Source organism: Rhizobium sp. N621 (assembly GCF_001664325.1).
Taxonomy (GTDB): domain Bacteria; phylum Pseudomonadota; class Alphaproteobacteria; order Rhizobiales; family Rhizobiaceae; genus Rhizobium; species Rhizobium esperanzae.
The window spans coordinates 1,580,264-1,692,212 of record NZ_CP013495.1 but is presented as its reverse complement, the minus strand read 5'-3'; the positions used below and the strand labels follow the sequence as shown (position 1 = coordinate 1,692,212).

The 111,949-nt window shown below is 60.7% G+C and carries 108 protein-coding genes, 4 tRNA genes, 1 pseudogene and 1 riboswitch (2 of these 114 cut by a window edge); of the genes and pseudogenes, 35 read left to right on the top strand and 78 right to left on the bottom strand.

The features are described from left to right. Positions 1-1,015 carry the 3' portion of a L,D-transpeptidase family protein gene (locus AMK00_RS08220; RefSeq protein WP_064810121.1) on the top strand. The gene continues 242 nt to the left of window position 1, outside the view, so the window shows 1,015 of its 1,257 coding nt (coding positions 243-1,257); its start codon lies beyond the left edge, outside the window; the stop codon is at positions 1,013-1,015. Positions 1,016-1,073: 58 nt separating this feature from the next. On the opposite strand, the gene dnaE is transcribed toward AMK00_RS08220, so the two are convergent. After that, positions 1,074-4,571, bottom strand: coding sequence for a DNA polymerase III subunit alpha (gene dnaE / locus AMK00_RS08215; RefSeq protein WP_064810120.1), 3,498 nt, complete (start codon positions 4,569-4,571; stop codon positions 1,074-1,076). A 503-nt stretch (positions 4,572-5,074) separates the two neighbouring features. On the opposite strand from dnaE, the gene AMK00_RS08210 reads away from it, so the two are divergent. Beyond that, positions 5,075-5,539, top strand: coding sequence for a DUF5680 domain-containing protein (locus tag AMK00_RS08210; RefSeq protein ID WP_064810119.1), 465 nt, complete (start codon positions 5,075-5,077; stop codon positions 5,537-5,539). 10 nt (positions 5,540-5,549) lie between these two features. Here the strand turns inward: AMK00_RS08210 and AMK00_RS08205 are convergent, their stop codons facing one another. The 3 genes from AMK00_RS08205 to proS are packed head-to-tail and all read right to left on the bottom strand — an operon-like array spanning position 5,550 to position 8,890. Then, the gene (locus AMK00_RS08205; protein WP_011424942.1) at positions 5,550-6,233 is read right to left on the bottom strand and encodes an ABC transporter ATP-binding protein; all 684 of its coding nucleotides are present in this window, start codon (positions 6,231-6,233) and stop codon (positions 5,550-5,552) included. A gap of 14 nt (positions 6,234-6,247) precedes the next feature. After that, complete coding sequence (locus AMK00_RS08200) at positions 6,248-7,552, bottom strand: lipoprotein-releasing ABC transporter permease subunit (RefSeq protein WP_064801848.1); 1,305 nt, start codon at positions 7,550-7,552, stop codon at positions 6,248-6,250. Positions 7,553-7,567: 15 nt separating this feature from the next. Then, entirely contained in the window at positions 7,568-8,890 is a 1,323-nt protein-coding gene (proS, locus tag AMK00_RS08195) for a proline--tRNA ligase (protein WP_064801846.1), read from the bottom strand. Between proS and AMK00_RS32480 the strand changes: the two genes are divergently transcribed. Next, on the top strand, positions 8,889-9,164 hold the full coding sequence (locus AMK00_RS32480; protein WP_167377188.1) for a hypothetical protein: 276 nt from the start codon (positions 8,889-8,891) through the stop codon (positions 9,162-9,164). The two genes, proS and AMK00_RS32480, sit on opposite strands and share 2 nt — an antisense overlap. A 314-nt stretch (positions 9,165-9,478) precedes the next feature. Here AMK00_RS32480 and AMK00_RS08190 read toward each other — a convergent pair whose 3' ends face one another. From AMK00_RS08190 to AMK00_RS08085, 22 genes are all read right to left on the bottom strand, one after another. Further along, complete coding sequence (locus tag AMK00_RS08190) at positions 9,479-9,754, bottom strand: DUF1467 family protein (RefSeq protein WP_064801844.1); 276 nt, start codon at positions 9,752-9,754, stop codon at positions 9,479-9,481. Positions 9,755-9,918: 164 nt separating this feature from the next. Beyond that, complete coding sequence (gene mce / locus AMK00_RS08185; protein WP_064810118.1) at positions 9,919-10,323, bottom strand: methylmalonyl-CoA epimerase; 405 nt, start codon at positions 10,321-10,323, stop codon at positions 9,919-9,921. Positions 10,324-10,325: 2 nt separating this feature from the next. Further along, the gene (locus tag AMK00_RS08180) at positions 10,326-11,996 is read right to left on the bottom strand and encodes a ribonuclease J (protein WP_064801841.1); all 1,671 of its coding nucleotides are present in this window, start codon (positions 11,994-11,996) and stop codon (positions 10,326-10,328) included. Positions 11,997-12,013: 17 nt separating this feature from the next. Continuing rightward, positions 12,014-12,778 carry a biotin--[acetyl-CoA-carboxylase] ligase gene (locus tag AMK00_RS08175; RefSeq protein ID WP_064801839.1) on the bottom strand — a complete coding sequence of 255 codons (765 nt, stop codon included), beginning with the start codon at positions 12,776-12,778 and terminating at the stop codon, positions 12,014-12,016. After that, positions 12,778-14,223: an NADH-quinone oxidoreductase subunit NuoN gene (nuoN, locus tag AMK00_RS08170; protein ID WP_064801837.1), complete on the bottom strand. Its 1,446-nt coding sequence runs from the start codon at positions 14,221-14,223 to the stop codon at positions 12,778-12,780. Before nuoN ends, AMK00_RS08175 begins: the two co-directional genes overlap by 1 nt. Positions 14,224-14,241: 18 nt before the next feature. Continuing rightward, positions 14,242-15,753 carry an NADH-quinone oxidoreductase subunit M gene (locus AMK00_RS08165; RefSeq protein ID WP_064801835.1) on the bottom strand — a complete coding sequence of 504 codons (1,512 nt, stop codon included), beginning with the start codon at positions 15,751-15,753 and terminating at the stop codon, positions 14,242-14,244. Then, positions 15,753-17,753 (bottom strand): NADH-quinone oxidoreductase subunit L, encoded by a 2,001-nt coding sequence (gene nuoL / locus AMK00_RS08160; protein ID WP_064810117.1) that lies wholly within the window; start codon positions 17,751-17,753, stop codon positions 15,753-15,755. The genes AMK00_RS08165 and nuoL overlap by 1 nt, the downstream gene beginning before the upstream one ends. Before the next feature lie 7 nt (positions 17,754-17,760). Beyond that, positions 17,761-18,069 (bottom strand): NADH-quinone oxidoreductase subunit NuoK, encoded by a 309-nt coding sequence (nuoK, locus tag AMK00_RS08155; protein WP_010066755.1) that lies wholly within the window; start codon positions 18,067-18,069, stop codon positions 17,761-17,763. Positions 18,070-18,092: 23 nt separating this feature from the next. Then, positions 18,093-18,707: an NADH-quinone oxidoreductase subunit J gene (locus AMK00_RS08150; protein ID WP_064801832.1), complete on the bottom strand. Its 615-nt coding sequence runs from the start codon at positions 18,705-18,707 to the stop codon at positions 18,093-18,095. Positions 18,708-18,848: 141 nt separating this feature from the next. After that, complete coding sequence (gene nuoI, locus AMK00_RS08145) at positions 18,849-19,340, bottom strand: NADH-quinone oxidoreductase subunit NuoI (protein WP_004680064.1); 492 nt, start codon at positions 19,338-19,340, stop codon at positions 18,849-18,851. 40 nt (positions 19,341-19,380) lie between these two features. Then, positions 19,381-20,424, bottom strand: coding sequence for an NADH-quinone oxidoreductase subunit NuoH (gene nuoH / locus AMK00_RS08140; protein ID WP_064801830.1), 1,044 nt, complete (start codon positions 20,422-20,424; stop codon positions 19,381-19,383). A 12-nt stretch (positions 20,425-20,436) separates the two neighbouring features. Then, on the bottom strand, positions 20,437-22,518 hold the full coding sequence (gene nuoG, locus AMK00_RS08135; protein ID WP_064801828.1) for an NADH-quinone oxidoreductase subunit NuoG: 2,082 nt from the start codon (positions 22,516-22,518) through the stop codon (positions 20,437-20,439). Positions 22,519-22,741: 223 nt separating this feature from the next. Continuing rightward, positions 22,742-23,443 (bottom strand): hypothetical protein, encoded by a 702-nt coding sequence (locus AMK00_RS08130; protein ID WP_064810116.1) that lies wholly within the window; start codon positions 23,441-23,443, stop codon positions 22,742-22,744. Positions 23,444-23,445: 2 nt separating this feature from the next. Beyond that, positions 23,446-24,750 carry an NADH-quinone oxidoreductase subunit NuoF gene (nuoF, locus tag AMK00_RS08125; protein ID WP_064801825.1) on the bottom strand — a complete coding sequence of 435 codons (1,305 nt, stop codon included), beginning with the start codon at positions 24,748-24,750 and terminating at the stop codon, positions 23,446-23,448. A gap of 10 nt (positions 24,751-24,760) precedes the next feature. Continuing rightward, positions 24,761-25,921 (bottom strand): NADH-quinone oxidoreductase subunit E, encoded by a 1,161-nt coding sequence (locus tag AMK00_RS08120; RefSeq protein WP_064810115.1) that lies wholly within the window; start codon positions 25,919-25,921, stop codon positions 24,761-24,763. 16 nt (positions 25,922-25,937) lie between these two features. After that, on the bottom strand, positions 25,938-26,210 hold the full coding sequence (locus AMK00_RS08115) for a hypothetical protein (protein ID WP_064810114.1): 273 nt from the start codon (positions 26,208-26,210) through the stop codon (positions 25,938-25,940). Further along, positions 26,210-27,400, bottom strand: coding sequence for an NADH-quinone oxidoreductase subunit D (locus AMK00_RS08110; RefSeq protein ID WP_064810113.1), 1,191 nt, complete (start codon positions 27,398-27,400; stop codon positions 26,210-26,212). The genes AMK00_RS08115 and AMK00_RS08110 overlap by 1 nt, the downstream gene beginning before the upstream one ends. Positions 27,401-27,466: 66 nt before the next feature. Further along, positions 27,467-28,069: an NADH-quinone oxidoreductase subunit C gene (locus AMK00_RS08105; RefSeq protein WP_012483430.1), complete on the bottom strand. Its 603-nt coding sequence runs from the start codon at positions 28,067-28,069 to the stop codon at positions 27,467-27,469. An 18-nt stretch (positions 28,070-28,087) separates the two neighbouring features. Continuing rightward, positions 28,088-28,672, bottom strand: coding sequence for a NuoB/complex I 20 kDa subunit family protein (locus AMK00_RS08100; protein WP_008521904.1), 585 nt, complete (start codon positions 28,670-28,672; stop codon positions 28,088-28,090). Then, positions 28,663-29,028, bottom strand: a complete 366-nt coding sequence (locus tag AMK00_RS08095; protein ID WP_010055493.1) for an NADH-quinone oxidoreductase subunit A — start codon at positions 29,026-29,028, stop codon at positions 28,663-28,665. Before AMK00_RS08095 ends, AMK00_RS08100 begins: the two co-directional genes overlap by 10 nt. A gap of 247 nt (positions 29,029-29,275) precedes the next feature. Then, positions 29,276-29,352 (bottom strand) — tRNA-Asp (locus tag AMK00_RS08090). 51 nt (positions 29,353-29,403) lie between these two features. Continuing rightward, positions 29,404-29,480: transfer RNA gene (locus tag AMK00_RS08085), tRNA-Asp, on the bottom strand. Positions 29,481-29,893: 413 nt separating this feature from the next. Between AMK00_RS08085 and AMK00_RS08080 the strand changes: the two genes are divergently transcribed. Both AMK00_RS08080 and AMK00_RS33560 read left to right on the top strand, forming a co-directional pair. Beyond that, positions 29,894-29,969 (top strand) — tRNA-Val (locus AMK00_RS08080). A 285-nt stretch (positions 29,970-30,254) separates the two neighbouring features. Further along, complete coding sequence (locus AMK00_RS33560) at positions 30,255-30,467, top strand: hypothetical protein (RefSeq protein WP_064811676.1); 213 nt, start codon at positions 30,255-30,257, stop codon at positions 30,465-30,467. A gap of 24 nt (positions 30,468-30,491) precedes the next feature. Here the strand turns inward: AMK00_RS33560 and AMK00_RS08070 are convergent, their stop codons facing one another. Continuing rightward, entirely contained in the window at positions 30,492-31,040 is a 549-nt protein-coding gene (locus AMK00_RS08070) for a glutathione peroxidase (RefSeq protein ID WP_064810112.1), read from the bottom strand. A 127-nt stretch (positions 31,041-31,167) separates the two neighbouring features. Further along, the gene (locus AMK00_RS08065; protein ID WP_064810111.1) at positions 31,168-31,530 is read right to left on the bottom strand and encodes a hypothetical protein; all 363 of its coding nucleotides are present in this window, start codon (positions 31,528-31,530) and stop codon (positions 31,168-31,170) included. Between the two features lie 163 nt (positions 31,531-31,693). On the opposite strand from AMK00_RS08065, the gene AMK00_RS08060 reads away from it, so the two are divergent. After that, complete coding sequence (locus AMK00_RS08060; protein WP_064810110.1) at positions 31,694-32,299, top strand: class I SAM-dependent methyltransferase; 606 nt, start codon at positions 31,694-31,696, stop codon at positions 32,297-32,299. A gap of 5 nt (positions 32,300-32,304) precedes the next feature. Here the strand turns inward: AMK00_RS08060 and AMK00_RS08055 are convergent, their stop codons facing one another. Next, positions 32,305-32,706 carry a (R)-mandelonitrile lyase gene (locus AMK00_RS08055; RefSeq protein WP_064810109.1) on the bottom strand — a complete coding sequence of 134 codons (402 nt, stop codon included), beginning with the start codon at positions 32,704-32,706 and terminating at the stop codon, positions 32,305-32,307. A gap of 142 nt (positions 32,707-32,848) precedes the next feature. Between AMK00_RS08055 and AMK00_RS08050 the strand changes: the two genes are divergently transcribed. Then, positions 32,849-33,835, top strand: coding sequence for an aldo/keto reductase (locus AMK00_RS08050; protein WP_064810108.1), 987 nt, complete (start codon positions 32,849-32,851; stop codon positions 33,833-33,835). Between the two features lie 238 nt (positions 33,836-34,073). On the opposite strand, the gene AMK00_RS08045 is transcribed toward AMK00_RS08050, so the two are convergent. From AMK00_RS08045 to clpP, 5 genes are all read right to left on the bottom strand, one after another. Further along, positions 34,074-34,982, bottom strand: coding sequence for a DMT family transporter (locus AMK00_RS08045; protein WP_442966183.1), 909 nt, complete (start codon positions 34,980-34,982; stop codon positions 34,074-34,076). A gap of 184 nt (positions 34,983-35,166) precedes the next feature. Beyond that, positions 35,167-35,318, bottom strand: a riboswitch (FMN riboswitch). Positions 35,319-35,433: 115 nt separating this feature from the next. Then, positions 35,434-35,709: a DNA-binding protein HupB gene (gene hupB, locus AMK00_RS08040; RefSeq protein WP_003558438.1), complete on the bottom strand. Its 276-nt coding sequence runs from the start codon at positions 35,707-35,709 to the stop codon at positions 35,434-35,436. Between the two features lie 206 nt (positions 35,710-35,915). Next, positions 35,916-38,333 carry an endopeptidase La gene (gene lon, locus AMK00_RS08035; RefSeq protein ID WP_064801801.1) on the bottom strand — a complete coding sequence of 806 codons (2,418 nt, stop codon included), beginning with the start codon at positions 38,331-38,333 and terminating at the stop codon, positions 35,916-35,918. Between the two features lie 403 nt (positions 38,334-38,736). Beyond that, complete coding sequence (gene clpX, locus AMK00_RS08030; protein WP_004680013.1) at positions 38,737-40,014, bottom strand: ATP-dependent Clp protease ATP-binding subunit ClpX; 1,278 nt, start codon at positions 40,012-40,014, stop codon at positions 38,737-38,739. Positions 40,015-40,316: 302 nt separating this feature from the next. After that, positions 40,317-40,946 (bottom strand): ATP-dependent Clp endopeptidase proteolytic subunit ClpP, encoded by a 630-nt coding sequence (clpP, locus tag AMK00_RS08025; protein WP_064801799.1) that lies wholly within the window; start codon positions 40,944-40,946, stop codon positions 40,317-40,319. A 396-nt stretch (positions 40,947-41,342) separates the two neighbouring features. Between clpP and AMK00_RS08020 the strand changes: the two genes are divergently transcribed. Both AMK00_RS08020 and AMK00_RS08015 read left to right on the top strand, forming a co-directional pair. Continuing rightward, a complete protein-coding gene (locus AMK00_RS08020; protein ID WP_064801797.1) occupies positions 41,343-42,596 on the top strand; it encodes a GGDEF domain-containing protein in 1,254 nt (417 codons plus the stop codon). A gap of 148 nt (positions 42,597-42,744) precedes the next feature. After that, complete coding sequence (locus AMK00_RS08015; RefSeq protein WP_064810107.1) at positions 42,745-43,989, top strand: cytochrome P450; 1,245 nt, start codon at positions 42,745-42,747, stop codon at positions 43,987-43,989. Between the two features lie 61 nt (positions 43,990-44,050). Here AMK00_RS08015 and AMK00_RS08010 read toward each other — a convergent pair whose 3' ends face one another. The 9 genes from AMK00_RS08010 to AMK00_RS07970 all read right to left on the bottom strand — a co-directional run bounded on the left by AMK00_RS08010 (position 44,051) and on the right by AMK00_RS07970 (position 52,350). Continuing rightward, complete coding sequence (locus AMK00_RS08010; RefSeq protein ID WP_064810106.1) at positions 44,051-46,180, bottom strand: bifunctional diguanylate cyclase/phosphodiesterase; 2,130 nt, start codon at positions 46,178-46,180, stop codon at positions 44,051-44,053. 220 nt (positions 46,181-46,400) lie between these two features. After that, positions 46,401-46,760: a cupin domain-containing protein gene (locus AMK00_RS08005; protein ID WP_189637630.1), complete on the bottom strand. Its 360-nt coding sequence runs from the start codon at positions 46,758-46,760 to the stop codon at positions 46,401-46,403. A gap of 164 nt (positions 46,761-46,924) precedes the next feature. Then, entirely contained in the window at positions 46,925-47,236 is a 312-nt protein-coding gene (locus AMK00_RS08000; protein ID WP_064801791.1) for a DUF982 domain-containing protein, read from the bottom strand. A 285-nt stretch (positions 47,237-47,521) separates the two neighbouring features. Further along, positions 47,522-47,899, bottom strand: a complete 378-nt coding sequence (locus AMK00_RS07995) for a VOC family protein (RefSeq protein ID WP_064810105.1) — start codon at positions 47,897-47,899, stop codon at positions 47,522-47,524. Positions 47,900-47,992: 93 nt separating this feature from the next. Further along, on the bottom strand, positions 47,993-48,664 hold the full coding sequence (locus tag AMK00_RS07990; protein WP_237350450.1) for an AAA family ATPase: 672 nt from the start codon (positions 48,662-48,664) through the stop codon (positions 47,993-47,995). Between the two features lie 284 nt (positions 48,665-48,948). After that, a complete protein-coding gene (locus AMK00_RS07985; protein WP_064810103.1) occupies positions 48,949-49,173 on the bottom strand; it encodes a hypothetical protein in 225 nt (74 codons plus the stop codon). 102 nt (positions 49,174-49,275) lie between these two features. Then, positions 49,276-49,470: a hypothetical protein gene (locus tag AMK00_RS32905; RefSeq protein WP_064801787.1), complete on the bottom strand. Its 195-nt coding sequence runs from the start codon at positions 49,468-49,470 to the stop codon at positions 49,276-49,278. 1,048 nt (positions 49,471-50,518) lie between these two features. Then, the gene (locus AMK00_RS07975) at positions 50,519-51,802 is read right to left on the bottom strand and encodes an O-acetylhomoserine aminocarboxypropyltransferase (protein ID WP_064810102.1); all 1,284 of its coding nucleotides are present in this window, start codon (positions 51,800-51,802) and stop codon (positions 50,519-50,521) included. 119 nt (positions 51,803-51,921) lie between these two features. Beyond that, positions 51,922-52,350, bottom strand: a complete 429-nt coding sequence (locus AMK00_RS07970) for a CoA-binding protein (RefSeq protein ID WP_064810101.1) — start codon at positions 52,348-52,350, stop codon at positions 51,922-51,924. Positions 52,351-52,464: 114 nt separating this feature from the next. On the opposite strand from AMK00_RS07970, the gene AMK00_RS07965 reads away from it, so the two are divergent. Together AMK00_RS07965 and AMK00_RS07960 are read left to right on the top strand one after the other, a co-directional pair. Continuing rightward, positions 52,465-52,788: a hypothetical protein gene (locus AMK00_RS07965; RefSeq protein ID WP_064810100.1), complete on the top strand. Its 324-nt coding sequence runs from the start codon at positions 52,465-52,467 to the stop codon at positions 52,786-52,788. Positions 52,789-53,260: 472 nt separating this feature from the next. Then, a complete protein-coding gene (locus tag AMK00_RS07960; protein ID WP_064811673.1) occupies positions 53,261-54,097 on the top strand; it encodes an EamA family transporter in 837 nt (278 codons plus the stop codon). Here AMK00_RS07960 and AMK00_RS07955 read toward each other — a convergent pair whose 3' ends face one another. Beyond that, entirely contained in the window at positions 54,098-54,925 is an 828-nt protein-coding gene (locus tag AMK00_RS07955; protein WP_064810099.1) for an enoyl-CoA hydratase, read from the bottom strand. A 94-nt stretch (positions 54,926-55,019) separates the two neighbouring features. After that, positions 55,020-55,190: pseudogene (locus AMK00_RS30610) on the bottom strand (DUF1127 domain-containing protein); the annotation flags it as partial. Positions 55,191-55,520: 330 nt separating this feature from the next. On the opposite strand from AMK00_RS30610, the gene rplM reads away from it, so the two are divergent. From rplM to AMK00_RS07925, 6 genes are all read left to right on the top strand, one after another. Beyond that, positions 55,521-55,985 (top strand): 50S ribosomal protein L13, encoded by a 465-nt coding sequence (gene rplM / locus AMK00_RS07950; protein WP_064810098.1) that lies wholly within the window; start codon positions 55,521-55,523, stop codon positions 55,983-55,985. A gap of 2 nt (positions 55,986-55,987) precedes the next feature. Next, complete coding sequence (rpsI, locus tag AMK00_RS07945) at positions 55,988-56,455, top strand: 30S ribosomal protein S9 (protein WP_009995734.1); 468 nt, start codon at positions 55,988-55,990, stop codon at positions 56,453-56,455. A gap of 308 nt (positions 56,456-56,763) precedes the next feature. Then, the gene (gene cml / locus AMK00_RS07940; protein WP_064810097.1) at positions 56,764-57,954 is read left to right on the top strand and encodes a CmlA/FloR family chloramphenicol efflux MFS transporter; all 1,191 of its coding nucleotides are present in this window, start codon (positions 56,764-56,766) and stop codon (positions 57,952-57,954) included. A 235-nt stretch (positions 57,955-58,189) separates the two neighbouring features. Beyond that, the gene (speB, locus tag AMK00_RS07935) at positions 58,190-59,152 is read left to right on the top strand and encodes an agmatinase (protein WP_064810096.1); all 963 of its coding nucleotides are present in this window, start codon (positions 58,190-58,192) and stop codon (positions 59,150-59,152) included. A gap of 61 nt (positions 59,153-59,213) precedes the next feature. Next, positions 59,214-60,146, top strand: a complete 933-nt coding sequence (gene argC / locus AMK00_RS07930) for an N-acetyl-gamma-glutamyl-phosphate reductase (RefSeq protein WP_064810095.1) — start codon at positions 59,214-59,216, stop codon at positions 60,144-60,146. 4 nt (positions 60,147-60,150) lie between these two features. Then, positions 60,151-60,942, top strand: coding sequence for a sulfite exporter TauE/SafE family protein (locus AMK00_RS07925; RefSeq protein ID WP_064810094.1), 792 nt, complete (start codon positions 60,151-60,153; stop codon positions 60,940-60,942). A gap of 22 nt (positions 60,943-60,964) precedes the next feature. On the opposite strand, the gene AMK00_RS07920 is transcribed toward AMK00_RS07925, so the two are convergent. Next, complete coding sequence (locus tag AMK00_RS07920) at positions 60,965-62,068, bottom strand: COX15/CtaA family protein (protein WP_064810093.1); 1,104 nt, start codon at positions 62,066-62,068, stop codon at positions 60,965-60,967. A 115-nt stretch (positions 62,069-62,183) separates the two neighbouring features. Between AMK00_RS07920 and AMK00_RS07915 the strand changes: the two genes are divergently transcribed. Together AMK00_RS07915 and AMK00_RS07910 are read left to right on the top strand one after the other, a co-directional pair. Then, positions 62,184-62,393, top strand: coding sequence for a DUF2842 domain-containing protein (locus AMK00_RS07915; protein ID WP_003573983.1), 210 nt, complete (start codon positions 62,184-62,186; stop codon positions 62,391-62,393). A gap of 118 nt (positions 62,394-62,511) precedes the next feature. Beyond that, on the top strand, positions 62,512-63,753 hold the full coding sequence (locus AMK00_RS07910; protein ID WP_064810092.1) for a GNAT family N-acetyltransferase: 1,242 nt from the start codon (positions 62,512-62,514) through the stop codon (positions 63,751-63,753). 63 nt (positions 63,754-63,816) lie between these two features. On the opposite strand, the gene AMK00_RS07905 is transcribed toward AMK00_RS07910, so the two are convergent. Then, complete coding sequence (locus AMK00_RS07905; RefSeq protein ID WP_064810091.1) at positions 63,817-65,991, bottom strand: GumC family protein; 2,175 nt, start codon at positions 65,989-65,991, stop codon at positions 63,817-63,819. A 190-nt stretch (positions 65,992-66,181) separates the two neighbouring features. Here AMK00_RS07905 and AMK00_RS07900 point away from each other — a divergent pair, with 190 nt between their 5' ends. Genes AMK00_RS07900 through AMK00_RS07885 form a run of 4 tightly spaced genes read left to right on the top strand, consistent with a single transcriptional unit; the run spans position 66,182 to position 70,790 of the window. Continuing rightward, positions 66,182-66,757, top strand: a complete 576-nt coding sequence (locus AMK00_RS07900; protein ID WP_064801757.1) for a polysaccharide biosynthesis/export family protein — start codon at positions 66,182-66,184, stop codon at positions 66,755-66,757. Between the two features lie 3 nt (positions 66,758-66,760). Continuing rightward, entirely contained in the window at positions 66,761-67,930 is a 1,170-nt protein-coding gene (locus AMK00_RS07895) for a glycosyltransferase (protein WP_064810090.1), read from the top strand. A 56-nt stretch (positions 67,931-67,986) separates the two neighbouring features. Beyond that, positions 67,987-69,549, top strand: coding sequence for an undecaprenyl-phosphate glucose phosphotransferase (locus tag AMK00_RS07890; RefSeq protein ID WP_064810089.1), 1,563 nt, complete (start codon positions 67,987-67,989; stop codon positions 69,547-69,549). Then, the gene (locus AMK00_RS07885) at positions 69,546-70,790 is read left to right on the top strand and encodes an O-antigen ligase family protein (protein WP_064810088.1); all 1,245 of its coding nucleotides are present in this window, start codon (positions 69,546-69,548) and stop codon (positions 70,788-70,790) included. Before AMK00_RS07890 ends, AMK00_RS07885 begins: the two co-directional genes overlap by 4 nt. 27 nt (positions 70,791-70,817) lie before the next feature. On the opposite strand, the gene AMK00_RS07880 is transcribed toward AMK00_RS07885, so the two are convergent. From AMK00_RS07880 to AMK00_RS07870, 4 genes are read right to left on the bottom strand one after another with little or no spacing between them, the layout of a single operon-like run. After that, positions 70,818-71,651, bottom strand: coding sequence for a carbohydrate ABC transporter permease (locus tag AMK00_RS07880; RefSeq protein WP_064801750.1), 834 nt, complete (start codon positions 71,649-71,651; stop codon positions 70,818-70,820). Further along, positions 71,651-72,544 (bottom strand): carbohydrate ABC transporter permease, encoded by an 894-nt coding sequence (locus AMK00_RS07875; protein WP_064801741.1) that lies wholly within the window; start codon positions 72,542-72,544, stop codon positions 71,651-71,653. Before AMK00_RS07875 ends, AMK00_RS07880 begins: the two co-directional genes overlap by 1 nt. Further along, the gene (locus AMK00_RS32470; protein ID WP_167377187.1) at positions 72,525-72,668 is read right to left on the bottom strand and encodes a hypothetical protein; all 144 of its coding nucleotides are present in this window, start codon (positions 72,666-72,668) and stop codon (positions 72,525-72,527) included. The genes AMK00_RS07875 and AMK00_RS32470 overlap by 20 nt, the downstream gene beginning before the upstream one ends. Continuing rightward, positions 72,669-74,006, bottom strand: a complete 1,338-nt coding sequence (locus tag AMK00_RS07870) for an extracellular solute-binding protein (protein ID WP_064810087.1) — start codon at positions 74,004-74,006, stop codon at positions 72,669-72,671. A 176-nt stretch (positions 74,007-74,182) separates the two neighbouring features. Here AMK00_RS07870 and AMK00_RS07865 point away from each other — a divergent pair, with 176 nt between their 5' ends. Further along, positions 74,183-74,797, top strand: coding sequence for a GNAT family N-acetyltransferase (locus AMK00_RS07865; protein WP_064801737.1), 615 nt, complete (start codon positions 74,183-74,185; stop codon positions 74,795-74,797). Between the two features lie 20 nt (positions 74,798-74,817). On the opposite strand, the gene AMK00_RS07860 is transcribed toward AMK00_RS07865, so the two are convergent. Then, positions 74,818-76,575 carry a hypothetical protein gene (locus tag AMK00_RS07860; RefSeq protein ID WP_064810086.1) on the bottom strand — a complete coding sequence of 586 codons (1,758 nt, stop codon included), beginning with the start codon at positions 76,573-76,575 and terminating at the stop codon, positions 74,818-74,820. Positions 76,576-76,933: 358 nt separating this feature from the next. Here AMK00_RS07860 and AMK00_RS07855 point away from each other — a divergent pair, with 358 nt between their 5' ends. Both AMK00_RS07855 and AMK00_RS07850 read left to right on the top strand, forming a co-directional pair. Further along, complete coding sequence (locus AMK00_RS07855; RefSeq protein WP_064801733.1) at positions 76,934-78,115, top strand: ROK family transcriptional regulator; 1,182 nt, start codon at positions 76,934-76,936, stop codon at positions 78,113-78,115. 70 nt (positions 78,116-78,185) lie between these two features. Then, positions 78,186-78,479 carry a helix-turn-helix domain-containing protein gene (locus AMK00_RS07850; protein ID WP_064810085.1) on the top strand — a complete coding sequence of 98 codons (294 nt, stop codon included), beginning with the start codon at positions 78,186-78,188 and terminating at the stop codon, positions 78,477-78,479. A 54-nt stretch (positions 78,480-78,533) separates the two neighbouring features. On the opposite strand, the gene AMK00_RS07845 is transcribed toward AMK00_RS07850, so the two are convergent. Both AMK00_RS07845 and AMK00_RS07840 read right to left on the bottom strand, forming a co-directional pair. Beyond that, positions 78,534-78,746 (bottom strand): hypothetical protein, encoded by a 213-nt coding sequence (locus AMK00_RS07845; protein ID WP_064801730.1) that lies wholly within the window; start codon positions 78,744-78,746, stop codon positions 78,534-78,536. 236 nt (positions 78,747-78,982) lie between these two features. After that, complete coding sequence (locus AMK00_RS07840; protein ID WP_064806073.1) at positions 78,983-79,204, bottom strand: hypothetical protein; 222 nt, start codon at positions 79,202-79,204, stop codon at positions 78,983-78,985. A 543-nt stretch (positions 79,205-79,747) separates the two neighbouring features. Here AMK00_RS07840 and AMK00_RS07835 point away from each other — a divergent pair. After that, positions 79,748-80,380: a class I SAM-dependent methyltransferase gene (locus tag AMK00_RS07835; RefSeq protein WP_064801727.1), complete on the top strand. Its 633-nt coding sequence runs from the start codon at positions 79,748-79,750 to the stop codon at positions 80,378-80,380. Between the two features lie 78 nt (positions 80,381-80,458). On the opposite strand, the gene AMK00_RS07830 is transcribed toward AMK00_RS07835, so the two are convergent. Continuing rightward, positions 80,459-80,535, bottom strand: a tRNA-Pro gene (locus tag AMK00_RS07830). 525 nt (positions 80,536-81,060) lie between these two features. Here AMK00_RS07830 and AMK00_RS07820 point away from each other — a divergent pair. Continuing rightward, positions 81,061-81,441, top strand: coding sequence for a hypothetical protein (locus AMK00_RS07820; protein ID WP_064810084.1), 381 nt, complete (start codon positions 81,061-81,063; stop codon positions 81,439-81,441). 71 nt (positions 81,442-81,512) lie between these two features. Here AMK00_RS07820 and AMK00_RS07815 read toward each other — a convergent pair whose 3' ends face one another. From AMK00_RS07815 to bcsN, 6 genes are all read right to left on the bottom strand, one after another. Further along, positions 81,513-82,181, bottom strand: a complete 669-nt coding sequence (locus AMK00_RS07815; protein WP_064810083.1) for an HAD family hydrolase — start codon at positions 82,179-82,181, stop codon at positions 81,513-81,515. A 76-nt stretch (positions 82,182-82,257) separates the two neighbouring features. Continuing rightward, positions 82,258-84,627 (bottom strand): hypothetical protein, encoded by a 2,370-nt coding sequence (locus tag AMK00_RS07810; RefSeq protein ID WP_064810082.1) that lies wholly within the window; start codon positions 84,625-84,627, stop codon positions 82,258-82,260. Continuing rightward, complete coding sequence (locus tag AMK00_RS07805) at positions 84,624-85,670, bottom strand: glycosyl hydrolase family 8 (protein WP_064801718.1); 1,047 nt, start codon at positions 85,668-85,670, stop codon at positions 84,624-84,626. The genes AMK00_RS07810 and AMK00_RS07805 overlap by 4 nt, the downstream gene beginning before the upstream one ends. Then, positions 85,667-88,099: a cellulose biosynthesis cyclic di-GMP-binding regulatory protein BcsB gene (locus tag AMK00_RS07800; RefSeq protein ID WP_064810081.1), complete on the bottom strand. Its 2,433-nt coding sequence runs from the start codon at positions 88,097-88,099 to the stop codon at positions 85,667-85,669. The genes AMK00_RS07805 and AMK00_RS07800 overlap by 4 nt, the downstream gene beginning before the upstream one ends. Continuing rightward, entirely contained in the window at positions 88,096-90,288 is a 2,193-nt protein-coding gene (bcsA, locus tag AMK00_RS07795) for a UDP-forming cellulose synthase catalytic subunit (protein ID WP_064811672.1), read from the bottom strand. Before bcsA ends, AMK00_RS07800 begins: the two co-directional genes overlap by 4 nt. 53 nt (positions 90,289-90,341) lie before the next feature. Beyond that, on the bottom strand, positions 90,342-91,322 hold the full coding sequence (bcsN, locus tag AMK00_RS07790) for a cellulose biosynthesis protein BcsN (RefSeq protein WP_064810080.1): 981 nt from the start codon (positions 91,320-91,322) through the stop codon (positions 90,342-90,344). 319 nt (positions 91,323-91,641) lie between these two features. Between bcsN and AMK00_RS07785 the strand changes: the two genes are divergently transcribed. Next, positions 91,642-91,956, top strand: coding sequence for a DUF1236 domain-containing protein (locus AMK00_RS07785; protein WP_064801712.1), 315 nt, complete (start codon positions 91,642-91,644; stop codon positions 91,954-91,956). A 36-nt stretch (positions 91,957-91,992) separates the two neighbouring features. On the opposite strand, the gene AMK00_RS07780 is transcribed toward AMK00_RS07785, so the two are convergent. Beyond that, complete coding sequence (locus AMK00_RS07780) at positions 91,993-93,639, bottom strand: ATP-binding protein (protein ID WP_064810079.1); 1,647 nt, start codon at positions 93,637-93,639, stop codon at positions 91,993-91,995. A gap of 270 nt (positions 93,640-93,909) precedes the next feature. On the opposite strand from AMK00_RS07780, the gene AMK00_RS07775 reads away from it, so the two are divergent. Continuing rightward, positions 93,910-94,257 carry a response regulator gene (locus AMK00_RS07775; protein WP_064801709.1) on the top strand — a complete coding sequence of 116 codons (348 nt, stop codon included), beginning with the start codon at positions 93,910-93,912 and terminating at the stop codon, positions 94,255-94,257. Here AMK00_RS07775 and AMK00_RS07770 read toward each other — a convergent pair whose 3' ends face one another. The 6 genes from AMK00_RS07770 to AMK00_RS07745 form a co-directional block, all read right to left on the bottom strand. Beyond that, positions 94,258-94,800, bottom strand: coding sequence for a MerR family transcriptional regulator (locus AMK00_RS07770; protein ID WP_064801706.1), 543 nt, complete (start codon positions 94,798-94,800; stop codon positions 94,258-94,260). Between the two features lie 150 nt (positions 94,801-94,950). Then, positions 94,951-95,289, bottom strand: a complete 339-nt coding sequence (locus tag AMK00_RS07765) for an integration host factor subunit alpha (protein WP_009987526.1) — start codon at positions 95,287-95,289, stop codon at positions 94,951-94,953. 106 nt (positions 95,290-95,395) lie between these two features. Continuing rightward, positions 95,396-96,367, bottom strand: coding sequence for a beta-ketoacyl-ACP synthase III (locus tag AMK00_RS07760; RefSeq protein ID WP_064811671.1), 972 nt, complete (start codon positions 96,365-96,367; stop codon positions 95,396-95,398). A gap of 20 nt (positions 96,368-96,387) precedes the next feature. Further along, entirely contained in the window at positions 96,388-97,434 is a 1,047-nt protein-coding gene (gene plsX, locus AMK00_RS07755; RefSeq protein ID WP_064806069.1) for a phosphate acyltransferase PlsX, read from the bottom strand. 99 nt (positions 97,435-97,533) lie between these two features. After that, positions 97,534-98,085 (bottom strand): YceD family protein, encoded by a 552-nt coding sequence (locus AMK00_RS07750; protein WP_064810078.1) that lies wholly within the window; start codon positions 98,083-98,085, stop codon positions 97,534-97,536. Between the two features lie 11 nt (positions 98,086-98,096). Next, positions 98,097-98,687 (bottom strand): ubiquinol-cytochrome C chaperone family protein, encoded by a 591-nt coding sequence (locus tag AMK00_RS07745; RefSeq protein WP_064815674.1) that lies wholly within the window; start codon positions 98,685-98,687, stop codon positions 98,097-98,099. A 185-nt stretch (positions 98,688-98,872) separates the two neighbouring features. Here AMK00_RS07745 and AMK00_RS07740 point away from each other — a divergent pair, with 185 nt between their 5' ends. Next, positions 98,873-99,406 carry an outer membrane protein assembly factor BamE gene (locus AMK00_RS07740; RefSeq protein WP_012483371.1) on the top strand — a complete coding sequence of 178 codons (534 nt, stop codon included), beginning with the start codon at positions 98,873-98,875 and terminating at the stop codon, positions 99,404-99,406. Between the two features lie 292 nt (positions 99,407-99,698). Here the strand turns inward: AMK00_RS07740 and AMK00_RS07735 are convergent, their stop codons facing one another. The 3 genes from AMK00_RS07735 to AMK00_RS07725 all read right to left on the bottom strand — a co-directional run bounded on the left by AMK00_RS07735 (position 99,699) and on the right by AMK00_RS07725 (position 102,974). Then, positions 99,699-101,837, bottom strand: coding sequence for a sodium-translocating pyrophosphatase (locus AMK00_RS07735; RefSeq protein WP_064806067.1), 2,139 nt, complete (start codon positions 101,835-101,837; stop codon positions 99,699-99,701). A 195-nt stretch (positions 101,838-102,032) separates the two neighbouring features. Continuing rightward, positions 102,033-102,515, bottom strand: coding sequence for a transcription antitermination factor NusB (nusB, locus tag AMK00_RS07730; RefSeq protein WP_064706868.1), 483 nt, complete (start codon positions 102,513-102,515; stop codon positions 102,033-102,035). Positions 102,516-102,518: 3 nt separating this feature from the next. Beyond that, a complete protein-coding gene (locus AMK00_RS07725; RefSeq protein WP_011424856.1) occupies positions 102,519-102,974 on the bottom strand; it encodes a 6,7-dimethyl-8-ribityllumazine synthase in 456 nt (151 codons plus the stop codon). Positions 102,975-103,318: 344 nt separating this feature from the next. Between AMK00_RS07725 and AMK00_RS07720 the strand changes: the two genes are divergently transcribed. From AMK00_RS07720 to AMK00_RS07710, 3 genes are all read left to right on the top strand, one after another. Continuing rightward, positions 103,319-103,678 (top strand): hypothetical protein, encoded by a 360-nt coding sequence (locus AMK00_RS07720; protein WP_064801701.1) that lies wholly within the window; start codon positions 103,319-103,321, stop codon positions 103,676-103,678. Positions 103,679-103,855: 177 nt separating this feature from the next. Beyond that, positions 103,856-104,359, top strand: coding sequence for a cupin domain-containing protein (locus tag AMK00_RS07715; RefSeq protein WP_064810077.1), 504 nt, complete (start codon positions 103,856-103,858; stop codon positions 104,357-104,359). Positions 104,360-104,383: 24 nt separating this feature from the next. Further along, positions 104,384-104,899 carry a GNAT family N-acetyltransferase gene (locus tag AMK00_RS07710; RefSeq protein ID WP_064810076.1) on the top strand — a complete coding sequence of 172 codons (516 nt, stop codon included), beginning with the start codon at positions 104,384-104,386 and terminating at the stop codon, positions 104,897-104,899. Here AMK00_RS07710 and AMK00_RS07705 read toward each other — a convergent pair. From AMK00_RS07705 to AMK00_RS07675, 7 genes are all read right to left on the bottom strand, one after another. Continuing rightward, positions 104,880-105,500 carry a riboflavin synthase gene (locus tag AMK00_RS07705; RefSeq protein WP_064801695.1) on the bottom strand — a complete coding sequence of 207 codons (621 nt, stop codon included), beginning with the start codon at positions 105,498-105,500 and terminating at the stop codon, positions 104,880-104,882. The two genes, AMK00_RS07710 and AMK00_RS07705, sit on opposite strands and share 20 nt — an antisense overlap. Further along, on the bottom strand, positions 105,500-106,810 hold the full coding sequence (gene ribD / locus AMK00_RS07700) for a bifunctional diaminohydroxyphosphoribosylaminopyrimidine deaminase/5-amino-6-(5-phosphoribosylamino)uracil reductase RibD (protein WP_064810075.1): 1,311 nt from the start codon (positions 106,808-106,810) through the stop codon (positions 105,500-105,502). Before ribD ends, AMK00_RS07705 begins: the two co-directional genes overlap by 1 nt. A gap of 3 nt (positions 106,811-106,813) precedes the next feature. Next, entirely contained in the window at positions 106,814-107,290 is a 477-nt protein-coding gene (gene nrdR, locus AMK00_RS07695; RefSeq protein ID WP_003547190.1) for a transcriptional regulator NrdR, read from the bottom strand. A 9-nt stretch (positions 107,291-107,299) separates the two neighbouring features. Beyond that, a complete protein-coding gene (gene glyA / locus AMK00_RS07690) occupies positions 107,300-108,598 on the bottom strand; it encodes a serine hydroxymethyltransferase (protein WP_064801692.1) in 1,299 nt (432 codons plus the stop codon). 216 nt (positions 108,599-108,814) lie between these two features. Beyond that, positions 108,815-110,116, bottom strand: coding sequence for a L,D-transpeptidase family protein (locus AMK00_RS07685; protein WP_064811670.1), 1,302 nt, complete (start codon positions 110,114-110,116; stop codon positions 108,815-108,817). A gap of 436 nt (positions 110,117-110,552) precedes the next feature. Continuing rightward, positions 110,553-111,068, bottom strand: coding sequence for a transcriptional regulator LdtR (ldtR, locus tag AMK00_RS07680; protein WP_004673822.1), 516 nt, complete (start codon positions 111,066-111,068; stop codon positions 110,553-110,555). A 129-nt stretch (positions 111,069-111,197) separates the two neighbouring features. Further along, on the bottom strand, positions 111,198-111,635 hold the full coding sequence (locus AMK00_RS07675) for a DUF6163 family protein (protein ID WP_064811669.1): 438 nt from the start codon (positions 111,633-111,635) through the stop codon (positions 111,198-111,200). Positions 111,636-111,766: 131 nt separating this feature from the next. Between AMK00_RS07675 and hemB the strand changes: the two genes are divergently transcribed. Next, positions 111,767-111,949, top strand: partial view of a porphobilinogen synthase gene (gene hemB / locus AMK00_RS07670; protein ID WP_064810074.1) — the beginning only. 831 nt of this gene lie beyond the right edge of the window; 183 of the gene's 1,014 nt are visible here — the first part of the coding sequence; it begins with the start codon at positions 111,767-111,769; the stop codon falls past the right edge of the window.

Below are 111,949 nucleotides of genomic sequence, written 5' to 3'. Positions count from 1 at the left end.
CTATTCGGCCGCCCCGATGCCCTTCATGCAACGGCTGACATGGTCCGGCATCGCGCTGCACGAATCCAATTCCGTGCCGCGTTATCCGGCCTCGCACGGCTGCGTACGCATGCCCGGCGCCTTCGCAAAAATGCTCTACCGAATGACCGAGCCCGGCATTCCCGTCATCATCAGCGACGACGAATTGGTGCCGCAGCCGATCGACCATCCGAACCTTTTCCGCCCGGATGCGCCGGCAGCGATGCCGCTGCTTTCGGATGTCGAATTGCGGCCCTCCATACCCGACAGCCCGCAAAAGCCGGTGCAGGTGGCGATGAACGATACCGCCGCCATGCCGATGCCGATGGTGCAGCCGCTTGCAACGCATGAAGCCGAGCCGCCGTCAGAGCCGATCAGCATGCTCATCACGCGGCGCACGCTGCGCGAGACGGTGATCGACATCCAGACGCTACTCAATCAGCTCGGCTTTTCCGCCGGCGATCCTGACGGCGTGCTCGGTCCGTCGACCGTGCAGGCGATCAACGCCTTCAAGACGCTGCGGCCGACGGAATTTGCCGGCGACAGGAGCCTGGTCTCCGACGCGTTGCTCAAATCCGTCTATGCCGCAACCGGCAAGGGCGAGCCGCCGAACGGCGTCATCATGGTGCGGCAGGCCTTCAAGCCGATCTTCGAGGCTCCCGTGACGATCGCCGATCCGGGCCTGGCACTCGGCACGCATTTCTTCACGCTGCATGCCGTCGATGGACAGGCCGGCACGGCGGATTGGCTGGGCATCACGCTCGAGAACAATCTCTCCCGCGAGACGATGAAACGGCTCGGCATCGCCAGCCAGGAAAGCTCGATTGTGATGGGCAAGCCGATTGCCCTTTCGCTGAGCCGCATCACGATCCCCGACGAAACCCGCCGCAGGATCGACGCGCTGATCTCGCCCGGCTCGACGTTGACGATCTCCGATACGGGCCTTGGCCGCGAAACCGGCGAAGGCACGGATTTCATCACAATCACCCGGGGGTGATGACTGTCACCCGGGGGTGATCACGATCAACTGGGTTGATCAGGATCAGCCGGGTTGATCAGACAAGCTCGACGTCGACGACGCCGGGGGCGGCGCGAAGGGCAGCGGCAATCTCCGGAGTGATGCGGTATTTCTCCGGCAGCGCCACTTCCACCTCGCGTTTGCCCTCTTCCTTGATGACAATGAAGGAAACCAGACCGTCGCCCTTGGTATTCAGATGGCCGGCAACCATTTTCAGCGGTCCGGAATCTCTGATATAGACGCGCAGCGCCTTCTGCATCTGCAGCGACTTTTCCTCAAGCGACTGGATCGTCTGGATGCGAAGACCGATACCCTCCGGCCGCTCCTCACCGGTCGCGGTCAGCAGGAAGGATTTCCCGGACTCGAGCACGTCGCGATACTGGTTCAGCATCTCCGAAAACAGCACCGCCTCGAACTGGCCTGACGAATCGGAAAAGACAATGATGCCCATCTTGTTGCCGGTGCGGGTCTTGCGCTCCTGCTTTGAGATGACGGTTCCGGCAAGACGCGCATTGGCAGCCCCCTGCTTGATCGCCTGAGAAAACTCGGCAAAGGTCTGCACACGCATCTTCTGCAGGATGTTGCTGTAGGAATCGAGCGGGTGGGCCGTCAGATAGAAGCCCAGCACCTGAAATTCCTTGAGCAGCCGCTCCGATGCCAGCCAGGGTGAATAGGGCGGCAAGGAGATCTTCTCCGGGCCTGAGTTTAGTGCGCTGCCAAAAATATCCGACTGGCCGCTCAGCTTGTTTTCCTGGGCGCGCTGGGCATAACCGAGAATGCGGTCGAGGCCGGCGGCCAGCTGGGCTCGGTCGGTGCCGAAACAATCGAAGGCGCCGGCATAGATCAGGCTTTCGAGCACGCGGCGGTTCACCTGGCGCGGATCGATGCGCAGGCAGAAATCCTCGATGCTGGCAAAAGGCTTGTCGCCACGCACCTCGACGATGTGGTCGACGGCGGATTCGCCGACGCCTTTGAGGGCGGCCAGCGCATAGTAGATACGATTGTCGCCGGTCTCGAAATGGCGGAAGGAGGTCTGCACCGAAGGCGCGATCACCTCGATGCCGAGCCGCTTGGCGTCCTGACGGAAATCATTGACCTTTTCCGTGTTGGACATGTCGAGCGTCATCGAGGCGGCGAGGAATTCGACCGGATAGTGCGCCTTCATGTAGGCCGTCTGGTAGGAGACGATCGCGTAGGCGGCGGCGTGCGACTTGTTGAAGCCGTAGTTTGCGAACTTCGCCAAGAGTTCGAAGATGTTGTCGGCTTGCGGCTTTGATACGCCGTTCTTGACGGCGCCGACGACGAAGCGTTCCCGCTGCTGGTCCATCTCCGCCTTGATCTTCTTACCCATGGCGCGGCGCAGAAGGTCGGCTTCGCCAAGCGAATAGCCCGACAGGACCTGGGCGATCTGCATCACCTGTTCCTGATAGACGATGACGCCCTGCGTCTCCTTGAGCAGGTGGTCGATCATCGGATGGATCGATTCCAGCTCTTCATCGCCGTGCTTGCGGGCATTGTAAGTCGGGATGTTCTCCATCGGGCCGGGGCGGTAAAGCGCCACCAGCGCGATGATGTCCTCGATGCAGTCCGGCTTCATGCCGATCAGCGCCTTGCGCATGCCCGCACTTTCCACCTGGAACACGCCGACCGTCTCGCCGCGCGACAGCATCTCGTAGGTCGGCTTGTCGTCGAGAGGAATGGCCGCAAGATCGACATTGATGCCGCGCTTGGCGACGAAATCGACGGCGACCTTCAGCACCGTCAGCGTCTTCAGACCGAGGAAGTCGAATTTGACGAGGCCGGCCTGCTCCACCCACTTCATGTTGAACTGGGTGACAGGCATGTCGGAGCGCGGATCGCGATACATCGGCACCAGCTTGGAAAGCGGCCGGTCGCCGATGACGATGCCGGCGGCATGGGTCGAGGCGTGGCGATAAAGCCCTTCGATCTTCTGGGCGATGTCGAGCAGCCGCGCCACCACCGGTTCTTTCGCCGCCTCCTCCTGCAGCTTCGGCTCCTCCTCGATCGCCTTGGAAAGCGGCGTCGGATTGGCGGGATTGTTCGGCACGAGTTTGCAAATCTTGTCGACCTGGCCGTAAGGCATTTCCAGCACGCGTCCGACGTCGCGAAGTGCGGCACGCGCCTGCAGCGAACCAAAGGTGATGATCTGCGCCACCTGCTCGCGGCCGTACTTGGCCTGGACGTAGCGGATCACCTCTTCGCGGCGGTCCTGGCAAAAGTCGATGTCGAAATCAGGCATCGAGACGCGTTCCGGATTGAGGAAGCGCTCGAACAGTAGCGAGAAGCGCAGCGGGTCGACATCGGTGATCGTCAAGGCATAGGCGACCAGCGAACCTGCCCCCGAACCGCGGCCGGGACCGACCGGGATGTCGTGCTGCTTGGCCCATTTGATGAAGTCGGAAACGATCAGGAAGTAACCGGGGAAGCGCATGCGCTCGATGACGCCGAGCTCGAACTCCAGCCGCTCGCGATAATCCTTTTCCTCATAACCGGGCGACATGCCGAGGGTCGAAAGCCGCATGTCCAGCCCTTCCACCGCCTGACGGCGCAATTCGCCCGCCTCGGCGCGTTCCGCCTCCTCGGCATCGTCGGTGGCGCCCGTGAAACGCGGCAGAATCGGCTTTCGCGTTTTCAGCACGAAGGAGCAGCGCCTGGCGATCTCGATCGTGTTCTCAAGCGCTTCCGGCAGGTCGGCAAAGAGCTTGGCCATCTCAGCCCGGCTCTTCAGGTAGTGATCCGGAGTCAGGCGAAAACGGCTGTCGTCGGAGACGATGGCGTTATGCGCAACCGCCATCAGCGCATCATGGGCGTCGTAATCGTCGCGGGTCGGAAAGAACGCCTCGTTGGTGGCGACGAGCGGCAGGTCATGCGTGTAAGCAAGCCCGACGATCTTCTGCTCGTGCCGCTTGTCGTAGGTGCCGTGCCGCTGCAGCTCGACATAGAGTCTGTCGCCGAAGAGACGCTTCAGCGTGAGCAGCCGGGCTTCCGCCTGGGCGGAATGACCTTCCCTGACAGCTGCGTCGACCGGCCCGGTCAGGGCGCCGGTCAAGGCGATCAGCCCTTCCGTGCCTGCCTCTTCCAGCCAGGAGGTTCTGATATGAATGGCCTGGTTGCTATCGCCGCCGAGATAGGCGCGGCTGACGAGATCGACCAGCCTTTCGTAACCAGCCTCCGTCGCGGCAAGAAGAACGATCGACGGCAGCTTGATCAGGGCCGGCTGACCGCCGCGCTTTTCGCTTTCCAATCCGTCTTCCATGTCGATCGAGACCTGGCAGCCGATGATCGGCTGCAGGCCCTCGTCCATTGCCTTCTGGGAGAATTCAAGGGCGACGAAGAGATTGTTGGTGTCGGTAATGGCGATCGCCGGCTGACTGTCGCCGGTCGCCTTATAGAGGATCTTCTTCAGAGGCAGCGCGCCCTCAAGAAGCGAATAGGCGGAATGGACCCTCAGGTGGATGAAGCCCGGCGTGCCGCCGGTCGCCTCACCCATTGAACCCTTTTCCGTCTCCGCCATGATATGCCTTCCCAATCAGCCGAAATGAATCGGATGCATTGTCGGCATTGAGGGCGATGATGTCCAGAAGAAGACCCGCGTGCGAACCGCATGACTGCCATGCGATCCCCGAAAACTTTAGATTGCGATGACAATAAGCGAGAAGCTGGCAACGAACATTGCGATGGAGGTGAATGCTGCGATATCACGGATCATGTCAGTCATCTGGCTCTCCTTTACTCGTTATGTTTTCAATTTGTTCCATCTATGTTCCGATGTCAACAGGAATCTTTTCCTTTGCGCTTGCGTTTGAAGAATCTCGAAGCGCTTGGCGATTCGCATGGGCGCCTGCGCTCGGTTCGATAGGCAGCAGCCCGCCCCCTTTCCCAATCTTCGACAGATTCCGCCATTCCGTTCAGATAGGCCACCGCCCAAGTCGATCTACTGAATTCCGACGCATGTTCTCTTTATGTTCTTTACATGCCGCAGCATATTTGTCAGCATCCCGCCGAGAGGAGAATGACATGCTCGACATTGCGCAGCTGAACGAATTCATCGTGGAGGCGAAGGCTGCGACCTATGTCGGCGGCGGAGTGCCGCGCACGCCCTGCCGGTCGGGTTCCCATGATATCGGGTATGAGAGCGGCGACTGGCATTATCTCGACAGCTATTTCGGCGGCACCGACTTCGCCGGACAGGAAGTGGTTTGGTTTGCCCGCCAACCCGTCTGGGCGATGAATTATTTCGGCCGCGTCGTCGCGCCCGATCTCATCGACGGCAGTGCCGCCGGAACGGTGATCAAGGCAGCGCTGTCGGCAATGTATCGGGAGCGCCGCTTTCTTGGCGGAATGGAATTCGATCATCCGTTCGGCCGCTATGTCGACCGCAGCGAAGGCGGCTGCGAGCGTTTCAGCGGCCATGAATGCATCATGGTCGCCGGCAGGAAGGCCTATGTGCTCGATTACCGCGGCGGGCTGGTCATCCCGTGATCACCTTAGACTAAAACTCTACGACCTTGCCATCGGAGATCGTGACGCGCCGATCCATGCGGCCGGCGAGTTCGTGATTGTGGGTGGCGATGAGGGCCGCAAGGCCGGATTGGCGCACCAGCGCCTCCAGCGCGTCGAAGACGTAGCTTGCCGTTTCCGGATCCAGATTGCCGGTCGGTTCGTCGGCAAGAAGCAGCGTCGGCGCATTGGCGACGGCGCGGGCGATCGCAACGCGCTGCTGTTCGCCCCCGGAAAGCTCGGCCGGGCGATGCGAACCGCGATGGCCGATGCGCATATAGTCGAGGAGCTGCCCGGCCCGCTCCTGGGCTTCCTTCCAGGACAGCCCGGCGATCAGCTGCGGCATCATGATGTTCTCAAGCGCCGAAAATTCCGGCAGGAGATGGTGGAATTGATAGACGAAGCCGATCTCGCGGCGGCGGATCGCCGTGCGCTTCTCATCGGAAAGGCCGTCGCAGGCATGGCCGTTGATGGTAACCTCGCCGCCGTCGGGATGCTCGAGCAGGCCGGCGACATGCAGCAGCGTCGACTTGCCGGTGCCGGAGGGGGCGACAAGGGCGACGATCTCGCCTTTCGCCAGCGAAAAATCCGCTCCCTTCAAGATCGTGAGCAGCGTATCACCCTGCCCGTAATGGCGCTCGACGCCGGTAAGCTTGAGGACGACGTTGCGATTCATGAATGCGGCATTCCTTATTCGTAGCGCAGGGCCTGCACCGGATCGAGCCTGGAGGCGCGCCATGCCGGGAAGATGGTGGCGATGAAGGAGAGGCTGAGCGCCATGACGACCACCGAGATCGTTTCGCTGATATCCATCTCGGCCGGCAGCTGGCTGAGGAAATAGACCTGGGGATTGAAAATCACGGTGCCGGAGATCCAGGAGAAGAACTGGCGGATGGATTCGATGTTGACGCAGACGAGAACGCCGAGCAGCACACCGGCAAGCGTGCCGACGATGCCGATCGCCGCCCCGGTCATGAAGAAGATGCGCATGATCGCCCCGGCGCTGGCGCCCATGGTGCGCAGGATCGCGATATCGCTGCCCTTGTCCTTCACCAGCATGATGAGGCCGGAGATGATGTTGAGCGCCGCCACGAGCACGATCAGCGTCAGGATCATGAACATGACGTTGCGCTCTACCTGGAGCGCGGAGAAGAAGGTCTGGTTGCGCTGACGCCAGTCGGTGAGATTGATCTGGCGGCCGGCCGCCTCTTCCACCTTCGGCCTCAGCGCGTCGATATCATCGGGATGATCGACGAAGAGCTCGATCGACTGCACCAGCCCGGCCGCATTGAAGTAGAGCTGCGCTTCCTCGAGCGGCATGAAGATGATCGACGAGTCGTATTCCGACATGCCGATCTCGAACAGACCGGAGATCTTGTAGGATTTGACTCGCGGATTGACGCCCATCGGTGTGATGTCGCCTTCCGGCGAGGTCAGGGTGATGAGGTCGCCGACGCGCAGACCCAGCTGGTCGGCCATGCGGGTGCCGATCAGCACGCCTTCACCGGAGGCAAAGCCCACCATGTCGCCGGACTTGATGTTATTAGAGATCGTTTTGAGCTTGGTGAGGTCTTCGGCGCGGGCGCCGCGCACCAAAGCACCGGTGCTACCCCCAGCCTGGGCCGAAGCGAGCACCTGGCCTTCGACCAAGGGCAGCGCCATCTTGACGCCCGGCACCGCGGCGAGTTTGGCGGTCAGGTCGGGATAATCGGTAAAGGGGCCGTCGACCGGCTGCACGATCATGTGGCCGTTGATGCCGAGGATGCGCGAGACGAGCTCGGTGCGGAAGCCGTTCATGACGGCCATGACGATGATCAGCGTCGCGACGCCGAGCATGATGCCGACGAAGGAGAAGCCGGCGATCACCGAGATGAAGGCCTCCTTGCGGCGGGCGCGCAGATAACGCCACGCCACGAGACGCTCAAAGGTGGAAAATGGCTTGCCAGCCGGACCCAAGCCGGATTTTGAACTCCGGTCCACTGCTGCCTCCGCCATTTCGCCTCCGTTTCCTTAAGCCACGAACCTGTTGATCGCCGCTTCGATGGTCATCGTTTCGCGGGCGCCGGTCTTGCGGTCCTTCACTTCGACCTCGCCGTTCGCGACCGCACGCGGGCCGGCGATGATCTGGACAGGTACGCCGATCAGGTCGGCCGTCGCGAATTTCGTGCCGGCCCGGTCGTCGGTATCGTCATAGAGCGCATCCTTGCCGGCCTTTTTCAGAGCGGCGTAGATCAGCTCACACGTATCGTCGCAGGCCTCATCGCCCACCTTCATGTTGATGACGACGACATCGAAGGGTGCGACCGATGCCGGCCAGATGATTCCGTTGTCGTCATGCGAGGCTTCGATGATGGCGGGAACAAGGCGTGTCGGGCCGATACCGTAGGAACCCATGTGAACGAAGTGTTCCTTGCCGTCAGGTCCCTGCACCTTCGCGCCCATCGGCTCGGAGTATTTCGTGCCGAAATAGAAGATGTGGCCGACCTCGATGCCGCGGGCCGAAAGGCGGTCGCCCTCGGGCACGGCGTTGAAGGCCGCCTCGTCGTGCATTTCCGAGGTCGCCGCATAGAGCGAGGTCCATTTGTCGAAGATCGCCTTCAGGCCCTCGACGCTGTCGAAATCGGTGTTTTCGCCGGGAATATCGAAACCGACGAAATCCTTATGGCAGAAGACCTCGGATTCACCGGTATCGGCGAGGATGATGAATTCATGGCTGAGATTGCCGCCGATCGGGCCGGTATCGGCGCGCATCGGGATGGCCCGGAGACCGAGCCGGTCGAACGTTCTGAGATAGGCGGCGAACATCTTATTATAGGAATGCTCCGCCCCTTCGCGCGTCAGATCGAAGGAGTAAGCGTCCTTCATCATGAATTCGCGCGAGCGCATGGTGCCGAAGCGCGGCCGGATCTCGTCGCGGAACTTCAGTTGGATATGATAGAGATTGAGCGGCATGTCCTTATAGGACTTGACCGCAGAACGGAAAATATCCGTCACCATCTCCTCGTTGGTGGGTCCATACAGCATCGGCCGGTCCTGGCGATCCTTGATGCGCAGCATCTCCTTGCCGTAAGCATCATAACGGCCGCTTTCCTGCCAGAGCTCGGCCGACTGCAGGGTCGGCATCGAAAGCTCGATGGCGCCGGCGCGGTTCTGCTCCTCGCGGATAATGGCGTTGACCTTGTCGAGCACACGCTTGCCGAGCGGCAACCAGGAATAGATGCCCTGAGACTGCTGGCGGATCATGCCGGCGCGCAGCATCAACCGGTGGGAGACGATTTCCGCCTCCTTGGGGTTTTCCTTAAGAATGGGCATGAAGTAGCGAGACAGACGCATGGCGATTCCGGAGCAGTTGAGATCCCGCCGGCAAGCGGAATCGAAGATACATTATGAATGTGGGAGCGTTCATAGCCGCTTCGCGGCGGGAAGGAAACCCGCAACTGCCGTCGGCCGCCTCCCGGACACGCATGTTCGCACCCGCAAAATGAAAGGGCGTAAAAAAGCGCGTGTTTATAAGGACTTGAACGAAAATCTTGTCAACAGAAAAATTTTGCTGGTGTGTAGCAAAAATGCAAAAAAAGCTAATGACAAAGCCCAATGTTTGAGCTAGTTTTAGCTCACAAAACAGGCAGGAAGCTAAATTCTTGTCGAATTCGCGGTCAAGTCTTGGGAGGATCAGATCTTAGGCGCGCTCGTCGCAGCCCCGGCAACGGTTACAGATCACGCGATACTTAAAACAAGGCTTCCAGCCTTGTTTTTTTTTGGCTTTTCGCCCTCTCCTCCCATTCAAGCTCCAGACGGCTTCCGTAAGGGAACCCTCTCATTCCGTTAGGCGAGCTCCTTGCCGCAACAGCAAGACACCAATATGACGAAACGAATTTTCCCTGAATTTTACATCTGCTCAAAGTTTGAGCAAAAGCTATCTCAATAGAAGCTAGGCCCGAGTTGTGGAAGGGCGTCAAAGCCCCAGCCGAAATAGGTGTCGCAGACATACCAGATGCCATAGATCAGCGCCGAGATCAGCGTCGTCAGCGAAAAGACGAAGGCTGCGCGAAAGCGGGTGGGCGCGCTTGGCACGGTTCCGAGCACGATATTGTCGTCTTCCGCCTGAGTGCGCAGGCCGATCGGCAGAACGGCGAACAGCGTCATCCACCATATGATGAAGTAGACGGCGAATCCCTGAAGGAAGGTCTGGAGCATTATCTTTCCCGGTCGTGTCTTGCCGACAGAACGCGCGAAGCGCTGTGTCGCATGGAACTGGCGTACTTATACGGCGGAATAGGGTCCAACTCAAAGCGAAGGAAACATTTCGCCGTCTTCGGGTCACTCTGCCGCAGCGAAAAACGCGTCCGATTATATTTGATTTAGGCCTGTTCGAGTTCGATCAGCGTACCGAAGAAATCCTTGGGGTGCAGAAAGAGCACCGGCTTGCCATGCGCGCCGGTCTTCGGCTGGCCGTCACCCAGCACCCGCGCGCCGGCGACGATCAGTCGGTCACGGGCGAGGATGATATCCTCCACCTCGTAACAGATATGATGCATGCCGCCGGACGGGTTCTTTTCGAGGAAGATCGCGATCGGCGAGTCCTGCCCGAGCGGCTGCAGCAATTCGACCTTGGTGTTCGGCAATTCGACGAAGACGACGGTGACCCCGTGTTCCGGCAGAGACTGCGGCTGCGATACGGCGGCCCCCAGCGTGTCGCGGTAGGCGGCCGTCGCCGCTGCGAGATCAGGGACGGCGATGGCGATATGGTTTACCCGGCCGAGCATGGTCAGACCTTGGTGACGAAGGCGGTGACAACGGGCTTTTTGCCCCAGGCGTGATTTGCGGCTGCGCGGATGGCACGGCGCACGGCCTCCTGTAGCATGTCGATATCCTTGCGGCGGGCGCGCGGAATGCTTTCGATGGCGCTGATCGCCGCATCGTAGAGCGTATCTTCCATCTCCTCGCCTTCGTCATCATAAACCGGTAGGCCGATTGAGACGAGATCGGGATCGCCGAGAATGTCATAACGCGCGTCGAGCACGACGTTGACCGCAACATGGCCGACATAGGAGAGCTTCTTGCGCTCGCCGATACCCATTTCGTCGAAATCGCCGATCAGCAGGCCGTCCTTGTAGATACGGCCATGCGGCGCTTCGCCGATCACCTCGACCGGACCTGGCGCCAGCCGCAGGATATCGCCGTTGCGCACCCGCGGGACGATCGCGATGCCGGATTGCTCTGCCAGCTCTTTATGCGCCGTCAGATGCGTCGCCTCGCCATGCACGGGCACGACGATTTTCGGCCGGGTCCACTCATACATCCTCTGCAACTCGTTGCGGCGCGGATGGCCGGAGACGTGGACGAGCGCCTCGGTATCGGTGATGATATGCACGCCCTGCTCGACGAGGCCGTTCTTGATATCCTGAATCGCCTTTTCGTTACCGGGAATGGCACGCGAGGAAAAGACCACGATATCGCCTGCCGCAAAGGCCACGTTGCGCATCTCGTCACGGGAGAGCTTGGCAAGGGCGGCCCGCGCCTCACCCTGGCTGCCGGTCAGGATGACGACGACCTTGTCGCGCGGGATATAGCCGTATTCCTCCTCGGAAATGAAAGGTTTGACCCCTTCCATCAGGCCGATATCGCTAGCGACATCGACGACACGCTTCAGCGAACTGCCGAGCAGCAGCACTTCGCGGCCGGCCGCCTCGGCAGCCTCGGCGACGGTGCGAATACGCCCGACATTCGACGAGAAGGTGGTGATCGCTACCCGGCCCTCGGCATCCTCGATAATCTTGCGCAGGCTTTCCGACACATCCTTTTCGGAGGGCGAAACACCGTCGCGCAGGGCGTTGGTGGAATCGCACATCAGCGCCAGCACGCCCTCGTCGCCAAGCTGGCGGAATCGAGTCTCATCGGTCAGAGGCCCGAGCGAAGGCTCGTGATCGATTTTCCAGTCACCGGTATGGATGACGTTGCCAGCCGGCGTGCGGATCATCAGCGACATCGGCTCGGGGATCGAATGGTTGACGGCCACGCCTTCGATGCTGAAGGGGCCGACATTGATCGTATCGCCTGCCTTGAACGGCGTCACCGGCACTTCGCCGATCGTTGCCTTCTCGAAATTGCGTTTGGCTTCAAGCAAGCCCGATGTAAAGGCGGAGGCGAAAACCGGAACGTTGAGGCCCGGCCAGAGGTCGGCGAGTGCGCCGTAATGGTCTTCATGGGCATGGGTGATGATGATCGCCTTGAGGTTCTTGCGCTCATTGGCGAGGAAGCGGATATCGGGCAGCACGAGATCGACGCCCGGCAGGTCGGGACCGGGAAAGGTGACGCCGCAATCGACCATGATCCACTGGCGATGCTCGGGCGGGCCGTAGCCATAGAGAGCGAGATTCATCCCGATCTCGCCAACGCCGCCCAGAGGCAGGAATACCAACTCGTCCTGTTTCGCCATGATTTTCGTTTTATCCGCTATCCAAAAAACACATCACCGGCGGCAATGGACATGATCCTGCCAGCGCCGGTATCGAGCATCAACAAGCCATTATCATCAATCCCGGCGAATTGTCCGGAAATCGACCGGTCCGGTAAATTGACCGTGATCTTTTCACCGACGCCGCAGGCAATGGCGCGCCAGCGCGCGGTGATCTCGGCAATGCCGCGGCCCTGATCCCATATTTCCAGCAGTTCCGCCATCGCCGCGAAGAGATGAGCGAAGAGTTCCTCCGGCGAAGCCGCGCTTGCATGCTGACGCAGACAGGTGACGGGGTAGAGCGGATTGTCCGGCATGACCGAGACATTGATGCCGATGCCGACGATCAACGCGTAACGGCCGTCCGGCAGCTGCTCGCCCTCGACGAGGATGCCGCAGGTCTTTTTCCGGCCGATGAGAATATCGTTCGGCCATTTGACCTCAAGCGGTTCGGCGCCCGCGGGCAGCACCTGGCGGATCGCCTGGTGCACGGCGACGGCAACTGCCAGCGGCAGCGAGCCGAGGCGCTCAATCGGCGCCGGGTCGATCAATAGAAGAGACGCGTAGAGATTGCCGCGTTCGGACACCCAGAGACGGCCGCGGCGGCCGCGGCCGCCGGTCTGCCTCTCGGCCGTCACCCAGAGATTTCCGGGATCGCCCGCCCGCGCCCGGGCGAGGCATTCGCTGTTGGTGGATGATGTTTCCGACAGCGCCTCGTGCCTGAAATCGCCGAGCGATATCCGGCGCCGTCTGTCGGAAACCATCAGAAGAGCGTCGCGGCGGCAAGCTCTGCCGCGCCACCGATCGGGCCGCCGATCAGCACATAGGCGGTGACGAAGAGACCGGAGAGACCGAAGACCAGGCGCAGGGCGCTGGAGACACGGGCGAATTCGCCGGCCGCTTCATCGAACCACATCAGCTTGATGACGCGCAGATAATAATAGGCGCCGACGACCGAGGCGAGAACGCCGATGATGGCAAGCGCATAGAGCTTGGCTTCGATCGCGGCAACGAAGACGAAATACTTGGCGAAGAAACCGGCGAGCGGCGGAATACCGGCGAGCGAGAACATCAGCGCCGTCAGCACCACGGCCATGAACGGATTGGTCGCAGAAAGACCGGCGAGATCGTTGACGTCTTCGACAACGGTGCCGTCCTTGCGGCGCATCGACATGATGATCGCGAAAGTGCCGAGCGTCATGATCATGTAAATGACCATATAAAGCATGACGCCGGAAACACCGGTCTGGTTGCCGGCGGCAAGGCCGACCAGGGCATAACCCATATGGCCGATCGAGGAATAGGCCATCAGTCGCTTGATGTTCTTCTGGCCGATCGCAGCAAAGGAGCCGAGCAGCATCGAGGCGATTGAGATGAAGACGACGACCTGCTGCCAGTCGGCCAGGACCGGCTGGAAGGCGGTGATGACCATGCGTGTCATCATCGCCATAGCGGCAACCTTAGGGGCTGCGGCAAGGAAGGCGGTGACCGGCGTCGGCGCGCCTTCATAAACGTCCGGCGTCCACATGTGGAACGGAACGGCCGAGATTTTGAAGGCGATGCCGGCGAGGATGAAGACCAGGCCGAAGATGAGGCCGAGCGAGCGTGCACCTTCAACCGAAAGCGCCTGGGCGATTTCGGCGAAGTGAGTGTGGCCGGTGAAGCCGTAGACCAGCGACATGCCGTAGAGCAGCATGCCGGAGGACAGCGCGCCGAGCACGAAATATTTGAGGCCGGCTTCGGTCGACTTCAGGCTGTCGCGATTGATCGCGGCGACGACGTAGAGCGCCAGCGACTGCAGTTCCAGTGCGAGATAGAGCGAGATCAGGTCGTTGGCCGAAATCATCAGCAGGATGCCGAGGGTCGCAAGCACCAGCAGAACCGGGAACTCGAACTTATCGAGCTGATTTTCGCGGGCATGCCCCATCGTCATGAACAGCGCAACCAGCGAACCGATGAGCGCCACCAGCTTCATGAAGCGCGAGAAGCCGTCGGCCATGTAGACGCCGCCGAAGGCGAGGCCTTCCGCCGGCACGAAGAGCAGCCACAGGCCGGATGCGAGCAGCAGGACGATGGCAAGGCCGGTGACGACAAGGCCCGACCGCTCGCCTGAGAAGACGCCGACCATCAACAGGACCAGGGCGCCGACCGCGAGGATGAGCTCCGGCGCGGAAAGATGCAGACTGAGGAGAATTGTTTCAGCGGTCATGTCCGATAAGTCCCGTCATCATTTCATAGACAGCGCAACGTTCTGCGCTGCGTGCACGGCGGCCGTGTAGTTGTTGACCAGCAGATCCACCGAGGCGGCCGTCGCATCGAAGACCGGAGCCGGATAAACGCCGAAGAAGATGGTCAGCGCGACCAGCGGATAGAGGATCAGTTGTTCGCGTCTGGAAAGATCGAGCAGCGCCTTCAGCTTTTCCTTCTCCAGCGCGCCGAAGATCACCCGGCGATAGAGCCAGAGCGCGTAGGCGGCCGAAAGGATGACGCCGGTGGCGGCAAAGAGCGCGACCCAAGTGTTGACCCGGAAGACGCCGATCAGCGTCAGGAATTCGCCGATGAAGCCAGACGTGCCGGGAAGCCCGACATTGGCCATGGTGAAGACCATCATTGCCACGGCGTATTTCGGCATGTTGTTGACGAGGCCGCCATAGGCGTTGATCTCGCGGGTATGGGTACGGTCATAGACGACGCCGACGCAGAGGAAGAGCGCGCCGGAGACGATGCCGTGCGACAGCATCTGGAAGATCGACCCCTGAACACCCTGCATGTTGGCGGCGAAGATTCCCATGGTCACGTAGCCCATATGCGCCACGGAGGAATAGGCGATCAGCTTCTTCATGTCATCCTGCATCATTGCCACCAGCGAGGTGTAGATGATGGCGATGACCGACATGGCGAAGACGAGCGGCGCGAAATAATCAGACGCTACCGGGAACATGCCGAGCGAGAAGCGGATGAGACCGTAGCCGCCGAGCTTCAGGAGCACGCCGGCCAGGATCACCGAGCCTGCGGTCGGCGCCTGAACGTGCGCATCCGGAAGCCAGGTATGAACCGGCCACATCGGCATCTTCACCGCGAAGGAGGCAAAGAAGGCAAGCCAGAGCCAGGTCTGCAGCGCCGGCGGGAACTTGTAGGCGAGCAAAGCAGTGATGTCGGTCGTGCCGGCCTGCCAGTACATCGCCATAATGGCGAGCAGCATCAGCACCGAGCCGAGCAGCGTATAGAGGAAGAACTTGTAGCTCGCATAGACACGATCTCTTCCGCCCCAGACGCCGATGATCAGGAACATCGGGATGAGGCCTGCCTCGAAGAAGACGTAGAAGAGCACGATATCGAGCGAAACGAAAACGCCGACCATCATCGTTTCGAGGATGAGGAAGGCGATCATGTATTCCTTCAGGCGCTTCTCGATCGAGAGCCAGCTTGCCAGTACGCAGAAGGGCATGAGGAAGGTCGTCAGGATGACGAACAGCATGGAGATGCCGTCGACGCCGACATGATAGCCGATGCCGGTGCCGAGCCAGTCATGCTTTTCGACCATCTGGAAGCCGGGATTGGCATTGTCGAAGCCGATCCAGATGACGAGCGAAACGATGAAGGTGAAGACGGTGGTGAACAGCGAAATCGCCAGCACGTTCCTCCGGCCGCTTTCGCTGTCGCCATTCATCAAGAGCAGGAGCACCACGCCGGCGAGCGGCAGGAAGGTGACCGTTGAAAGAATAGGCCAATCGGTCATCAGAAGGAACTCCCGAGCATCATCCAGGTAACGAGCGCCGCAATGCCGAGCAGCATGGCGAAGGCATAGTGATAGAGGTAACCGGTCTGCAGGCGGACCACGCGATCGGTGACGGCGACGACGCGGGCGGCTACACCGTTCGGGCCGTAGGTATCGATGACGCCGACGTCACCCTTCTTCCACAGGAAGCGGCCAAGCGCCCTTGCCGTGCGGACGAACAGGAAGTCGTAGAGTTCGTCGAAATACCACTTGTTGAGCAGGAAATGGTAGAGCACCCGGTGCTGCTTGGCGAGGACGCGCGGCGTCTGCGGCGAGCGGATATACATGTACCAGGCGATGACGAAGCCGAGCACCATGGCGATGAAGGGGCTCAAGCCTACGAGCGCCGGCACGTGGTGGAATTCTTCGACGAGTTCGTTTTCGGCGCCGGTAAAGAGCGCGCCCTTCCAGAACTCGGCGTATTCCTCGCCGTAGAACCTGCCTTCGAAGATCACGCCGGCCAGCACCGCGCCGATCGCCAAGAGATAAAGCGGCACCAGCATGACCTGGGGGGACTCGTGGACGTGGTGCATGACTTCATGCGAAGCGCGCGGCTTGCCGAAGAAGGTCATGAAGATCAGGCGCCAGGAGTAGAAGCTGGTGAACAGAGCGGCGATGACGAGCAAGGAGAAGGCAAAGCCGGCGACCGGTGAATGTGAAGCATAGGTCGCTTCGATGATCACGTCCTTGGAGAAAAAGCCGGCAAAGCCGATCGGCGTGAAGGGAATGCCGACACCGGTAATCGCCAGCGTGCCGATGATCATCAGGCCGCCTGTAACTTTAATATGCGGCCAAAGCCCGCCCATGTAGCGCATATCCTGCTCGCCATCGACGGCATGGATGACCGAGCCGGCGCAGAGGAAGAGCAGCGCCTTGAAGAAGGCGTGCGTGAAGAGATGGAAGATCGCTGCGCCATAGGCCCCTACCCCCAGCGCCACGAACATGTAGCCGAGCTGCGAGCAGGTGGAATAGGCGATGACGCGCTTGATGTCGTTCTGGACCAGGCCGACGGTTGCCGCGAAGAAGGCGGTGATCGCGCCGATCACGGTAACGACGGTCAGGGCGTCCGGCGATAGTTCGAAGAGCGGCGACATGCGGGCGACGAGGAAGACGCCGGCGGTGACCATGGTGGCGGCATGGATGAGAGCCGAGACCGGGGTCGGGCCTTCCATGGCGTCCGGCAGCCAGGTGTGCAGCAGGAACTGGGCCGACTTGCCCATCGCGCCCATGAACAGCAACAGGCAGATGCCGGTCAGCGCATGCGCCTTGTCGAGCTGCATGCCGAACAGGTTGAGGATCACTTCGCTCGCCTCGCCGCCGCCTTCATGCGGGGCGAAATTCGATGCATTGGCGAAGATCGTATCGAGGTTGATCGAGCCGAACAGCACGAAGACGCCGGCTATGCCGAGCACGAAACCGAAGTCGCCGACGCGGTTGACGATGAAAGCCTTCATCGCCGCGGCCGTCGCCGACGGCTTCTTGAACCAGAAGCCGATCAGCAGATAGGAGGCGAGACCGACGCCTTCCCAGCCGAAGAACATTTGGGCAAGGTTGTCGGCCGTCACCAGCATCAGCATGGCGAAGGTGAAGAGCGAGAGATAGGCAAAGAAGCGCGGGCGATGCGGATCGGTATGCATGTAGCCGATCGAATAGATATGCACCAGCGTCGAGACCGTGTTGACCACGATCAGCATGACTGAGGTGAGCGTATCCACGCGCAGCGACCAGGAGACATCAATGCCGCCGGACTGGATCCAGCGCAGCACCTCGACCTTGATCGGCCCGCCTTCAAGATGGCCCATGCCGACGTTGAAGAAGACGATCCAGGAGAGGATGCCGGCGATGATCATCAAGCCGCTGGTAACATATTCCGAAGCCTTGGCGCCAATGGCGCGGCCGAAAAGGCCGGCGACGATCGCGCCGATCAAGGGAAGAAAGACAATAGCCTTATAGAGGAACATGAGCCACTCAGCCCTTCATCATATTGACGTCTTCGACCGCGATCGAGCCGCGGTTGCGGTAGAAGACAACGAGAATTGCAAGACCGATCGCCGCTTCGGCAGCCGCGACCGTCAGAATGAACAGCGCGAAGACCTGACCGACAATGTCGTTCAGGAAGTGAGAGAAGGCGACCATGTTGATGTTAACGGCAAGCAGAATCAATTCGACCGACATCAGGATGACGATGACGTTCTTCCGGTTCAGGAAGATACCGAAGACGCCGAGCGTGAAGAGGATGGCGCTGACCGTCAGGTAGTGGGAAAGTCCGATGACCATGTTCTTTGTTCCTTGACCTGCCTTTAGACGCCCTGCCCCGGCTTGACCGACACCACCTCGACGGCGGTGGCGGGCGTGCGGGCAACCTGCCTGGAAATATTCTGCCGCTTGATATTGGTGCGGTGCCGGAGCGTCAGCACGATCGCACCGATCATGGCGACCAGCAGCACCAGGCCGGCAATCTGGAAGAAATAGACGTAGTTGGTGTAAAGCACGTCGCCGAGAGCGGCCGTATTGGTGCGCTCGCTGAGCGCCGGGATCGGCATGGCGACTGATTTGGCGATCTCGGGCGAGATGACGCTGCCGCCGATGACGACGATCAACTCGGCCGCCAGGATGATCCCGATCAATCCGCCGATCGGCGCATATTCGAGCACGCCTGCCCTCAATTCGGTGAAGTCGATATCGAGCATCATCACCACGAAGAGGAAGAGGACGGCGACGGCGCCGACATAGACGACGAGCAGGATCATCGCCAGGAACTCGGCGCCAAGCAGCAGGAACAGGCCGGCCGCGTTGAAGAACACCAGGATCAGGAACAGAACCGAGTGAACCGGGTTCTTCGCCCAGATGACCATGAACGCCGACGCCACTGCGACAAAGGCGAAAAGGTAGAAAAATAGAGCCTGCAGACCCATGTTGGTGCCTTTTTCATCTTCCCCCGGGCAGCCGGGAGTTTTCCCTGCCCGATGGAGCTTCGCGGCACTCGCCGGCAAAGCTCCTGTGCATATTGACCGCGACAGGAGCGAGCAGCTCCATCGCGGCATTTCAGATCTCAATCAGCGGTACGGCGAGTCGATCGCGATGTTGCGGGCGATTTCACGCTCCCACCGGTCTCCATTATCGAGAAGGCGCGCCTTGTCGAAATAGAGCTCTTCGCGGGTTTCCGTGGCGAATTCGAAATTCGGACCCTCGACGATCGCGTCGACCGGGCAGGCTTCCTGGCAGAAGCCGCAATAGATGCACTTCACCATATCGATGTCGTAGCGCACGGTGCGGCGTGTGCCGTCGTTGCGGCGCGGACCGGCCTCGATGGTGATCGCCTGGGCAGGACAGATCGCCTCGCAGAGCTTGCAGGCGATGCAGCGTTCCTCGCCGTTCGGATAACGGCGCAGTGCATGCTCGCCGCGGAAGCGCGGGGAGACCGGACCCTTTTCGAAGGGGTAGTTGATGGTCGCCTTCTGGCGGAAGAAATAGCGCATCGACAGAAAGAACGCGCCGAAGAATTCCTTGAGGAACAGCGAGTTGATGGAGCTGGACAAGCTTGCCATCTTCAACCTCCAATTTTGCCGCAAACGAGAGCTGGGATCATTACGCCCATCCCATCAGTTTCAGCACGAATGCAACGATGATGACCATGGCGAGCGACAGCGGCAGGAAGACCTTCCAGCCGAGGCGCATGAGCTGGTCGTAGCGGTAGCGCGGGACGAAGGCTTTGACCATCGCGAACATGAAGAACACGAAGCAGGCCTTCAGCATGAACCAGATGATGCCGGGAACCCAGTTGAGGATCCAGATATCGACCGGAGGCAGCCAGCCGCCGAGGAAGAGGATCGTCGTCAGCGAGCACATCAGGCAGACGGCCGCATATTCGCCGAGCATGAACATCATGTATGGCGAGGAACCGTATTCGACCATGAAGCCGGCGACGAGTTCCGATTCGGCTTCCGGAAGGTCGAACGGCGGACGGTTCGTCTCGGCGAGCGCCGAAATGAAGAAGACGATGAACATCGGGAACAGCGACAGCCAATGCCAGTCGAGGAACGAGGCCGGCAGGCCGAGCATGGTGCCGAGGCCATTGTGCTGCGCATTGACGATGTCGGTCAGGTTGAGCGATCCGACGCAGAGCAGAACGGTGACGATGACGAAGCCGATCGAGACTTCATAGGACACCATCTGCGCGGCCGAGCGCAGCGCGCCGAGGAACGGATACTTCGAGTTCGACGCCCAACCGCCCATGATGATGCCATAGACTTCGAGCGAGGAGATCGCAAAGATATAGAGGATACCGACATTGATGTTGGCGATCACCCAGCCGTCGGCGAGCGGCACCACCGCCCAGGTCGACAGCGCCAGAAGCACCGTCACCAGCGGAGCGAGCAGAAACACCGCCTTGTTGGCGCCGGCCGGAATGATCGGCTCCTTGAAGACGAACTTCAGAAGGTCTGCGAATGACTGGAACAGGCCGAAGGGGCCGACGACGTTCGGACCGCGGCGCAGCTGCACCGCCGCCCAGATCTTGCGGTCGGCAAGCAGCACGTAAGCGATGAAGACGAGCAGGCAGACGAGAAGCAGCAGCGACTGACCGATCATGATGATCCCCGGCCAGACATAGGTTGAGAAGAAAGAATCCATGAGTTCCTGCCCTTACTCTGCCGCGACTTTGAAGTTGTTGCGGGCCAATGCCGAGCACTCGGCCATGACAGCCGAGGCGCGCGCTATCGGGTTCGTCAAATAGAAGTCTTTGACCGGCGACGCAAACCCTGACTTGTTCATCTTGCCGGCTTTTTTCGCGACTGCGGCAATTTGGGCGCTATCGGTTTCGGCGATCTCGTCGATGGCGGCGAAATGCGGGAAAGCGGCATAGAGCCGGCCACGCAACTCACTCAGAGAATCGAAGGGAAGCTTCTTGCCGAGCACATCGGACAGGGCACGGATGATCGCCCAGTCCTCACGGGCATCGCCCGGCGCAAAGCCTGCTCGGTTGCCCATCTGGACGCGGCCTTCGGTGTTGACCCAGGTGCCGGACTTTTCGGTATAGGCGGCGGCCGGCAGGATGACGTCGGCATGGTGGGCACCGTTGTCGCCGTGCGAGCCGATATAGACAGTCAGGCCGGCCTTTTTGACAGTGAAGTCGAGTTCGTCGGCGCCGAGCAGGAAGAGCACGTCCATCGACTGCAGCATTTCAGCGGCATTGACGCCCGCAGCGCCCGGCACGAAGCCGAGATCGAGGCCGCCGACACGCGAGGCGGCGGTGTGAAGAACGGCGAAGCCGTTCCAGCCTTCGACAACTGCGCCGACCGAACCGGCGAGCTTGGCGGCACTGGCGAGAACGCCAGCGCTGTCGCTGCGAGACAGCGCGCCCTGGCCAATGATGATCATCGGCTTGGCGGCGTTCTTCAGGACATCAGCGAAGGCGTGAGTGCCGTCGACCAGATCCTTCAGCGTGTCGGGACCGCCACCGAGATAGTCATAGCTGTAGCGCAGTTCGCCGGGCTCGCCGATGACGCCGATCGGGAACTTGCCACGGCGCCAGCGCTTGCGGATGCGGGCATTGAGGATAGCCGCCTCAAAGCGCGGATTGGCGCCGATGATCAGCAGCGCGTCGGCTTGATCGATGCCTGCGATGGTCGGGTTGAAGATGTAGCTTGCGCGGCCGAGCGACGGGTCGAGTGCCGCCCCATCCTGGCGACAGTCGAGATTGGCCGATCCGAGCGACTTCACCAGTTCGGAGAGCGCATACATTTCCTCGACGGAAGCGAGATCGCCGGCGATCGCGCCGATCTTGTCGCCCGAGGTGGCGCCGACGGCGGCCTTAATAGCGCCGAAGGCCTCGGCCCAGCTCGCCGGCTGCAGACGGCCGTCGCGGCGGACATAAGGCCGGTCGAGGCGCTGGGTCTTCAGCCCGTCCCAGATGAAGCGGCTCTTGTCGGAAATCCACTCTTCGTTGATCGCCTCATTGACGCGCGGCAGGATGCGCATGACCTCACGGCCGCGGGTGTCGACTCGGATCGCCGAACCGACGGCATCCATGACGTCGATCGATTCAGTCTTGTTCAGCTCCCAGGGGCGCGCGGTGAAGGCGAAGGGCTTGGAGGTGAGCGCGCCAACCGGGCAAAGGTCGACGACGTTACCCTGCAGTTCGGAGGTCATCGCCTGTTCGAGATAGGTGGTGATCTCGGCATCCTCACCGCGGCCGATCAGACCGAGTTCGGAGATGCCGGCGACTTCGGTGGTGAAGCGGACGCAACGCGTGCAATGGATGCAGCGGTTCATCACCGTCTTGACAAGCGGGCCGATATACTTGTCCTCGACGGCGCGTTTGTCTTCCTGATAACGCGAGGTGTCGATGCCGAAGGCCATCGCCTGGTCCTGCAGGTCGCATTCGCCACCCTGGTCGCAGATCGGGCAATCGAGCGGATGGTTGATCAGCAGGAATTCCATCACGCCTTCGCGGGCCTTCTTGACCATCGGCGTGTTGGTGAAGACCTCGGGCAGTTCGCCGTTCGGGCCGCCGCGGATGTCGCGAACGCTCATGGCGCAGGAAGCCTGCGGCTTCGGCGGGCCGCCCTTCACTTCAACAAGGCACATGCGGCAATTGCCGGCAACCGACAGGCGCTCATGGAAGCAGAAGCGCGGAACTTCGGCCCCGGCATCCTCGCACGCCTGCAATAGCGTGAAATGATCCGGAACTTCGATCTCGTTGCCGTCAATCTTCAGTTTTGCCATCGTCGCTCAGTCCTGTTTTCCGTTTGCCTGATGACGGCAAACAAACCTGTTTTTGCAACATTCTCTTTGCCGAGCCGGATCTTTCGTCCTGCCGGCAGCCGATGTCGCCCAAATTTTCTGTCGCGCGTTCCAGACGCGGAACCCGCACCGGCATCTGCAGCGTGAGGCTCCCGCCCCTGCGCCGATCCGCCCTATCTCCGGCCGGTTTGCACGGCCGGACAGTTCATTTCCTTCTGCGGCCCCGCCCGGCGAGAACCTTCGCCTGGCCGATCCAGTCGTCGCGGGCGATGCGGCCGTTGAAGCCAAGATCGGCGTCGAGCCGGGCGATGTCCTCGTCGGTCCAGGCGGCAATCTCAGCAAAGCTGCGAACGCCCCTGGCATTCAGCACCTGCTCCAGCTTCGGGCCGATGCCGGCGATCAGCTTGAGATCGTCGGCCTTTGCAGTCCGCGCAACCGGCTTTGCCTTCGCGACCGACTTTGCCTTGCTGGCCGGCTGCGGTTCGCTTGCCGGGATGGGCGCGCTCGCCGGTTTAACCACGGTCAGTCTCGGCCCTGCCTTCTTCTCGAGCTCGGGTTTGTCGGCCGCGGGCTTGGTGAAAACCTTGACGGCCGGACGGATATTTTCCGGCCGGATGTCGACATCGGGCACCGGTTCGTCCGGCGGCGTATCGTCGAGGGCGGCCGCGAGCTTGCCGGTCGTTTCCAGCGCGCTCTGGAAGGCCCCGAAAATGGCGCCCGCCATCTGTGTCGAGAAACCGAAGCCGATCGCGGTTGCGGCGGCAAAGGCTGCGGCGGGATGCGCCATCAGCGGATGCACAGGCAACGCCTGTGCGTTTTCCAGCATCTCGGCGGCAAGACGGCCGAAGCCGGCCGCGATATCGGCTGTCTCTTCCTTCTTCCCACTTTTCGATGCCTTGTCCGTCATGATTATTCAGCCGCCTCCAGAACCGCGCCGTGGTCGAGCGCGCTTGCGGTATACTGGTCGATGCGCTTTTCGATCTCGGGGCGGAAGTTACGGATCAGACCCTGCACCGGCCATGCGGCGGCGTCGCCGAGCGCACAGATGGTGTGGCCTTCGATCTGCTTCGTCACCTGAAACAGCATGTCGATTTCGCGCTTCTGGGCATTGCCCTTGGCCATGCGTTCCATCACCCGCCACATCCAGCCGGTGCCTTCGCGGCAGGGCGTGCACTGGCCGCAGCTCTCATGCTTGAAGAAGGCGGAGATGCGGGCGATCGCCTTGATGACGTCGGTGGACTTGTCCATGACGATCGCGGCGGCCGTGCCGAAGGAAGAGCCGACGCCGCGTAGGCCGTCGAAATCCATCGGGCAGTCGATGATATCCTTGGCCGGAACGATCGGGCAGGATGCGCCGCCCGGAATGACTGCGAGCAGATTGTCCCAGCCGCCGCGGATGCCGCCGGCATGGCGGTCCACCAATTCGCGGAAGGTAATGCCCATTTCCTCTTCGACCGTGCACGGCTTGTTGACATGGCCGGAGAGCATGAACAGCTTGGTGCCGACATTGTTCGGGCGGCCGATGGACGAGAACCAGCCGGCGCCGCGGCGCAGGATCGTCGGCGCCACAGCAATCGATTCGACGTTGTTAACCGTCGTCGGGCAGCCGTAGAGACCCATATTGGCCGGGAATGGCGGCTTCAGGCGCGGCTGGCCCTTCTTGCCTTCGAGGCTTTCAAGCAGCGCGGTCTCTTCGCCGCAGATATAGGCGCCGGCGCCGTGATGGACGAAGATGTCCATGTCCCAGCCGAGCTTGTTGTTCTTTCCGAGTAGGCCGTAGTCATAACATTCGTCGATCGCGGCCTGCAGCGCTTCGCGCTCGCGGATATATTCGCCGCGCACATAGATATAAGCGGTATTGGCGCCCATGGCGAAGCTTGCGACGACGCAGCCTTCGATCAGCGTGTGCGGATCGTGGCGCATGATGTCGCGGTCCTTGCAGGTGCCGGGCTCCGATTCGTCGGCATTGACGACGAGGTAATGCGGACGGCCGTCGCTTTCCTTCGGCATGAAGGACCATTTGAGACCCGTGGGGAAGCCGGCTCCGCCGCGGCCGCGAAGGCCAGAGGCCTTCATCTCGTTGATGATCCAGTCGCGGCCTTTTTCGAGGATCTGCTTGGTGCCGTCCCAGTGGCCGCGGCTCATCGCGCCCTTCAGGGACTTGTCCTTGAGGCCGTAGATGTTGGTAAAGATGCGGTCTTTATCTTGTAACATGCTTCACCTCTTACCGCGGCTTCTTGCCGAAGACCTTGATATATTCCGCTTCGCCGCCCTTGGCGAGCGCCTTGGCCTGCTTGACCCAGTCGTCACGCTCGATGCGGCCGCGGAAATTCAGGTAGCCATCGACCCATTCGCGCTCGGCCTTCTTCCAGCCTGCCACCTGCGAGAAGGTGAAGATGCCGATTTCGTTCAATGTCGCCTCGATCTTCGGACCGACGCCGGAGATCATCTTCAGGTCATCCGGAGCGGCGGGCTTTTCGATGCCGGCCGGGCGGTTCTTGTCGGTCAGACTTGGCTTGGCCGCCGGGGCGGTTTCGGCCTTCGCGGCCGGCGCCGGCTCGGCAGGCGCGGTGCCGGAAACCGGCTGCTGCTCGGCTGCCTTGGCGTTTTTCGCTGCCGCCTTCGGCGCCGTTGCCGGCGTCTTCAAGATCGCATTGGTCTCGGCATCGGTGCTCTTCGGGCGGCCGGCCTCGGAGGGCGGGATCGGCGCGCCGTCGGCCGGCGCCGACACGCTTTCGGCATCGGTCTTCTTGGCGCGTGTCCTTGCCTTCGGCTCTTCCGTCGTCAGCGAGGTCAGGCCGCCTTCAGGTGCTGAGAATATCCGGTCGACCTGGGTGCCCGGCTTGATGCTCGCGCCATTGCCGGTGGCAAAGGTGTCGATGATCTCTTCGAGACGTTCGGGCGTCAGATCCTCATAGGTGTCCTTGCCGATCATCACCATCGGGGCGTTGACGCAGGCGCCAAGACACTCGACCTCTTCCCAGGAGAGCGTGCCTTCGGCATTGCGCTCGAAGGGGTGCGCGTGGATCTTGCTCTTGCAGACCGACATCAGCGCTTCCGAACCGCGCAGCATGCAGGGCGTGGTGCCGCAGACCTGGACATGGGCCCGCGTGCCGACGGGATGCAGCTGGAACTGCGTATAGAAGGTCGCGACCTCGAGCACTCTGATATAGGCCATGTCAAGCATGTCGGCGATCTTTTCGATCGCCGCGCGCGTGACCCAGCCGTCCTGTTCCTGCGCTCGCATCAGCAGCGGAATGACCGCCGATTGCTGGCGGCCGGCGGGGTATTTCTGGATCGTCTTGTCCGCCCAAACCGCATTTTCATCGCTGAAAGCGAATGCGGCAGGCTGAAATTGATCTTCGGCTAATCGACGAACGGACATTCTTCCTCACGCCTTGTCAGTTTAGGGTTCCACACCGCGAAGCGGTCAAAGACTGCATTTCGCAGGCATAGGCCGACTGGTCTTTCTGCATAAATACGACGAATTTTCCGCCGTTCGGAACGGCGGCCTTGATCTGATAGCCCTTGGACAAAAGCTCGCCCATGGACGATTGCTGCCCCGGCGGCGTCACTTCCTTATGACCCAGCGGCGTGCCGAGGGTGTCGGCCTCCTGGGCCGAAACCCCGGATGCCGCAAAAAGAATTGCGACGGCCAGCGGCAGAAGCTGCATCAGCGGTCCACCTCGCCGAAGACGATATCGAGCGAGCCAAGGACGGCAGCGACGTCGGCAAGCTGGTGGCCGCGGCACATAAAGTCCATCGCCTGCAGATGGGCGTAACCCGGAGCGCGGATCTTGCAGCGATACGGCTTGTTCGAGCCGTCGGAGACGAGATAGACGCCGAACTCGCCCTTCGGCGCCTCGACGGCGGCGTAAACCTCGCCGGCCGGCACGTGGTAGCCTTCGGTGTAGAGCTTGAAATGGTGGATCAGCGCCTCCATCGAGCGCTTCATCTCGCCGCGCTTCGGCGGCACGACCTTGCCGTCGATCGACGAGAACGGACCGGTCTTGGCATCCGAGAGCAGGCGATTGACGCACTGCTTCATGATGCGGACCGACTGGCGCATCTCGATCATGCGGATCAGGTAGCGATCGTAATTGTCGCCGTTCTTGCCGATCGGGATGTCGAATTCGAGATCGGAATAACATTCGTAAGGTTGGGCGCGACGCAGGTCCCAGGCAGCGCCCGAACCGCGCACCATGACGCCGGAGAAGCCCCAGGCCCAGCAATCTTGCAACGAGACGATGCCGATATCGACGTTGCGTTGCTTGAAGATGCGGTTGCCGGTGAGCAGGTCGTCGATATCATCGAGCGCCTTCAGGAAGGGATCGCACCAGTCGCCGATGTCCTGCACGAGCTTTTCCGGCAGATCCTGGTGGACGCCGCCCGGGCGGAAATAAGCGGCATGCATGCGCGAACCGCTGGCGCGTTCATAGAACACCATCAGCTTTTCACGCTCTTCAAAGCCCCAGAGCGGCGGCGTCAGCGCGCCGACGTCCATCGCCTGCGTCGTGACGTTCAAGAGATGCGAGAGGATGCGACCGATCTCCGAATAGAGCACGCGGATCAGCTGGCCGCGGATCGGGATCTCGATGCCGAGCAGCTTTTCGACGGCCAGCGCATAGGCATGCTCCTGGTTCATCGGCGCGACATAATCGAGCCGATCGAAATAGGGCACCGCCTGCAGATAGGTCTTGGTCTCGATCAGCTTCTCGGTGCCGCGATGCAGCAGTCCGATATGCGGATCAACCCGCTCCACAATTTCGCCGTCAAGCTCCAGGACAAGACGAAGAACGCCGTGCGCCGCCGGATGCTGCGGTCCGAAATTGATGTTGAAGTTGCGGACGTTATGTTCGGTCATGGCGATGGGCTCGCGTTCTCAGATAACCAGTGAGTGGCAGGCACAAGCCCACCAGCCGCCTTGAATTTATTGCTTCGCTTTTTCATCGCCAGGGAGAACATATTCAGTTCCCTCCCAGGGCGACATAAAGTCAAAGTTGCGGAATTCCTGCTTCAGTTCTACCGGCTCGTAAACGACACGCTTGGCCGCATCGTCGTAGCGGACTTCGACGAAACCAGTGGTCGGGAAGTCCTTGCGCAGCGGGTGACCTTCGAAACCGTAATCGGTCAGGATGCGGCGCAGATCAGGATGGCCGGTGAAGAGCACGCCGTACATATCCCAGGTCTCGCGCTCGAACCAGTCGGCGCCGGGATAAAGGCCGCAAGCCGACGGAACGGGCGTATCTTCGTCGGTTGCGACCTTGACGCGGATGCGCAGATTCTTCTTCGGCGACAGCAGGTGATAGACGACATCGAAGCGCAGCTCGCGCTGCGGCCAGTCGACACCGCAAATATCGATCAGGTTGACGAAACCGCATTTGGCGTCGTCACGCAGGAAGGTCAAAAGCGGGATCAGGTTTTCACCTGTCGCCGTCAGCGTCAGCTCGCCATACTTCAGCTGCGATGCGGCGATCAGGTTGCCGCGCGCTTCGCCAAGGTAGGACGCAAGCTCAGTCAGGGCTTCACTCATATGCCTTGTCCTTAACCCTTAGCGTTCGATCGTGCCGGTGCGTCGGATCTTCTTCTGCAGCAGAAGCACGCCATAGAGCAGCGCTTCCGCCGTGGGGGGACAGCCCGGCACGTAGATGTCGATCGGCACGACGCGGTCGCAGCCGCGCACCACGGAATAGGAATAGTGATAGTAGCCACCGCCATTGGCGCAGGAGCCCATCGAGATGACGTAGCGCGGCTCTGGCATCTGGTCGTAGACCTTGCGCAGAGCGGGCGCCATCTTGTTGGTCAGCGTGCCGGCGACGATCATCACGTCGGACTGGCGCGGTGAGGCGCGCGGCGCAAAACCGAAACGCTCGACGTCGTAACGCGGCATCGACAGCTGCATCATTTCGACAGCGCAGCAGGCAAGGCCGAAGGTCATCCACATCAGCGAGCCGGTGCGAGCCCAATTGATCAGCTCGTCGGTCGAGGTGACGAGGAAACCCTTGTCGGCGAGCTCGTTGTTGATCTCGCCGAAGAATGCGTCATTGCTGCCGATCGGCTTACCGGTCGAGGGATCGATGATCCCCTTCGGCTGCTGGGCGACGAGCGGCTGATTGCTCACAGGGGTCACTCCCATTCCAGGGCTCCCTTTTTCCATTCATAGATAAAGCCGATGGTCAGCACGAGGAGGAAGACCATCATGGACCAGAAGCCGAACCAGCCGATGGCGCCGAAGGAAACGGCCCATGGGAAGAGGAAGGCGACCTCGAGGTCGAAGATGATGAAGAGGATCGACACGAGATAGAAGCGGATGTCGAACTTCATGCGGGCATCGTCGAAAGCGTTGAAGCCGCATTCGTAAGCCGAGAGCTTTTCCGAATCGGGCGCTTTGAAAGCCACGGCGAACGGCGCAATGAGCAGCGCCAGGCCGATAACGAGCGCGATGGCGATGAAGATAGCGATCGGAATATAGGAACTGAGCAGTTCAGTCATCATGTTCATCCTTGCTTGCCGGAGGCGCCAGGCGGCGCATTTGGGCAATTGCCCGACAAGCGAACGTGCGTTGCAACAAGCCGTGGTTAGCGCAGCCGACGCCGCGGCGCAAGACTTTTACAGAGGCAATTCGACGCGTCGCGCGCGGACATTATCAAGCAGATGCAACGATGTCGCGACAAATCCGCAGAAGTCGATTCAAGCTGCATGCCTGACCCTTGGAAACTGCATGGCTTTCGGAAGAGAATGGCGCGAGTGACGGGGCTCGAACCCGCGACCTCCGGCGTGACAGGCCGGCACTCTAACCGACTGAGCTACACCCGCGCATAGTGGACGAAAGAGCCGGACCGCGGCGTCTGAACGCCTGCTTTGAAATGGCGCGAGTGACGGGGCTCGAACCCGCGACCTCCGGCGTGACAGGCCGGCACTCTAACCGACTGAGCTACACCCGCACTTCATTTCAAGCAATCCGGATGCCTTCGCACCCTCACCAAAACGGCTGCCCGTCTCGATGAGCGGCTAACTACGGGGTTCGCCTTTTAGTGTCAAGCAGGTTTGGAGACAAAACCATGACAGTCGTTGAATTGTTTCGGCAAAGCCGCTGCAGGAAGAACGGAAAGCCGGCAATTCCAACCTCCGCAGCCGTAGCGAGGCACGATCGGAGCCGACGGCGCAGGCAAAATGCGTAAGTCCGCCGCCTTCCCCTCCCCTTTATCCACAGGCGACCGCGCCCGATCGGCAGCGCAGACCAGCAGACGACCGCCAAAAAAATCAAAAATTCTTCACAAACACTCTTGCGGTTTTGCCGCGATCCGCATAGATCACGGCCACCAACGCAGCAGGCCGATCCGGCTTCGCCAGCGATGGGCGATTAGCTCAGTTGGTAGAGCGCCTCGTTTACACCGAGGATGTCGGGAGTTCGAGTCTCTCATCGCCCACCATTTTTTACAAAGTGCCAAACAGCTGGATAATGCCGAGGCTTCGCAGACAGACGCCCGCATTGATTCGTCACCATATTTGCAATTCCAGTTGCACAGCCTATCCAGCCGAGGCGCCCGGCAGCTTTAAATGCGCCGCTCCTTGAAAGCCAGTGCTCCACCAAAACGGACTATCCCCCGCCGGCACGCCACCTCCTATTGGGCGAATGGATGGGGGCGGGCAAAAGTGAGACTATTCGTCGCCCGGAAGTCTCCGCAGTTGAAGGCTTAACGGCGCCGGGGGGTGCCATGAGAACTCTATGCTCCGCATTGACGCTGTGCATCGCGATCGCCCTTGGCGCGCCAAGCGCCACATATGTCAGCCTGCCCGGATACGCGTTCAAAACGAATCCGAACTGCCAACGCCACGTACCGAAGACGAAGTTTGACAGAAGGTGCGACCAGCCGAGACTGGGTTTCAAGGACTTTACGCCCCCGCTTGTGACCGTGCTCGGGATCTGAAGATCCTGCTCGGCTCCTAGCAAATCATCCCTTCGCCAGCTCTTGATCCACCGCCGAAACCAGCCGCGAATCGTCTGCCGTCACATCGGGCGCGAAGCGGGCGGCGATTTGGCCGCCGCGGCCGATCAGGAATTTTTCGAAATTCCAGAGGATGTCATCCTCGTCGCCGCCTGATATGCCGTGGGATTTCAGGCGTTCGCGCATCGGACCCTCGCCCGTCGTCTTCACGCCCGATTTGGTCAGCTGCCGGTAGAGCGGGTGCTGGGCCTCGCCCTTGACCGAAATCTTAGAAAAAATCGGGAAAGTGACGTCGTAGGTGGTGGTGCAGAAATCGAGGATCTCGGCGTCGGTGCCGGGTTCCTGGCCCTTGAAGTCGTTGGCGGGGAAAGCGGCGATGACGAAGCCGCGCTCGCGCTTTTCGCCATAGAGTCTTTCAAGCCCCTCATATTGCGGCGTGAGCCCGCACTTCGAGGCGACATTGACGATCAGAAGCACCCTGCCCTTGTATTCGTTCAGCGTGGTCTGTCGACCATCCACCGTCTTGACCGGAATATCCAGCACATTGCCCGTCATGGGAACCTCCAATTGGCAAGGATCGTTCGGGGAGCTTAGCGATAGCGCCGCCATTGTCATCAGGGTGAAGGATCAACTCGGCGTCAGCATCCCCGGCGTCGCCGTTTGGCGACACCGGGGAAGCCCCTCAGGCGGGTGAGGTTTCCCTTACGTCGTCGAGCAGGAAATGGACCACGAGGTAATCGGTCCTGTAGTGGCGGCCGCTGTCGGAGACGGATTCGACGCTGCCGCCATCCTTTGGATGCCAGGGATGGTAATGGGGATTAGTGGTGATGAGCGTGATGGCCTTGCCGACGAACGGTCCCTCACCCAACCGGAAACGCATCTCGGCGAGCGGCCAGATTCGCTCGTAATCTTCCATGGCGATTCGCGCCTTCAGCGCTTTCCGATGCAGCGGCTCACCGGCGCCAGGCTCGGCGGACGATTCCAGCATCACTTCTTCGGCATCGGCAATGATGGCATTGAACTCTTCGGGCCACATCCGTCTCATGAAGTCGCTCCTCCCAGGGCTCTTTCGTCATTTACAGGCGAAACTTAACCTTTTGTCCGGAAGAAGCAAATTCTTGTCATGCCGTTGTCATCCGCGTCGGCTGCTCCTACGTTCCCGTCATACCGCATCAGGGCCGTCAGCCGCCCCAATCCCGAGATCAGAGATGAAGACACGTGAAGAAAGGCAGGCGCTGCGGGCGAGCATGCCGCGCACCCCGCTCAGCGCCCATCATATGGAAAACGCCCGCCTGCTGCCGGATCGCGGCGAACTGCTCTACCGGATCCCGAATGGCGGCATCGGCGTCGAAGTGGGCGCAGCCTTCGGCGAATATACGGCGGAGATCCTGGAAAAGAATCGCCCGGCGCAGCTTTATCTCATCGATCCCTGGTCGATGGATCGCTACAGCTCCGGGCTCGACGCGATTCACACGAATTTCGCGGCCGAGATCAAGGCCGGCCGGCTGCACCTGATGCAAGGCACATCGCTCGACAAGCTCGCCGAATTCGAGGACGACTTCCTCGACTGGGCCTATATCGACACCGACCATTCCTTCGAGCTCACCTGGCAGGAGCTCCTGCTCTGCGAGAAGAAGGTGAAGCGGACAGGACGCATTGCCGGCCACGATTTCTGCACCGGCAACACGGTCAAACCGATCGTCTACGGTGTCGTCGAGGCGGTTACCAAATTCTGCAAGGATTATGGCTGGCAATTCGAATTCCTGACGGTCGAATCACATGCGCATTTTTCCTATTGCCTGAAGCGGCTTTGATCAGCTCACGCCTTGCCGGAATATTGATCGTCGCTGACCTTTTCCATCCAGTCGACATGGCTGCCGTCCAATGCCTCGTGAATGGCAATATGCGTCATCGCCGTGTCCGGGCCGGCGCCGTGCCAGTGTTTTTCGCCCGGCGCAAACCAGACAGTGTCGCCGGCGCGGATCTCGCGGATATCCCCGCCCCAGCTCTGGGCGAGGCCCTTGCCTGAGGTGACGATCAGCGTCTGGCCGAGCGGATGCGTGTGCCAGGCCGTGCGGGCGCCCGGTTCGAAGGTGACGGAGGTTGCCCTCACCCGGGCCGGCGCCGGCGGCTCGATCAGCGGATCCTGGCGAACGGCGCCGGTAAAGTAGTCGGCCGGCGGTTTCGTCGAAGGGCGAGAGCCGGCGGGTTTGATCTCCATAATCGTTCCTTTCCATCCATTGCGGTTGAAGCCTTATCTGCGGACGATATTTGATCGAGGCGACCGATCAAGACCGGATCGGCAATTGCCGCACAGTTGCCCGCCTGATAGGCCAGTGTCTTTCATAACCGGGGAGATGTTCATGAAACACCATGCTTTTGGCCGCATGCCCTTCACCGTCACCAATGTCGGCTTCGGCGCCTGGCAGATCGGCGGCTCCTGGGGCGACATCAGCGAGGCGGATGGGCGCGTGGCGCTGAATGCCGCGCTCGATGCCGGTATGACGTTCATCGACACGGCGGATGTCTACGGCGACGGACGCTCGGAAAAGATCATTGCCGATGTCTTGAAGACGCGCGGCGGCGAGCGCCCGATGGTCGCGACCAAGGCCGGCCGCCGCCTCAACCCGCATGTCGCGGAAGGTTATAGCAAGGCCAATCTCGAAGGCTTCATCGACCGCAGCCTGGAGAATCTTGCGGTCGACAGTCTCGACCTCGTGCAGCTGCACTGCCCGCCGCGCGAGGTGCTTTACCAGCCTGAGATCTTCGAGAGCCTGGATACGCTGCAGCAAGCCGGCAAGATCAAGGGCTATGGCGTCAGCGTCGAAAAGGTCGAGGACGGGCTGAAGGCGATCGAATATCCCGGCGTCGTCAGCATCCAGATCATCTACAACATCTTTCGCCAGCGCCCCGACCACCTGTTCTTCCAAGAGGCGCGCCGCAGGAACGTGGCGATCATCGCCCGCGTGCCGCTCGCAAGCGGCCTTCTCTCAGGCAAGATCAGCCGCGAGACGCAGTTTGCCAGCGACGACCACCGCAATTTCAACCGCCACGGCGAAGCTTTCGATGTCGGCGAGACCTTTGCGGGCGTACCCTTCGAGGTCGGGCTGCAGGCGGTCGAGGAAGTGCGCAAGCTAGTGCCGGCCGGCGCCACCATGGCCGCCTTTGCGCTGCGCTGGATCCTGATGAGCGATGCGGTCACCGTCGTCATCCCCGGCGCCCGCAATGCCGAACAGGCGCGAGCCAACGCGGCTGCCGCCGACCTTGCGCCGCTTTCAGCGGATGTCATGGCGGCAACGCGCGAGATCTACGAGCGGCTGATCGCGCCGCATGTGCATCAGCGCTGGTAGCGCTGGAGGTTCTTCGTAAGGACTACGGCGAGACGAGAACAGCCTCTCATCCGGCTACCCCCACCGACCGGGGTCGAGCCACTCGTCTCGACCCGTCCTTCGGACCCCCGCTCGCGGGGCGAAGGGACCAAGCCGCAACCTCCCCGTCCCCCGCTCGCCTCTCGCAGGGCGCGTCCCCTCTCCCCGTTTTTACGCATGACGGAGACATGACGACCGGCAGGATTTCAGAGAGTCGGCGTCAGGCTGCCTGTTTTTCCCGACGCATCTCATTTCTCATGATGAAGAGCGACGCGGAAAGAATGAGTGCAGCGCCCAACCACAGATAGCCGGCGGGCGCATAGCCGAAGAACAGCCAGCCGGCGAGAACGTTCAGCGGCAGCTTCAGGTCATCGAAGGGCTGGACATAGGCGGCGTCGGCGCTGGCATAGGCTAGGGTCAGCAGATATTGCGCCACGACCGTCAGGAGGCCAGCCAGAAGGAAGAGCGCGAGTGTCGTGCCTGTCGGCACTGCGAAACCCGCGGCAAGCGCCAGACCGCCGTTGATCGGCGTCAGCAGCACCAACAGCCAGACAGTGATGGTCTCCGGCCTCTCGATACCCGTCAGGCTCTTGGTGATGAGCGATGAGGCACCCCAGAGCAGTGCCGAGAGCACCGGCAGGAGCGCTGCCCAGGTGAAGCTGTCCGACCATGGCTGGAGGATGATCATCGCGCCGGCAAAGCCGACACCGGTCGCTGCCCAGCGGGCCGGGCCGACGCGCTCACCGAGGAACAGGCGGGCACCGAGAATGATGAAGAAGGGTGAGGTCATGACCAGCGCGATCGCCTGCCAGATCGGCACCGAGGCAAGACCGGAAACCCAGGCCTCGACACCAAGCGCGGCAAAGACGACGCGCACGACGTGGCGCCAGGGATAGTCCGTCCGCATAGCAGCAAGGCCGGATTTGCGCAGGAAGGGCAAGGAGAAGAGGAAGGCGAAGGCATATTGCCAGAAGGCTGCGGAGGCTGGAGGAAAGGCAAGCTTCATGGTCAGCCATTGGGTGACGACGTTGAGCAGCGAGAAGGCGACGCCTCCAAGCACCATGAAAACGGCGCCGGCAATGGCGCGGGAACGCGGCATTGTAAGGGAATTCTGATTCATGTCTTCCATCCAGAACTACAGCGCCGCGCGTCTTTCCAGACGCGCAAAGGACGCTGTAGCGCTTTTAATTGCTGCATAATTTCATCCTTAAATCGATTCCGATTTGAGGAGTTATGCAGGCGACCAACATAAATCAGGACGCATGAGTCAACGGCGCGCAGACGCCGGCAGTCCTCTGCTCGCTCGCGGCCATGCTCATTCTCTTTCATCCGGACTATACCGTCGGCTCCGGAATCGCACCGGATCTGCTGACCCTTCCCCGGCCAAAGCTTCGGAAGGCGCTCGCGGGCTCGGGCCGCAGCCCTTACCGCCGGTGGGGACTTTCACCCCGCCCTGAGAACAGCACGTTCGTAAAACAAAGCACTTCTTGCGGCAAGCGCAAAACAAAAGGGGTCCGGCAGTGCCGAACCCCTCGAAATCCTGCTCAGCCATTCTCGTTTACGGCCGGCGGACGATCAAATCAGCCGTTGACGGCGTCCTTCAAGCCCTTGCCGGGCGTGAACTTCGGCACGTTGCGAGCCGGGATATCGACTTCAGCGCCGGTCGACGGGTTACGGCCCTTCGTTGCAGCGCGATGAGAAACGGTGAAGCTGCCGAAACCAGCGAGGCGGATGTCGCCCTTGTTCTTGAGTTCGGCCTGGACAACGTCGAAAACCGCGTCAACAGCGGAAGCCGCGTCAGACTTCGTCAGTCCTGCCTTTTCGGCGACTGCGGACACGAGTTCATTCTTGTTCATGTTTCCACCCCTTTCTAAATGGTATGAAACGACTCAAATCTAAGCTAGGCGCAGATTAGGTTTCATCAGGCCCGCCGGGAACCCAAAAGCCCTGCAAATCAAGGAAAAGCAAGCGTCTCCATGACGTTTTCACAAAAAAGGCTGGCGTTTCCGCCAGCCTTTTCGCGTCTTTTGCGCTAATAGGGCACAAATGTGGCAAACGCCACTCAATGCGCTATGGTTGCGCCCGTATCATCAAGGCCTTCGACCGACGTGATGACAGGCGTTTCCACCGTGCCATCCCACTCGATCGGCTCCGGCCGCCGGATCAGCGCGTGCTTGATCACCTCGCCCATCCGGGAGACCGGGATGATCTCCATGCTGTTCTTCACATTGTCCGGAATCTCCGCCAGATCCTTGGCGTTCTCCTCCGGAATCAGCACCTTCTTGATGCCACCGCGAAGCGCTGCGAGCAGCTTTTCCTTGAGACCGCCAATCGGCAGCACACGGCCGCGAAGGGTGATTTCACCGGTCATGGCCACATGCTTGTTGACCGGGATGCCGGTCATGATCGAGACGATGGCGGTTGCCATGGCGACACCGGCCGACGGACCATCCTTCGGCGTCGCACCTTCCGGCACGTGCACGTGGATGTCGTTCTTTTCGAACATCGGCGGTTCGATGCCGAAATCGACGGCGCGCGAGCGGACATAAGAGGCCGCCGCCGAGATCGATTCCTTCATGACGTCCTTCAGATTGCCGGTAACCGTCATGCGGCCCTTGCCCGGCATCATCACACCTTCGATGGTCAGCAGTTCGCCGCCGACTTCCGTCCACGCAAGACCGGTCACGACGCCGACCTGATCCTCGCCCTCGGCTTCGCCATGGCGGAAGCGCGGCACGCCGAGATAGTCGGCGATGTTGGCGGCCGTCACGTGAACGGACTTCGTCTTGCCCTTGATGATCTCGGTGACCGCCTTGCGGGCGAGCTTCATCAATTCGCGTTCAAAGCTGCGGACACCGGCTTCGCGGGTATACTGCTGGCTGATCGCCATCAGGGCGTCGTCGCTGACCGAGAATTCTTCCGGCTGCAACGCATGTTCCTTGATAGCCTTCGGCAGCAGGTGCCGCTTGGCGATCTCGCGCTTCTCGTCCTCGGTGTAACCGGCGATACGGATGATTTCCATGCGGTCCATCAGCGGTGCAGGGATGTTCAGCGTATTCGCCGTCGTGATGAACATCACGTCCGACAGGTCGTATTCGACTTCCAGATAGTGGTCCATGAAGGTCGAGTTCTGCGCCGGGTCGAGCACTTCGAGCAGGGCGGAGGACGGGTCGCCGCGGAAATCCATGCCCATCTTGTCGATTTCGTCGAGCAGGAAGAGCGGATTGGACTTCTTTGCCTTCTTCATCGACTGGATGACCTTGCCGGGCATCGAGCCGATATAGGTGCGGCGGTGACCGCGGATTTCGGCTTCGTCGCGAACGCCGCCGAGCGCCATGCGGACATACTCACGGCCGGTCGCCTTGGCGATCGACTGGGCGAGCGAGGTCTTGCCGACACCAGGAGGGCCGACGAGGCAGAGGATCGGGCCCTTGATCTTGGTGGCGCGGGCCTGCACGGCCAGATATTCGACGATGCGCTCCTTGACCTTGTCGAGACCGAAGTGATCAGCTTCGAGGATCTTTTCGGCGTTGTTGAGATCGGCCTTGATCTTCGACTTCTTGCCCCAGGGAATGCCGAGCAGCCAGTCCAGATAGTTGCGCACGACGGTGGCTTCGGCCGACATCGGGCTCATCTGACGCAGCTTCTTCAGCTCCGCATCGGCCTTTTCACGGGCCTCCTTGGACAGCTTGGTCTTGGCGATGCGCTCTTCCAGTTCGCTCATCTCGTCGCGGCCTTCCTCGCCGTCGCCGAGCTCCTTCTGGATCGCCTTCATCTGCTCATTGAGGTAGTACTCACGCTGGGTCTTCTCCATCTGGCGCTTGACGCGCGAGCGGATGCGCTTTTCGACCTGAAGGACCGAAATCTCGCCTTCCATGAAGCCGAGAGCCTTTTCGAGGCGCTGCTTGACGCTGGTGGTTTCCAGCATCTCCTGCTTCTCGGTGATCTTGATCGACAGGTGCGAGGCGACCGTATCGGCGAGCTTGGAATAGTCGTCGATCTGGCTGGCGGCGCCGACCACTTCAGGGGAAATCTTCTTGTTGAGCTTCACATAGCTCTCGAATTCGGAAACGACCGAGCGCGACAAGGCTTCCAGCTCGACCGGATCGTCATGGGGCTCCTCGAGCACATGGCCGAGCGCCTCATAGAAATCCTCACGGCTCGTATAGGTGTCGATCTCGGCGCGGGCGCGGCCTTCGACCAGAACCTTGACGGTGCCATCAGGAAGCTTCAAGAGCTGCAGCACGTTTGCCACGGTGCCGACATTGTGGATCGCCGAAGGGTCCGGATCATCGTCACTGGCGTTGATCTGCGTCACCAGCATGATCTGCTTGTCCGAGCCCATGACCTCTTCGAGCGCACGGATCGACTTTTCCCGTCCGACAAACAGCGGCACGATCATATGCGGGAAAACCACGATGTCACGCAAAGGCAGAACGGGGTAGGCAGTGCTGCTCGCTACAGACGTTTTCTTCGTCATTTTTTGTCCTTTCCATCGTCCCGTTACCGGGCTCTCTGCACGACCGCTTGGGATCGGCCGGCACTCTCACTTGGCCTACAAGTGGAGGTTCTGACTACGCTTTTCAAGCCACGCTAACGCCCGCGTTCCCCGGATATGACAGCTTTGTTACAACGGAACACCAGCACTATGAAACGCGTGGCTGGACCGGCGCTTACCACTTCCGACCCGGCTAAATACAACGCCAGCAATACACTCACGGAATCACTGCATCATTGCCAAGCACCGCCCCCTGCGCAACATCGGCAAGGGCAAGCTCCAGTTCCCACCGCCAAAATACTAACAGCGCCTCGCATGGTTTTTCAAATAGAAAGGGGCTCGCCCATGGCAAGCCCCTTAAAATAATGGTGTGAAAACCATAAGATTACGCGGAAGCGTTGGCTTTTTCTTCCTGACGATCGGCATAGATGTAGAGCGGACGCGCCGAGCCGCGCACCACTTCCTCCGAGATGACGACCTCGCGCACGCCTTCCAGCGTCGGCAGCTCGAACATCGTGTCGAGCAGGATCTTTTCCATGATCGAACGAAGGCCGCGGGCGCCGGTCTTGCGCACGATCGCCTTGCGGGCGATTTCGCGCAACGCATCCTCGTGGAAGGTCAGTTCCACATCTTCCATCTCGAACAGGCGCTGATACTGCTTGATCAGCGCGTTCTTCGGCTCGGACAGGATCTGGATCAGCGCGTCCTCGTCGAGATCCTCGAGTGTCGCCAGAACCGGCAGACGGCCGATGAACTCGGGAATGAGGCCGAACTTGACCAGATCTTCCGGTTCGAGTTCGCGCAGGACTTCGCCGACGCGGCGGTCGTCCTGGGCCTTGACGGTGGCGCCGAAACCGATCGAGGTCTTCTCGCCGCGGGCGGAGATGATCTTGTCGAGGCCGGCGAAGGCGCCACCGCAGATGAACAGGATGTTCGTCGTGTCGACCTGCAGGAATTCCTGCTGCGGGTGCTTGCGGCCGCCCTGCGGCGGGACGGAAGCGACCGTACCTTCCATGATCTTCAGAAGCGCCTGCTGCACGCCCTCGCCCGAGACGTCGCGGGTGATCGACGGATTGTCGGACTTGCGCGAAATCTTGTCGACTTCGTCGATGTAGACGATGCCGCGCTGGGCGCGCTCGACATTGTAGTCAGCGGCCTGCAAGAGCTTGAGGATGATGTTTTCGACGTCCTCACCGACATAACCGGCTTCCGTCAGCGTCGTCGCATCGGCCATGGTGAAGGGAACGTCGATGATGCGGGCGAGCGTCTGAGCAAGATAGGTCTTGCCGCAGCCTGTGGGGCCGACGAGCATGATGTTCGACTTCGCCAACTCGACTTCGCCGTTCTTGGAGGCGTGCGCCAGGCGCTTGTAATGGTTGTGAACGGCGACCGACAGGATCTTCTTCGCCTGGCGCTGACCGATGACATATTCGTCGAGGACCTTGATGATGTCCTGGGGCGTCGGAACGCCGTCGCGGGACTTGACCATCGAGGACTTGTTTTCCTCGCGGATGATGTCCATGCACAATTCGACGCATTCATCGCAGATGAAGACGGTCGGTCCGGCAATCAGTTTCCGGACTTCGTGCTGGCTCTTTCCGCAGAACGAACAATAGAGGGTGTTCTTGGAGTCGCCGCCGTTGCTGCCGCTGACCTTGCTCATATCATTTTCCTTCCAGCACGCCGCATTTCAAGGCGAAATCGCGGTCCACTCTATCAGCTCCTGGCGGCACTCCGTTTCCGGAGCCTTTGCCGAGAAGGGCTTCAGGGGCTACGAACCGGTCCCAATCAACCATGTCCAGGTTCCGGCGGCAACGAATTCCCCTTCGAATGCCGAATGCTATGTCATAAAAATTCAACATAGCATTAATAGTTACTATTAGCGTCTTCGTCGCCAGTTGAAAGCCTTGTTCGATCACAAATGAGATAGAACTGTGGCGAGGAAAACACCATCCCAATTAATTACTAGGCCTGCTCGCCTTCCATCTCGAGGCGTGACGTCAGAACCTTGTCGATCACACCCCAATCCTGGGCCTCGTCCGCATCCATGAAATGGTCACGATCGAGCGTCTTTTCAACTTCCTCGTAGCTGCGGCCGGTGTGCTTGACGTAGACCTCGTTCAGCCGGCGCTTCATCTTGAGGATGTCGCGAGCGTGGCGCTCGATGTCCGAGGCCTGGCCCTGGAAGCCGCCCGAGGGCTGGTGCACCATGATGCGGGAATTCGGCGTGGCGAAGCGCATGTCCTTATGGCCGGCCGCCAGCAGCAGCGAGCCCATGGACGCGGCCTGGCCGATGCAGAGCGTCGAAACAGCCGGCTTGATGAACTGCATCGTGTCGTAGATCGCCATGCCGGCAGTGACGACGCCACCTGGCGAATTGATGTAGAGAGCGATTTCCTTTTTCGGGTTTTCTGCCTCGAGGAAGAGAAGCTGGGCGCAGACGAGCGTCGCCATATGATCTTCGACGGCGCCGGTCAGGAAGATGATGCGTTCCTTCAACAGACGGGAATAGATGTCGTAGGAGCGTTCACCGCGGTTGGTCTGTTCCACGACCATCGGCACGAGGGCCATTGCGGTATCAACTGGGTTTCTCATGTGCGTCCTTTGTCAACGTCATGCCGGCAGACCGGGAATCAAAGAAAATGTCTTATCCCTACATAGAGTGTCCCTGCCCTCCTCTTCAAGACACGCCTTGGGATAACGTTAAGAAGGCGGGGCAAGACGGCGAGGTTTCGAAGCCGGCAGCCTCTATCTCGCAAACGCCTGATGGGCGCGAGCCTTCGATGGCGTCTGCCCCCGCTTTTCTCCATGACAGGATGAAGGAAAGGTTACTCCATTCGGCAGCGCTCACGCACGTTTACCCGACGGAAAGCCTATCGCCAGATACCGGCCGAAAATCATGCCGCAGTGCAACGACATTAAGGAACTGGCGAACTTCCTCCGCAAGGATGCGGGCCAACAGACAAGGTCGACGGGCAAGGGGTTGCTGCCGTGTTCAATATCGCTACAGGTCTCGCCATCTGGTGTTCGGAGGCCATGACGCTCGCTTTGGTGCTTTTCGTCGCCTGGCGCCACAATGTCAGGAATGAAGCCTATCTCTATTGGGGCCTCGGCTTCTTTCTGACCGCCATCGGCTTTGCGATGATCTCGCTGCGCAGCGAAATTCCCAGCCTGCTCTCGATCGAGGTGGGCAATGCCATCGCGCTGCTCGGCCAGAGCGCCTGGGTAGCGGGTTTTCTCGCACTCGACCGCAAGAAGATCGAATGGTGGGCTCTGCTGCCGCCGGCAATCTGGCTGGCCGGGATCTTTCTGCCCTGGGTCAACACCGATTATTCCAACCGCGTCGTGCTCTATAATCTCGCTTCGGCGACGGGTGCCACGGCATTGGCCATGGCGGTCGCCGCCGGCGACATGCGCCGCGAGCGCACCCGCATCAAGCTGATGGGCGTGTTCGTCATCCAGGGCGGCCTGTGTTTCGCCTCGGCGCTGACGATGGCGGTGACGCTGCCAAGCGATATCGAGGCAACCAATCTCGGCGGCGTCTCGGCAATGGCAAGCGCCTTCCTGCTCACCATCGCCTTCGCGCTCACCTGCCGACTGGTGATGGAGCGCTCCGAACGGCATCTGCGCGCAATGACGCTGACCGATTCCCTGACCGGCGTGCTCAACCGCCGTGGTCTGCTCGGCTATTTCGAGTCGATCCAGGAGAGAGCCCATGGCGAGCAGCGGCAGGTCGCGGTGATCCTTTTCGACCTCGACCATTTCAAACGCGTCAACGATCGCTTCGGCCATCAGTCCGGTGACGCCGTGCTAACCGCTTTCGCGCGCATGGCCCGGCAATATGTTCCAAACAACATCTTCGGCCGCATGGGCGGCGAAGAATTCGCCGCCTTCGCGGCCGTTGCCGACCAGACGGAAGCCGAGGCGATCGCCGAAGCGATCCGCACCGAATTCTGCCGCCTTCCTGTCAGCACCGGCGAAGCGATCGTTCCGGTCACGGTCAGCATCGGCATTGCACTCGCCTCCTCGATCGAAGCCAATATCGACAAGCTGATCTCGGCCGCCGACCGGGCACTCTATGCGGCCAAGGCCGCCGGCCGCAATTGCACGGTCACCTTCGGCGAAGAGGAAGCGGCGGCCCCGGCGCCGGCCACGCCGAGCACCACCGCCGGCGAGCTCGTGCCGACGGTCGACGACCAGGTGGAGGCGCTGCGGCGGATGGGCGCGCTGTCACGGGCCGGCTAGCCGCAAGTCAAAAAGCAGAATCAATCACCGGGTTTAGACATGGATCTTAAAGCCGTGGGCGCCTCCGATCGAGCGCGCCTCGTTCCGTGCCGAACACTCCTCACCCACATCTTTTCGAGGGCCGGCAAATCCGCTAAGCCTTCGGTTCATGACGATACCGCCCTTTTTCTCGATCGACCCCGCCCTCCGCCACGTCTCGCTGGACGCCCGCAATCCGGCCTTCTACGGCAACCCGAATGCCGTTTACGCCGCGCTTCACGCTCATTGTCCGACCTTCTACTGGACCGAGCAGAAACAGTGGTTCTTCACCGGTTACGACCATGTGAACGGGTTGCTGCGCGACCGCCGCTTCGGCCGACAGATCCTGCATATCGCCAGCCGCGAGGAGCTCGGCCTAGCGGAGCCGATGGCGCATCTTGAAAGCTTCGATCTCTCGGAACGTTATTCCCTGCTCGAGCTCGAACCGCCGGAGCACACGCGGCTGCGCACGCTCGTCAACCGCGCCTTCGTCTCCCGCCATGTCGAGAAGATGAAGCCGGAGCTTACCGAGCTTGCCAACCGGCTGATCGACGGCTTCGCGGACAAGGGCGAGGTCGAGCTGCTCTCGGCCTTTGCCGACATCATCCCGGTGACGATGATCGCCCGGATGATCGGCATCCCGGAAGAGATGGGGCCGCAGCTGCTCGCCTGGTCGCATGCCTATGTCCGCATGTACATGTTCGGCCGCACTCGCCGGCAAGAAGAGGAGGCCGAACGGGCGGCCAGAGAATTTTCCGACTATGTGAGAACAGTGATCGCAGAACGCCGGGCCGAGCCGCGCGATGACCTGTTGACCCATATGATCCACACCGAGCACAAGGGCCAATACCTCACAGAAGAAGAGCTCATCTCAACCACGATCGTGCTGCTCAATGCCGGACACGAGGCAACCGTGCACCAGATCGGCAACTCCGTGCGCACCATCCTCGACAGCGGCTGCGATCCGGCAGAACTCTTCCGGGACGAAGCGGCGACGGAGCGCACCGTCGAGGAAACCCTGCGCATCTGCGCGCCCGTCCACATCTTCCAGCGCTGGGCGCTCGAGCCCGCAGAGATCGACGGCGTCTCCTTCAAGCGCGGCGACAAGGTAAGCCTCATTCTCGCCGCCGCTAATCTCGACCCGGCGAAATTCACCGATCCCCTTGCCTTCCGGCCCGACCGCAACGAGGCGCCAAACCTCTCCTTCGGCGCCGGCATCCATTTCTGCATCGGCGCACCGCTGGCGCGGCTGGAGCTCAACGTCGTGCTGCCGATCCTATTCGAACGGCTTGCCGGCCTCAGGCTGGCGAAGACGCCCGTCGTCAAGGACGTCTATCATTTCCACGGGCTCGACCGGCTGGATCTCCGGTGGTGAGCCGCTCAGGACGGCAGATCCGCGGAAGCTCTGCGCAGCGTGCTGGCGCGATCTCGCGGCATTACGCTGCCTGTTGTTGAAGCTTGCTCGATATGTCGAGCGCCGACATGGGTTTTCCGAGCAAATAGCCTTGCAGCTGGTCGCAGCCGGCCTCCCGCAAGATCGTTGCCTGGCGGATATTCTCGATGCCTTCCGCGGTGACGGGAATCTGCAGCGCGGTCGCCAAGGAGATGGTCGCCTTTAGAACATCGGCACCATTCGAGGCTTGGTCGAGAGCAGACACCAGCGAGCGGTCGATTTTCATCCGATCAAAGCCGAACTGCCGCAATGCGCCAATGCTTGCATAGCCGCAGCCGAAGTCGTCGAGCGCGAATTTGATACCGACCTGCTTGAGGTGATCTATCGATCGACGCGCCTGATCCGGATTGGTCATGAGGACGCCTTCGGTGATTTCCAATGTCAAGCGCCTCGGATCGAAATCGAGGTCCTGCAGGAGGGAGATCACTTCGGCGGCGAATTCCGGATTGCAGAGCTGGACCGGCGAAACGTTGACGGACAACGCCAGACCGGGCCAGTTCTTGGCGTGCTCGATCGATGTTTTCAACATGTGACCGCCGAGCGCATCGATGAGGCCGCATCTTTCGGCAAGCGGAATGAAAATCTCCGGACTGATATTTCCTGTCGCGGTCCGCCAGCGGGCCAGCGCTTCAAGACCGGTCACCACGCCCGTCGTCGCAGAAACGAGAGGTTGGAAAACAGCTTCGATCGCACCATTGCCGATGGCGTTTTTCAACAGAGTTTCCAGTTCGGCGACCCTTTGGCGCTCCCGATCCAGCTCGGGGTCGTATTCGATTGCCCGGCCTCTGCCATTTTCCTTGGCGCGATAGAGCGCCATATCAGCCCTGCGCAAAAGCTCCAGAGGCTCGATGTCTGCGTCACGTGCAGCAGCGCCGATGCTCGCACCGACCTCGATCGTTCGTCCGTCGATTTTGAAAGGTTCGGCAAACAGCGCCAGAATCGTATCCTCTATCTCCTGTCGCTCGGCGGTTCCGACCTGGACCAGAGCGAACTCGTCGCCCCCCAACCGGGCCACGGCAACGACTTCGGGATGGCAGGCGATCAGCGCGTTCGAGACGATCCGGATAAGTTCATCCCCGACCGCGTGCCCCCAGGCGTCATTGACCGCCTTGAAACCATCGAGATCGACCAGGTAAAGCCGAGGCGGCGAAAGCTCCGAGCCTTCCAAGTCTTCCAGCAGGGCGAGAAGCCCATGCCTGTTCAGGAGACCGCTCAGGCTATCGTGGTTCGCTTCGAAAATCGCTGCTTGCGCCAGTTGACGAAGACGCCGCGCTTCGGCTGCGCCCACCAGCAGAACGCCGGCCAGGAACAGGACGAGGATGATGATGGCGGCTGCAACGAAAGGATAGACCTGTCGGAACACGGCGCTGCCTGGCGCTTTGCTCGGCCAGACGAGCTGGCCGATGACGCCACCCTTCATATCCGTGATCGGTGTGTTCAGCAGGCCCGGTTCGGGCGCGGCGGCAAGGCGCAAGCCCTCGAGTTCGTGTTCGTTCGAAAGCGTGCTGAGAACGTCCGAGTTGAACTCCTTATAGAAGCTTAGCACGCTGAGCTTCGTCGGAAGCTCGCCTTCCGCTTGATAAGGCTGGATCGGCTGTGACGCGATGAGCGCGATGCCCGTTTCCGTCTTGATGAAATTGACCACCGGCGCCTGTCCGAAATCGGTGGCCGTATTGATCTGCCGGTAGAAAGCTTCGCCGAAAAAGGCACTCGGCTGGAAGGGCTTGCCTTTGGCATAGGCGGAGACGATCGACGAGCGGTCGGGACCGGTCACGATGGCGCCGTCGTAGAGCGGATAATCCTCGCTGGTTTTTCCCCAGTTCTCATAAGCCCAATCCGCGGCGGCGGGAGATGCGATCGCCTTATAGGCATCATCCCATACGGCGTTATCAGTCGTCGTTGCGCTCAGGCGGCTGACAAAGGCTGCGATCGCCGCGCGGGAGGCGCGAATGGCCCTGGCATCGTCGATTTCGTTCGCCGACCGCGTCATCGTGGCGACGACATGCGCCATGAGGCCGGTCAAGACGAGCGCGACGACGAGGAAGAAAACGGTTGTTGCAATGATGGAAGACGTTTGGGTTCGAACGTGCCTACCCGCAAAATTCGACGACATGCCAATCCCGAAAAGATGAACTGTGAGGCCATGTCTATGGTGACGGCAGGAGACATCATGTCCGCAATGCGCTGCAGATAAGGTCTAGCATTTGACGATGTAGGTCCCATTAATGGGAAAGATCAAATGCCTTCTACCCGCGAAAGAGAAGCGGTTATTTTGGGGGAAACGGATCATAATCGCCGCAAACCGGGACAGACCGCCTTCTCGCAGCCGCTGTTCAGACCCTGATCACATAGTCCTTGCGAGTCGTTTCAACGACTTCCCAGGTTCCCTTGAAGCCAGGCCTCAAGATCATCCGGTCGCCGGCCTTGAGATGAACCGGCTCACCACCGTCCTCCGTGATGATCGAATGGCCTGATAGCAGGCTGAAATATTCCCACTCCTCATAAACGATCCGCCACTTGCCGGGTGTCGCCTCCCAGATGCCGGAATAGAGGCCGCCTTCGGCTTCCTCCAGATTCCAGGTGCGAAAATGCGGATCGCCGGAGATAATCCGAGCGGGCTCGGGGGCGCTGAACTCGGGTTCGACCCCATCGAGGTTGAAGGTGATTAAATTCATCACGGAACTCTTCGACATCAATGTCCTTCACGGCGAAGTTCTGCGCGCGATTGATTGAAATCTTTTCAATTTATCTCTCGTCGGACATTAACCGCGCTTGAAAACTTCAGGAGCCCCGTCTCCCACCTTGCCACCGCGTCCGGCGCAACGCCGTGTTGACGAGTAGCCGGCTGAAATAGGGGCTATGCCTGCGCGCCTGAGCGCAGGTCCGGTCGCCGCTCTACCACGCGCTGCTGAACGACCGTTAGAGCAGCGATACCCGCTTCGTCGGCAGCACGCAAAAGCGCCTCGCGGAATCGTTCCGGGTCAATTTTCCCGCTAAGTGCATCGACGCAGGCCTTTACGGCCGAGACATATTCCTCGCCGTCGTCGGAAGGCCAGTCGTTAATCAGGAGATGCGCCGCATCGCCGAGCGTCCGGACGATCTTGCGCGTTGCCGGACCGCGCAAAGCAAGCGCGACCGGCGTGAATGCCGATGATGTATTCCAGCACATTGTCCCCGAACCCTCAAGGCATGATTACTGCAATCCTAACCGCGCAACATACGCTTGTTTCCTGAAATTTGGAATTGAAAACTGAGCGATAAAACCGCTCCAACGCGAAGTAGCAGAAACTAAAGAAAGGGCTCAAGGACCTCATGTCCGAGCGCTCTGAGCTACGGCGACATGTGTCGCGTTGATGACAAGGGCAGCAACTGATACGAGCGAATTTGCAACTGGTGGCCGCGGCGGAGCCACAGCGTGTTTGGCACGAAGCCCATTACCGCCATGACGGACCGGTCAGTTCGTATGGGTGCTGGTCACTCTGACATAGTAGCCGTCGGGATCGACAAGGCGAAAGTCGCGCAGTCCCCAAGGCTGCGTGGCGAGGGCGGAAAGTGGCCAGCCGCTCTCTTCCGCCTTGCGATAGGCATCCTCGACATCAGCGACCTTCACGACGATCTCGACGTCGAGGCCGACCCTGTTGCCGATTTCGCCGCGTAACGGATGATCGCTGGAAAGGACGCTTTGGGAATTGATCGCGATGACGGCGTCGCCGTTTCTCAACATCGTATATTCCCTGCTCGCCGAGCCCTCGACTTCAAAGCCCAGGACTCGCTGGTAGAAATCAATCGATGTCTGAGGCGTTTGGACAAACAACTCCAAAGTCAGGTTCAATTTTGCCTCCCTCTGCGCGAATTCTATGCTTTTTACCAGAAGAAGTGGACGAACGCCGCACTGGAACGGCCAAACTTCAAAGCCTGGTCCGGATCAAACACGCTGCCGCCGCAATTCGCGAAGAACTCGTTCAACTCCCTGTTCCAGCGTCAAGTTCGATGTGTCGAGAATTTCGCATCCGTATGCCGCTGCTTCATGCCGTAGGAAGGCGGCCCAGTTCATCATATCCGGATTTGCCAACTCCGGCTGACCTCGATCAATGGAAAGGCGGCTGGCTCTGGTGTCGTCGTCGCAATCGATCAGGATACAGGAATGCGATCCGATCCCGGCACGTTCGGCAGCTTCGGCCAGAAAGGAAAAGCGCGCCTGGCCCTCAAACAGGACGCTGCGCCCCTTTGTCAGGAGCGGCGACAGTCGAGCCATCCATCCGAAAATGGCCGCTCTCTGCCATCCTTCGACAGAGCCGAATTGATGAACCATCTCCTGGACGGGCGGAACGCCGATGCGGTCTTTGTAAAAGACGTCGATCTCTTGCCCATGCAGCCGCTCAACAGCTTCGGCAATTGTCGTTTTCCCGGCCCCAGATGCACCGGTGAGAATGACGAGAGGCATGATTGCTCCATCCACCGCGGTCAGCAAAAGGTGGCAGCCGTCGTACTCCAAAGGTCGTCGGGCCGACATTACGATGTCCGCCACGAAGGTTGGCGAGGGCCGCCTCTTCAACGGGCGCGGCACTTCAAAGGCGAAACGCCTTAGATCGTTCATCGAGCGCGCCGGCGTCTTAGGTCGCGAGGCTATTGCGCGAACTCTGGGACTACCGCGACACCATCGTCACGTGAGCAGGCGCTGGAGGCCAGCTACTTCATAAGGGACCATGCCCAGATCGCCTCGGTCAAGAACTGAGGCGACCGCCGAAATACGAACAAGGCGCGTGACCTAACTCCGCCAATCAGAGAAGCGCCATCTATTGCCTATTAGACTTTGTTGCTGGCCTCGTATCGGATTTCGAGTGCGCTGAGATTCGAGATGTTCCCATTGCCTCGGATCGATTAATGCAAGGCTGCGGGCGCCGGCGCGATCAGGGGGAACCGCGCGATTAATATACTGGTGAGTTCCTCCTGGGTGCGATGGCCGCGATTGAAAAGGTCGATTGCCGCGCTGCAGATTATTTCCGATGTTTTGTCGTCCGGTTTGGCCTTGTAGTGCCTAAACCAAGATTGAACGGACAGCGAGAGCACGGCCCATTCTGTTTCTTGGACGCTCGTGATCAACATTCCTCATCTCCTCACAAGTTGAAACGCGGCAGCTTTGCAGGGTTTCATAAGTGAGCCTGCAGTCCCAGTTGTGCCGTGGCGTTGAAGAATATCTCCTGCCACTCAGTGAGAGGCGATCGCGCGACCGCTGGACGCGAGATGCTCTGTAATGGCGCGCCGGATTTCGGTAACCGTGTCAAAGAGCCTGTTGTCCAAATCGATGACATTGAAGCGGACAGCGATGAATTTCAGGCGGTTTTCGACAGGGACCGCGATCCCGACTTCCTGACCATTGAATACGACAGCTTGCTTTTGCATAACAAACCCCGGGCGCGCCACACGGGGAGCACCATCTTAGAAAAGCGGAACAAAGGTTACGACGCGTCAGATTGCCGTCGTAGGTCGGTATCGGATCGAGACGAGATCACGCATTCGCTGCACCATTGCGAAGAAACGAAGTCGGACAAACAACGTCATCATCCTCCCCTCAAGCGAGGTCAGCAGACCGCTGAGTATCGTCGGCGAGAGCCGGTTATTTCGGAGTTCCCCTGTAAAAAAACCTAGTCGAGAAATTTCGAGTAAGCAACTGATTTTTGTATTTATTTAGCGTTTTAAATCGTATGATAATTACCGCAGATGCGAAGTAATAAATGATGTACGTTCATCCAACCTATCGTCGAGGCCCGCAGGCGGGACCGACGTAGCGACAGGGCCGTTATTGGGCAGGTATTTCGAAGGCCCTACACGAACGATAGCGCGTGTAGCGCCAACGCTTGTGTGGCTAACCGGCACAACAGGGGCGGTGTTCCGCTCCTGCGCTGCCCTTCCAGAAGCTGTCGGGACCTACCTTCATGATGGCGGTACGCCTTCCGGCCATGGCTTCTCGGATCTAAGTCCCCATCGCGAACCAAATTATCTGTTCGCTGTTTCCTTCGTATCACGAAGGAGGACTGCCATGAGCTTTGAGCCTGAAAGCCTATCCTACGATCAGCTTGCGAGCGTGCAGGCAGCGGTGTTTTGTGATGCCCTTCTACCACCCTCCTACTGTTGACAACAAAGGGCGGGCTTCACGCGGCCCGATGGGGAGCGAGGCGACGCGTCAGAAGCCCCAAGACGCCGTCAGCCTCGAGGCGACGACCTCAGCCTGACTTCGACAGGACATCCCTTGTCCGAAGGGTGCCTTATTACCACGCCGTCGAACTGCCGCGATCAGCTTGACGAGTTTCGATCCGACCCCGTCGCCAGGGTCGGGCGGGCAGCCTGCCCCGTTGTCTTCCACTGCAATAATTATGTCTGCTCCTTCCATGGCCGGCGTAATCTCAATTCAGAGGCGGACGTAGGTGTCAGAGGTATGTGACGAACTACACTAGATCTTGGAGAGCGCCTGTTCGAGATCGGCGATGATGTCCTTGACGTCCTCGATGCCGATCGAAAGGCGCACCACATCGGGTCCGGCACCGGCGGCGATCTTCTGCTCATCGTTCAGCTGCCGGTGCGTCGTCGAGGCCGGATGAATGACGAGCGAGCGGGTGTCGCCGACATTGGCAAGATGGGAGAAGAGCTCAAGTCCTTCGACCAGCGTCTTGCCAACCTCATAACCGCCCCTGACGCCGAAGGTGAAGACGGAGCCTGCGCCCTTCGGCGAATAACGCTGCTGCAGGGCATGGTTCGGATCGTCTTCGAGGCCGGCATAATTCACCCAGGCGATCTTGCTGTGCGCCTTCAGCCACCGGGCGACAGCGATGGCATTGTCGCTGTGGCGCTGCATTCTGAGCGGCAGGGTCTCGATGCCGGTCAAAATCAGGAAGGCATTGAAGGGCGAAATCGCAGGACCGAGGTCGCGCAGGCCGAGCACGCGGGCAGCGATCGCGAAGGCGAAATTGCCGAAGGTCGCGTGCAGCACCATGCCGTTATACTCCGGCCGCGGGCTCGACAGCATCGGGTAATTGCCTGACTTCGACCAGTCAAAGGTGCCGCCGTCGACGATAAGGCCGCCCATGGAATTGCCGTGGCCGCCGAGAAATTTAGTCAGCGAATGCACGACGATATCGGCGCCGTGTTCGATCGGACGGATGAGATAGGGTGTTGCCATCGTATTGTCGACGATCAGCGGCAGGCCGTGACGATGCGCGACGTCGGCAATGGCGGCGATATCGACGAAGGTACCGCCCGGATTAGCAAGGCTTTCGATAAAGATGCCGCGGGTCTTGTCGTCGATCTGGCTTTCGAAGCTCGCCGGATCGGCAGAATCGGCCCAGCGCACCTGCCAGCCGAAATTCTCGAAAGCATGGCCGAACTGATTGATCGAGCCGCCATAAAGTTTGCGGGCGGCGATGAAATTTTCGCCCGGGCGCATGATGGTGTGGAAGACGATCATCTGCGCCGCATGGCCGGAGGCGACGGCAAGGGCCGCCGTGCCGCCCTCGAGCGCGGCGACGCGTTCCTCGAGCACGGCCTGCGTCGGGTTCATGATGCGGGTGTAGATATTACCGAAGGCCTGCAGGCCGAAGAGGGCGGCGGCATGATCGGAATCGTTAAAGACGAAAGCGGTCGTCTGGTAGATCGGCGTCACCCGTGCGCCGGTCGCCGGATCGGGCTGTGCGCCTGCGTGGACCGCCAAGGTGTTGAATCCAGGATCGTTCTTGGCCATGTCGCCCTCCGAATTGTTGTTCACCGGGCAGGATCATAGCTTGTCGCCGACGAAAGTTAATCGCGATCCGTTTCAACCCTTGGGCGTTCGGTGGAAAATCCGTCTCAGGGCAGCCCTGCTCAGGCAATGAGACGAGGATATTCGATCGCCGGGCAGCGGTTCATCACCACTTTAATGCCGGCAGCCTCCGCCATTGCAGCCGCGGCATCGTCGCGGACGCCAAGCTGAGCCCAGATCACCTTCGGCAACGGCCTCAGCGCCAACGCCTCCTCAACAACCCTATCGAGATATTCGGGGGCGCGAAAGACATCGATCATATCGATCGGCACCGGAACGTCGGCAAGCCGCGCGTAGACGGTGCGGCCCTGGATCTGTTTGCCCGCCTGCCCCGGATTGACGGGTATCACCTCATAGCCGCGCGACAGCAGATAGCCCATGACGCCGTTGCTCGGCCGGGCCGGATTGGGCGAGGCACCGGTCAGCGCGATGGTCTTTACCGACTGCAGGATTCCGGCGAGATAATCATCCGTGTAGGCGTCGTGATTCATATCCGTTTCTCCATTCCGAGAATGCCTTTGAGTCCGCCGGCATTTTTTCATTTCGGCAAACCGGCTGCACGCGTTCTGCGTATATAGGAGTTGAATGGCCCTGAGGATGATTCAATGAGAAAAATTGCTCTTGCCGTCATGCTTGTGCTCGCCGCATCACCGGCAGCGGCGATCTCGCGCTACAATCCGCTCACGATGAGCTGCGCCAACGTGCGGGCGGCCATCCACAATCAGGGCGCCGTCATCTTCCGCTACCAATCTCCCCGCGGGCTGCCGCTTTATGATCGCTACGTCCGCAACAGCAATTATTGCGACGCAACCGATTACGCGGAATGGACTCATATCCCGGCAAAGGATGATCCCCGCTGCCCGGTTCTGAATTGCCAGAGCATAGACAACCTTGACGGGATGCTCTTCGTTCCGCATCATCAGCTCTGACGTCGCCGCCGCCGCGCGCCCTGCAGGCGCCGTTTGCCTTTCGCGCTTGCAAACAGGCTTAGAGTTCAATCGCGCGCTGCGATTTCTCCGAGAGTATACAATCTAAAGCTTCTTTTTTCGCCTATGTCAAAGTTATAGAATAATATCTGTATTTCAGCAGCATAGAAAGAACAACTCGGGATTTCCTCCAGCCGTTTTCTCCTTCGGTTCCCCATAAGATCACGATGTGTTCTCTCGTCCATTAGAAGCATCTCATAGTTGAGAAGATCGCGTGGATTGAACGCATATCGCGCGCACGTAAAACTTGTCGTCAGACCCAGACATTGTTTGCATATTGAAAGGATGGTATTGGACCGAAAACGCATCCGCGACCGCGGCAATGCATTTTCGTGCAAATATCAGTTGTCTTTCCACAATTCTGCCCCGTCGGGGCGAGGCGCTTCGCCTTCCTCCGCAGCACCGGATTTATCCCTTGCCTCTCGACGTCATCCTGCTCGTTCTGTTCGGTGCGCTGCTGCATGCGACATGGAACGCGATCGTCAAAGCGGGAAGCGATAAATCCCTGGATGCGGCGTTGATTTCGGCCGGCGGCGCAGTGTCCGCGTTGCCGTTTCTGGCATTTCTGCCGTTGCCGCAAAGTGCAGCCTGGCCGTTCATCGGCGCCTCGGCCATCCTGCAGTTCGCCTATTTCCAGCTGGTTGCCGCCGCCTACCGAGCCGGTGATATCGGCCTCGTCTATCCGCTGATGCGTGGTTGCGCGCCGCTGCTGGTCGCCGCGACAAGCGGTGTCGTCCTGCGCGAACATCTTTCCGCCGCCGCTCTTGCCGGGATCATGACGATTTCAGCCGGCGTCCTGACGCTCGCCCTGGAGGCTCGGCGCAGCAGCGGCCATGCGGTCGCCTTCTCCATTGCCAATGCCTTCGTCATCGCCAGCTACACTTATGTCGACGGCATCGGCGCGCGTCTTTCAGGCAATGCGGTTTCCTATACGTTGTGGATGTCGCTGCTGCCGCCGATACTGCTGTTTGCCTGGGCGGCGTCGCAGCGCGGCAGCCTGACGGTGTTGCATCACGTTCGCCGCAACTGGTGGCGCGGCCTGATCGGCGGCGCGGGATCGATTGCATCCTACGGACTGGCACTTTGGGCGATGACGAAGGCGCCGGTGGCGACCGTTGCCGCACTGCGGGAAACTGCGATCCTGTTTGCGCTGGTGCTCTCGGTTGCCGTCTTCAAGGAAAAAGCCGGCATCTGGCGTTACGTCGCCGGCGTCGTCATCGCGATCGGCGTGCTGGTTCTGAAACTCGCCTGATCATTCGCCTTTCCACTCCGGCTTGCGCTTGCCGAGAAAGGCGCCGATGCCCTCCTGCGCATCCCGCGTGAGCATGTTCTCCACCATCACCTTGGAGGCATAGTCATAGGCCGCCTCCACCGGCAGTTCGAGCTGCCGATAGAAGGCCTCCTTGCCGATCTTCAAGGTCAATGGCGATTTGCCGGCAATCACCGCCGCATATTTGGAAACGACCTGCGCCAGATACTGCTTCGGCACGATGCGGTTGACGAGGCCGAAATCCTTGGCGGTCGAAGCATCGATCGTCTCGCCGGTCAGAAGCATCTCCATCGCCTGCTTGCGATGGGCGGCACGGGTTACCGCCACCATCGGCGTCGAACAGAACAGGCCGATATTGACGCCCGGCGTGCAGAACGTCGACGTGTCCGTGCAGATCGCCAGATCACAGGAGGCAACGAGTTGACAGCCGGCAGCGGTTGCAAGCCCGTCGATCTCGGCGATGACGGGTTTCGGCAGATGCGTGATCCTCAGCATCAGATCGGCGCAGAGGCGGAAGCTTTTCTCGAAGAACACAGCGCCTTGGTCTTCGTCGACGCGATGGGCGGTGAGTTCCTTGAGGTCATGGCCGGCGGAAAAGACGGAGCCGGTCGAGGCGATGACGACGACGCGCACATCCGCGTCCGATCCCGCCTTTTCGAGCTCGGCCATCAGCGCCTCGAGAAGCGCGATTGAAAGTGCGTTGGCCGGCGGGTCGTTGAGCACAAGCCGCAGCACGCCATCGCGCAGCGAACGGAGCAACAATCCGTCCGCCCTCTCCGCGTCCTTTCGGAAGGATACGATTTCGGCCATGATGCTGCTCCCTGCGCTTGGATTTCCACACAGCTGTTCTGCCACAAGGCACAGATAATTTCGAGCAGGATCCGCCCTCCCCGCCACGGCGTGATTAGGACCAGAACCACGATTTCGATATCTCGGCCGTCGCCTGTGCACGGGTCAGACCGATATCGCGAAGCTCGTCATCGGTGAGTTCCGACAGTTTGCGGCGGCTGCGACGCTTTTCGAGCCGGCACTCGATGACCGACAGCAGCCGCCTGCCCCAACGCGCCGTCTCACGAGTTCAAGGATTAGGAGCGCTCTGGACCGTGGCCCGGCGCGTCCCAATCCAGGTCGCGGCAGCGCTAGAAGGGCGAAACGCGCCCTCCTGAGATCCGGCAAACTTGAGGTATTATAATACCGTACAAATAAGTTGCTGTTTTTATTATTATTTTTTTCAGATCGTCAAAAATGTCGATATTGACCCGATGTCACATTCCCTTTATACACCGCGCCAGAACGCAGCCTTCCGGGCTGCTTTCTTTTTGGCATGTCTTGCGCCTGCCAATCCAAGCAACAAGAAACGCCCTTAAAGCCCTCGGGCCAAGGGTCCTAAAAGAGAGTATTCACTATGGCAACCTTCTCACAGAAGCCGGCAGAGGTGGAGAAGAAGTGGGTGATCATCGACGCCGAAGGGCTGGTCGTTGGCCGTCTCGCTTCCATCATCGCTATGCGCCTGCGCGGCAAGCACAAGGCAACCTTCACGCCCCACGTTGACGACGGCGACAACGTCATCGTCATCAATGCCGACAAGGTCGTTTTCACCGGCAAGAAGTACTCCGACAAGGTCTATTACTGGCACACCGGTTATGCCGGCGGCATCAAGGAACGCACCGCACGCCAGATCATCGAAGGCCGCTTCCCGGAGCGCGTCCTCGAAAAGGCCGTCGAACGCATGGTTCCGCGCGGCCCGCTCGGCCGTCGCCAGATGAAGAACCTGCGCGTCTACGCCGGCTCCAACCATCCCCATGAAGCCCAGCAGCCGGTCACCCTCGACGTTGCCGCGCTCAACAAAAAGAACGTAAGGAGCGCCTGATCATGGCTGACCTCTCCTCCCTGAAGGATCTCGGCACGGCTTCCGAAGCTGCTGCTCCGGCCCACGTCCGCAAGGTCGATTCGCTCGGCCGCTCCTACGCGACCGGGAAGCGCAAGAACGCCGTCGCCCGAGTCTGGGTCAAGCCGGGCTCCGGCAAGATCATCGTCAACGGCAAGGAATTCGCGGAATATTTCGCCCGTCCGGTACTGCAGATGATCCTGCGCCAGCCGATCGTCGCGGCTGCCCGTGACGGCCAGTTCGACATCGTCGCAACCGTTGCCGGCGGCGGCCTCTCCGGCCAGGCCGGTGCTGTTCGCCACGGCCTGTCCAAGGCGCTGACCTACTTCGAGCCGGGCCTGCGCTCGGTGCTGAAGAAGGGCGGCTTCCTGACCCGCGACAGCCGCGTCGTCGAACGCAAGAAGTACGGCAAGGCGAAGGCCCGCCGCTCGTTCCAGTTCTCCAAGCGTTAATCGCTTCGGACAGACGGGAATTTACGAAGGCCGGGGAAACCCGGCCTTTTTGTTTTGGCGTTCGATGAATCCCGGCATCGCCTCGCCGGTCGCCATTGCAGCACTCCGGTTCTGCTGGTAGAAATCCGACAAACCGCTTCGCGAACGAGCGGAGCCGCAATCAAGGTCGCATCATGGGAACAACCAAGTCCGCAGACGACTAAGCCGCAACAACTTTGCGCTGTTGTTGCGGCATCTGTCCCAGCAAATCCGATACTGATGAATGACAGATCGCCGCCGAATGAAAATCATTTGAGCGGATCTTACCCATGTCTTACCCGAAAATTCCGTCGTGGAATTACTCCGTGCCGGCAAGTTTGTTGCTGATGGCTCCTTTCGACATCCTGGCGTCGCTTGCCATGGACATCTATCTACCGGTCGTACCGACGATGCCCCAGGCGCTCGGCACCTCGCCTGAAGTCATCCAGTTGACCCTCAGCCTCTACATGCTTGTGCTCGGTGTCGGCCAGATTGTCTTTGGTCCGATCTCCGATATCGTCGGGCGACGGCCCGTGCTGCTCGGCGGGGCGGCACTCTTTGCCTTTGCGTCCTTTCTGCTTGCCGGGGCCTCATCCGCCCTCCTCTTCGTGGCCTTGCGATTGTTGCAGGCGATCGGCGCCTCGGCGGCTCTTGTCGCCACCTTCGCAACAGTGCGCGACGTCTACGCCGAACGGCCGGAAAGCAGCGTGATCTATAGCCTGCTCGGGTCCCTGCTATCGCTTGTGCCTGCGTTCGGGCCAATCGTCGGCGCGGTGATTGCCGACCATTATGGGTGGCGAGCCATCTTTCTCGTCATCGGCCTACTGTCGACCGTCGCAATTCTCAATGCCGTCATGCGGTGGCATGAAACCTGCCCCGCTACGACGGCGACAAGCATCGCCATACGCCCGATCCTCGCGAGCTTTTCCTTCTGGATCTACACGACCGGCTTCAGCGCGGCGATGGGAGCCTTCTTCGTCTTCTTCTCGACCGCACCCCGCATCCTGATCGATCGGGCCGGCTTTTCCGGCATCACCTTCGGCTTCATCTTTGCCTCGGTGGCCTTGGTGATGATCGTGACAGCGCGCTTTGCCAGCCGCTTCGTCACACGCTGGGGCATCGCAGGCAGTCTCGCAAGAGGCATGGCGATGCTGCTTGTCGGCGCGGTCATGCTTGGCACAGGAGAGATGTTTCTGCAGGCACCGCTTATCGGCCTTATCCTGCCGATGTGGATCATCGCGATCGGCATTGTCTTTGCGACAGCCGTCACGGCCAATGGTGCGCTTGCTGCTTTCGGCAATACCGCGGGAACAGCCGTGGCGCTCTACTTCTGCGTCGAAAGCCTGCTGGTCGCTGTTGCAGGCACATTGTTCGTGATTCTGCTCGACGGCGACACGATCTGGCCGCTCGCAGCCTATACCGGCGCGGCAGCGCTGATAACGCTGGCCGGATTGCGCCAGCTGGCGCGGAAGGCGGTCTGAGAATTTGCCACGGAATGGCGGCAGCTTAAAACGCAGAGCGGCCGTCAAGCGAGGCATCGCTTGAAATCTCGGCGCACCTCGCCTACCCCTTACCTGCCCCGAAAGGAAACATCAGTTCCTTTCGGGGCAGGATCGGGCGGACGCCATCAGGCGGTTTGGTCGTGATCGGTGGCCTGGCAATATAAGGTCGACATCGAACGCGACTACGTTAGCGCCCACAGAGAAGGAGCCCCCCTTGGCGAACAAGACCATTGATCATGCCTTCATGGCGACCAGCCTCACTTCGGCCGCCAGCGATCCCACCTTTGCCGGTGCGCTGTCCTTCATGCGCCGCCGCTTCACCAAAGAACTTGCCGGCGTCGATGTCGCCGTTTGGGGCATTCCCTTCGACGCCGCCACATCGAACAGGCCGGGCACGCGCTTCGGCCCGCAGGCGATCCGGCGCGCCTCGGCGATTTTCGACAATGATGCGCAATATCCCTTCAACCGGGACCTGTTTGCCGACATGGCGGTGATCGACTATGGCGATTGTCTGCTCGACTACGGCAATCATCAGGACACACCTGGTGCCATCGAACGCCAGGCCAACGCGATCCTCGACAGCGGCGCCTTTCTGCTGACGCTCGGCGGCGATCATTACGTCACATGGCCGCTGCTGAAAGCCCATGCGGCAAAACACGGGCCTCTCGCACTCGTGCAGTTCGACGCTCACCAGGATACCTGGTTCGACGAAGAGCGGCGTATCGACCATGGCTCCTTCGTGGCGCGGGCCGTGCGCGAGGGCATCATCGATCCTGACCGCTCGATCCAGATCGGCATCCGCACCCATGCGCCGGAGGATTGCGGCCTCAATATTCTCTATGGTCATCAGGTCGAAGACATGAATGCCGGCGACATCGCCTCGGCAATCATCTCTCATACGCGCGGCGCCCCTGCCTATCTCACCTTCGATATCGATTGCCTGGATCCGGCCTTTGCGCCAGGTACCGGCACGCCGGTTGCCGGCGGACCATCGAGCGCCAAGATCCTCTCGGTGCTGCAGCGTCTGCACCAACTCGATATCCGCGGCGCCGACGTGGTCGAAGTGTCGCCGCCCTACGATCATGCCGATATCACCGCCATTGCGGGGGCAACGGTGGCAATGTATATGCTTGGCCTTCATGCCGAGCGACGCGCCATTGCGGTGTCACAAGGCTGATTTATCATCGTTCAAATTGAATCCGGAAATCCTCAGAACCCATTGAAAGCGCAGGTCTAACATGGCACCGAAAATCTTCATCGATGGCGAACACGGCACAACGGGTCTGCAGATCCGCACGCGCATGGCCGGCCGCCGCGATGTCGAGCTTCTGTCCATTCCCGAGGCCGAGCGGCGCAATGCCGCCATGCGCGAAGATATGCTGAACGGCGCCGATATCGCCATCCTGTGCCTGCCCGACGACGCGTCGAAGGAAGCAGTTCAGATGGTTTCGGCCAACAACAACGTCCGCGTTATCGACACCTCGACGGCCTTCCGCGTCAATCCCGGCTGGGCCTACGGCTTTGCCGAAATGGACAAAGAGCAGGCCGAGAAAATCGCTTCCGCCCGCTTCGTCTCGAACCCCGGCTGCTATCCCACGGGCGCGATCGGCCTTATCCGGCCGCTTCGCGCCGCCGGAATTCTGCCAGATGGCTATCCGGTGACGGTCAACGCAGTCTCCGGTTATACCGGCGGCGGCAAGCAGATGATCGCGCAGATGGAAAACCCGGATCATCCGGATGCGATCACCGCGCCGCATTTCCTTTATGGCCTGCCGCTCACTCACAAACATGTGCCCGAAATGACCGTGCACGGCCTGCTCGACCGCGCACCGATTTTCTCGCCATCGGTCGGCAAGTTCGCGCAGGGCATGATCGTGCAGGTGCCGCTGCATCTCGACAATCTCGCCGAGGGCACGACGATGGAAAGCATTCATGCCGCCCTCGTCGCGCATTATGCCGGACAGGATATCGTCACCGTCGTGCCGCTTTCCGACAGCAAGGTGCTTGCCCGCGTCAATGCCGTCGAACTCGAAGGCAAGGACACGATGAAGCTCTTCGTCTTCGGCACGCCGGGCGGTTCCCAGGTCAATCTGGTGGCGCTGCTCGACAATCTCGGCAAGGGCGCCTCGGGTGCGGCCGTGCAGAACATGGACCTGATGCTCGCCTCCTGACGCCATGACGCTGGATGCGCTTGTCTCCGACGGGCAGGCCTGGTTTGCCGCCGCCCTGCCCGATCACGGCATCTATGCGCTGATGGCTTTTGCCTTTATCGCCGGGCTAGCCCGCGGCTTTTCCGGTTTCGGCGCAGCGTTGATCTTCGTCCCGCTCGGCGGCGCCATCGTCGGGCCGAAGCTGGTCTCGCCGATCCTGCTCGTCATCGACGGCATCGCCACGCTGGGGATGATCCCACCCGCCTGGCGCGACGCCAACCGGTCCGAAGTCTTCGTCATGGCGGCCGGTGCGGCACTCGGCGTCCCGGCCGGCACGGCGCTACTGGCGCTGCTCGACCCGACGCTGCTGCGCTGGAGCATCACGATCATCGCCATCTCTCTGCTCGCGCTTCTCGTATCGGGATGGCGCTACCACGGCGCGCCGTCAGCGCCGCTCAGCAGCGGCGTCGGCCTGATCGCCGGACTTTTCAGCGGCGCCGCGCAGCTCGGCGGGCCGCCTGTCGTCGCCTATTGGCTCGGCGGCAAGACCGACTTCGCGCGTGTCAGAGCGAATGTCGTGCTGTATTTTTCGATCTCGTCGGTGTTCAGCGCCATCAGCTATTATATCGGCGGACTGTTCGTGCCCGCCGTCTTCGCGCTCACCGTCGTCGTCCTGCCGAGTTATGCGCTGGGTCTCTATGGCGGCTCGAAATTGTTCGGGCTTGCCGAGGAACGGACCTTCCGGATCGCCTGCTATGTGCTGATCGCGGCGGCTGCCATCATCGGTATGCCGCTGCTCGACGGCGTGCTGCGTTAGAACGAATGAAGGCCTCCCGCTTTCAATCACGTTCGGTGATCATCGTCTCGTGCGGGTATTCACCGTGAAAGCCACGCCAGTTGGCGACGGCGAAACCGAATACAACAAGCGCGCCGGCCTGATGCAGCAGCCCCCAGTGAAGCGGCACCTGCATCAGCAGCGTGGCAATGCCGATCGCCGCCTGAACGGTCACCAGCGCGAAAAGCAGGACGGCGCGGCGGGCATGGGTGGTCCAGGGTGCGGCGCGAAGGGCGATCACCATGTTGATCAAGGTCAGCACGAAGAGCGTATATGCGCCGATGCGGTGGATGAACTGCACTGTCTTCGGGTTCTCGAAGGCATTGATCCAGAAGGGCTGCTGAATGAGCAGATCGGAGGGGATGACGGCGCCATCCATCAGTGGCCAGGTATTATAGGAAAAACCGGCATCGAGTCCCGCCACCAGGGCACCGAGATAGATCTGGAACAGCGCGAAAACAGCGATGGCGGCAGCGAAGCCGCGCGAGCTGCGTGCCGGCGCCGGATCGTTGGAGTGCGGCGACAGCCCGCGCATGATCCACATGCAGCCGGCAAAGATCAGGCAGGCCATGACGAGATGCGTTGCCAGCCGGTACTGACTGACGTCCGTGCGGGCCGACAGCCCTGACGATACCATCCACCAGCCGATGAAACCCTGCAGGCCGCCGAGCGCCAGGATGCCGACGAGCGGCCAGCGCACGCGTTTCTCGATCCGCCCCGTCAGCCAGAAAAAAAGGAGCGGCAGCGCGAAGATCACGCCGATGCCGCGGGCGATCAGCCGGTGCGCCCATTCCCACCAGAAGATACCCTTGAACTCGTCGACGGTCATGGAACTGTTCAATTGCTGAAATTCGGGAATGCGCTGGTAGAGGCGGAACTCCTCTTCCCATTCCGCGGCCGACAGCGGCGGGATGACGCCATGGATCGGCTTCCACTCGGTGATCGACAGGCCGGAATTGGTCAGCCGCGTTGCCCCTCCGACGAGCACAAGACAGAAGAGCGCCAAAAGCACGACGCCGAGCCATAGCCGCAAGGCGCGGCGGTTGCGGTTCTGCTTGCGTACTTCGCTCAGGATCGCCTGTTCCACGGTGGGGTTCGCGACGGCCATGATGTCTCCTTCTATCCGGCAGTTGATTTGCCCCACCGGCTCATGCAAAACAAGCCCCGAAGCTTTGCGGCATGCCGTCGCGCCGCTCCGCGCTACCTCAGACAAGAGATAAACAATGCCCGTCCGTCTCCGCAAATTCATCGGCACGATCCTTATCATCGTGCTTGTGCTCGTCTATGCGCTGGTGGCGAACACGATCGCGGTGGCGACGCTCGGCAACGCTCCCTGGTGGGGGCACCTGCTCTACTTCCTGCTGACCGGCCTGCTTTGGGTATTGCCGGCAATGGTGATCATCAAGTGGATGGCCGGACCGCGGCAGCAATAGGCCATTAACGGCCGAATAACCGTGATCGGCGGAAAACCTCGCTGAGGAGCGGCGCTTAAACCAAATATACGTCCCGCACACCTACCTTCCCGTTCAGCATTTTGACCGGAGAGTTCCCGTGCAGACGCAAAAGCTCGATGTTGATGAACAGCCGTCAGGCGATGACGCGCTCGCCGATGTGGCGATTTCACGCCTACGCCAGGTGAGCATGAAACTTGCCATGGCAAAAATTGACATCTCGGTATTCGACGCGATGCAGCCGCTGGAGGATGATTGGCGGGCTTTGGAGACTGACGACCTCCACTCGCTTCATCAGAGCTATGATTGGTGCGCCGCCTGGGTCAACGCCTTTCGGCGGCCGCTGGCGATCCTCAAGGGCACCTATGCCGGGGAGACGGCCTTCATTCTGCCGATCGAGATCGTCAGATCCCGCGGATTGGCCGTCGCCAAGTTCATCGCTGCCGATCACAGCAATATCAACACAGGCCTGTTTTCCGGCAATTTTGCCGAAAGCGGCGGCAGCATCGACGCGGAGAAGTTCGCGGGGCAGCTTCGGCAGGCCTTGAAGGGCCATGCCGATCTGCTGCTGCTGCAAAACCTTCCGCTGGAATGGCGCGGGCGGCCGACCCCGCTCACCGGACTGCCGACGGTGCAGAACCAGAACCACGCCTATCAATTGCCGTTCCTCTCCAATTTCGAGGAGACGCTGAAGCAGCTCAACACCAAGAGCCGGCGTAAGAAATTCCGCGTTCAATCAAGGCGCCTGGAGCAGGCAGGCGGCGTCGAATATGTCATCCCGGAAACATCGGAAGAACAGCACCGCCTGCTCGATATCTTCTTCCACCTGAAGAGTATCCGCTTCGCGAGCCTTGGCCTGCCCGACGTCTTCGCCGATGGGGAAACGCAGACCTTCCTGCACGGCCTCATCGACAAGCGGGATGATGCAAGACAGTATTTCGGCCTGCAGATGCATGCGCTGCGGCTGAAGGGGGAGAACAAGGACCGGATCGCTGCCATCTCGGGCATTTCGCGCAAGGGCGATCACGTCATCTGCCAGTTCGGGGCGATCGATGAAGATCTTGTGCCCGATACGAGCCCCGGCGAATTCCTCTATTGGCAAATCATTTCGGGACTGCATGGCAGCGGCGTCGCGCTATTCGATTTTGGCCTTGGCGATCAGACCTACAAACGATCCTGGGCGCCGGTCGAGACCGCTCATTACGACGTGGTGCTGCCGGTTTCGCCATTTGGCCTTGCCGCCGGCGCGGCACACCGGATCGTTACCCGGGGCAAGGCGCATATCAAGGCGCGCCCGAAGCTCTATAAATTTGCCCAGAACATCCGCGCACGGATCGGCTGAGCGTTCTTTGTCTTGCGCATGTCGTTCTTCGCAAAACCGCTGCACACTTTTGCGCGACATGCTTCAAGCGGCCTGGCCGAGCGTCTGCTCGGCCCCTTCGCCGCCCGACATCAGCACGACGCGCTCATAGCCCGCAGCCTGGAATTCCGTCATCAAGGTCACAAAGATGGTCTCCTCCATCTCCGGAAGGGAAAGGACGATCTCGACATCCCGGCTGCGCGTCAGTCGCGCGACGCCGGCAACATCGGCCGCACCGCATTCGACCACCACGAGGTCATAAGCGGCGGCGAGCGCATCGAGCAGCAGCGACAGCCGGTCGACACCGCGCATGGCGCGGCGCACGTCGCTCTGACCCTGCGGGATCAGATGAGCATCGGAAAGACGATCGCTATGGATCGTGTCGCCGAAGGCGGCCTCGCCGCACAGCAGATCGGTGATGCCAGCCGCGACCTGGTTCTCGGCCATCAGTTCTGTGGGATAGCCGGAGCCGGTCATATCAATCAGAATGACGCGGCGGCCGGCATCGGCGAGCATGCGCGCCAACGCAACCGTCGCCGCCGAGCCATTGTCGCCAGTTGGAGATATGGCGATTGCCAGCGGCGCGCGGCTGCCCGTGAGGTAGTCCGCAACGGAGGCAATGGAAAATTCATTGTCGTCCTCCGGCGTCTCTTCGGCAGCCACCGTTTCTTCGATCACGTCCTTTCCGTCATCCTCCGTGACAACGGCGAGCATGCTCGCCTGGACGGGCCTTCTGACGGCAGCGACGACCGAGGCGGCCTGCGGCACATTCTTGTCTTCGGCGACCGTTTCAGCCTCGACCGTGTCACGGGACGCATCGACGGCACGAAGCGCCCGGCCGCTGAAGAGTTCGGCGAGCATGGTGACGATGGCGCTCAGGATCAGCGTCGCGACGGCGGCGACGACAACGATCGGCACCACCTTCGGGAAATAGGGATCGACTGGCTCGATGGCTCGGGAAACGATACGGGCGTCCGCCGGGCTGGAATTGCTGTCGGCGCGCGAGGCGGCCTCGCGATAGCGTACCAGATAGGTTTCGAGCAGCTGGCGCTGGGCGTTTGCCTCGCGCTCCAGCGCGTTGAGGCCAACCTCGTCTTCGCCGGCACGGGCGCTGTTGGCCTGAACCGCGTCTTTCTGGCGCTCGAGTTCGCTCGCGCGGAGATCGGCAACCTTCGCCTCGTTTTCGATGCTTGCCAGGATCTTCTGCGTCTCCTGGCGGATTTGGCCGCGAATATCGGAGAGCTGGGCGCGCAGGCTCTTCAGCCTCGGATGACTGTTGAGAAGGCTGGTCTGGAGATCTGATATTTGCGACTGCAGGCCGGATTCCGTCGCCTTCAGCCGCTGGATCGCCTGGGAAGACATGATGTCAGGCAGCGTATCGGAGGCTTCGCCCGATGACAACGCATTGCGCACCGCCTGCGCCCTCGCCTCGGCATTGGCCCTGTCGCCCCGCACGCGGGTGAGTTCTGCGGAGATGTCATTAAGCTGCTGGGCGGGGAATGTGGTCGTGCCGTTCGTTTGCAGCAGACCGTGGTTGGTGCGATATTCGGCAACCCTCTTCTCGGCCTCGCTGACCTTCTGCCGCAGGTTCTCGATCTCCGGCTCAAGCCAGCGCGTCGCTTCCGAATTGGATGCGAGCTTGGCGCCGCTCTGAGTGGAAAGGTAAACATTCGCCATAGCGTTCGGGATGGCGGCTGCGAGCTTCGGATCCTTCGACGTGAAATTGATGCCGATGACGCGCGAACCCGGCACCTGATAGACCTGCAGCCGCTCGACGAAAGCGTCGATCACCCGTTCTTCCGGCGGGTTCTCCATCGGGTTCTTCTTCAGATGCAGCTTCACCAGGATGCTAGTCATCGCCGAGCCGTTGGCGGCATCGTCGAATTCCGGCAGGTTGTAGAGCTTCAGGTCGTTGATCACCTTCTTGAGGAGATCGGCCGATTGCAGGAGTTGCACTTGGCTGGCGATATTCAGCTCGTCCATCAGCGGCCCGGCGCCGGCTTCGTTCGCCTGCTGGGTGCTGGCGAAGGCTGGCGCGCGGGGTTCGATGAGGATGCGTGTTTCGCTGCGATATTGCGGCGAGATGATCTTGGCGCCGGCAAAGGCGACGCCGGCCGCCGCGAGCGTGATCGTCAAAATCCTGAGCCGGCGTGCCCAGACGGCGCGAACCAGCTGGCTGAGGTCGATGTCCACATCCTGATCACGCGCTACGCCGGACATGCTCTTACTCCATAACAAAGGTCCCGCAAGCGTAAACGACCGTGGTAACTCAACGGTTAATGGTAACCTTGCGAAGAAATGATCGGGATCAGCAAAGAACGCCGGAAATTGTCGGCCGTCTTTTACCGGGCATTAACCCTAACGGATCGATAACGATCTCACCAAGTTCATTTTCTGTGAGCACCAGCGGATGTCTGTCGCCCCGCCCAAAATCGTTTTGGCCCTGAGCCTTGCAGCCATGACGGCTGCATTGGGCGGATGCACGACGTATAAGCCGGCTCCGAAAGCCTTCAACGAGGCGACCATCCAGCCCTATACGCTTGATAGCGGCGACCGGCTGCGCATCACCGTCTTCGACCAGCAGAGCCTGACCAATACCTACACCGTCGATCAGGCCGGTTATATCGCCTTCCCCCTCATCGGTCAGGTCCCTGCCCGCGGCCGAACCCTGCAGCAACTTTCAGGGCAGATCGCCCAGAAACTGCAGCAGGGCTATCTTCGCGATCCCGATGTCACCATCGACGTCGACCGCTACCGCTCGATCTTCATCATGGGCGAAGTCGGCCAGCCCGGCCAATATGCCTATGTTCCGGGCATGACCGTGCAGAACGCCATTGCGGTTGCCGGCGGCTTCTCCAGTCGCGCCAACCAGAGCATGGTCGATGTCACCCGCAAGATAAACGGACAGGTGCTGACCGGCCGCATCAACATATCCGGCCCGATCATCGCCGGCGACACGATCTACGTTCGCGAACGGCTCTTTTGAGCAATGGCAAGAGAGAGACCGCTCCGCATTCTGCACTGCTTCAGATCGCCGGTCGGCGGGATTTTCCGCCATGTCCGCGACTTGGTCGAAGAACACAGCAAGGCCGGTCATCACGTCGGCATTCTCTGCGACAGCTCGACAGGCGGCGAGCACGAGGACAGTTTGTTCGATGATATCCGCCCATATCTGTCTCTCGGCCTGACGCGCGTGCCGATCCGCCGCTCGGTCAGCCCGTCCGATATCGCGACGATGTGGGATACGTACAAGAAGATTAAAAGTTTGCGGCCGGATGTGCTGCACGGGCACGGCGCCAAGGGCGGCGTGCTCGCGCGACTTGCCGGCTCAGCCCTGCGGGTGAACAGGTATCGCGTAGCCCGCCTCTATACCGCGCATGGCGGAAGCCTGCATTATTCGCGCTCCTCATTCACAGGACAGTTCGTCCTCAGGATGGAGCGCCTGCAGGAATATTTCACCGATGCGCTGGTCTTCATCTGCGAATACGAGCGCGACACCTATGCCCGCAAGGTGGGCAAGCCGCGGACGAAGACGAAACTGATCTATAACGGCATCGGGGAGCGTGAATTCGAGCCGATCCACACCCGGTCGGATGCGGTGCATTTCATCTATGTAGGGATGCTTCGGGACCTCAAGGGTCCCGATCTGTTTGTCGATGCCTTCGCCAAGACCGAGCGATTGCTCGGCCGGCCGCTTTCGGCGCTGATGATCGGCGACGGACCTGACCGCGACCGCTACCGCGAGATGATGATCGAACGCGGCCTCGGCAAACGGATCGGCATGTTGCCGGCAATGCGTATCCACGAGGCCTTTGCCATGGCGCAAAATCTCGTCGTCCCCTCTCGCGCCGAAGCCATGCCCTACATCGTGCTCGAAGGGCTGGGGGCCGGCAAGACGATCATCGCCAGCCGCGTCGGCGGCATTCCCGAGGTGCTCGGCAAGGACAGTCCGGCTCTTGTAGAGCCCGGCAATTCAGACGATCTCGCCCGCGTGATGGCGGAAGCGCTCAGCACGCCCGGCTGGCACGCCAGAACAATGCCGTCGCATGAGGCAGTAAAGGCCGTGTTTTCCTCGACCGTGATGGCGCGGGATGTTCTGCAATTATACCATGAGCTCGTCGGTCCTGCCGCCGAACCAGCAGTGTTCGTTACCCCGTAAATATTTCTTAGGGGCTTTCTGGTATTTCGCTTGCTGACAACGAGCGACAAAACCCCATGAACAAGCTGGAAAAAAGCGATCCGTTTGACGTAGAAGCGCTGCGCAAGCAGGTCTCCGACATCGAGGCGCGACGCAATGCAAGTCGGGAGCACGCCTCCGAGCCGACTGAAATCAATGCCTATGCCCGGCAGATCGCCGAACAGTTCCGCGACGGCACTCGTTCGCCTGCCATTATTATCGGCCAATTGCGGCTCCTGGAATTCTTGGCACTGTTTTCGATTGCCCTGATCGTCCACTACTTCTGGCCGGGCGACGGCAGCGATCCTCTGCTGGTGCGGGCCGGCATGGCAGCGATCGCTTCAACCGCGACCGTCATCGCCCTGCAGCTTGCCGACACCTACACCATTCCCGCACTCCGGGCGAAGCTACGGCTGATGCCCCGCATTCTCGCCTCCTGGACGATCGTGCTTGTGCTGACCATCGGCCTGTTCGCGCTCATTCGTGGCACCACATGGGCGATGGTCGATGCCTATGTTCCCTGGTTTGCCGCCGGCGCGCTTTTTCTTGCGACCGAGCGTTTCCTCGTGGCCTACGGCATCCGCAACTGGGCGCGCAACGGCATCATGGAGCGGCGCGCCGTCATCGTCGGCGGCGGCGAACCGGCCAAGGAGCTGATCCGCACCCTCGAACAGCAGGCCGATAACGACATCCGCATCTGCGGCATCTTCGACGACCGCGGCGAGAAGCGCTCACCGATCATGGTCGCCGGTTACCCGAAGCTCGGCACCGTGGCGGAGCTCGTCGAATTCGTGCGGCTGACGCGCATCGACATGCTGATCATCGCCCTGCCGCTTTCGGCTGAGGCGCGCATCTTCGATCTCCTGAAGAAGCTCTGGGTCCTGCCGGTCGATATCCGGCTTGCGGCGCACGCCAACCGGCTGCGCTTCCGGCCACGCGCCTATTCGCATGTCGGCGCTGTGCCGATGCTCGACATTTTCAAGATGCCGATCCGCGACTGGGATTCCGTCGCCAAACGCGGCTTCGACATCTTTTTCACTCTGGTCGCGCTTGCGCTGCTCTGGCCGCTGATGGCCGCAACCGCAATCGCCATCAAAGCGACCTCGGAAGGTCCTGTCTTCTTCATGCAGAAGCGTCACGGCTTCAACAACGAAGTCATCAACGTCTTCAAGTTCCGCTCGATGTACACCAACATGGCCGACCCCTCAGGCAAGGCCGCGGTGACCAAGGGCGATCCACGCGTCACCCGTGTCGGAAGGTTCATCCGCAAGACCTCGATCGACGAGCTGCCGCAGCTTTTCAACGTGCTGCGGGGAGACCTCTCGCTGGTCGGTCCGCGTCCGCATGCGGTTCTCGCTCAAGCGCGCGACCGCGCCTTTGCGGATGTCGTCGAAGGTTATTTCGCCCGCCACCGCGTCAAGCCTGGTGTGACCGGCTGGGCGCAGATCAACGGCTGGCGCGGCGAAGTGGACAATGACGAGAAGATCAAGTTCCGCACGGCCTACGACCTCTATTATATCGAGAACTGGTCGCTCTGGTTCGATCTCAAAATCCTGTTCCTGACGCCGGTCCGGCTGTTCAACACGGAAAACGCCTATTGAGCACGATCGAGGCGACATATTCGCGTGTCGCCCAGCCGCAGCGGGCAACGCTGCGGCTGATCGGTTCCGCCTTCGTCGCTTTCGGTGTTTTCCTCTCCGGCTTCGTCATCGATGAGCCGGCGCCCTATGAACTCTGGATGGCGGGACTGATCGGCCTCTGGTTCATCCTGGGGCTCAGGATTTCGCGCAGCGTCGCGCCGTTACTTGCGCTGCTGCTCACTTTCAATATCGGCGGCATGCTGTCGCTGACGCAGATGAAGGACCTTGCGACGGCGCCGATGTATATCGCCGTCTCGACCTTCCTGGCGCTGACCGCGGTATTCTACGGGGCGATCATCGAGGACAGCCATAAGCGGCTGCCGCTGATCTTCAACGCCTGGACCCTGGCTGCCGTCGTCACGTCGGCGCTTGGCGTGCTCGGCTATTTCCACGCCTTTCCCGGCTCGGAAGTGTTCACTCTCTATGACCGCGCCAAAGGCGCGTTCCAGGATCCAAACGTCTTCGGCCCCTTCCTGGTGCCGCCGTCGCTCCATCTCATCCACGGCATTCTGGCCGGCGACCTGAAGAAATCGCCATTGAAGGCAGCCGCCCTTCTCGTGATTGCCCTCGGCATCTTCCTCTCCTTTTCCCGGGCTGCCTGGGGCCTCTTTGCCGTCGGCGTGGTGCTGCTGATTTTCATCATGCTGCTGAAGGAGCGCAGCGGCGCCTTCCGCTTGCGCGTGCTGATCCTGTCACTGGCGGCGATCATCATGCTGGTCGCATCGCTGCTCGTGGCGCTGCAGATTCCGAAGGTCGCAGCGTTGTTTTCGACACGCGCCCAGCTCGTGCAGCAGTATGACGGCGAACATCTCGGCCGCTTCGAGCGCCACAGGATCGGTTTCACCATGATGATGGAGCGCCCGCTCGGCATCGGTCCGCTCGTGTTCGGCACCATGTTTCCCGAGGACGAGCATAATATCTGGCTGAAGTCGCTCACCTCCTATGGCTGGCTCGGCTTCGTCAGCTATGTCGGAATGCTCCTCTGGACGCTCGTCCTGGGTTTCCGGAACCTGCTTCACGACCGGCCGTGGCAACCCTTCCTGATGATTGCCTGGATCTCCGTTCTCGGCCATGCGGCGATCGGCAACGTCATCGACATCGACCACTGGCGGCATGTCTATCTGCTCTTCGGCACGGTCTGGGGCTGCGCAGCGCTGGAAGCGCGTCACAGGCGCGGCCGAAATCTCGCCGGAGCGGCTTGAAGCCTTGCCGCCAATGGCTTGGGCTGCCTATTTCGTCGTCCCGGCCGTCAAGCCGGCGATGAACCGCCGCTGGAAAATGAGATAGGTCAAGATGAGCGGGGCAATGACGATCACCGCCCCGGCGGTCAGAACCGGCGTGTTGACGGTGTAGCGCCCCTGGAAAAACAGCATGCCGAGGGGCAGCGTCCGATAGGCATCGTCGTTCACCAGAATGAAGGGAATCAGAAACTCGTTCCAGGTCCAGATGAACAGGAACAACGCCAGTGTCGACATTGCCGGCACCATCAGGGGTACGACGATCTTGCGAAGGATATAGAAGCGCCCGGCGCCGTCGAGGACTGCCGCTTCGAGAATCTCTTCGGGCAATTGCTGCATCGCGCTGGCGAGGAAGATCGTCGAGAATGGGATCGACATCGCGATCTGCGGCACGATCACGGCGGCATAGGTATTGATCCACCCGAGATACCGCATTTCATAATAAAGCGGGATGATGAAAGCCTCTGCCGGCACCATCATGCCGAGTGTCAGGATGGCGAACAGCATACGCCTGAGCGGGAAAGACAGAAAAGCGAAGGCGAAACCCGTCAGCAGGCCCAGAAAGACGCTCGCGGCGACAACGGGTATGACGACAATAATCGAATTCCAGAAGTAGATGTTGAAATGCCCGGCATTCCAGGCATCGAGGTAATTTTCGAAGTGCGGATATGCCGGCAAGGCGAACGCACCCTTCAGGACGTCGGCCTTGCTCTTTATTGACGTCAGAAGCAGAAGCAGGAATGGCGTGATCGTGACGAATGCGAGAAGCCAGAGGAGAATGCGAAGAGGGAGTGTGGTAGTGGGGATATTGGACGAACGGCTCATCACGCCACCCCTTTGTTCTGCGAGCCGACAAACCGGTGAATTGCATAGTTGATGATGAATGTCAGGGCCGCGCCGACAATGGCGATGGCCGCCGCCGCGCCGAACCGGTTGAGCTCGAAACCGAGCTGGTACATGTAGATATTTGGTACGAGCGTGGCGTTGGCGGGCCCGCCGCGGGTCATTGTGAAAATCAGGTCGAAGCTCTTGATCGACGCGATGACCGTCAGCAGCAAAACCACCCTGATTTCCGGCATGAGAAGCGGCAGCGTTATCCAGAAAAACGTCTTTCGCGCCGAAGCGCCATCGACCTTCGCAGCATCAAATAGCGACGGGTCGATGCGCTGAATTCCCGTGAGGAAGATGACCATGCAAAAACCGAAGAAATACCAGGTGGCAACGATCCCGACCGCGGGAAGCACGAAGTTGAAATCTCCCAGCCAGGGGAGTGCGAACATGCCCAAGCCCACTGCTCTCAGAAACTGGTTGAACGGACCGAATGCAGGATTGTAGAGCCATGCCCAGATAATGCCCAACACGGCAGTCGGCATGATATATGGCAGGAACAGGAACGTCCGCAGGGCGAGTTGTTCGCGTTGCTTCAGATTCCAGACGCAGGCGGCAAGACCTATGCCGAGCCCGAGCGGCAGGACGCAGTAAAAAATCATCAGCTCGGCATTGTTGCGCAAAGCGATGTAAAAACGATCATCGGAAAAGAGATCGACGTAATTGCCGAGGCCAACCCACCTGGGCACGGTCAAGCCGTCCCAACTGGTCAGGCTCAACCCCAAAGCCGCGACAATCGGCCCGAAGACAAAGGCCGCGTAAAGCAGCAATCCGGGGAATAGATAGATCCAGTTGGTATGTTCGGAGCCATCAAGTGGGGAGCGCTTCATTCCGGTACTCCATGAAGCCAAAGCTATCGTCGTCGTGCAGCAAGCCTGAGATCGCAGCGCTGTTTTTTAAGGTGATGTCGTTGAGACGCAGGCCGCGGACGGTCGCGGCCTGCGTCCGCGCCATTTATTTCTGGCCCTTCAGGTAGGCCTGATAATCCTTGTCCATAGCGTCGACAAAGGCTTCAGGCGTGATCTTGCCGGACAGGAGAAGCGGCGTGTTATCGTCGATTGTCTTCAGCATCGTCGGGCTAGACCAATCGGGATAGTGGCCGAGAGCGTCGTTGGCGTTGAGCGTCTTCCACATCTCGATGCCGGAGCTCAGCAGCGGCGTGAGCTTTGGCTTCGCATCCGCCGCAAGCGACGTTGCCGGAAGATAGCTGGCATTGGCCCAGGCTTCGGCAGCTTTTTCCGAAACCATGTAGTCGATATATTCACCGGCCAGGTCCTTCGTTTTCTGGTCTTTGGCAAGGCTTGTTATTGCCCAGGCAAGATCCACGCCTCCGACGCTCAGCGGCTTGGTAATGCCTTTTGGGGCAGGAATGGCCATGAAGCCGATATCCTGGTTGTGCTGCATATCACCGAAATACCAGGTTCCCGAAATCAGGAAGGCGCCCTGGCCTGATATGAAAAGCTGGACGGCGTCGTCACCCGAAATGCCCTCGAAACCGGGATAGAAATAGCCGCCCTGCGCCCACTTCTGCACCAGTTTTGCGGATTCGATGTTGCCCTTGGTGTTCCAGGAGCCGCCCCTGCCGTAGATCAGATCGTCAAGCTCGGCGCGATTGCCCGCGTCGATATGGGCTTGATCGATGGCGCCAATCATGTGCAGGGCCAGATGCTGCTTTGCGCTGCCCATCATGAAGGGCGCCACGCCTTTTTCCTTCAGCTTGTCGAGATCGGCCAAAAGCTCCTCGAAAGTCTGCGGCAGTGCTATGCCGGCGTCGTCAAGGATCTTCTTGTTGTAATAGAGGCCGACGATCTCGGCGAGGCCTGATATGCCGTAGGTCTTGCCGACCCCGAACTTTGGCCCATCCCATCGATCTCGCGCCAGCACGGAATCGGACTGGCGCTTATCCCAGCTGTATTTCTTGATGTAGTCGTCAACCGGCAGGAGCAGTCCTTCCTTGACCATTGCGCCCATATCGCCGGCGCCCTGGTTGACTTTCGTGACGACCGGGCCGTTCCCTGCCGAAACCGCAAGCTTCAGCGTCAACTTCATGTCATCGAATGTGCGGGCGGTACGCTTGATCGTAACGCCGGGATGCGCAGCTTCGAACTCTTTGTTCAGCTGCTCTATGACCGCACTCTGACCTTCGTAGGTCTGGTCATCCCAAACAGCCAGATCGTCAGCCCGGGCGGCTGCCGAAAGGCCAAGATTCATAAGCGCTGCACCAGCAAGCGCGACGGCCGTTTTCATTTGAAATGCCGGCAGTATGTTGATCGATTTCACGCTTCTTTTCATCTGCTCCACCTCACTTGGTTTATTCTCCACTCCCCGTCCGAGCCTTGCGCCAGGCGCCGTCGAACGTTTTCTTCCCCCAGAGCTTTGCCTGACCGGCGAATCTGAGGTAATCGTCAGTGCATCAGCTCCTCTCGCGACCCAAAACGACAACGCGCCACGCAGGAGGTGGCAAAGTGATGGACACCAGTTGCTTCATCCGTCCCGCGATTGAAGCGGATATCGAAGCCTTTTTTGAAATCTGCCTGAAAACCGCGAATGGCGGTCACGATGCCAGCGCTCTCTATAGTGACCCGCGTCTGCCCGGTTACATCTGGTCGGTGCCATATCTCAAGTTCGCCAAAGACTTTGCCTTTGTTCTCGTCCAGCATGACCGTCCGGTCGGCTATGTCGTGGGCGCCCCCGACACCAGTCAGTTCGATCAAGACCTGGCGGCAAGCTGGTGGCCGCTCGTGCGCCGAGAGATCGCCGGACTGGCGCCGACCCGTCCGCGCGACGCCGACGTCTTGGAACGAATCCAAAATCCGCGCAGCGGGACGGCCTGGCTTCAGCACCAGTATCCGGCGCATCTGCACATCAACATCCTTCCCGGGCTTCAGGCAAGCGGCTGGGGACGAAAGATGATCGACACCGAGCTGCAGGCGCTTCGAAATCATGGGGTCACGGCCGTGCATCTCGGGGTCGACCCCACAAACGAACGCGCCAAAGGCTTCTATCGTCACCTTGGCTTTTCCGAACTCGAACGCGATGGCGCCGTCGCCTTTGCAATGCGGATCGATCAGGGATCCCGCTGAAACCGCCGGCGCCAGACCGCTCATGACATCGGCTCCGAATTTGCAGCGTCGAGCCCATATTTCAAAGCGACGGCTGCCGGCATGGCGCTCCAGCCCTGAAGCAGGGAGCCGCGTCCATAGGGCGGCGAGAAATATTCCACCGCGCCGATCCAGCCATTGTCGAGGCAGGTTTCCCACCAGCGGGTCAGCGCGTAGCGGGCGCCTCCAAGTCCGTGGCGAAGGCGTTCTTCGGCATAGGCGCCGTCCCAATAAGGCCAGTCCGAGCCGTTATGGTAGCGGTAGGGAAAGGCGGTCTTGGATCGCAAATCGCTTTGCCGCTTGAATGGTGGATAGGCGCACATCACACCCCAACTGCCATAGGGCTGTTCCTGATTGTTGCGCGTTTCCAGCCTGGTTTCAAACGCTCTCAGGAGGCCGACAGCCCTCTCCTCTGAAATAGCACTAAATCGCGATAAGGTCAGACTGTCGAGAGCCAGATGATCTTCGACAAAAGTGCCGGGTGTCCCATAGTCGAGATATCCTCCCGTTGCCGGCACGAAGAGCCTGGCTTCGATTTCCCGGCGGGCAAGAATTGCGGTCTTGCGCGCATGTTCGGCAAGGGTCGGATCGTGTCCTTCGCCCAGCCTCGCGACAGCATCCAGCGCGCCGACGAAGAGACCGAGGTCATAGGAAACAAGGCCGTCACGAAAGACATTGTCGGCCCAATCTCGGTCGTTGCGCGGTTTCAGCGGCAGAACGCTGTCGGGACCGGCCAGGCTGACATAGCGATCCATGATCGCCCTCACTGTCGGCCAATGAAGCTGCACCTCGGCCGCGTCTTTCGTAACGCCGAAATAGTCATCGAGAAAAAGAACGAAGAAAAGCGGACTGTCGAAGTGGTCGCTCCACCAATCCTGCGGACGATTATGATACTCCGGAACTGCTCTTTTATGGGTTTTGGGATTGGCTTTGCTGTCGGCGACGAAGCGCTGCCAGGCATCCGATTGCGCCGGTCCCGTCAGGATAACGCCGCTCGGGGCCTCTCCGTCGGGCTGTATTCCCTTGGCGAGCAGTCGGATCTCGTCGCGCACCGCCTCCGGAGCAAGCGTCAAAAGCGGCTGCATCGTCCAATAGCCGTCGCGGTAATAGGTCCGCGCCGGAGCGCTATAGGCCTGTCCGGCGGCAAGGCCGGCGAATGCGCCATTTTCGTCGCGCCTTATGCTGGAAAGGGCCGCATGTATCCCCTGACTGACCATGCTGCGCATTAGCGGGTCGGCGTCAGGCATCATGTCGCAACGCGCCACATATTCCGCGGCTTCGGTGATAATGGCTTCGCTGCTGAGATCGAGGGCTCTCTCGGCTTCGTCTCTCGAGGCGCCGCCGGCAATCCGCAGATCGGAATCTCGAGCTTCCGCGATAAGGACGCCCCAGCCCATTTCGAAAATCTGCCGATGACCGCTGCGGGACACCTTCGCCCTCGCGTCTCGCCCATCCGGCTCGTGCCACCAGGCGCAACGGCGCGCTGGATAGACGCCCTGCAGGCTCACTCCATTGATCAGCATCACCGGCAGCGACTGCGCGACGAAAACGCCGCCCTGTTTCGAGACGAGCCGGTTCGGAGCGTAGGTATAGGGGCCGGTGATCGGAGAAAACCGCACACGCCCCAGGCTGCCGGCACCCCAAAGGGCAAGATCGGCATATCCCTCCGGATGAACATCCGCCTGAAGGCGTGGCGCCATTATGGGCAGCAAGACGCCGGCGTCGGCTGAAAGCTGCCCGTCGGTCGAGGGTTTTATCATAGACAGGTCCCCGACAGCCGCGTGGAGGAACCCGCAGAATGCGAAACGAAGAAACAGCTGAACCAGCCTGAGCCGGTTCCTCTTTGGGCGATCTTGGCGCGTGCGCGCCGACCCAGACAATATGTACGGTGCATACTTGTCCTCGACCCTGTTTCATTCGCGCGTTGATCACGCGTTGATCCCAGCCTACAGGCGGCTCCTCCTTTGTCAAGGACGTAGACAAATTGTCGGCTTCCGTGTACTGAACTGGGCTACGGAGATGAGGGTTGAGGACTAAACCCATCATTTCGCGACGGCTGAGAACGGGACCGACCTTACATTAGGGATACACCTCGAACTAATTGGAACGATTAGCCGGATGGCAACGACGTCGTCTATCGTACAGACTCCCATCGCACGAAAAATCTCGACCAATACGGTGATCCGAACCGTGTTAGCCAAGGGGAAGATCTCGCGCGCCGATATTGCCAAGCTGACCGGCCTGTCGAAACAGACGATTTCCGATGTCGTGCGCGATCTTGAGGATGACGGGTGGCTGAAACCTGTCGGGCAGACCGATGGTCGTCCCGGTCGGAATGCGATCATCTATGAAATCAACGCAAGCGCGGGCCTGGCGGTCTCCATCGATCTCGGAGGTACCAAGATCGCTGCGGCTATCTGCGATTTGTTGGGTAACGTCGTTGCGGAAACCAAAGTGCCCACCGACCCACGCGGCGGACCGCATCTCGTCAACCAGTTCAGCGACCTGATCACTCAACTCGCGCTTGCGGCGGGGACGACTGCCGACAAGCTGCGTCTCGTCGTTCTTGGCAGTCCCGGCGTCCTCGATCCGGCTACCGGACATATCAACGTCGCGCCGAACATTCCCGGCGTGGACGCAATGGATCTGCGGCAAGCGTTCAGCGACAAGATGGGCATACCGGTGATCATCGAAAATGACGTCAACCTCGCCGCGCAAGGGGAGAGATGGCGGGGACACGGCGTCGAGGTCGGCAGTTTTGTTTTCGTGGCGCTTGGGACGGGCGTCGGCATGGGCATTATCGCCAATGGCGCGCTGTTGCGCGGTGCCCGCGGCGCGGCCGGCGAAATTGCCTATCTTCCACTCGGCGGCGATGCTTTTGATCCAGGCGGTTTTACACTGGGAACCTTCGAGAGCGCGGTCGGCAGCGTCGCCATGCTGCGGCGCTACACCGGTTTCGGCGGGCGCAACGCCTCTAGCGTGGCCGACCTCTTCGCTGCGTTCAATGCAGGCGAAACGAGCGCCATCGCCGCAATCGAAGAGACAGCGAGACTGGTGGCGATCGCCATTGCCGCCATCGGAGCAACTCTCGACCCGGAACTGGTGATCACCGGCGGCAGTATCGGTGCAAGGCCGGAGCTCGTAAACGCCATCCGCGCTTTTCTGCCGCGTTGCACCCCTTACCCGCCGCGGATCGAGATCAGCCGCTTCGGCAACCGCGCCGCTCTCATGGGAGGCATGGGTATCGCCGTCGAGCGCATGCATGACGATCTGTTCGGTGTAAAATTGCAGGACGCTTGACGATCGCAGCGGCTCGCAATCAGCCGATGCGCCACTTGCGAAGCGCGGCAAATGCGCTAGATTTTGCGTCATGATAACAGCAACGCAGATACGCGGCGCGCGCGCCATGATCGGAATGAGCATCGAAGAGCTCGCCGCCGCAAGCGGCCTGCCGGTCGAAACCGTGACGGCCTTGGAAAAGGGCGAGTTTGAGGGCGAGCCGCATGCGCTGTTCGACGTGCGCAGCACGCTCGAGGCGCATGGCGTCATCTTCCTTTCGAGCGGCAATCAAGATGAAGGCGGCCCCGGCATCCGGTTGCGGGCACGCACATCAACCGATGATGGCATCCGGCCGGAAAATCTCAATGCCGCCAATGACGACTGACCAGATCCGTCTGTCAGGTTTCGCGGTCCCATCCTTTATTGCGGGAACCGGGTGTCAGAGATAGGTCTTGGCAAGGTCGGCGAGTTTGCCGCCGTCTCTCACGCCCTGTCTGTAAAGCTGAATGATAACCGCACCGATCCTCTCGGCTTCCGGCGTCGTTCTGACCAGGCCGCGTTCGTCGCAGACCTTGTCGAGCACTTGCGAAAGCAGATCGAGATCTTCCGAAAAGAGCGGTAAATCATGCGGATGAATTGATGACCGTAACATCACGCCGCACTTCCCTCCGAGGGCAAACGCCTACACGCTTGCATCGCCGGCCGCCCTCCGCAACCGGCAATGAAGTTATTATGCGTGAGGGTCCGAACTTTAGCAACTGCGCAAACTCCTGCGGAACAAAATTTCCTTCCGCATTTGCAGCAGGGATCCGAACCGGCTCAGGCGTGTTGCGATCTTTCAGATCCGCTGTTCGGCTTCATCCTGATCTGGCGTTACCGCAATATGCTTCAGCCGTTGCGGCGGCCGCCAGCAGCGATGAACGGCGGATCGATGAAGCCTTCCATGATCACCTTGGCGGTCAGCTCGATCACTCGTTCCTCGGCAAGTTCGGCAAGCGCGAGGGCAACGTCGCCCTCTGGCCAGCCGGCCTTGACCGCCTCGTCCGACAGAGCTTGGAAAGCATCGGCAAGGGCCTGCCTGCAAGTTAGGTTCTGGTTCATATCCGCCATGCGCTCGCACCAGGCCATCTCTGAGAGGAACAATCCTAATCTACACATATTCGCAAAAATGCGAAGCGCCAAAAGGTTCTCTGAAATTTAAAACCAGACTATTCAGCGTAAAATTCTGTATAGCCTTAACGAAATAAACAAACGTCCGCCCATACTATTGATGGATTCTCAAAAATAACTGGAAGAGATATTTTTTCAACCACTCCCGTTAAGAGAGTATTTCATTGGATGATTTACTTCAAATGGTCAAATCGAATTCGATATACTGACCATTTTCTCTGCCCAATGGCATAGACCCGAAATCCGGCCGTTTTCAGCATCTTGGCGCCATCCTGTCAATCAGCTTCGGGATATTCCCGGCGCGAGCATGACCATCAATCGCGTCGTGGTGAAGAGGAGCTTAAATCGGTTCGGCCGTTGGGCATCGGAGGATGGCGGCGAATGCCGACCGGCGTGATCACCTTATTACCATAACGGCACCACACTGCCGTCAAAGTCCGCCGTACCATTGCCTCGGCGCGTTCAATTTTTTCAGGAGGTAAAATGTCTATCGAACTGGACGCTACTACCTATGTTCACGCCAAGCCAACGACCGCTCATTCTTATATCCTGCCGGCCGTTGTCGACGTTCTTGAAAACAGTTTTCACGAGGCAAACGAAACGGCGGTCTTTGATCTCGGCTGCGGCACCGGCGGCGCTGCCTCGGTGCTTGTGGAGAAAGGCTACGACGTCGTCGGCGTCGATCCGTCGGAGGACGGTATTGCGAAAGCGAAAGCGGTCCATCCCGATCTTCCGCTGGAAATCGGTTCCGGCTACGACGATCTTTCCAGCCGCTACGGGACCTTCGATGCGGTGATCAGCATAGAAGTCGTGGAGCATGTTTACGACCCGAAGGCTTTCTCGGCGACCATGTACGATCTGGTGAAACCGGGAGGCATCGCGGTCGTATCGACGCCTTTTCACGGTTACTGGAAAAATCTGGCTTTGGCGGTAAGCGGAAAGATGGATGACCATTTCATGCCGCTCAAAGACCACGGCCACATCAAATTCTGGTCCCCGGGGACACTCAGCACGCTGCTGCTCGACACAGGCTTCGAAGACGTCGACTTCGAATATGTCGGGAGAATTCCGCTTCTGGCAAAGTCGATGATTGCAATCGCGCAGAAACCGCACTGACCCGTCCGCTACCGCAGACACGCACGCGCGGCGCTCACCATTAACGTGATGTGCTGACTGGGATTTCAAGGGGATAAATGGTCGGGGCGACTGGACTCGAACCAGCGACCCCTTGACCCCCAGTCAAGTGCGCTACCGGGCTGCGCTACGCCCCGACCTGCCGAAACGGCTTGATTGCTTTATGAAATCGGCCTTCATAGCGCAAGGGGAAAATGATGGTCGTGGAATAAAAATAGAACGGAAGGCGTCGAAAAGCACAGATCGGCGCAAACAGTCCCACGAAAGTCCCACGCGATGTTTCCGATGCGTTCCGAGAGCGAATTCGGGTTGACCATCCTTTCCATTTGAATCGCAAGGCGTGCTCAGCCTTAAATGACCGGAGTCTCGTCGTCTGCAGTAGAAGCGTTCTCATTTGCAATCTGCGCCCGACCTTTGGCGATTGCAGCTTCTTTTCATCAGCGATGGCTTTGAGTACCGCCATCTTTGCGTTTCCGCCTCTCCCAAGATCCTGATCGCCAACAGACACTTGATGTTGAAAAGCAATCGCGAAACAGAGACTGAAGTCCGATGTCACCACAGGCGGACATGGCTGGGTTGTTAGATTCACCGCAGGCAGACCACCATTTGCTTTTGGTTTCACCGCTCTACCTCAATCGACAGAGACAGTGGAGGAAGTCGCAGTGCGTAAGCCGATCATATTATTTGCCTTTGCCGCATTCGCCCTACCCGCTGATGCGATGGCGCAGTCGCCTGAGCTCGAGGATACCTGCAAATCCGTGGCAAAGAGCTTCTTCATGACCGATCAGCTCGCTATCGGCACCGTGCAATCCTTTCCCGAGTTGAAGCCGCCAGGTGTCCGCATGTCGTATTCGACGCGGCAGGGAACCGCGCCGGCCGAAATGACCGACATATTCGAATGCGAGTTCGACAAGGCGGATAAGCCGCACAACCTGGCGCGCTTCTGCGTATCGAGCACGTGCTATGCACCGAACGCCGATGACGGTGACCGCAAGCGCCGCTTCGACGAAATGCGCATTCTCCTCAACCGCGCTGAGAAATAGGATGGCGCCGTGCTCGGCATGATGGGTGGAGATGAAGCGTTTCGCGAAGGAAGCAGTGCGCCCGGTAACGTTCAGATTGCGACGACCTTCAGCCGACCTTCGGCGGTCTGGCGGGGCTGCCACGCCCGATAGTTCGCAATCGAAAAATGTGGAGTTTCGAAAGGCGTGGCGTGGGTTTCGGTGATGACGGTGACGTCGGCGCCGGCGGCCTCGCCGGCAAGAATGCCGGCAACGGCATCTTCGAAGACCAGGCAGTTTGCCGGGTCGACTCCGAGGCGGCTTGCACCGAGCAGATAACCCTCGGGGCTGGGCTTGCCGGCCACGACCTCCCGACCGCTGACCATCACCTTCGGCATTGGAATGCCGGCTGCAGCCATGCGGCGCCTGGCGAGTTCGATCGGCGCCGAGGTGACGATCGCCCATCTGCCGTCGGGGATGGCGTTGAGGAAGCGGGCGGCATCGGGAATTTCGATGATGCCGGAGACGTCCTCCATCTCCTCGGCCAGCAGCAGATCCGCCTCGTGCACCGGATCGACACCCGGCAGGCCGAGGCCGCGGATCACGTCGGAGGCACGAATGCCGTGGATCGTTTTCAGGAAAACGTCCGGCTCAAAACCATGTCGTCTCGCCCATTCGCTCCAGACGCGCTCGACGACGGCAATGGAATTCAGCAGCGTTCCGTCCATATCGAAGAGGAAGGCGTCATAGGATCTGTCGAGGACGTCGTGGTGACCGGGCACGGGTGTTTCCTTGCGAACACGAGGCAATCGGGCCTCTCCGGCAGGCGAGTAGCCGAGAGCGGCGACGGCGTCAACGTCAGTCGTTGACGTCCGGATGCGTGACGTTGCGAACATCGGCCAGACCACGTGCGGCGTCGCGATTGCCGGTCGCGGCGGCGGCTTCGAAGATTCGCATCGCGTCATCGTACATTTTCAGATTGAGATAGCAGTAGCCGCGCAGAACCATCAGATCGATCCGCTCCTGCTGCAACTGGGCGCGCTGATCGAGATAGATCAGGGTTTCACGGTAACGCCCCGCGTCGAAGGCCGACAAGGCGCGATCGGCGAGGATCGCCACCTGCAGTTCTGCAGCGCGCTGGCGGCTCTGCGGCGCCTTGGTTGCCGCAACGGCGGCATTGCTGGAGAGACCGGCGCGCAGATAGGCGAGGCTCTGACCATAGGCTGCGTCTTCGCGGATCTTGCGAACCGGGCTCTGTAACGCCGTCTCGAAGGCCGAGACCGCCTCCATCGGCCGGTTGATATCCATCAGGCACCAGCCACGCGACAGCGCCTCGCCCGGCCCGAGTCGTCCCGCGTCAATGGTCGTCGAGCAGTCCCGCACCTGGCGCGGACCGCGCTCGACAGTCACCGTCTGCGTCGCCGGCCTTGCGGCGCGGATGGCGACGTCCGGTCCCGCCTGCCCCACAGTCGGCGGCTCGGCCGGAAGCGGCGCCATTGAAGCGGCCGGACGCTGCCGCGGCTCTACCGGCTGGCCCGGCTGCTGCGGCGCGAGCGGCGCCTTTGAGAACTGGGTATCGGCGCTCGACGCCGGCAAGGAAGTGTCCAGAAGATCGGCGATTCGCGCCGACCGGCCGGCCCAGCCGCGCTGGAGGTCGAGGACGCCCTTGCGGTCGTTCAGCTGCTCACGCGTGACGGCAAGGCCATAGGCGGATGGTTCGTCATCCGGCTTCCATGCCAGCGCGGTTTCGAACCAGCGCGCGGCGGTCTGGAACTGGTTGAGAGAACGGGCATACCAGCCGAACTGCTGCGCCGTCGGTACATATTTCCGGGCGATGACTTCGGCTGCGATCCGATGAAGCACGTCCTCGGTCAGATCGGCCGGCGGTTGCAGCGCCATCAGGTTGGCGGTGGCGGCAAGATAGGTCGCGGTCGCATCATCGGAATCGGCGCGCCAGCGGAACATCACGTCCTCGGCTTCCTGAGGCGCCTTGCGGGCGATCAGCACCAGCGCCAACCCCTGCGAGGCGGCCGCCGTATCCTCCCTGTCGCGGGCGGCACGAAACCACTTTTCGGCAAGGGCAGGATTGTTGCGGCGAAGCTGGTGCCAGCCGAGCAGCAGCGCATCGGAGGCCAGCTCCTGGCTTTCGGCGAGCTTTTCGAGATGAGCGATATAATTCGGCGCGATGGCGAGCTTCGGGTCGTCATTGCTTTCAGCGACAAAGCGTCGGGCAAGGTTGTCGCGGATTGCATCGAATTCCCTGCTGCCGTCGACAGCAGGCTTTTCAAGCGCCAGCAGCGCCTGCATCGGCTGGTAGTCAAGCAGAGTCGAGGCTTTTTCGACCGTCGCCTGCCGTTCGGCAGCGTCGGCGCAGTTCTTCAGGATATAGGCATAAGCATCCTGCCCGCGCTGCGCCCTCTCCGTCCGGATGAAGGCCTCGGCGACACGCCAGAGCACGTCGACCTCGCTGCAGGTGAGCAGGCTCGGCGTCGCGGCGGCGATATCGACCACGGTCGCATATTGCTTGAGATCCGAAGCGTTGATGAGGCGGGAGCGGGCCTCGGCGACACCAAGCCGCTCGAGCAGATCAGCCGGCGGCTGCCATCCGGCGTCGGCGGCCTGACGGTCGGCGATCGCTTTGCGCAACTCCGCATAGCGGCCATCGGAATAAAGCTTCCACATGGCCTCGAGCTGCTTGTCGCCGTTTTGCGGCACGGCGAGCGGATCGGCCGGCGGAACCCAGTTTGGATAAAGCGCCTGAAGCCGGGAGATTTCAGCCCGCAGACGCACTTTGTCGCCGCGGCTGGCAAAATAACGAAGCGCGCTTTCATCGACGGCAGGCGGCGCGGACGCCGCGGCCTTTTGAGGCGCCGGCGGGTCGGAAACGATCGGCGGTGCGACCGGGGCCGGCTCTACAGCTGTCTGAGGCGCGTCGGGTTGCGGTGCTGCCGGCTGCTCTGCAACGACATTCGGCTCATCGCTGCTCTGTGCCGGTGGCGGCGACGAAGTGATCGCTTCGATCCTGTCGGCGACGCTCTCGGCATTGAATTCGGAATTGCCTGCGGGAGCGTCGTCCGGCTTGATGCGCCCCATCATCAACAGCTCCGGCGCCGGCCTGTCTGCGGAGCCAAGGCCGAGCTTTTGCTGCAGGGCGGCACGATCCTTCAGTCCGGTGACGAGGGTCGCCACCACGACTGCCGCTGACATCGCCACGAGAGAAGCTTTCACAGACACTCCGGATGCTTCTCCCCGATATAGGCCAGGCCCAGCAGTTGAAGCGTGGACGGATAATAGAGCGTGGGTGCGAATTGCAGAGCCGAGACCGGCAGCCTCGTCCCGTCGATTACACAGGCCACAACATCGTTAACAATTCTATAACCCGGGTCCAGCAACACGGTCTTCGGCCGGCCGGTGGTCAGATCGATCGTAACCGGAATGCCATTCTGCGACATGCCCGTTCGCAGGCGGTTTAACAGCGCCTTGTCTCTGATGCCGCCGCGCGCGAGATAAAGCGGGATGCGAAGAGCATTATAGGCAAATTCGGCGTCGAAACCCTCTGCCGGTCGCGGTGGGCCGCTGAGGCTGACCCATTCGGCAGGAAGCTTGCGCGGACCGAACTGCATCGTCTTCAACAGCGCCACGCCGTCGTCCGAAAGCTTTTTCCAGGCATCGGAGGGAGCAAGCGCTGCCATGACGGGCATTGCCTCGTAAATCCAGTAGGAAGGATTGACGACAGGGCCGTCGTCACGATCGGCAGCGCCAAAACCTTCGCTGCCCGGCATCAGCAGCGTCCGGCCCGCCGAGCGGACGACGGCTTTCGCAAGCAGCGCCTGCGCCATGCGGGAGGCGGCGAGGATATAGTCGTTGCGCTTCCATGCGGTGCCGGCAAGCGCCAGGGCATAGGCGATCAGCATGTCGCCATCCGTGGCATTATTGGTGTCGGTCACGTGCGGCTTGACGTTGGGATCCCATTTCCAGACGGCCAGGCCATCGTCGCGCAACAGCAGCTCGGTACGGGTAAAATACCAGATCTGCTCGAAATCCGCAGGGCTCGCCGAGAGATAAGCGAGCAGCATGCCATAGCCCTGCCCTTCGCTATGGCTGATATTGCCGTTGCCGTTATCGATGATCCGGCCGCTCGCATCGAGAAATTTCGCCTTGTAGGCGGACCACGCATCGGCATTGATCATCGCCGGCTGCGCGGCGGCGGACGGGCCTGCCGGGGCGAACGCAGCCATCGCCGCAAGCAGAAGCACGCGCCACCACCTCATTTGGACCGCCCCAGCGTTTTGAGCATGCGCGAGGTGGCGAGGCCGATCAGCAACACGAAGACGACGAGTAGCGAAGCATAGGAGAGGATATTCGTCGACAACCAGTTGGCGGCGATCAAGCGGTAATTGGCGATAGACCAGGGCGTGGACGGGACGAAATCGAAGCGGGTGACGGGCACTGTATCGATCTTGCCGGTCTTGCTCGAATAGGTGGTGATATGGCCTGATATCTGCGGCCAGTTCAGCTGACCGGTCAGCACCTCGAGCCCTTCGCGCAGATCCTTTGCCGATGGTGCCGCCACCACAGTCCATGAACCCTCTCCCAGGGGGCTGGAGCCTTGCGCAACCATGAGCGTGTCGGCGTTGGAGGGCGTGAAGACCGTCTCGGCGCCGGGGATGAACTGCAGCGAACTGCGGGTGATATCGAAATTGCGCCCCAGCCATTCACGGAAGGCGGTAATGCGGCTGCGCAAGATACCGCCGCTGACCTTGGAATTCCACGTCTCGAAGGCCGTGCCGGTATCGACGGCACCTGGCTCCGTGTCGGCCACCGGACGCCACGAGGCTTGGCTCGCCGTCGAGATGTTGGCTTGCGTCAGCGCGGTTGCCGGCATCTGCGAAATCGAGCCGATGAAGATGGCGTCCCGATCGCCAATCGTATTCGGCGAAGCTACGGTTTCGACGGCGATCGGATGGCCGGCCATCACCGCCATCTGACCGAGCAGCGTAGCCGCGGCCGAAAGCGTATCGGCATCGACGCGATCGATGAAGAGCGGCGTCGGTTCCGTCGCCCGGCCATAGGGATAGGCCGTGCCGGAAATGGCGGCCAGATTCGGACGCTGCCCAACGCGGGCAAAATCCGGAATGTGCACTTCGGAGGTATCGAACAGGGCAAAACGGGGATTGGCACCGGCGGTAGCACCCGGAGCGCAAGCGGCATCGTCCTTCGTCACCAGGATCGTCTCGATCCCAATCGTATTGAGGCCCGGTTTGAAGTGGCGCATCGTCACGCGGATCGGCAGATGACGGAGAATGCCTCCGGTGATCGAAGTAAGCGGCACGGTGGAGGCAATGTTGTCGTTGACGTAAATATCAATATGGCTGCCTGGCAGCACATTGTCGGTATAGGCGGCATCGAGCAGCACCTTCGCCTCGCCATAGGCATTGGCATAAAAATCGGCCGGCACGGCGACATTGAAGCTGGTGCGGAACCGCCGGCCGGAAAATTCCGTCGTCTTCACGCCGAGTTGCGAGAGGGCAATGCTGGTGTCGGAAAAGACCAGCGGCGCATTCGGCGCGCTCCAGCGCTCGGTGGTCAGCGCATCGCGGCGGACATCCGCGGACCTGTCCGTCGGCGAAACGATGGTATCGATCGCCGAGGACACGGCTTGCCAGGAGGGGCCGCTGATCAGAAGCACCGGCGAGCCGCTGCGCGGATCGGTCACGAAAGCCGCGAGCGGCGCGCTTTCGGCCCCGGGCGGCAGGCCGGGAAAGAACGGCCGCAGCTCCGCGGCAGTGCCGACGAGCACGCCGAGCTTGCCAGGACCGGCGGCAGGGAGGGAGGCAGCGCTGAAGGCAAATATCTGATTCGGCATGCTGCTCAGCACCGACAGACCCTGTGCCAGCCGCAACAACGGCTTGGTCGTCCCCGGCTGCTCCAGCGCCGGGACGACGATATCGAACTCCGTCCTGCCGGCGCCATCGACGCCGATGGCGCGGATCGCGTCGGCACTCGAAAGCTCCGCAGCATTGCCGCCGGCAAAGCTCAGAAAGGTTCCGGCCGGATCGATATTCGACCATAATTCATAGGTGGACTGGATGCTGCAATCGGTGCGATGGCGTTGCTCTGCCTGGAAGGTCACAAGATTGGCGCCCGGCTGCAGCAGGCCGGAGGGAACTTCGAAAGTGACGGCGGAAAAGCCGTCCGCCGAGCTGACCCGCTGCTGACCGATCGGACGATTGTTGACATAGACGGTCAGCGCGGAGGCTTCCGGCGCGACGACGATCGAATTCTGATAGGCGAAGGTGAAACTCGCCTTGGCGGCCGCCTGCTCGGGAGTCAGATAGACAGACCATGACCGGCGGTCATATTCGCCGCTGAGGCTGAATTTCGAAAAGGGCACTAGATACCGCCTCATATCGCGGTGGCGCGGCTGCGAAGCGGCATTCGCCGCCGCGCCAGGCTGAGGCGCCGGTGTCGCCGGTTGCGGCACGGCAGTGATCGGCGCAGGAACGGGCGTGGGCGTTACGGAAATGGGTGGCGTGACAGGTACCGGCCCCGTCGCTGCGGGCGGAGCGGGCGGCGTCAATCTCGGGGCGGTGGACGCGCCGGGCGGCCGCTCGCCGGACATATCGAAGGGCGCCGTCTGCGCCTGGGTGACAGCGGGGGCATGCAACAGGAGAAGCGCAGCGGCGACGATCTTTCTCATCCGGCATTGACCTTTGCCGCCCGCTGCTGCGCCTCCCGCTCCGGCCGCATGCTACGGAAGAGGTAAACCAGACCGCGGCTGGTCTGATAGAGCGACAGGCCGAGAAACCAAAAGGTGCCGCGGATGAGGCCCGGATTGCGGCGGCGCGATTCCTGAAACTGGGTCCACTGATCGGAATTGGCAAACATCAGATCGGCGATCAGGCGATGATCAAGCGCGCTTTTCGGCACATATTGGCAGCCGACATTGCTGATGTCGCCTGATGGCTCGATGTTGCGGACGATCAGCGGCAGGGTTTCCAGATCTGCCCCGCTATAGGGCCGGAAGCGCATCTCTCCGGGGGCGCCGACGAGCAGTTCATCGAGATGCTTGTTGAAGATATGCAGCCTTGCACCGTGGACGGAGACATCCTCGATCGAGGCCGCATACCACTTGCCGTTGGCGTAAAACTCGCAGCGCCGGTTGACGCGGACGCGGCGGGACAAAGCGCGCTCGCCACGTTCCGACACGACGCCGAGCGCGCAGCCGGCCATGATCAGGTTGATGATGTTCCACCCGCCGACGACAAGTGTGACGTCGGCCTTATAGGGCTCGGCATAAATCCTGTAGAAGGTGATGACGAGCGCGATGATCTGTACCGCAAAGATTACGAAGAAGGGACGGCTGATCTCAGACAGGCGGCTAACGGCGATCGATTCGTCCTTGGCGGTGACCTTGAAGGTCGGCTTCCGCGGATTGAGCATGACCGAGACGACGGCCGGCAGCAGATGCACGGTCTGGACATATTCGTAAAGCTCGGAAATCCAGGGCCAGCGGAAGGATCCGTAGAGGTAGTTCTGCATCATCAGGTTCACGAGCATATAGGCAAGCGTATAAGCAAGGAATTCGCCGCCGGAGGCCGTGAAGATTTCCAGGTCGAAGAACAGGTAGAAGAGCGGCGCAAACAGGAAGATCGTGCGCGGGAACGGGAAGAGCCAGAAAAGCGTGGATGACATGTAGCACAGGCGCTGCGGGATCGACAGGCCGCGCTTCAGAAGCGGGAAGCGGAAGCGCAGGATCTGCATCATGCCCTGCGCCCAGCGGCTGCGCTGGCCGATGAAGCTTGCGAAAGTGGCCGGTTGCAGCCCGGCGATCAGCGGCTTGTCGACATAGATGCTGTTCCAGCCGCTGCCATGGAGAGCCAGCGCCGTCTCGCAATCCTCGGTAATGCTGATACCGGAAAAGCCGTTCTGGGATTCGAGCGCCTTGCGGCTCAAGACTGCAGCCGAGCCGCAGAAGAAGGCGGCGTTCCATTTGTCGAGGCCGCGCTGGATGATGCCGTAGAACATCTCATTCTCGCTAGGCATTTTTTCGAAAGTGCGCAGATTGCGTTCGAGCGGATCGGGATTGATGAAGAAATGCGGGGTCTGGACGAGAAAGAGCTTCGGGTCGTCTTCGAAATAGCCGACCGTCTCGAGCAGGAAATCGCGAGCCGGCGCGTGGTCCGCGTCGAAGACGGCAATGAGTTCGCCGGTCGAATGTTTCATACCGTTGTTGAGATTGCCGGCCTTGGCATGCTCGTTGCGGTCGCGCGTGAGATAGGTGACGTCAAGATCCTGGCAGAGCTGCTTCAGCTCGACATGGCGGGCCGCCGCCGCCTGGGCCTCGAGCAACTTGCCGGAATTGCGCTTCTGCAGGGTGCCGCCATCGTCGAGCAGCCAGACATGCAGCTTGTCGGCCGGATAGTCCATCGCCTTGGCGGCAGCCAGCGTGTTTCCGAGAAGTCCGGCATCCTCGTTATAGGAAGGCACGAACACGTCGACATGGGGCAAGCGCCCGGGATTGGCGGCTCGCGATGGGCGCGACGGAAGCGGTGTGGCAACGATGAAAAGGCTGAGCGCCAGCATCGCGACGCTGTACATTTCGGCAAGATAGAGCAGCAAGCCGGGAATGAAATTCTCAGGCTGGTTCAGCGGCGGCAGGGTGTTGGTGGTGCGCCAATAGACGTAGCGCAGCACGATCGACGTTCCGAAGGCAAGCGCCACCAGGCGCCATGTCCCCTCGCCCTTCAGAATCTTAATGAGCGCCATCACCGTGACGACCGTAATGCTGGTGATGAGCTGGGTCTGCAGATTAACCGGCAGAGTGATCAGCACAATCATGCAGAGCGAAACAACGGCCCATATGAAGACACTGCGGGCTTTGCGCATCGACGTTCCTTCGAAATTGCGCCGGGGCACCGTCTGTTACCCCGGGGCATACTCTATCTCCGGCAGACGGCCGTCATGGCCGCGTCGCCTATGCAGTCCGGCGAGGGCACCGTGACGCCGATCGCTCTTGCCGATTGTTCCAACGGCGCGGCGGCCGGATCCGGCGCGGCACTCGTCTGTGGCGCCTCGCTCGGCAGCGGCACGCGCGGGCCGATGGGCGTCGGCAAGGGCGCGGCGCCCTGCGCCGGTTGCTGGCTTGGGGCGTTGCGAACCGGAGCTGTCCGTGGCAGGCGGACTATGGCAGGCGCCGGCTCGTAGCCGATCGGCATCGGGCTGGCGCGATATCCGCTCTCATCGGGATAGATCGGTTCACCGGTACGACCGAGCGCCGCGCTGGCGGGGGGCGGGTTACCGTACGGATTCCAGGTCGGGCCGTCGAAGGTGCCGGTGATGGTATAGCCGTAGACGATGCCAAGCAGCTGGCGCTCGGTGGCGCGAGCATCGCACAGGCGCAGGCGCAGCTGGATCATGCCGAAATTGCGCGCCTGGGTATTGGCGGCCGCGCTCGAGCGGATCTGCTGCCAGGCATAGATGCAGGTATCGCCGGCGTGGCTGTGGCCGGAAGCATAGCCGAAGGGGCCATAGGCGTTCTGCAGGAAGGTCGCCGATGTCGCCATCGGCACGCCGGGAGCCGAACGGGCCACCTCGCGGGCAATGCCGCTCTCGTTGATCATGCTGAAGCTGGCATTGCCTATCCCGGGATTGGCCCCGGAAGCGCCGAAGAACTCGGCTCTCAGAAAATTCTGGCCGGGTACGGAAGATGAGGTGAACAGCGAGATCGTCTGCTCGACTCCATTGCCGCGCTTGCGCTCGACGACGTTGACAATCGACGGTCCGCCCGGCGGCGGCAGGACCAGCGCCTTTTCAGGCGCCACCGTCTCCGGTCCGGAAGGCTGTCGCACACCGCCTGTCGACGTGCAGCCGGCCATCAGACCCGCCACGGCCAACAGCGATATCGTCTTCCCCAAGCGCATGTCTCGAGCCGCCGTAATCGTCTTTCCAGATATCCATTCGCAGACCGAAACGCGACGGACCGTCGAATCAACGGCCACCCGGCCGTTCACCTGACATAAATCGCCGACATGGTTAACGAAGAGTAAAGAGCCCGACCCTGATGCCACCAGACGACTCGCGTTGAACGTGATTCGGACAGCTCAACCGTATGGTGCATAAACCGGTTTAGCAACAAACAATCGGCGCCCCGGCCTCTCCCACGACGCCAAGGCGGTAGCGGAACTATGCGGTATGGCGGGCGTTGCCTTGATGTCCAGAGTTCAAAAAGGAGATCATCCCATGCGCAAGATCATGCTGGCTACAGCCGCCATGCTGACCATCTGCTCGGCCGCCTTCGCACAGAGCACGGTGATTGTCACCGATCCCGCACCAACCGGCTCCGTCGTCCTGCCAGGCGAGGTGCGCACCTATGTCATGGAGCAAAACACGCCATCCGTGGTCTATGACGGCGAAATCACGGTCGGCGCGACGCTGCCGGATACTATCGAAGTCCACACGGTGCCCAATGTCGATGGCTATGCCTACACCGTCGTCAACGAGCGGCGCGTGATCGTCGAGCCGAAGACGCACCGCGTGATCCAGGTTCTCGAATAAGGGATTGGGGGCTGGAAACGCGAGTCCTGTACGACTTCACGTCCCCTCATCTCCCGCGCTCACCGGCACGTTCAAGAGTTCACGGATCTTATGAGCGAGTTGCTCCAGGCTGAATGGCTTGGCGAGCAGCGAGACGCCGTGGTCGAGCACGCCATTGTGGACGATGGCATTGCGCGTGTAACCCGTGGTGTAAAGAATCCGGATCGCCGGCCATTTTTCTTGAACGGCATCAGCTAGCTGACGTCCGCTCATCTGCGGCATAACGATATCGGTGAAGATCAGATCGACGTCGGGATTCTCCTCCAAAAGGAGAAGCGCCTCCACGCCGCTTGCCGCCTGCAACACGCTGTAACCGAGTTCGTGGAGGCTTTCGGCAGTCATGGTGCGGACGTGTTCATCGTCCTCCACCACCAGGATTGTATCATTGACGCTTCCCTGAGGAATCGGCTGGGCCCCGGCGGCGGCCAGGCGGGCATCCGCCTTGCCGACATGACGCGGCAGATAGATCTTCACCGTCGTTCCCCGGTCGATTTCCGAATAGATCTTGATGTGGCCACCACTCTGCTTGATGTAGCCGTAGACTTGGCTCAGCCCGAGACCGGTTCCCTTGCCGGGTCCTTTGGTGGTGTAAAACGGGTCGAAGGCGCGATCGATTACATCGGCCGACATGCCGATTCCGGTGTCGGTGATGCTGATCATCACATACTGGCCCGCCTCGACCTCCGAATGCATCCGCGAATATCGCTCGTCTAGTTCGGTATTGGCGGTCTCGATCGTCAGATGACCGCCGCCGGGCATGGCGTCGCGCGCATTGACGGCAAGGTTCAGCATGGCGTTTTCGAGTTGGCTGAGATCGGCGAAAGTCGGCCAGAGGCCACCGGCAAGCACGGTCTCGATTCGGATATGTTCGCCGAGCGTGCGCCGCAGCAACTCCGACATGCCGCCTACCAGCTTGTTGACGTCGATCACCTCCGGCGCCAGTGGCTGCTGACGAGAGAAGGCGAGAAGACGTGCGGTCAATACCGCGGCTCGCTGGGCTCCATCTCTGGCGTTCTGAAGAGAGTTCAGCAGGCGCGGATCCTCGCGTCCGGTCATCCGCCGCTGGGCGAGATCGAGATTGCCGATGATGATTGCCAGCATATTGTTGAAATCATGGGCGACGCCGCCAGTGAGCTGACCGATCGTCTCCATCTTCTGCAGCTGGCGCACCTGCGCCTGGGCCGCGGCATTCTCTTCCATCTCATGCCTGAGTTCGGCAGTGCGCTGCACCACCGTTTCTTCAAGGCGCGCATTAAAGCTGTTGAGTTCGCTGCGAAGGCGGCTCTGCCTACCATGGGCGACAACAATCGTCTCCATCAGGCCGATGATGATCACCGCATTGATGAGAAAGGTCGCAAGGCCGATCCATTGGCCGGCGCTCACCGGCCAGAAGGCATCGTGCGGCTCGACGAAAAACTGCTGGACGAGGAAACCGGCGAGTATGGCCGCCACGAGGCCCGGCCCGGCGCCGCCCATGAAACTTGCGAGCAAGATCGCCGGAAGGAAGCTCAGGAAGGGAAATCCGGAGAGATAATCGCTGGCGGCAAGTCTTAGAAGGAAGGTCAGACCGACGAAGGCAACGGCCAGCGGATAGGTATAGCCCGGCCTGTGACGCAGCCAATCCGTGGCACTCAACAAATCCATTCCACACCCCTTCTCGGCCGTCGCGGAAACGGCACCCCAGCTTTTGCACATCGAATTTCGCCGGGCAATATGCTGTTTCCAAAGCGCGGCGCGATCTTTCAGATTCGCTTGCCGCGCCTTACACTTATATGTTTACACATATCGGCGCCTCAAAACGGCTGAACTGTTTTGTGCGACAAGTTTTACACCGCTGCGCGTGGCGTCTTGACGAGCTTCGCAAGCGGTCCACATAAATCTTCGTGCCCGGCAGGGGAATGGGTGGACGGGATCATGAAAGACATATTCATCGTCGAGGACGATGCGCTGATCGCCATGTTGCTGGAGGACATGCTCAGCGATCTCGGCTATCGGGTTTGTGCGAGCGCGCCTGATCTGGAAAGAGCGCTCGCAACCGCCAGGGACGCGGAATTCGACGCTGCAATCCTCGACGTGTCCCTCGCCGGCCGGAGCTCGCTGCCGGTCGCAAAGCTGCTCGACGAACGCGGCAAGCCCTATCTCTATGCAACGGGATATGGCAGCGCCCCGGAAGGCAGCAGCCCCAGCGCGCTCCCGGTGCTGCGAAAGCCGTTCCAGCTCAGCGAGCTCGAACAGGCGATGAAGCAGCTTTGTGGAATCTAATCAGCGCACCTGATCGAGCAGACGCTTGCATTCCAGGAGGTCGTAGAGGGCCTCCTGAAGCAGCGCCCTGTCTTCCTTGCCGACGCTCGATTTGCCGATCGAGACTTCCGGCTGCTCGTCGTCTCCGGCGACGAAATTGAAGAACCGGCGGGTGATCGGCGGCTTGGCACGGCCGACAATCTGATCCTCCTCCGCCATGGCGACACGCGGTTCCCCGGCGCCCGCCTCCTGCGCACCCGAGGCAAGCGCCTCGACGCTGGCGAGATCGCCATGGCCGACCGAGATGACAAACTTGTTGCCGTTGGTCTTCAGAAGCTTCTGCACGCCCTTGATCGTATAGCCGTGATCATAGAGCAAATGCCGGATGCCCTTGAGGAGGTCGACGTCCTCCGGCCGGTAGTAACGACGGCCGCCGCCGCGCTTCATCGGCTTTATCTGGGGAAACCGTGTCTCCCAAAAGCGCAGCACATGCTGCGGCAGATCAAGATCGTCTGCGACTTCGCTGATGGTGCGAAAGGCATCGGGGCTCTTGTCCAACGTCATATGCTACGCAACCTCGCAGGCTCGATCCAACGGCGACTCACCATATTTCAAAGGTTTGGCGCCGACAATTCAAGTCATGTGTCGACGTTGCGCACAGGCGATGGATGATGCGGGAGAAAAAAGCCGTTCCGACCAGGCGGAAGACCGATATCAGAGAGCCGGATTCTGCGGCTTCAGCTTGACCTTGCGAGAGACGTGCGCCTTGAGGATGCGCGTCTTCAGCACGTTCGATGCCTTGAAGGTCATCACCCGTCGGGGAGAGATCGGAACCTCCTCGCCGGTCTTCGGATTGCGGCCGATCCGCTCATTCTTGTCGCGAACCTGAAAGGTCGCGAAGGAAGAAAGCTTGACGGTTTCACCGCGCACGATGGCGTTGCAGATTTCGTCGATGACGGTTTCGACAAGTTCGGCGGATTCTGTCCGGGAAAGCCCAACCTTGCGGAAAACCGATTCCGCCAGGTCTGCTCGCGTCACTGTTTTTCCGGTCATGGTTTCCCCGCCCATTACAAATTATTTTGTGAAAGCGATCGAAGAGTATTTGTCTTGCGCCTCACGGTCAAGCTCTTGTTCGCCGCCAGTTTTTTAGGATTTGCGCTTACCAGCGCAAGAGAACAGCGCCCCAGGTGAAGCCGCCGCCCATCGCTTCGAGCATCACGAGGTCGCCCTTCTTGATGCGGCCGTCGCCGGCAGCAGTCGCAAGCGCGAGCGGGATCGAGGCGGCCGAGGTATTGCCGTGCAGGTCGACGGTGACGACAACCTTGTCCGCATCGATGTTCAGCTTCTTCGCCGAACCGTCGATAATGCGTCGATTGGCCTGGTGCGGCACCAGCCAGTCGAGGTCTTCGGCAGTTGTCCCGGTCGAATCGAAAGCGGCCTGAATGACATCGGTGATCATCCCGACGGCATATTTGAAGACTTCGCGGCCTTCCATGCGCAGCTTGCCGACGCTGCCCGTCGTCGACGGTCCGCCATCGACATAAAGCTTGTCCTTGTGCGAACCGTCGGAGCGCAGATGCGCGGTCAGCACGCCGCGATCGGCAGACGTCCCCTCACCTTCTGCCGCCTCGAGCACGATCGCGCCGGCGCCATCGCCGAAAAGCACGCAGGTGGTGCGATCGTTCCAATCGAGAATGCGCGAAAAAGTTTCGGCGCCGATGACGAGAACGCGCTTTGCAAGGCCGCCGCGGATATAGGCGTCGGCGGTCGTGACCGCATAGACGAAGCCGGTGCAGACGGCCTGAACGTCGAAGGCGAAACCGTGGCTCATGCCGAGACGGTTCTGGATGTTGACCGAGGTCGCGGGAAAGGTGTTGTCAGGCGTCGAAGTGGCGCAGATGATAAGATCGATATCGGCGGGCGTCAGGCCGCCATTGGCAAGCGCCGCACGCGCGGCCGCCTCGCCGAGCGAGGCCGTCGTTTCGTCGTCGCCGGCGACGTGACGCTGGCGAATGCCGGTGCGCTGGACGATCCATTCGTCCGACGTATCGACGATGGCCTCCATGTCACGATTGGTCATCACGCGCTTCGGAAGTGCGGCTCCGAATCCGCGAACCACTGAACGGATCATATTCGATTGAACCCCATAGCTCATGCCGCTTCCGGGCCTATGGGAGGCAGCCGCTTGGCATGATATTTCTTAAGATCGTTTTCTATTTTCTGATTGAGGCCGTTCTTAGCCATATCGTAGCCGACCTCGATCGCAGCAGCGATGCCTTCGGCATTGGCACCGCCATGACTCTTGATGACGATGCCGTTCAGCCCGAGAAACACGCCGCCATTGACCTTGCTCGGGTCGAGCTTCTCACGAAGCATATCGAAGGCGCTCTTGGCGAAGAGATAACCGATACGGGCGAGCAGGGTGCGCGACATGGCGGCACGCAGATATTCGGCAATCTGCTTGGCGGTGCCTTCAGCGGTCTTGAGCGCGATATTGCCGGAGAAGCCTTCGGTGACGACGACGTCGACCGTGCCCTTGCCGAGATCGTTACCCTCGACGAAGCCGGAATATTCGAGCGAATCGATATTCGCCTCGCGCAACAGCCGGCCGGCCTCCTTGACCTCTTCCTGGCCCTTCACCTCTTCGACACCAACGTTCAGAAGGCCGATCGTCGGGCGTTCGATCTCGAACAACGCGCGCGCCATCGCGCCGCCCATCAGGGCAAAATCCATCAGTTGCTGCGCATCGGCGCCGATCGTCGCACCGACATCGAGCACGATGCTCTCGCCCTTCAGCGTCGGCCAGATCGCCGCGATCGCCGGGCGCTCGATATTGGCCATCGTGCGAAGACAGAATTTCGCCATCGCCATCAGTGCGCCGGTATTGCCGGCCGAGACGGCAACATCGGCGTCGCCGGTCTTCACCGCCTCGATCGAGCGCCACATGGTAGAGACATAGCGGCCGCGGCGCAGCGCCTGGCTCGGCTTCTCTTCCATGCTGACAGCAAGCTCACAGTCGTGAAAGACCGATTTTTCCCTGAGTTTCGGGAATTTGGCGAGAACGGGATCGCACTGTTCCTTAAGGCCGTAAAAAACGAAGGAAATATCCGGATGCCGGTCCAGCGCCTTGGCGGCGCCGGGGATGACAACCTGGGGACCAAAGTCGCCACCCATGAGGTCGAGAGATATTCTGATCACGCGTCCCTGATCCTTCTTTTCGCCGAGGGGCGAAATTTCGGCCAAAATACCGGTTTTGGCGTCGCATACAACTGAATTATGTCAAATGCCAGAGGTGCTTCAGTCCTTTTTCCAGTCCTTGAGGACCGCGAAAGCGGAGGGCTTTTTGTCGTTTTCGCCACTATCCTCGATATGGCCCTTGAACTCGACACCCTCCTTGCGGGGATAGGGATCGATCGCGAGAGCAGCGAATTCGGCAACCACCTCGCCGGCATCGATCGTGTCCCCGACAAAGGTCTCGGGCAGATCGGGACCATCGGGATCGAGCAGCATCTCGCCGGCGTCGTTACCGGGCTGGCGGGCAAGCTTGGAACCCTCAGGCACGAAGATCTGCTCGAAGCTTTCGTCGATCACGGCCTCGACCGGTTCCAGCGTCACGACGCAGGACTGAACGATCTTCGCGTGTACGCGGCCCTTGACACGCACGCCGTCGCGTTTCCAGCGGGCGATCTGCAGATCGGCGCTGAGATCGTCGACGGAGACGACGCTCCAGGCCTCGGCAAGCGCCTTCAACTCGCTGGCATCGGCCTCGATACGGACCTCGACGGGATTGGCCGAGATGTGGCCGACCTTGACGTGATAGGAGAAGGGAACATCCCGATCGTTCTTCATCGTTTCCTCCTTCAGGCGACCGGCGGCAGCGTTGCCGAGCCGCTAACGATCAGCTCTTCCGGAACGGCGGACAGATGGGATTCTGCGGCCATCATCCAGCTGGCCAGGCCGGACATATCGGCCGGTGTCTCGGTTTCCGGGTGGATATTGCGCGTTAATGCAAGCGCCAGCGCTTCGCCATCGCCGGCGTCCATCGCCTTCGAATAGGTTTCGAGCCGGCCGTAGAACATGCCGGCGAGCTTCTTCATGCGTTTCGGCACGCTGTTGTCGCCGATGCCGAGCTCGCGGATCGAGTAGTCGATGTCCTGAAAGAAGGCATCGACGATCTCCTGGGCAATCTCCTGACCGCTGACGGCCGAGGCGCGCGTGCGGCGAAAAAATAGAATCATCACGATCGACAGCATTTCGAAGCGGCCCATGACCGTATCCGGTACATTGAGCCGCTCGTAGAGATCGGGCATGCGCGCGGCTGCGGTCAGCGCCGCATATTGCCTGTCGACGATCACCTGATTGTTGTTTTTCTTGCGGAAGAGCCCGAGGATCATTGTTTTTTCCGGAAATGCCTCATTCTTCACGCCGGCTGGCGTCCGGCCTTGTTGCATGATTTCGAAAGCTGGTTTACCGAAGCAGGCGCGAATTGCAATGCCGATCGTAGCCTGTTTCGGGACGATGCCTTCGAGGTGTCGGCGGAACGAATTCGGGACATTCGACCCGGAATGGCCACAATGGTTTTGCAGGAGGAAGCGTGTAAGGCCCAAACGGCTGCTATCGACACTCAAGGGAGTAGATGTCGTTGAAGAAACGGTATTTCAAGTCTGACATGAAATTCTTCAGCAACGCGGCCATTGCCTTCATAATCGCCTCCACCACTGCTCTTTCCGGCTGCCAGACCAGCACCGTGCTCAACGGCGGCTATGTCGTCGATCAGCAGTCGCTCAATCTCGTTCCGGAAGGCTCCAGCCGCGAACAGGTCCTGCTGTCGCTCGGCACGCCGTCGACGACAGCGACTTTCGATGGTGAGGTTTTCTATTATATCTCGCAGCGTCGCACGCGCGCCGTCGCCTTCCAGAAGCTGAAGGTCGTCGACCAGACCGTTCTGGCCATCTATTTCGACAAGGGCGGCGTCGTCACCCGTCGCGCCAACTATACGCTGCAGGACGGCAAGGTCTTCGATACGATCTCGCGCGTCACGCCGACCGGCGGCAAGGAACTCACCTTCCTGCAGCAGATGCTCTCCGGCGGCAGCGCGGCGAGTGCTGCCCGCAGCCTGTTCGGCGGCGGCGCCGGCGGCACGCCGCAAAATCCGAGCAGCCTGCGCTGAGCGAACATGCTTTCCACGAAAAACCCGCCGGATCGCTCCGGCGGGTTTTTTAGTGGATGTCATCTCGGCCGGGGCGCACATCTCGGCCCAGTAAATTGTCGAGGCCTGCCCATCCGCCTGCCGGCACCCCTCGTTTTGACGGGGAGAAGGGGATATGCCGCAACCTCTCAGTCCCTCTCCCGCGTCTCGCAGGGCACGTCCCCTCTCCCCGTTTTTACGGGGAGAGGGTTAGGTGAGTGGCAGTGGTTTGTTCAACTTATCCAGCCGGTTGCACACATCCACTGTTGCGGCATCAGCCTGCGAGAACGGCAAGCAACAGCAGCGCAACGATGTTGGTGATCTTGATAGCCGGGTTGACGGCGGGGCCGGCGGTATCCTTGTAGGGATCGCCGACGGTATCACCGGTGACGGAGGCCTTGTGCGCATCCGAGCCCTTCATGTGACGCACGCCGTCCTTGTCGACGAAACCGTCCTCGAAGCTCTTCTTGGCATTGTCCCAGGCGCCGCCGCCTGAGGTCATCGAGATGGCGACGAAGAGGCCGTTGATGATGACGCCGAGCAGCGATGCGCCGAGGGCTGCAAAGGCCGAGGCCTTGGACCCGGAGATCAGAAGCACGCCGAAATAGACGACGACGGGGGCAAGCACCGGCAGCAGCGAAGGCACGATCATCTCGCGGATGGCGGCCTTGGTCAGCAGGTCGACGGCCTTGCCGTAATCCGGCTTTTCCGTGCCCTGCATGATGCCGGGCTTCATCTTGAACTGCCGGCGAACCTCCTCAACGATCGAGCCGGCGGCGCGGCCGACGGCTGTCATGGCAATGCCGCCAAACAGATAGGGAATCAGGCCGCCGAAAAGCAGGCCGGCGACAACATAAGGGTTCGACAGCTCGAACGAGATCGTGCCGATATTGGCGAAGTAGGGATATTGGTCGCCGTGCGCCGCAAAATACTTCAGGTCGTTGGCGTAGGCGGCAAAGAGCACCAGCGCGCCGAGACCGGCCGAACCGATCGCGTAACCCTTGGTCACCGCCTTGGTGGTGTTGCCGACGGCGTCGAGCGCATCCGTCGACTTGCGCACTTCCGGCGGCAGATGCGACATTTCGGCGATACCGCCCGCATTGTCGGTAACCGGGCCGAAAGCATCCAGCGCAACGATCATGCCGGCAAGGCCGAGCATGGCGGTGACGGCGATGCCGGTGCCGAACAGGCCGCCGAGCTGATAGGTGGCGAGAATGCCGCCGACGATGACGATGGCCGGCAGGGCGGTCGATTCCAGCGAGACCGCAAGTCCCTGGATGACGTTGGTGCCGTGGCCGGTCACCGAAGACTGGGCGATCGAAACGACCGGACGTTTGCCGGTGCCGGTATAGTATTCGGTGATGACGACGATCAGCGCGGTAACGACGAGGCCGACGAGACCGCAGACGAATAGGTTCGTACCGGTGACGTCGGCGCCGGCAACCGTGCCGAGCGAGCCCCAGCCGACGGTCAGCGAGGTGGCGGCGCCAAGACCGACAATTGACAGCAGGCCGGTGACGATCAGGCCCTTGTAGAGAGCGCCCATGATCGAGCCGTTCGAGCCGAGCTTGACGAAGAAGGTGCCGATGATCGAGGTGATGATGCAGGCGCCGCAGATCGCCAGCGGATAGATCATCGCAGACTGGAGAATCGGCGCGCCGGCAAAGAAGATCGCTGCGAGAACCATGGTGGCGACGACGGAGACCGCATAGGTCTCGAAAAGGTCGGCGGCCATGCCGGCGCAGTCGCCGACATTGTCGCCGACGTTATCGGCAATCGTCGCCGGATTGCGCGGGTCGTCTTCGGGGATACCGGCCTCCACCTTGCCGACGAGGTCGCCGCCGACATCGGCGCCCTTGGTGAAGATGCCGCCGCCGAGACGGGCGAAGATCGAGATCAGCGAGGCGCCGAAGCCGAGCGCCACCAGCGCATCGATGACTTCGCGCGAGCCGCTCTCATGTCCGAGCCCGACGGTCAATATCGTGTAGTAGATGGAGACGCCGAGCAGCGCGAGGCCCGCCACCAGCATGCCGGTGATCGCACCCGACTTGAAGGCGATGTCGAGGCCGGCGGAAAGGCTGGCGGACGCCGCCTGGGCAGTGCGCACATTGGCGCGGACCGAGACGTGCATGCCGATGAAACCGGCAGCACCTGATAGTACGGCGCCGATCAGGAAACCGATGGCGGCGGTGGCGGAGAGAAGCAGCCAGGCAGCGATAAAAACAACGACGCCGACAAGCGCAATGGTTCTGTACTGGCGGGTCAGATAGGCCTGAGCGCCTTCGCGGATATAACCCGCGATCTCCTGCATCCGGCTATTGCCCTGATCGGCGGCAAGCACCGACCTGGTTGCCCAGGCGGCATAGACCACCGAGAGCAGACCGCATGCGATTACGCATAAAAGAATGGTCATTTCGCTCTTTCCTCCCATAGGCCGGAGCTCACTCCTTCTCCGGCAGATACGCCGCCGACTCGCCTTCCTCTCCACAGAATGCACAGCTAAGCGGTGCGGAGATTGCGTGGTCGATCACGTGGCGTCAAGCCCGCAAAGGCCGAAAACCATTGCGGTACGAAGAAAGACGTAGGGAGATGTTCGGCGGCTAAAGAGTTACTTCTTCGCCTCGCCGCGGACCTGCTTGGCGATGCGGTCGAGCACGGCATTGACGAGCTTCGGCTCGTCGTCATCGAAAAAGGCTCGAGCGATCTCGACATATTCGGTGACGATGACCGCCACCGGGACGTCTTTGCGATCGAGGAGTTCGAAAACGCCGGCACGCAGGATGGCGCGCACCGTGCTATCGAGGCGCGACAGCGCCCAATCATCCTGCAGCGCTGCAGCGATCAGCGGATCGAGGCGGACCTGATCACGCACGACGCCGGAGACGATGGAGCGGAACCAGGCGGCATCGGCCTTCAGATAGGTCGCGCCGTCGAGTTCCTGGCCGAGACGGTGCGCTTCGTATTCGGCGACGATTTCCAGAACGCCGGTGCCGCCGACATCCATCTGGTAGAGCGCCTGAACGGCCGCCAGGCGGGCAGCGCCCCGCTGGTTCGCAGTCTTGACCGGCCGTTCCGTCTTGTCGTCGTTCATTCGTTATGCACCCAGTTTCTGCTTCAGCGCGATCATCGTCAGCGCCGCACGAGCGGCAAACCCGCCCTTGTCCTTGTCCGAACGGCGGGCGCGCGCCCAAGCCTGTTCGTCATTTTCCACGGTCAGGATGCCGTTGCCGATGGCAAGGGATTCGCTGACTGCCAGATCCATCAGAGCGCGCGAGGATTCGTTCGATACGATATCGAAATGGTAGGTCTCGCCGCGAATGACCATGCCGAGAGCGACATAGCCGTCATAATGGGTGCCGCCATTGTCGTCCCCATCGAGTGCCATGGCAATCGCTGCCGGAATTTCCAACGCGCCGGGAACGGTGACGACCTCATAGGTGGCCCCGGCTTGCTCGAGCGCAAAGGTCGCGCCTTCGAGCAGCGCGTCGGCCATGTCGTCATAGAAGCGGGCCTCGACGATCAAAATATGGGGAGCGGTCTCTCTCGACATTGTTTACCTTCGGTTGGCGGGACTTTTTCCACTCGACAGCCCGCGGTCAAAACATGCCTTCATCGGAATGGCAAGCACTTTCGGCCGGTGCCGCAAATGCGAAAGAGGAAATATCGACAAGGGGATAGCCGAAACATCACTGCCGAGCCGGCAAAGCTTCGAAATCCGCTTTTCCGGAAGCGCGGAAAACGGCAATTCGAAGGCCGTTTTCATGAAGAATTTTTAATGCGTTTTCAGTGGCTTAACCTATTGAATAGCGAAAACGGCACCGCCAATTCCTTATCGTGACGCAGACGATCCCCTGCACGACAGCCGACCGTCAAAGCAGATGAAAGGATTAAATCATGAACCGCATTGTCACAATCACCATCGCCGCAGCCCTCTCCTCCCTCGCATTTGCCGGCGTCAGCCGGGCCGAGAGCTTCGGAATGAACTCCGCCCAGGGCATCGAGCAGACGCTCAGGACCTTCCGGGGCAATGACTTCAATGTCGAGCAGGTTCGCAACTGGCACAATCTCGACGACGAAACGACAGGTCCGCGCTCGGCCCCGGAACGCTCCAGCCAGGCGATACGCGGCATCCAAGCCTCGATCGATGCCAACAGATCACTTGCACACCGTCTGAACAATGAGGGCGTCGATGTCCGCAACATCGTCAATGCCGAACAGGCGGCGGATGGAAGCGTGACCTTCTACGTCCGCTGAGGTCACAACCTGCTGCAAGCAACAGAGCGTCCGGCGCGTCCATCCCAAGCGCGGCGTTCGAAGCATGGGCGGCGGTCTCCTCTCCGCCCATGCCGAGGATTTTCCAGGGTCAGCGCCCCATCGCCATTGAATTTTCCGGCAAGATGATAGCTTCTCTTCCTGCAACAGGAGGACATCATGGCGGCGGAATCGAAAGCGGTCATCAATATCGCTGATCTCAAGCTCGACTACTGGAAACAGGGCGAGTTCTACGAAGGCGCCGACGTCTCGTTCGGCGTGCTGCTCGGCCTGGCGGGCCTCGGCATCAGCTACAATGAGGTGCCATCGGGCAAATCGAGTTGCCCCTTGCACAATCACCACGTCGAAGACGAGCTATTCTACGTGATCGCAGGCACCGGCGAATACCGCTTCGGTAGCGAGCGCCATCCGGTCCGGGCCGGTGACGTGCTCGGCGCACCGGCGGGCGGGCCGGAAACGGCGCACCAGCTCATCAATACCGGCACAACCACGCTCATCTATCTCGGCATTTCGACGATGGCGAAAACCGAGATCGTCGAATATCCCGATTCCGGAAAGTTCCTCGCCAGGACCAACAGGGACGCGACAGCAACCGGGCGCTTCCGCCACATCGGAAGGACCGAAGGCGATCTTGACTATTGGGACGGCGAGCCCGGCGCCTGAACGCGATTTCCACAAGGACCCATCGTGATCGACATACCCACCCTAGAAACGGAGCGGCTGACGCTTCGCCCTCACCGTCTCGACGATTTCGAGGCGCATGCGGCGCTGTGGGCGGATGAAACCGTCGTTCGCTTCATTACCGGTGCGCCGTCGACGCGCGAGCAGAGCTGGAGCCGCATGCTGCGCATCGCCGGCATGTGGCACCATATGGGTTTCGGCTTTCTGGCGATCGTGGAAAGGGAAAGCGGCAGGTTCATCGGCGAAGCTGGTTTCCTCGAAGCCCGGCGCGATATGGAACCGTCGATCGAAGGAACGATGGAGATCGGCTGGGCGCTGATGCCCGCAGCCCATGGTCGCGGTTATGCCACAGAGGCGCTGACGGCTCTGATCGGCTGGGCGGAAGCGCATTTTCCGGGAACGCCGATGAGCTGCATCATCTGTCCCGAGAACCACGCCTCGCTGCGCGTCGCAGCCAAACTCGGTTTCCGCGAGATGGTGCGCACGCAGTATAATGGCGAGGTCATTCAGTTTTCCCGTTAGGAAATTCCGCCAGCCGGGCAGCATAACGCGCCATGGTGTCAACTTCGAAATTGACGAAATCGCCGGCCTTGCGCTCACCCCAGGTGGTGACGTCGAGCGTATGGCGGATGAGCAGGACGTCGAAATCGGAGCCGTCGACCGCGTTGACGGTCAGCGAAGTGCCGTCGAGTGCGATCGACCCCTTGGGGGCGACGAATTTCGCCAGATGTTCGGGCGCACGCAGGCGATAGCGGGTGGCGTCACCCTCCGATGTCACCGAGAGGATTTCCGCCTTGCCGTCGACATGGCCGGAAACGATGTGGCCGCCGAGTTCGTCGCCGATCTTCAACGACCGTTCGAGATTGATGCGGCTGCCTTCGCGCCAAGTGCCGATCGTCGTCAACCGCAGCGCCTCTTCCCAAGCTTCCACCTCGAACCAACGGCCATTGCTGCCTTCATCAGGCAGGCCGGTCACGGTGAGGCAGATGCCGGAATGGGAGATGGACGCGCCCATATCGATGGTCGCAGGATCGTAACTTGTTGCGACGCGGAGCTTGATGCCCTCCTTCAGCGGGGAAACGGATTCGACTGTGCCGACATCGGTGACTATTCCGGTGAACATCAAAGCTCTCTCTCGTATTCGTCCAGGCGATCGTCGCCAAACGTTCGCGTGTCCATATGCATGAAACCGGATGGTATGTCGGTTGCCTGCAACGGGGATTCAATACCGCCCTTACCGATGACGATAGGCGACTGGTAAAGCTGGATACGGTCGACAAGGCCGGCGTCAAGGAAAAGCCGGGCAGTCTTGGCGCCGCCCTCGACAAGAAGCGAGGAAATGCCGCGCGTGGCAAGCGCCGGCAGCAGGACCTCGGGGTGATAGGGATTGCAGTAGACGATTTCGACACCGGCGGCTTCGAGCGCAGCGCGGCGGGAATTTATGACGGAGGGGTCAGTGGGTGGGGTACCCCCCTCTGCCCTGCCGGGCATCTCCCCCACAAGGGGGGAGATTGGCTGGGGTTTAGCTCCCTGCCCTACATCTTCTGTTGCTGGTGATGCTGAATCTGCTTGGGACGTCGGATCGCGCTCCTTGCCGATCTCCCCCCTTGTGGGGGAGATGTCCGGCAGGACAGAGGGGGGTAATCCCTCAGCATCCGCCGCCAACGGCGAAACGTCCTCGCTCGCCACCACGATGACCGGCACCTCCCGCGCCGTCTGAACCAGCTTGCTCGTCAGCGGCAATGCCAGCGCGGGATCGAGCAAGATGCGGATCGGCGACTGGGCTTCGAGCCCCGGGGTCCGCACCGTCAGCAGCGGGTCATCTGCTACAGCGGTGCCGATGCCGACCAGGATCGCATCGGTTTCGGCGCGCAGCGCCTGTACCTCGGCGCGAGCCTCCGGACCGGTGATCGCCACCTGCCCGGCCCCCTCACGGCCGATCATGCCATCGGCGGAAACGGCAAGCTTGAGAGTCACATAGGGGCGGTTCTTCGTTTGGCGGGTGAGATAGGCGGCCAGCGAACGCCGGCCCTCCGTCTCCAATACGCCGGCATCCACCTCGATGCCGGCTTGGCGCAGCATGGCGATGCCGCGGCCGGAGACGCGCGGATCGGGATCGGTGACGCTGATGACGACGCGGGCCACGCCATAGGCGATCAGCGCCTCGGCGCAGGGCGGCGTCTTGCCGTGATGCGAGCAGGGTTCGAGCGTCACATAAGCGGTAGCGCCACGGGCGAGTTCGCCGGCTTCGGCGAGCGCCTGCGGCTCGGCATGCGGGCGGCCGCCGAGCGCCGTGACCGCGTGGCCGACAATGATGCCATCTTTGACGATCAAGCAGCCGACAGAAGGGTTGGTGGCGGTGCGGCCGAGATGCTGACGCGAGAGGTGGATCGCAGCCGCCATGAAACCTTCGTCATCCGCCGTGACGCTCATGGCTCATCTATCCAGCGGGTCGCGGGCGATCTTGGCGTTTATTTCGGAAATGACCTTCTCGAAATCCTCGGCAAGCGAGAAATCCCGGTAGACCGAGGCGTAGCGCACGAAGCCGACATCGTCGAGGCTCTTCATCGCTTCCAGCACCTGCAGCCCGATCTGCTCGGAGGAAATTTCGGTCTCGCCGGAACTTTCGAGTCGGCGGACGATGCCGGAGACGGCGCGCTCAATGCGATCCCGCTCAACGGGGCGCTTGCGCAGCGCCACTTCGAAGGAGCGCACCAGTTTGTCGCGATCGAAGGGCACCTTGCGGCCGGTCTTCTTGATGACCATCAGCTCGCGCAGCTGAACGCGCTCGAAGGTGGTGAAGCGGCCGCCGCAATCCGGACAGATACGCCGCCGGCGGATGGACGTATTGTCCTCCGCCGGACGCGAATCCTTGACCTGGGTATCTTCCGAACCGCAATAGGGGCAGCGCATCGCTACTCCTTACCCCATGTAGCCGTACATGGGGAAGCGGTCTGTGAGGTTGACCACTTTGCCGCGCACGGCGGCTTCGACGGCGGCGTTGCCGTCATCGGAATTGGCGACCTTGAGGCCGTCGAGAACTTCGACGATCAGGTTGCCGATTTCGCGGAATTCGGCCTCCTTGAAGCCACGCGTCGTGCCGGCCGGTGCACCCAAACGCACGCCTGACGTGACGAAGGGCTTTTCCGGGTCGAAGGGAATGCCGTTCTTGTTGCAGGTGACGTAGGCGCGGCCGAGCGCTGCCTCGGCGCGCTTGCCGGTGGCGTTCTTCTTGCGCAGGTCGACGAGCATCAGGTGGTTGTCGGTGCCGCCGGAAACGACATCGAGGCCGCCTGCGATCAGCGTTTCGGCAAGCGCCCGGGCATTCTTGACGACCTGGGCGGCATATTCCTTGAATTCCGGCTGCAGCGCCTCGCCGAAGGCGACGGCCTTGGCGGCAATGATGTGCATCAGCGGACCACCCTGCAGGCCGGGGAAAACGGCCGAATTGAACTTCTTGGCCAGATCCTCTTCATTGGTGAGGATGACGCCGCCGCGTGGGCCGCGCAGCGACTTGTGAGTCGTCGTCGTCGCGACGTGGCAATGCGGGAACGGCGACGGATGCTGACCACCGGCGACAAGACCGGCGATGTGGGCCATGTCGACCATCAGATAGGCGCCAACCGAGTCGGCGATCTCGCGGAAACGCTTCCAGTCCCAGATGCGGGAATAGGCGGTGCCGCCGGCGATGATCAGCTTCGGCTTGTGCTCTTCGGCCTTGCGGGCGACTTCATCCATGTCGAGCAGGTTGTCGCCTTCGCGCACGCCGTAGGAAACGACGTTGAACCACTTGCCGGACATGTTGACCGGCGAACCATGCGTGAGGTGGCCGCCCGAATTCAGGTCGAGACCCATGAAGGTGTCGCCCGGCTGCAGCAACGCCAGGAACACGGCCTGGTTCATCTGCGAGCCGGAATTCGGCTGAACGTTGGCGAAATTGACGCCGAACAGCTTCTTGGCGCGCTCAATCGCCAGCTCCTCGGCAATGTCGACGAACTGGCAGCCGCCGTAATAACGCTTGCCGGGGTAACCCTCGGCATATTTGTTGGTCATGATGGAGCCCTGGGCTTCCAGCACGGCGCGGGAGACGATGTTCTCGGAAGCGATCAGTTCGATCTCGTGCCGTTGGCGACCGAGTTCCTTTCCGATCGCGCCGAAGATTTCCGGATCGACGTCCGCAAGCGAGCGATTGAAGAAGGATTCGGTGGAAGCATTGGTCATGGGCGGGCTCCTCAACTGGAATGCGCTGAGGTATTAGCCTTCCGCTGTGGCAAGGGCAATACGAAGAACGACATTTGCTGAGCAAAGCGCGCGCTCCAGCCATTTTGCGACAGCGCGGCGCCGAAGAATGATGGCGACGGGACAGAGCGTCCCCGTCAACATAAAAAAACCGCGCCGGGAGGGCGCGGTTCGAGGGTGCGATGCAGAGGTCGCCGCTTATTGCACCGGCTGTTCCATGCCGGCCGTGGTGTCGAGCGCGAGCTCGGCATTGCCATCCATCTGATAGATGTCGTCGCGGAACTGGACGATGCCGTCGGGCATGCCCCAGGCGGAGATGTAGACGAAATAGACCGGAACTTCGGTGGCGAGCTTGATTGGCGTGTTGACGCCGCTTGCGATCACCTGCTCCATCTGCTGGCGGCTCCAGCCCGGCGTCTCGCGCAACAGCCAGGTCGACAGGTCGCGCACGTTCTGAACGCGGACGCAGCCCGACGACTCGAAACGCATGAGCTTGTTGAACAGGCCCTGCTGCGGCGTGTCGTGCATGTATTCGCCGTTCTTGTTGTAGAAGTTGATCTTCGTCGACGCCATGGCGTTGATCTTGCCCGGGTCCTGGCGGAACATCAGGTTCGGCGCCTCGCCGTTCCAGTCGACAGTCTCCGGAGAAACCTCGTTGCCCTTGCCGTCGATCAGGCGGATCGCGTTCTTTTCCAGATAGGTCGGATCCTTGCGCATCAGCGGCATGATGTCCTTTTCGACGATCGAGCGCGGCGCGGTCCAGTATGGGTTGAGGATGACTTCGTAGATCTTCGAGTTGACGAGATGCGTCGGGCGGCTCAGACGGCCGACAACCGCGGTGTGGCGGGTGGCAACGCTGCCGTCTTCGACAGCCTCGACATAGGCGGCCGGAATGTTGACCATCAGATGGCGGCGGCCGAGATCTTCCGGGAAGGTCTGCAGGCGGACCAGGTTGGTGTTGAGCTGCTGCAGGCGGACATCGGCCGGAATGTTCATCGCCTTCAGCGTGAACTCGCCGAGAACGCCGTCGGACGGCAGGCCGTGACGCGCCTGGAAGCGCTTGACGGCGCCGTCGACATAAGAATCGAAGGCGTTCGACATGCCTGCCTCGCGCGGCAGGTCGCCGGTGATCGCAAGGCGCTGGCGCAACGCCTGGACGGCGGGAGAGGAAACGCCGAGCTGCAGGCGCTGATCACCGGGATTGACTTCGGGCCAGCCGCCGGCGGCCGCAATCTGCTGATACTGCATGATCGCCTGCTGGGCACTGGCGACCGACTGGGGACCGAGGATCGGCGTGTTGGAAACGACGGCGGTCGCCGTGCGCGAAGCCGCCTTGGCATCGAACTGGTCGTCCCAGTTGCCGCGGCGCGGCGCGTTGATCAGCGTATCGAGCGCCGACTGCGCCAATGCCGGCGCGGCCATCGCGCTGGCGCCAATCGTTGCCGCGGACGCAAGGAAAGCGCGGCGCGAGAGAGCTTCATTTCCGTTTTTCTTCGACATAGTCCCAACCACTGAATGCCGCATGCAAGGAAGCGCGGCGCTTTGCGATATCACTGCGCCGTAACGCAGATCCCTATCCATTCGTTCTCCCGGCACATCGGAATATTCCGCCCGTCGCATCACAATATTGCGATGCGAAAGTCTGAACGTTCCTGGTCCATTGAAAGCGCCGGTTGCTAACTTCCGCTGCCACACCAATATGGCCAATTCGTGTTGCCTGGACCGCAGATAGCTGCCGATGGCCGAGTCATCACGCAACGAACCATGTGACGAGGTAAATCGTGCCGGTTAATAACGGCTAAAAAACGGCTTGAATACCGGCCCTTACGCTTGGCCGCCATGCGTTGCAAAGATGCCACGCGGAGCGCAAACGGCAAAACCGGACGCGCAGGGAACGCATCCGGTTTTCTTCAACCCTGAAAGGAGGTCGAGGGTCTTAGAGGCGATACATGATCGAGTCGTTCCAGAAGCGATCGAGGCGCTGGAGCAGCTTGTTCATCTGGGTGAACTCGTCGGTGCCGATCCCGCCGACCTTGTCGATCGAGGCGATGTGGCGTTCGTAGAGCTTGGCGACCGTTTCGGCTATGTCCTGGCCGGTTTCGGTCAGGCTGATGCGAACCGAGCGGCGGTCGATACGGGAGCGCTGGTGGTTGATGAAGCCGAGGTCGACCAGCTTCTTGACGTTGTAGGAAACATTGGAGCCGAGATAGTAGCCACGGGAGCGCAGCTCGCCGGCGGTCAGCTCGGAATTGCCGATGTTGAAAAGGAGCAGCGCCTGGATGGCGTTGACGTCGCTGCGACCCTGACGGTCGAACTCGTCCTTGATGACGTCGAGAAGACGGCGGTGAAGACGTTCGACAAGATGAAGGGATTCCATGTAAAGATCACGGATGCCCTGATCCTGTTGGTCACGGAAGTTGGATACCGCCTGCGGCTTGATTTTCGTGTTCATATTGACTGCCTCACTGTTTGTTTGGCGGTGTCGTTTTCTTCCCGCCTTGAGTGAGACCCTATCGAATACATATAAAATTCGACTTAAACCGCAGGCTTAATGGAGCCTTACCGGAAACTCCACGTTGTCTCAGGGTAAATCAACACTTACCTGGCGGCGGTGCCGGCGCTTTTCCAGCCAGAGCAACAGGCGGAAAATGCAGTAGACCGCGGCGACCATGAGATGCAGCAGGATGATCAGCTTGTTGGGCCCGAAAATGTCAGGCAGCAGACCATACATCAGGATCTGCCCGCCTGCGGCCAGCACCCAGATAACCGGCCCCCATGAGACGGTGAGCCAGAGGCCGAGCGAGGCGACGGGAAAAAGCACGGCAAGGCTGGTGCTCGCCACCTTCCACGGCAGGCTCAAAAGATCGAAGCGGCCGGCGCCGACCAAGGAATAGCCGACGAGCATCGCCCAATATTGCAGCCCGAACCAGAAGCAGGATACGGCCACCAACCTCAGGAAGAGGATGAAGAGAAGATCCGCCAGAGTGCGTTTCGGTATTGTCGGGGAATCGGTTTCCATGGCGCAAACATCGGTTCGGGATCGGATCGTTACAAGCAGTTTTTCCGCCGCGGCCAATCGTCCGGTTTGGATTTTCCGGGCGCCATGATAATGAGCGCTCCGATAAATGGAATGGGCCAGGGATAGATATCATGCAGGATAAGACGCATCTCGTCGACGACATCACCGGCCATCGCCGCATGCGGCGCAATCGCAAGGCAGACTGGACGCGCCGGCTGGTGCAGGAGAACCGGCTGACGGTCGACGACCTGATCTGGCCGATCTTCATCGTGCCGGGCTCCGGTATCATCGATCCGATCCCCGCCATGCCCGGC

Excerpts from the sequence above, each read along its gene's own strand:
- dnaE (WP_064810120.1), bottom strand. The coding sequence starts at position 4,571 with ATGGCGGAGACGGAAAAGGGTTCAATGGGTGAGGCGACCGGCGGCACG.
- AMK00_RS08210 (WP_064810119.1), top strand. The coding sequence starts at position 5,075 with ATGCTCGACATTGCGCAGCTGAACGAATTCATCGTGGAGGCGAAGGCT.
- AMK00_RS08205 (WP_011424942.1), bottom strand. The coding sequence starts at position 6,233 with ATGAATCGCAACGTCGTCCTCAAGCTTACCGGCGTCGAGCGCCATTAC.
- AMK00_RS08200 (WP_064801848.1), bottom strand. The coding sequence starts at position 7,552 with ATGGCGGAGGCAGCAGTGGACCGGAGTTCAAAATCCGGCTTGGGTCCG.
- AMK00_RS32480 (WP_167377188.1), top strand. The coding sequence starts at position 8,889 with ATGGCGATTCCGGAGCAGTTGAGATCCCGCCGGCAAGCGGAATCGAAG.
- proS (WP_064801846.1), bottom strand. The coding sequence starts at position 8,890 with ATGCGTCTGTCTCGCTACTTCATGCCCATTCTTAAGGAAAACCCCAAG.
- AMK00_RS08190 (WP_064801844.1), bottom strand. The coding sequence starts at position 9,754 with ATGCTCCAGACCTTCCTTCAGGGATTCGCCGTCTACTTCATCATATGG.
- mce (WP_064810118.1), bottom strand. The coding sequence starts at position 10,323 with ATGCTCGGCCGGGTAAACCATATCGCCATCGCCGTCCCTGATCTCGCA.
- AMK00_RS08180 (WP_064801841.1), bottom strand. The coding sequence starts at position 11,996 with ATGGCGAAACAGGACGAGTTGGTATTCCTGCCTCTGGGCGGCGTTGGC.
- AMK00_RS08175 (WP_064801839.1), bottom strand. The coding sequence starts at position 12,778 with ATGGTTTCCGACAGACGGCGCCGGATATCGCTCGGCGATTTCAGGCAC.
- nuoN (WP_064801837.1), bottom strand. The coding sequence starts at position 14,223 with ATGACCGCTGAAACAATTCTCCTCAGTCTGCATCTTTCCGCGCCGGAG.
- AMK00_RS08165 (WP_064801835.1), bottom strand. The coding sequence starts at position 15,753 with ATGACCGATTGGCCTATTCTTTCAACGGTCACCTTCCTGCCGCTCGCC.
- nuoL (WP_064810117.1), bottom strand. The coding sequence starts at position 17,753 with ATGTTCCTCTATAAGGCTATTGTCTTTCTTCCCTTGATCGGCGCGATC.
- nuoK (WP_010066755.1), bottom strand. The coding sequence starts at position 18,069 with ATGGTCATCGGACTTTCCCACTACCTGACGGTCAGCGCCATCCTCTTC.
- AMK00_RS08150 (WP_064801832.1), bottom strand. The coding sequence starts at position 18,707 with ATGGGTCTGCAGGCTCTATTTTTCTACCTTTTCGCCTTTGTCGCAGTG.
- nuoI (WP_004680064.1), bottom strand. The coding sequence starts at position 19,340 with ATGGCAAGCTTGTCCAGCTCCATCAACTCGCTGTTCCTCAAGGAATTC.
- nuoH (WP_064801830.1), bottom strand. The coding sequence starts at position 20,424 with ATGGATTCTTTCTTCTCAACCTATGTCTGGCCGGGGATCATCATGATC.
- nuoG (WP_064801828.1), bottom strand. The coding sequence starts at position 22,518 with ATGGCAAAACTGAAGATTGACGGCAACGAGATCGAAGTTCCGGATCAT.
- AMK00_RS08130 (WP_064810116.1), bottom strand. The coding sequence starts at position 23,443 with ATGACGGACAAGGCATCGAAAAGTGGGAAGAAGGAAGAGACAGCCGAT.
- nuoF (WP_064801825.1), bottom strand. The coding sequence starts at position 24,750 with ATGTTACAAGATAAAGACCGCATCTTTACCAACATCTACGGCCTCAAG.
- AMK00_RS08120 (WP_064810115.1), bottom strand. The coding sequence starts at position 25,921 with ATGTCCGTTCGTCGATTAGCCGAAGATCAATTTCAGCCTGCCGCATTC.
- AMK00_RS08115 (WP_064810114.1), bottom strand. The coding sequence starts at position 26,210 with ATGCAGCTTCTGCCGCTGGCCGTCGCAATTCTTTTTGCGGCATCCGGG.
- AMK00_RS08110 (WP_064810113.1), bottom strand. The coding sequence starts at position 27,400 with ATGACCGAACATAACGTCCGCAACTTCAACATCAATTTCGGACCGCAG.
- AMK00_RS08105 (WP_012483430.1), bottom strand. The coding sequence starts at position 28,069 with ATGAGTGAAGCCCTGACTGAGCTTGCGTCCTACCTTGGCGAAGCGCGC.
- AMK00_RS08100 (WP_008521904.1), bottom strand. The coding sequence starts at position 28,672 with ATGGGAGTGACCCCTGTGAGCAATCAGCCGCTCGTCGCCCAGCAGCCG.
- AMK00_RS08095 (WP_010055493.1), bottom strand. The coding sequence starts at position 29,028 with ATGACTGAACTGCTCAGTTCCTATATTCCGATCGCTATCTTCATCGCC.
- AMK00_RS33560 (WP_064811676.1), top strand. The coding sequence starts at position 30,255 with ATGAGAACTCTATGCTCCGCATTGACGCTGTGCATCGCGATCGCCCTT.
- AMK00_RS08070 (WP_064810112.1), bottom strand. The coding sequence starts at position 31,040 with ATGACGGGCAATGTGCTGGATATTCCGGTCAAGACGGTGGATGGTCGA.
- AMK00_RS08065 (WP_064810111.1), bottom strand. The coding sequence starts at position 31,530 with ATGAGACGGATGTGGCCCGAAGAGTTCAATGCCATCATTGCCGATGCC.
- AMK00_RS08060 (WP_064810110.1), top strand. The coding sequence starts at position 31,694 with ATGAAGACACGTGAAGAAAGGCAGGCGCTGCGGGCGAGCATGCCGCGC.
- AMK00_RS08055 (WP_064810109.1), bottom strand. The coding sequence starts at position 32,706 with ATGGAGATCAAACCCGCCGGCTCTCGCCCTTCGACGAAACCGCCGGCC.
- AMK00_RS08050 (WP_064810108.1), top strand. The coding sequence starts at position 32,849 with ATGAAACACCATGCTTTTGGCCGCATGCCCTTCACCGTCACCAATGTC.
- AMK00_RS08045 (WP_442966183.1), bottom strand. The coding sequence starts at position 34,982 with ATGGAAGACATGAATCAGAATTCCCTTACAATGCCGCGTTCCCGCGCC.
- hupB (WP_003558438.1), bottom strand. The coding sequence starts at position 35,709 with ATGAACAAGAATGAACTCGTGTCCGCAGTCGCCGAAAAGGCAGGACTG.
- lon (WP_064801801.1), bottom strand. The coding sequence starts at position 38,333 with ATGACGAAGAAAACGTCTGTAGCGAGCAGCACTGCCTACCCCGTTCTG.
- clpX (WP_004680013.1), bottom strand. The coding sequence starts at position 40,014 with ATGAGCAAGGTCAGCGGCAGCAACGGCGGCGACTCCAAGAACACCCTC.
- clpP (WP_064801799.1), bottom strand. The coding sequence starts at position 40,946 with ATGAGAAACCCAGTTGATACCGCAATGGCCCTCGTGCCGATGGTCGTG.
- AMK00_RS08015 (WP_064810107.1), top strand. The coding sequence starts at position 42,745 with ATGACGATACCGCCCTTTTTCTCGATCGACCCCGCCCTCCGCCACGTC.
- AMK00_RS08010 (WP_064810106.1), bottom strand. The coding sequence starts at position 46,180 with ATGTCGTCGAATTTTGCGGGTAGGCACGTTCGAACCCAAACGTCTTCC.
- AMK00_RS08005 (WP_189637630.1), bottom strand. The coding sequence starts at position 46,760 with ATGTCGAAGAGTTCCGTGATGAATTTAATCACCTTCAACCTCGATGGG.
- AMK00_RS08000 (WP_064801791.1), bottom strand. The coding sequence starts at position 47,236 with ATGTGCTGGAATACATCATCGGCATTCACGCCGGTCGCGCTTGCTTTG.
- AMK00_RS07990 (WP_237350450.1), bottom strand. The coding sequence starts at position 48,664 with ATGAACGATCTAAGGCGTTTCGCCTTTGAAGTGCCGCGCCCGTTGAAG.
- AMK00_RS07985 (WP_064810103.1), bottom strand. The coding sequence starts at position 49,173 with ATGTTGATCACGAGCGTCCAAGAAACAGAATGGGCCGTGCTCTCGCTG.
- AMK00_RS32905 (WP_064801787.1), bottom strand. The coding sequence starts at position 49,470 with ATGCAAAAGCAAGCTGTCGTATTCAATGGTCAGGAAGTCGGGATCGCG.
- AMK00_RS07975 (WP_064810102.1), bottom strand. The coding sequence starts at position 51,802 with ATGGCCAAGAACGATCCTGGATTCAACACCTTGGCGGTCCACGCAGGC.
- AMK00_RS07970 (WP_064810101.1), bottom strand. The coding sequence starts at position 52,350 with ATGAATCACGACGCCTACACGGATGATTATCTCGCCGGAATCCTGCAG.
- AMK00_RS07965 (WP_064810100.1), top strand. The coding sequence starts at position 52,465 with ATGAGAAAAATTGCTCTTGCCGTCATGCTTGTGCTCGCCGCATCACCG.
- AMK00_RS07955 (WP_064810099.1), bottom strand. The coding sequence starts at position 54,925 with ATGGCCGAAATCGTATCCTTCCGAAAGGACGCGGAGAGGGCGGACGGA.
- rplM (WP_064810098.1), top strand. The coding sequence starts at position 55,521 with ATGGCAACCTTCTCACAGAAGCCGGCAGAGGTGGAGAAGAAGTGGGTG.
- rpsI (WP_009995734.1), top strand. The coding sequence starts at position 55,988 with ATGGCTGACCTCTCCTCCCTGAAGGATCTCGGCACGGCTTCCGAAGCT.
- cml (WP_064810097.1), top strand. The coding sequence starts at position 56,764 with ATGTCTTACCCGAAAATTCCGTCGTGGAATTACTCCGTGCCGGCAAGT.
- argC (WP_064810095.1), top strand. The coding sequence starts at position 59,214 with ATGGCACCGAAAATCTTCATCGATGGCGAACACGGCACAACGGGTCTG.
- AMK00_RS07925 (WP_064810094.1), top strand. The coding sequence starts at position 60,151 with ATGACGCTGGATGCGCTTGTCTCCGACGGGCAGGCCTGGTTTGCCGCC.
- AMK00_RS07920 (WP_064810093.1), bottom strand. The coding sequence starts at position 62,068 with ATGGCCGTCGCGAACCCCACCGTGGAACAGGCGATCCTGAGCGAAGTA.
- AMK00_RS07915 (WP_003573983.1), top strand. The coding sequence starts at position 62,184 with ATGCCCGTCCGTCTCCGCAAATTCATCGGCACGATCCTTATCATCGTG.
- AMK00_RS07905 (WP_064810091.1), bottom strand. The coding sequence starts at position 65,991 with ATGTCCGGCGTAGCGCGTGATCAGGATGTGGACATCGACCTCAGCCAG.
- AMK00_RS07900 (WP_064801757.1), top strand. The coding sequence starts at position 66,182 with ATGTCTGTCGCCCCGCCCAAAATCGTTTTGGCCCTGAGCCTTGCAGCC.
- AMK00_RS07895 (WP_064810090.1), top strand. The coding sequence starts at position 66,761 with ATGGCAAGAGAGAGACCGCTCCGCATTCTGCACTGCTTCAGATCGCCG.
- AMK00_RS07890 (WP_064810089.1), top strand. The coding sequence starts at position 67,987 with ATGAACAAGCTGGAAAAAAGCGATCCGTTTGACGTAGAAGCGCTGCGC.
- AMK00_RS07880 (WP_064801750.1), bottom strand. The coding sequence starts at position 71,651 with ATGAGCCGTTCGTCCAATATCCCCACTACCACACTCCCTCTTCGCATT.
- AMK00_RS07875 (WP_064801741.1), bottom strand. The coding sequence starts at position 72,544 with ATGAAGCGCTCCCCACTTGATGGCTCCGAACATACCAACTGGATCTAT.
- AMK00_RS32470 (WP_167377187.1), bottom strand. The coding sequence starts at position 72,668 with ATGGCGCGGACGCAGGCCGCGACCGTCCGCGGCCTGCGTCTCAACGAC.
- AMK00_RS07870 (WP_064810087.1), bottom strand. The coding sequence starts at position 74,006 with ATGAAAAGAAGCGTGAAATCGATCAACATACTGCCGGCATTTCAAATG.
- AMK00_RS07865 (WP_064801737.1), top strand. The coding sequence starts at position 74,183 with ATGGACACCAGTTGCTTCATCCGTCCCGCGATTGAAGCGGATATCGAA.
- AMK00_RS07860 (WP_064810086.1), bottom strand. The coding sequence starts at position 76,575 with ATGATAAAACCCTCGACCGACGGGCAGCTTTCAGCCGACGCCGGCGTC.
- AMK00_RS07855 (WP_064801733.1), top strand. The coding sequence starts at position 76,934 with ATGGCAACGACGTCGTCTATCGTACAGACTCCCATCGCACGAAAAATC.
- AMK00_RS07850 (WP_064810085.1), top strand. The coding sequence starts at position 78,186 with ATGATAACAGCAACGCAGATACGCGGCGCGCGCGCCATGATCGGAATG.
- AMK00_RS07845 (WP_064801730.1), bottom strand. The coding sequence starts at position 78,746 with ATGTTACGGTCATCAATTCATCCGCATGATTTACCGCTCTTTTCGGAA.
- AMK00_RS07840 (WP_064806073.1), bottom strand. The coding sequence starts at position 79,204 with ATGGCGGATATGAACCAGAACCTAACTTGCAGGCAGGCCCTTGCCGAT.
- AMK00_RS07835 (WP_064801727.1), top strand. The coding sequence starts at position 79,748 with ATGTCTATCGAACTGGACGCTACTACCTATGTTCACGCCAAGCCAACG.
- AMK00_RS07805 (WP_064801718.1), bottom strand. The coding sequence starts at position 85,670 with ATGAGGTGGTGGCGCGTGCTTCTGCTTGCGGCGATGGCTGCGTTCGCC.
- AMK00_RS07800 (WP_064810081.1), bottom strand. The coding sequence starts at position 88,099 with ATGAGAAAGATCGTCGCCGCTGCGCTTCTCCTGTTGCATGCCCCCGCT.
- bcsA (WP_064811672.1), bottom strand. The coding sequence starts at position 90,288 with ATGCGCAAAGCCCGCAGTGTCTTCATATGGGCCGTTGTTTCGCTCTGC.
- bcsN (WP_064810080.1), bottom strand. The coding sequence starts at position 91,322 with ATGCGCTTGGGGAAGACGATATCGCTGTTGGCCGTGGCGGGTCTGATG.
- AMK00_RS07785 (WP_064801712.1), top strand. The coding sequence starts at position 91,642 with ATGCGCAAGATCATGCTGGCTACAGCCGCCATGCTGACCATCTGCTCG.
- AMK00_RS07780 (WP_064810079.1), bottom strand. The coding sequence starts at position 93,639 with ATGGATTTGTTGAGTGCCACGGATTGGCTGCGTCACAGGCCGGGCTAT.
- AMK00_RS07775 (WP_064801709.1), top strand. The coding sequence starts at position 93,910 with ATGAAAGACATATTCATCGTCGAGGACGATGCGCTGATCGCCATGTTG.
- AMK00_RS07770 (WP_064801706.1), bottom strand. The coding sequence starts at position 94,800 with ATGACGTTGGACAAGAGCCCCGATGCCTTTCGCACCATCAGCGAAGTC.
- AMK00_RS07765 (WP_009987526.1), bottom strand. The coding sequence starts at position 95,289 with ATGACCGGAAAAACAGTGACGCGAGCAGACCTGGCGGAATCGGTTTTC.
- AMK00_RS07760 (WP_064811671.1), bottom strand. The coding sequence starts at position 96,367 with ATGATCCGTTCAGTGGTTCGCGGATTCGGAGCCGCACTTCCGAAGCGC.
- AMK00_RS07750 (WP_064810078.1), bottom strand. The coding sequence starts at position 98,085 with ATGAAGAACGATCGGGATGTTCCCTTCTCCTATCACGTCAAGGTCGGC.
- AMK00_RS07745 (WP_064815674.1), bottom strand. The coding sequence starts at position 98,687 with ATGCAACAAGGCCGGACGCCAGCCGGCGTGAAGAATGAGGCATTTCCG.
- AMK00_RS07740 (WP_012483371.1), top strand. The coding sequence starts at position 98,873 with ATGTCGTTGAAGAAACGGTATTTCAAGTCTGACATGAAATTCTTCAGC.
- AMK00_RS07735 (WP_064806067.1), bottom strand. The coding sequence starts at position 101,837 with ATGACCATTCTTTTATGCGTAATCGCATGCGGTCTGCTCTCGGTGGTC.
- nusB (WP_064706868.1), bottom strand. The coding sequence starts at position 102,515 with ATGAACGACGACAAGACGGAACGGCCGGTCAAGACTGCGAACCAGCGG.
- AMK00_RS07725 (WP_011424856.1), bottom strand. The coding sequence starts at position 102,974 with ATGTCGAGAGAGACCGCTCCCCATATTTTGATCGTCGAGGCCCGCTTC.
- AMK00_RS07720 (WP_064801701.1), top strand. The coding sequence starts at position 103,319 with ATGAACCGCATTGTCACAATCACCATCGCCGCAGCCCTCTCCTCCCTC.
- AMK00_RS07715 (WP_064810077.1), top strand. The coding sequence starts at position 103,856 with ATGGCGGCGGAATCGAAAGCGGTCATCAATATCGCTGATCTCAAGCTC.
- AMK00_RS07705 (WP_064801695.1), bottom strand. The coding sequence starts at position 105,500 with ATGTTCACCGGAATAGTCACCGATGTCGGCACAGTCGAATCCGTTTCC.
- ribD (WP_064810075.1), bottom strand. The coding sequence starts at position 106,810 with ATGAGCGTCACGGCGGATGACGAAGGTTTCATGGCGGCTGCGATCCAC.
- nrdR (WP_003547190.1), bottom strand. The coding sequence starts at position 107,290 with ATGCGCTGCCCCTATTGCGGTTCGGAAGATACCCAGGTCAAGGATTCG.
- glyA (WP_064801692.1), bottom strand. The coding sequence starts at position 108,598 with ATGACCAATGCTTCCACCGAATCCTTCTTCAATCGCTCGCTTGCGGAC.
- AMK00_RS07685 (WP_064811670.1), bottom strand. The coding sequence starts at position 110,116 with ATGTCGAAGAAAAACGGAAATGAAGCTCTCTCGCGCCGCGCTTTCCTT.
- ldtR (WP_004673822.1), bottom strand. The coding sequence starts at position 111,068 with ATGAACACGAAAATCAAGCCGCAGGCGGTATCCAACTTCCGTGACCAA.
- AMK00_RS07675 (WP_064811669.1), bottom strand. The coding sequence starts at position 111,635 with ATGGAAACCGATTCCCCGACAATACCGAAACGCACTCTGGCGGATCTT.